A 111,092-nucleotide genomic window follows, 5' to 3' on the forward strand; every position below is an offset into this window, starting at 1 on the left:
ACAATCTTTCCCGTGAGCACTGGAAGAATTTGCACGACAAGCAGATGTCGGTGCTTAACCGGGAGATAACCGATGAACGCGATGGCACCTTTTATAAGCAGGCGTTTTCAGAAGCGAGTCTAACGCTAAAAGCTGCGGGAATAAGAGACGCGAGCAAGATCGTCCGCTTTAATGCGAGGTTCCAGCATGAAATCGATCAATGGGTGAAGCGAAAGGGTGAATACCCGACCTTTGCCGAGAGACAAACGATGATCAACATGCTCACCATGGAAGTGACCTACGTCGAGAAGAGATCTTGGCTCTCCCCCATGAAATTGATCGACGATGATGAGGACCAAGTGGGTAAGGGCTTCATGTTCGATAATGATTTACGGCCAGAAGGATCTGAGGTCAGGGTGGTTGCTAAATACGAAAGAATAGGCATCGAGGATCGAAAGCGGATCTACAAGGCTCTTATGAGAAAGTACGGGAGAGCGCCAACTCCAGGCGAGATCGACAAACAGTATCGGGATGAAGCAATGGAACAAGTTGGCACCGATTGAACTTGTCCGCCCTCTGTGTCTTGCGGCCCTTGGAGTCGGGTACCTGATTTCGCGTCGTTGCGAGAGCACTCGTCACACTCAGCGCAGGATTGGTGATAATCTTTGGCTAAGCCGTGCATCATCTTCATGCTCGAGAGCCGAGGCGAGATAACCGAGCACTCGCGCTAAGTCGGCTCAACAAGCGCAAACTAGTTGATCTTTCCTGCGACAACGAATGCTTGGAAAAGCGCGCAGGTGATGACCGCAGCAAGCGCACCTTTCCACGGATCATTTGAACGGCGCCGGATGAAATAGACGATCGCACCAACGATTGCGCCAACTGCGAATGTGGCGAGCACGGCTCCAAACCATCCTCCTAGAAACCGCCCTGGGCTCTGGGAAAATCTAGATGGATCCCAATCAAGCGGCGCCGTCATCAGCTTGGTTACGACCGCCGCGCAGAGTGCTGCAAAAAACATCTTTTTCAAGCGAGATACCCATGTCCCCAGAAGAATATCGACAACGAGGGCGTGAAGAGCCCGACCCCTCTGTGCGCTATATAGCCTTTCGGCTCGCACAGCTTCAAGGCGGTCTTGATTACATGCACGCCCCAGGACGTAAAATACCTGACATATTGGCGCCACCCCGATCCGTTGTCGAGTTACAGCGAAATCTTGAGATTCAGGAGCTGTCCCAGCAGCAAAACGAGTCAATTCTACAGCAGAATCCGCTACTGTGTACATGGGTTGAAACCCCTGAAAATGCGTATCTCGCAAAAGACGATCTGAGGGCACTTTCATGGTGGGAGCAATTTTCACGCGGCAACGTGTCGGGAAACGTGCTCGAATTTTTTAAGGCGGTGCCGGGTGCTGTGGTTTCAGAATCAGGTATTGCCGCAGAGGGTGTCGGACAGCTGATGGCCCAATCTGATCCCTCTCCAATTGTGGATCGCATAGCTAGAGCCGGATCTGCATCCCCCGAAGAACGGGCGCAGTTGCGATACGACATTTCGCATCAGGGGCGAATCAACCCGGCTTTTGGCCATAATATTCTTTCAGAGGTAGAATCCGGCAGCATGTCAGAGGCGGATGTGCGAAAGATCTTTGAGCCTACTCTGGCCAAGGGTTTGCAGGATGCTGGCAAGAGCATGCAGGACTACGGCGATAAGATGCTTCCTGCCACGCCAGGCTTCGAGAATAGCTTCGGGCGAACACTTGGAAAACAGGTGGGTTCCACCTTGCCTGCCGCTGCCATTACCGTCGTCAACCCTACTGCGGGAATAATGTTTCAGGCGGCGGTGAATGCTGGGAAAAGCACTGTAAACGCGCGGATGGCTAAAGCGAATGAACATACCCAAACGAATGCCGCATTTGCAGGCCTCGGAGCAACTGCGTTCGATATTTTTCCGGGCGGCAAAGTCGTTAGAATGTTTTCCGGTGGCCCCACTCTCCGTGGACAACTTCGCGATGTTGCCGTGGAGGCAGGAATTGGTGGGTCTAAGGAGGCCGGCAAAGAGTTCGCTCAGAACTACATTGCACAAAAACTGTACGCCCCGAATAAGGAGTTGTCCTCGGGCGTAGGGCAGGCCTTCCTCATGGGCTTCTCGGAGGGCTTAGTCACGCTGGGAACAAAAAAAGCCTACGGTGGAACTCTGGGAAAGACCGGCGAAAGCGGAAAGCAATCTCAGCAAGCCGAGTTAACTCAGCGCTCTATAGCTGAAATCTCTGAGCAGGCCACGTCTTCCAATGTCCGTTCCAATGACCCCGACGCGTTCAGAGATTACGTCAACAAGGCTACTAAAGGTACGCCGATAGAGACGATCTATATTCGTGGCGACAAGTTCAACGAGATTGTCCGCAGGTTTGGCGATGACCCGAATAAGGTGATCGAGAGTCTTCCCGGTATGGACAAGGCTGAGTTTAGCTTGGCATTGTCAAGCAATGGGGACATCAAACTTCCAGTCGGAACGTACGCTGCAAGCCTGGCTGGGAGTAAGTACGATGTCTCGTTGCGCTCACATATGCGTTTCGACCTCAACGGTAAGACACCTGCCGAAGGTCAAGAGTTTATGGCGAACGAGAGCAAGTTGACTGCCCAGGCAAAAAGTGACGCAGAGACTGCGGGGGCAGTTCAGGAGAAAAACCAAACCATTGCGAACCAAGAGCGTCAGCAGGACGCTCAGCGTCTGCAGGCTTCTGGTGTCTCTCCGGAGCAGGCGCAGTATGGTGCTGTGGCGCTGGATGCAACGCGCGGGGTTAGATCTGCCAAAAATGGTCAGACAAGGGAAGACTATTCCAAGGATAATCCCCCTAACAATGCTTCCTTAGTCGGTGAAGGACAAATTTCTGCTTTGAACGGGGTTCCGGGAAAAGCCGCCGGTGCTCCTTCCAACCGGCAAGATGGTCTTAACGCGCAGACGGCTGCGGCTCCTGCCCATAGTGAGAATGACCACAGCAATCGGCAAAGCACGCAAGCACCGTCTGCGCCAATCCCCCCATCCACGGCTGCAGCTAGTATGCCTATGGAGCGTTTCAAAAGGGTGCTGCAGTCATCCACCGCACCTGCCGGCCGGCTGGAATCGCCTAGTCCTTCACCTGAGATTTTCAACAGGCAAGGTCCCGCAGTTCCGACAGAGACGCCTTGGTCAGACCGTCGAAAAACGCTGAACCGTAACGGACGATAAATCCAAGGAGGGATTCGATGGATACTGTTGAACCCGATAAAAACCCATCCCTCATTCGGCTTTTTGAAAGTGCTGAGCTTGCCGCCTTTCTTCGCGGGACGAGCCGGTATTTTCTGGAAACGCTTCCTGAAATTGGCCGGACGGACGCCGATGTGCAGGAGATGGGTGAGACCCTGCGCGACTGGGGGCGGGAGGTTTCTGGTGCTGACGAAAGTGCGATCCACGCGCAGTTTGCCCAGGCCTTCGAGATGTATCTGCTGGAGGGTGAGGCGCCTTCGGTGGCTCTTCGCACTGTTTTCGAGCATTTCGCCGAGTGGCTTCTGCATGTCTATGGAGCATTGCGCGATCTTGATTTGACGCTTTCTCCTGACATTCGCGACGTGCTTTTGCGGATGCTGGCAACACATGCGGCAATCGAAGAGGCGCGCGACGACATGTCTGCGGGCATGCTGTTTACGGGCGGGAAGACGGCGGGGCTTTCCGCGGATGAGCACCGGCGCTTGCGTCGGCTTCATGAAGCGGCGGATGATGAGGCGCATCAAAAACTGCGGCGTCAGGTGATGAAGCCGATCTTTCTCGCGCGCCAGGGTTGGTATCGCAAGGAGCGCGAGACGGTGAAGGCGATATCGACGCGGAGCTTGCAGGCCGTGCCGATCTATCAGGCCATTCAGACATTGCGCTTCGGCACCGATTTCGATGACAAGCCGGTGGGGCGGATCAAGCTCGACCGGGATATTCTGGAGCGGGACTTTGGTTTGAAGCCTCTTTCTTCCAAGCCGGATGGAGGTGAGGACGAGCTGGACCATGCCCATGCCTTTGCCGGACGTGAGGGCATTCACCCCGACATTGCCGCCGGCATGTATGGGTTTGATAGTGGCCGGACGTTTCTGCAGGCGCTGGTGCGGGCGCGTCCTATCGAACTTGCCATCGAGCTTCTGACCGAGCGGACGATGGTTGAGCGTCATGGCGATCTTTTGCTGGATGGCCAGTTGGAAGAAGAGGCGCTGAAGGCGCTGCATGGGGACAAGCGGCGCGCGTTTCTGCTGGCGGAGCTGAATGCGCTGAGCCAGCTTTCGGGCGGCGAAGTGACGACGCGTTACGAGTTGGAGGGCAATGTCCACCGGCTGTTCAGCGCGCTGAAAGTGTCCAGCGCGACGGATTCCGACCGCCACCTTGCGGCCGAGCGCAAGGGCGCCGCCGAGGCGGCGGAGGCCTTTGCCAAGGATGATCTGAGCCAAGCGGCGGAGGCGAAACGGCGACAGCTGATGGCGTGCCATTTCTATATGGCGGCCTCTGCCAAGGCAGACGAGCTTGAGGCGCTGATCGACCGCATGGCGACCTTGGATGCGATGGATGACGAGCGGGCGGGCGGCGCTGAGGCGGATCATAGCCAAGCCGTGCGTGCGCTTGCCGCAAAATTTGGCCTGGCGAGCAAACCTGTCCGGTTCGACTTGGATGGCTGGCTTGAGCAAATGAAGGAGGACGATCTTGTCCTATGACGTGCTTTCACAGGCGACGGAGGTTTACGCCAACGCCGATGAAAAGGTGTTTGGCGATCTGACCGTTTCGGAATTCGCTGCCGTTCACGATGCGATCGACAATGTCACGGAGGTTGGCCGGAGCGCAAGGAGCATCGAGATCGATGGCGAGCGGCATGATCTGGACACTGTTCTTGGCTCGGTTTTGGCGGCTATGGCGGAGCGCAGCGAGGGCCAGAACGCGGATCTGCGAGGCAGGCTGAAGGCGCTTGGAGTGGGGGCCGTGACGCCACTTTCCGTTGAGGCGGCCCAGCGGCCGGTTGAGCTCTGGGCACAGGATATGGATGGGGGCGAGGCGGGGCTCTGTTCGCGTTTCATCGTCGAGCCGGTGCGGCAGGCGTTTGAGCGCTACAAGCAAGACAGGGCTGCTCATCTCCGCGCGCTTCACGCCATTATCGAGCAGCGCCAGGCCGAACTTCTGGGGCCGGCGATCGGCGCCCCGGAGCTTGGATATACATTTGAGAACAAGGGGCAGCTGTTTCATGCGCTTTTGCACACCGGCAATGACAGCAATAAACGCAAGCTTCTAGCCGGGCGTGGCTGGCAGGCCGGATGGGAGCGCTTTCTTGCAAGGATGTGGCGCGAAGGCATTTTGGCCAAAGCGGACTATGATGCGGCGCAGGCCATCTGGGATGTGATGGAGAGGCTGAAGCGCCCAGGGCAGGAGGCGCACCGCAAGATCTGCGGCTTCTCTTTCAGGGAGGTGGTGCCTGCCGCCCTCAAGACGCCGTTCGGCACCTATGCCGGCGGTTTCGTGCCGGCGGTGTTCGAACAAGGAGCTGGTGTGGATAATGGCGGGCGGAACCCGGCGGAGATGTTTCCGACCATTGCTCCTGCCTTTACCCGACAGGGTGAGGCGAAAGACGCGCGGCCGCTGGACCTGGAGTGTTCGATGCTTGCGGCGCATATGGATCAACTCTTGAGATTCATCCATCTCGAACCCGTGGTGCAGCAGATTGGGCGGATCGTGAACAGGCCGGAAATTCTGGTGGTACTGGAAGAGATCTCGCCCGATATGATCGACACGATGATAGCGCCTTGGCTGCGCATGGTTCGCCAGCCGGTGGCTGAGGTGCAGCCAACAACGGCAGAGGGGCGGGCGTTGTCTCATGGGGTGCGGGCAATCCGTGGGCTTGCGGGGGTTCGCAGCATGATGCTCGATATCGTCAGCGCGACCGCCGCGGCATGCTCCCACTCTTCCATGCTGGGCGACGTGTCGTCCGGCCGTCTGGAGGCGGCGCTGCTTCGCTTCGGTAGAAAGGGTGAGGGCGCAGCCATGCGAGACGAGGCGGCGCGGTTGTCTTCCGTGATGCAAGCGCGGATGACGCGTGGCAGCCGGGAGATGGAGAGACGTGTTCAGGATGCGATCCTCAAGCCGAGTGATCGCGGCTTAATCAGCGAGAAGGCCGGCATCTACGGCGACATTTTGCTGCGGGGGACGCGGAGTGCCCTTGAGCTTGTTCTCTGGCATGCCGCCTATGACGAGACAATCGAGCAAGGCTTGGCGCAGGAAAAGGCTGTGGCGGCGGCGGACGGTCTCGTTATCCACGGTATGGAAAGCCCTTTCGCGACAGAGACCGGGACTGCTTTCGCCCGCCTGTTCACGCTGTTCTACAGCTATTTCAATGGCCAAGCCAAAATCTCGGGTGGAGATCTTCAGCCCATCATGCAGAGCTTCGGATACATGGGCGCACCGCGCCTGTTTGCCATCTATCTGGCAGGGATTGCTCTTCCGGCGGTTCTGGCAAGGGTGATTATCGAGGCTGGGAAAGGCGGGTTGGCGGGGGATGGAAGCGCGCCCGGGGAACTGGCCGGGTTTTTTCTGGGCGACCAGGCTGAGGGAGGCGCGGGGATGGCGCCGGTTTCGGACCAAGCCTTCGACGCTTTCCTGAAAAACTGGAATGACGCCTCCCGAAGCAACCGCAGCTTGAAAAGCGTTGACGCCACGGAGGGTGACGGATTGGCGGCGCTTGCTATGGTGCTCGGTATCTCCCGCGATCGCCTGGCCAAGGTAGCAGGGTTCGGTGATACGGAAGACTTTGATCCGATCCTTGCGCTTGACGAGGCCTCGCCTGTGTCGGGTGGTGGGGCACCACGAAGTGAGCCAGTTCAACTTCAGGCGCCGCTCTAAGAGCAATGTCGATAGAGTTGTGCGTGCTCGCGGGAACCACGCCCAAACTTGAATTTGCGTATCGTGCTTTATGCGAAAATCGATACCGATTTTCGAGCCGATGCTGTTGCGGATAATCCGCCGCAAGTGGTTGCCTCGGTATGACTAGAGCCATCAATCCCAACGTCCGAAATGATGGCGGAGATCCGGTATTCCCTACGCCGCGGCGATATTGGGCGGATCATTTCGATTTTATGCCCACACAGCCCACACTGACAAGCGCCTTCAGGGCGCTTTTTCTATGGAGTGAACAATGACGGTTTCAAGCGAAGTCAGCGTCGCCGGGCCATTCTATGGCAACGGCACGACGACGACTTTTCCCTATAGTTTCAAGATACTCGATGCCAAGCACATCCGCGCCGTGCTGATTTCGGCGTCCGGCGACGTGTCCGATCTCTCTCTCGACAATGGCGATTATAGTGTCACCGGCGTCGGCAGCGAGACCGGCGGCGACGTCATCAAGACGACACCGCTTCTTGCCGGTCAGACGCTGACGCTCGTTCGGCGGTTGCCGCTGACGCAGGAGACGTCGCTGGAAAACCAGGGAGCCTATTATCCAGAGGTGGTGGAGCGCCGCCTAGACCAAATGGTGATGCAGATCCAATCGGTGAAAGAGACGACGGAGCGATCGCTGACCGTTGAGCCTGGGCAGGAAAAACCCTCCATGACGCAGATTGCGGCTGCGCAGGGTTATTCGCAGGCTGCGAGGACAAGCCGTGATGAGGCAGGCCAGTTTGCCGAATATTCCGCAGATAGTGCGTCGGATGCTTTGGGCTCCGCGACGCTGGCTGGCCGATGGGCCAATGCGCCGGAAGATCAGGAAGTTGTGCCTTCTCCAGGTCTTTTCTCAGCTTTTCATTGGTACCGTAAGACCTTTGCGATCTGGAATTCCGTGATTGCTGGATGGTCCGGCGCGGTGCATGAAGCGCCCTTGAAAGCCTTGCCCTCTCTCGCTGACGAATTCGGTTTTGCCGATAGCGGCGACAGCTGGAAGATTAAGAAGCAAACTTTTGCTAAGCTGCAGGAAGTCTTCGGCGTGCCGATCGGCGCCACGATAATGGTGCAGGGTAACGGCAATACGCCGCCGCCTGGCTTCCTTCTGCACAACGGCGCGCCCTGCACGTCCGCTTATCCTCAACTTCGCGCGTTCCTTCTCGCCAACGGCGCGGCCGTCAACGGCAATGGCGACCCAATCATTGAAGATATGGGCGGATATTTCCCGCGTGGCTGGCGGTCTGGGCAGGTGGTGGATAGCGGGCGTTCGTCTGGCTCTACACAGGCGCAATCTACACAGGACCTCTATGCAGCGATCGATCCGACGCAATCGCGCGTCAGATTTAAAGTGATTTCGCCCGTCCCAGCATGGGAGGGGACCAGAGCAGACGATGACAATGGGACGGCGATCACAGCCGTGTATACGACGGGTGTTCCTATCCTGCCAATGAGGACCGGTGAAACCCGACCGATCAACAAAACCTTCACCTATTGGATAAAGGCTTATGCCGCAGACCTGATACCAGGCACGGCCGATCTCGCGGCGTTGCTGAACAATATTCAGGTATTACAAAACTCTGTGAGTTCGTTCGGTTTGAAGAAGGGCGCTAAGGTTTCTATCTCGGTCGGGAATTCTCTTCTTTACACCGGTATCCCTTCGGGGGTTAGCAGGATCACCTTCAACGTTCGTGGGGTGACATTTGGGAGCCCGCAAGGAACGCCACGGATACGCGTTGGAACCCCTGCCGGGGCACTGACTAGCGGTTATTCTGGTGGTTATATGGTAATCGCTCAACAAACCGGTTATGCGGCGTTGCCGACAGATGGCACAGCCATCGATATGAATGCGTCTAACAGCGCTATGGCAGTCCTCAACGGGCAAATAACATTCACGCAAGTGCCCGGTACCAGTGAGTGGCTTTACACGGGACAGTTCTACGCAACTCCAGGAGGATACCACTTTGGCATGTGGCAATCAGGTTCAATTGTCATGCCCGGCGATTTTGATCGCATTCAGCTTACAACGATACAGGGAACATCTCCAATGACCGCCGGGACTGTCTGGGCGGAATGGGAGACAGCGACATGATGCAAACAGTGTTCAACGCTTTAAATGGCGAAAACCACGAAGAAGAGTGGACGCCGGAGCCCTCAAGCGAAAGCCTTGCGGATCTCAAAGCGAGGCTGAAAGCCAGCATTGATGACACGGCCGAGGCGGAGCGGCGGAAGTACATCACACAAGGAGCCGGTCAGGCAATGACCTACATGCGAAAGGCGGACGAGGCTTCCCGCTATATCGCGGCTACCAATCCAGATGCTTCAGGCTATCCGCTTTTATCCGCAGAGGTGGGCATCACAGCGCCGACGATGCAGGAGGTTGCCCAAGTAGTTCATGCGGCCTACTCGCAATGGCAGATTATCAGCGCTGCTATCGAAGCCGCAAGACTGGCCACGAAGGCAGCGATCGAATCCTCTGAAACTATTGAAGAAGCGCAAGCGGCTGCAAACGCCTTGTCTTGGCCGTCTCCCGGTCAGAAATTTCCTCAACATTCTTAATCGAAGAAGAAAGGTCACATCATGAGCCTTAACAAGAAATTCGACACCGTCGTTTACCAGGGCGCCGGCGGCGAAGAAGCAGGTGCGCCGGTTGTTGTTTCCGTAACGCTTGATTCCTCCGGCAACCCCGCCGCGCCGCTGCCCTCTGGCCGTGCGTCAGCTTCAAACGGCGTCCCTGTGACGCTCAGCCTAGAAGACAAGGACGCTCTCGACAAAGCAAGTACCGGCTACACCGCCGCAGGCGCTTACGTCGACAACACCGCTCGTGCAGCCGGGAGAGCGTTCCTTGCCAACATTACGACGTCCGGCACGGCGACGCTCACGGTCGGTGGCACGACTATGCAACTGAATTTCATCGCTGGGCCACCGGTTATCTTGCCGCTTGCCGTCACGAAAACGGTTCTGGGCACGGCTGTCGGCACGTTCTTCGCGCTATCATAACGGGCATTTGCGATGGCTGGAGAAGTTACCACAAACTCTCTCGCGCGAGGTCGGGGTATCGTTTCGTTACCGCCCGCGTGGGTGCCTGTTGGTTCAGCCGGATATCGAGATTTTCAGCAGAACCGCGCTTACATGTCTGGGGGCGTCCTCTCGTCGAGCTTGGAGGGACTGGTGGCGTCACGCGCCAGCGCCGGGTTTGATTTAGACATGTTGGCGGTCTTTGCGCCTAATCAGCCTCGCAGGAATGGCGCAGGGTTGCTGGTCGAGCCATCCGGCTCAAACAGGCTGCTCAGGTCTACCGATCTCACTCAGGCCTGGAACAAGAGCAACACGCTTATTGGCGAGACGCAAGACGATGGAACGCAACTCGTTACTGAAGGCGTGGGCTCTTCTGAAGTCCTTCAAACCGTCACTGGCGTCACGGCCGGAGCCGCATTCCTTTTCAGCGTGGTTCTAAAACGAGGGAACCACAACTGGTGCCGAATACGAATTGACGAAGGCGGCGGTGGCGAGTTCGGAAATTGCTGGGCCAATCTGGCAACGGGCACGGTCGGAACCCTCAGCACATCGGGAGGCGGCTGGATGGTGTTCCCGGGAATGATACCGCTAAGCGGTGGGCGGTTCGTTTTCTTCGGCGGATATCTTCCCAATGGTTCAACCACAACGCGCCGAGTGAGGATCTCATCCGCTGCTGGCGATGGCAGCCTGACCTCCGTTGATAACGCGACACGGTTTCAGGGTTTTCATCAGTTGGAGCCGCCAAGTTCGTTGCCACGATCTCATGCTGTGACTGCGGGAAGTGCTGTCACACGGGCTGCTGACGTGATTACCGATACTGTCCCTGCCGTGGCATCTCAATGCACGCTGACCTACAGCAACGGTTCAACTGCCTTACTCACAGACCTGACGCCGGGTGGAAGTCTACAACTGCCGCCCAACCCACTTCGGACCACCCTCCTCTCAATGGATTTCCGCCCATGAACATCACTCATCAAACAAGGAAAGTATTCTAATGGCAGGGGAAATCACGTCGCGTTCGTTGGCTCTCGGCCGGGGAATTGTCGCTGCTTTGGTGCAGCCCGTGCTGGTTTGGCTTCTAGCGACCGGTGCATGGAACGATGCTGGTGCTTGGGACGACACAGCATCATGGAAGGATAGCTAAATGGGTCTTTCATTGATTTCAAACGAGGACAAGGGCGCGAGCATCCGAGAGAAGCTTAATCGTCTCCTCGCGATGTTTACAGAAAACCGATACGCCACCGATACCGTCCCTGGCGCGACCGACGATAGCGCAGCCGGTTTCGAGGTCGGATCCAAGTGGTTCAACCAGTCCACAGGCATCGAGTATATTTGCCGCGACGCGACTGCCGCAGTTGCTTCTTGGGTGCGCCAGGATAATGCCGATTTCTTCGGCTATATCTCGGGCAACTATTATCAGGGTCTCAACACACTCGTCTCTGCCGGCGCTGCTGTCGTCGGCGGGCAAATCAAGTTTCATCCGATCGTCATCAAAGAGCGGGTGACGATCTCTGAACTCGCGGTTCGCGTAACCACTGCCGAAAGCGGCAAAGCCTTTCAGCTTGCGATCTATGCCGCTGACCCTGCCACCAAACTGCCTTCGGGCAATGGTCTTGGCGCTACGGCAAGCATGTCGGCGGGAACGACTGGCGCAATGAGCGCCGCAATCGTCGGCGGGAACCTGACGCTCAATCCGGGGCTCTATTGGGTCGGGATAAACGGCGACACCACAACAGCCATCTTTCAGGCCTTCGGTTCCAACTCAACCTTCATCGCTGCCCTGATTGGCGGCACAGCGTCACAGGTGGCATCCGGAACGGCCTCTTCGGTTTCGTTCCTGGGCAATACGCAAACTTTCGGTACGTGGCCCGATCTCACAGGCCAAGGCTTCAGCAGAGGCAACAATAGCGGTTACGCGGGCATTTTCTTCAAGGTGGCATAAATGGAAGACGTCGAGCTTTACTTGCAGTACGACGCCCAAGGCAACATTACGGTTTCCGTGGTGTATCCTCAGGGAAACGTAAACACGCTTTACGTTCCGCATGATGTCCCGCCGATCGAGCGTGACGATCGCATCAATGCCTTCAGGGCAGAGCAGCAGGCGCTGTAAGACGCCTCGTGACGTTTCGCCTGTAGCGGCATAATCCAACAATCAGGGACATCCCCATGCTTATCTCAAATTGGTGGCAGGTGCTGAAGCGCGCCTGGTCCATTCGATGGATCGTGCTCGCAGGACTTCTGTCCGGCCTCGAAGTCTTCCTGCCGATCATCGATGGTTCCCTCGAAATCCCGCGCGGGCTTTTCGCCGCGCTATCTGGTGCCGCGACTTGCGCGGCCTTCATCTCCCGAATTCTTGCTCAGAAAGGTGTATCGGATGCCGATCAATAGGATTGTGCCGACGCGGCGTGGGCTGGCGGCTGTTGCGGCCGTGTTGGCCAGCGTCACTGCGGGTGGTTATGCGGCTTATGACCGTTATTCGGATGTGGGGCGGATGGACCCTGCGGTTATTCTAGCGGTGGAGAAGGCCATCATTCCCTGGGAAGGGCTGGTGTTGACATCGCACTGGGACCCTTTCGCGAGGATCTGGGATATCTGCTACGGCGAGACCCAGGGTGTGGGCCCGGGCATGAGGAAGACGAAGGCGCAGTGTCGCGATATGCTGCTGCGCCGGGTGCATGACGATTATTACCAAGCGATCATGCAATGTTCGCCGAAGCTTGGGGCGGCACCCGTCAGCGTTCGTGCGTCAATGATTTCCGGGTCCTATAATTTTGGTGTCGGGGCCTGGTGCCGGTCGACCGCGAAGGCGCGGATCGAAGCGGGGCAGTGGCGGGCGGCATGTGAGGCGCAGACGGCTTTTAACCGAGCGGGTGGGCGCGTCGTGCGTGGACTCGTCAACCGTCGGGAGATGGGGGACGCGCAGCGCATCGGCGAAGCCGAGCTTTGTGTGAGCGGCCTATGAGTGTTTTCTTTCCGACTTCGCTTATGGCGCGCCTGGCAGCACTGATCCTTTTTCTCTTGCTGCTCTTGGGCGGCTTTCGGCTGTGGCTTTCCGCGCATGATGCGGCGCTGCTGAAAGGCTATGTGCTGCTCTCGGAAAAGACCGCGGCCGAGGCCAAGGCGGCCGAACTCGAGCGACAGCGCAATGCCGCGGCGCTGGCGCTGGAAGATTATCGCAAACGTGCGGCGGCGGATGCGCTGGCGCAGCAGGCGCTTGAAGCCCAACTCGAAGAGGCGATCCGCAATGACAATCAGAAGATGGATGATGGCGATTACCGCTGGAGCGATGCTGATCGTCGCTGGCTGTGCCGGCAAAGAGGCGCGGCTGATTGCGGCCGCTAATGCGACGGGACGGCTCGCGGCAGGTGTGCGCCTGCCGGATTTGCCGGACGAATGTCGCCAGAAGATGCCAAGGGTCGTTCCGAAATACGGCATCGAAAAGCCGCGCAACACGCAGTTGCGATGGGAGGTGGCTGCCGAGCTTGCCGATCAACGCACCGGGCGCTGCGCTTCCTTTTACGGTGGCGTGAGGACGCGCTTCGACGGAGCGGCACCGCGCCGCGGAGAAAAATGATGGGACCTGACGAGATGAATGGCAACGATGCCCACCGGGCCTATAGCGACGCCGCGACCGCCCAGCTCGGGGAGCGCGTCACCAATCTTGGGCGCCGCCAAAGCGATCTTGAAACCGAGATGCGTTCCGGTTTCAAGCAGGTGGAAAACACCATGTCGGCCATTGCCAATGAGATGCGTTCGTCGATCTCTGGCCTGTCCGCCAGCCTTGCGGAGCGTAGCCGCACCCAGTGGCCGGTCGTCTGGTCGGCAGTCGGCGTCTCCTTCACAATTTTGGCGGCGCTGAGCGCTTTCGTCTACGGCACGCTCAGCAAGGATCAGAGCAGGCTTGATACCGCCATTCTGAAGAACTCCGAGCTGGCGCAGACAGCGGTCGCGAAACTGGCCGATACCACGCAGCAGAGCATCATTGCGATGACGGAGCGAATGGTAACGCGGCAGGAGATGGAGTGGCGCCAGCAACGCAGTTCCGAAGATCGGCTTCGCATGGAAGCCGAAGTCAAGGATCTGCGCGATGCGCAGGTTCCGCGCCCGGAGCTAGAGCGCGCCTTTGCCGGATATGATCAACGGTTCAAGGATCAGCAGCGACAGATTGACGAGCAGAGACGGCAGACAAGCGCTGGTGCGTTGCCTGTGCGGTGATTGTCCTCCTCACGCCGCTCATGTTTTCTCCGATGACCGGATGTAATGATGCGCGCCGAATGCGATGGCGGCGATGATGACAAGGGCTGGGATGATGGCGACAGCCATATGGTGGCCAAGGCCGAGCCTGCCGATCAGTGTCTCGACGGCCTGTCCCAATCCATAGCCGACGGCTGTGATGACGGTGCCCCAGGTGGCGGCGGAGACCAGGTTGATGGCAAAGAAGCGAAGCGGCGAAATGGAAGAGAGGCCGATCGCGACCGGGCTGATGGTGCGAATGCCATAGACGAAGCGGAAACAGAAAATGAAGGCGTTGGGATGCTTTTCGAGCCATGACGTTACCCGCGTCATGGCAGGTTTTGCAGTCAAGCGTTTGACGGCTTTGACGCCGCTCGCGTAGCGGCCGAGATAAAACAGAATTTGATCTGCCAGGAACGAGCCCGCCGCAGCGGCCACGGCAGCCTGCCAGTAGGGAAACACGCCCTTGTGGGCAAGCACGCCGCCCAGAAACGCCACGGTCTCTCCCTCCACGCCCGAGCCAATCAGGACGGCGGCAATGCCGTAATCGGTGACGAATTGTTCAAAAGCCATGATGTCTTCCAGATGATCGATCGGTGGTAAGACTGTCATGATGCATAATTGGTTGCCATCAAGGAATGCTCGACGCTGAGATTCTTGACCGATGCCAGCCGATCCGACGCTTCGATGATCCAGATGGCAGTCCTTGCCGTAAGCTGGAAAAACATCACAAGCGATTCAATGCCGAAACAACGCAAGAAATCAGAACTGCCTTCCAAGATATGCCCGGTTTGCGGGCGGCCCTTCGTCTGGCGGAAGAAATGGGCGAAAGACTGGGTGACTGTGAAATTCTGCTCCCAGCGGTGCCGCGAAGCGAAATGAGGAGTCGCTCCTAGATTCGTGTGCGTGAGAGGCTGCTCGCGCTTACGAAACGAAGCGATGTCCTGCCTCTTCAAGCAGGCGCGCCGCTCGATCCCACTCTTTCTCCGGCACAAGAATATGTTCGCCGTCAAAGGTGCAGAGCACGAAGACGCCGATGCCTTGTTCGGAGATCGGCTGAATCAGCGATTGGAGAATACCCGTAGCATTAAACGGGATCGGGCCGAGGCTGCGGAAGCAGCGCCAGTTCGGTTCGGCTTCGACGTTTGTTGGTACTCGGTCCTGCAGGCAGACGAGGGTCAGTTCGTCGTCGCTTCTGACCATGGCGGAAAAGCCGGGGCCATCAAACCACGCAGGCAAGGTTGCATCGGGCGAAAGCCGCGCGACGCTGAAGACGCCCGGAACGGCCCGTAGATTTATTGCGTGCGGCACGGCGCCTTCTCCTTCACGGTTTGGTTTCAGTGTCGATCAAGGTCGTTGGTCGCACGGCACAATGGGCGACGCATTTTTCGATCTGCGAGAAATCCGTCAGGCCGCACCAGAACACTTTCCACCGCTCCTGTTTGAAGCAGCCATCGGACTGGGCGTAGTAGAAGATGTTCACCTGATTGTTGTGGCGGGAGCGCCAGAACAATTGCGGTGTCTCTTCGCGCATGACCTTCCAGACCGCACGGCCGAGGCCTTCTCCCTGTGCTTCGTCCAGTACGGCGAATTTGTCGAGATAGGGTACGCCATCCTCTTCCGTCAGGATGATCGCGGCGCGGTAGTGTTCGCTGATGTAGGCCCGCAGCAGCCGGGTGCGCTCAAAATAATCTTCGACGACGCGTCGTCCGAAACTCGATTCAATCAGCGCCCGCAGACGGGTCAGGTCGAGTTCTTCCCATGATGTGGCGCGCAGCACCCGTTCACCACGGCGGATCAACGTGCCGGAGCCCTTATGGGTGAAAAGCTCTTGCGCCAGGTTGGCCGGGTTGGTGATGGAGATCGAGGATTCCATCGGCAAGCCATCGAGCAATTGCTTCATCCGCTCGATCTTGAAGGTGAAGCCGCTGTCCGAATAGGCCTTCTCGGCGAACTGGTCGTATTCTGTGGAGAGGTTGATCGAGTCGATTCTGCGACCATTGTCATGGCGCAAGCCGCCAAAACTCGTGAGAAAGATCACCTTGAAGGGCTGCAGCGCGCGCACCAGCTCGTTGGTCGCGTCATCGCTGCCGATCGCTATTGTCTGGCCGGATGGGGTTTCGCCAACGCTGCCGATGACAGGGATCGATCCTGCATCGAGACTGGCTTCGATCGGCGCCAATCTCACTGCGCTCACTGTTACAAGGTGAGAGCTGGCATTGCTTGTCGAAACGTCTGCCGCAAACACGCCTGCCGTGATCGAGGTGGCGCGCGTGCCTTGCTCCTGCAGCAATTGAACGAGCTTCAGGTTGAGGCCATCAAACGTCTCGCCATCGGCAGTCTCTTGTGGCTTGCCTGCGGCGCTGGCTGCCCTCTCATGAGTGGCGCTCTCATCCTCTGTCCGCGAACTCCGTCCCAACAGAACAATCGGCGTCAGCCCCACTTGCTGCAGAAACGACAGCGAAGAGGCGGTCGCCTCTGCCTCCTGCGCATCGCGCAGGATCGCGCCATCGATCTTGACGAGCGCGAAGCGCTTGGCATCGAGCTGAGAGAAGCGTTTCAGATACTGGTCGATCTCCTTGGCGCTTGCCATGGTGGAGAGAAGACGCACGATTGTCTGGCGGGTGTCGCTTTGCATTCTAGGCACGGTCGTTGACAGTCTCGGACGATGAAGTGGGCCTTCACCCATAGGACCAAGATTGGTCTTTTCCAAATCATATCGACCATAAGGGTGAAAAAGAGGCCGCGCTCTCCCTCAAACAAAATCTCGCGCCTCGCCCCCGGGAGGGTAGGCGAGACGCGAGAGACCGCAGCAAAGGGCTGCAGCCGGCAGATCAGAGGTTGGCGAGAAGCTCGTTGACGCGGCTTTCCATATCGGCGAGCGCGGAATCGACGTCCTTCTGGCCGGTAATGGCCGCGCTCATTTCCTCGCCGACAATGTCCTGAATGGCGAACTGGCGCTGGACGGCGGAGGGCAGCGGCTTGCCAAGCGTGGCGATCGGCGCAATCGTGTCGCGATGCGGCAGCGCCTTGAACTCGGCGGATTCGATGACCGCCTTGTAAGCCGGCAGGTGACCGGTGCGCGACCATTCGAAATCATTATCGGCAAAGAATTTCAGGAACTTGGCAATCGCCGCCTCCTGCTCCGGCGTGCGATCCTTCTTGGAAACCGCCCAGCTGTGGCCATCGGCATATTGCGCCTTGGCGCCGGGGAAGAGCTGCGGATAGGGATAGACCGCATAGCCGCCCTTGTTCAGCGCAGTGCCCGGCTTTTCAGATTGGGCATTGTAGTCGCCGACCATCCAGGTGCCGTTCAGGTGCACGCCGCCTTCACCGCCAAGGAACGCGTTAATGGAGCCGCCGTAATCGAGGTCCTTCGTCGTGTCGTCCTTTTCGAAGATGGTCTTGTACATCTCCACGATCTTGCGTGCTTCCGGCGTGTTGAACTTCACCTTCTTCGGATCGGCGAAGAAATCGGAATTCTGCTGGAAAAGATAGGTGTAGAGATTGCGGGCATAGAGCGCCGTCTCGTTGGCGAGGTTCTGGACGAAATAGGGCTTGCCGGTCTTCTGTTTGAACTGCTCGGCCTGGGCCAGCAACTCTTCCGGTGATTTCGGCAGGATCGGCGTGCCGTCGGCATTGACGAGGCCTGCGGTTTTGAACAGGTCCATGTTGATGTGGTAGAGCATGGTCCAGTTGTCGATCGGCAGGCCGTAGATCTTGCCGTTCTTGGTCACGCCTTCCTTGGCCGCATCGGTGAATTTGTCCGGCGTCACGCCAACGGTCTTCAACATGTCGTCGAGCGGGACCAGCAGGTCCTTGGACTGATAGTCGGACAGGACGGATTCATGGATCGTGACGATGTCCGGTGCATCGCCCGAGGCGAACTGCGCCGTGAGCTGGTCGTAGCCCGGCCATTCCACCGTGGTGACGTTGATCTTGATATCCGGATTGTCGGCGGCGAATTTGTTGATCATCGATGTGATGATGCCGCATTCGCCCACCGCCTTGCTGACATCGGTGTTCTTGCCGAAATCTGCGTCGCAGGCGCCAAAGAAGCGCTGCACCTGCAATTCGGTCTCGGCAAAGCTTGGTGATGCGACCAGCACCGCGGCTGCGGATATGGTTGCGAGAAACAGTGTCCTCAAAGTCATGATAGTCTCCTCCTCCTCAGGTTTCGCCGTCGCTGGGCGAGCGGCGTCTTTTCCTCATTCGTTCAGGCTTTGCATCTTGGCCGGAGCGTCGTGCATCACCGCACCGCCGCGCCAGATACGGCGGTGACGATATATTTCTGGAAAAACAGATAGATGATCAGGATCGGTGCGCCGGCGAACACCGCCTGCGCCATCAGAAAGCCGATGCCCTGCGACTGGGCAAAGTTCATCTGCGTCGAGGCGATGCCGACGGTGAGCGTAAACATTTCCTTCTTCGTCGCGGAGATCAGCGGCCAGAAGTAATCGTTCCAGGCGCCGAGAAATGTGAAGATGCCAAGTGTCGCCTGCGCCGGGACGGTCAGTGGCAGAAGCACCTTCCAGAAGACGCGGAAGCGGCTGGCATTGTCGAGGATCGCAGCTTCATCCAGTTCCTTTGGAATGGCGCGGAAATATTGCGTCATCAGGAATACGCCGAAGGCGGAAGACAGACCCGGCAGGATCAAGCCCGGATAGGAATTGTGCAGGCCAAGCCAGCTGAAGATCTGGTGGCGGGCAATGAGCACCGCCTGTTCCGGCACGGCCAGACCCAGAAGCACCAGAACGAAGAGGACGTCGCGACCGGGGAAGTTCAGCCGGGCGAAGCCATAACCCGCAAGCGACGAGAGGATCAGCGTCATGATCGTCATGCCGCTGGCCACCACGATGCTGTTGAACACCCAGAGGAACACGCTCGATGTGCCGATGGTGTCGATATAGTTCTTGATCGTGTAGGGAAGCTGGAAGACCGAATGCGGATCGACCATCAGTGCGTTGTTGTCCTTCAAAGACAGCGCGATGACGTAAATTACGGGGGCTGCCATAACGATCGCTAGAAGGATGACGAGGCCGTAGAGCACGCGGTCGCCGAAGGATCTGCCGATGATGTTGGAGTTCTGCGAAGCCATCACACATCTGCCTTTCTGCGGGATACCAGAAATTGCACCATGGCCGCGATCAGGATCAGCACGAAGAGGATTTCGGATGCGGCGGCACCGAGGCCGAGATCCCAGCGGCGGAAGGCGGTTTCATAGATGTAGAACACGATCGGCTTGGTGAGGTTGTTCGGGCCGCCGCGCGTCATCAACAGCGCCTGGCCGAAGAGCTGGAACTGAAAGACGATCTGGATGATGACGACGAGCACGAAGGTGCGCTTGATCGAGGGCAGGGTGATGGACCGCAGCGTCTGCCAGCGATTGGCATTGTCGAGAGCGGCGGCCTCATAGATATCCTGCGGGATCTGTTGAAGTGCCGAGAGAAACAGCATCATCGGCAGGCCGATGCACCACCAGACGGTGGCGATCGCGATGCCGATCATGGCAAGGCTCGGGTCCGACAGGAAGGCCGGTGCCCTAGCACCAAACAGACCGAAGATCATCGACAAAAGGCCGATGTCGGGAATGTAGACGATGCGCCAGATCAGCGTGACGATGGTGACGGACAAGACCGAGGATGAGAAGAACAGGCCCCGGAGGACGGCGGCGCTGCGCGTGCGCCGGTTGAGGCAAAGCGCCAGGAACAGGCCGAGCAGGGCGAGCGACGGAACCGTCAGCAGCACAAAGTAGAAGGTGTTCCAGATCGACTGCAGGAAGATCTTGTCATTGAACAGACGGACGTAATTGCCGAGGCCGATAAAAGGGCCAGAGGAAAACGTATCCGCCTTGTGGAAGGACAGCCAGATACCCCAGAACAGCGGCACGACAAGCAGCGTGACGAAGAAAACGAGATAGGGCGCGACGAAGAGAAAGTTTCGCCATTGCGGCGCGTAGATATCGACGCTTCTCGCGCGCTTGACGGAGACTGCGCCTGCAGCCTGATGGGCGGTGGTTGCACTCAGTGGTTCAGCCATGACCCACCTCCCGCGCGTGCCAGGCGCGGCCCGATGCATCGAAAAGATGCGCCTTGGTGCTGTCGAAGGACAGGCCGACACGATCTCCAACCGAGACGCGGCTATCGCCACTATCGGAACCGACAAGTTGCTGACCATCGGCAAGGCGCACATAGACCAGCGTGCGTTCGCCCAGCCGCTCCACCACATCCACCACGCCTTCCGCGTTGCCGCTGCCTTGCGATGTGATACGCACATCTTCCGAGCGCAGGCCAAGTTCGAAAGCGCCGGGCGCGATACCGGTGGCTGGAATGGCGGTTACCATCCTGGTGCCCGAAGCGGTCTCGACGGTGACGACGCCGGCATCCGTGCCGATCGTGACGGGAAGGAAATTCATCGCCGGTGCACCGACGAAGCCCGCGACGAAGCGGCTTGCCGGACGGTTATAGATCTCCATCGGCGTGCCGATCTGTTCGATCTGCCGATTGTTCATGACGACGATCCGATCCGCCAGCGTCATCGCCTCGATCTGGTCATGGGTGACGAAGATCATGGTCGACTTCAGCCGCTGATGCAGCTGTGCCAGTTCGATGCGGGTGCGGGTGCGCAGTGCCGCATCGAGGTTGGACAGTGGCTCGTCGAAGAGGAAGGCTTTCGGTTCCTTTACAACGGCGCGACCGATGGCGACACGCTGCCGCTGGCCGCCGGACAATTGCCCGGGCTTGCGCTCGAGCAAATGGCCGATTTCCAACATGCGTGCGGCTTCGGCAATGCGCGCATCGATGACGGAGCGCTCGACGGCGATGTTCTTCAGCCCGAAGGCCATGTTGTCGCGCACCGTCATATGCGGATAGAGCGCATAGGACTGGAAGACCATGGCGACGCCGCGCTTGCCGGGCGGCTGGTCGTCTATGCGCTCGCCATTGATGCGGATTTCTCCGTCATCGACACTTTCGAGCCCCGCAATCATGCGCAGAAGCGTGGACTTGCCGCAGCCGGATGGGCCGAGGAACACGACGAATTCATGCGCCGGAATGGAAAGCGACAGTCCTTCAAAAACCGTCAGCCCGCCGAAGTGCTTGCTCACATTGTTCATATCGATACTTGCCGTCATAGTGTCTCCTCCCGTGACCCGTATGGCGATGTCGCAAGGCCCTGTCAGACCTTGATGCGCACCATCTGGTAGGAGTAGGGCGCGCATGTCGCCGAAAGCCGGCCGTTGGACAGCCTTGCCGTGTCGGCCTTTTTCGGCGCAACATTGTCCATATTCGTCTCGGTATTGACCGCTTTCAGATCGGCATGGGCCATGACCTGGTGATCGGCGATGCTGCTGGTGCTGCCGAAGGCTGCGACATCGAACTCGGCCTCGATCTCGTTTTCGGAGCGATTGACGACGAAGAAGCTGACGAAGCCGCCTTCCTCATCATGCACGGCGGAAACGTCGAGGCAGGACACCTCGCCCGCCGTCTCGCTCTTGTAGGTGGGGCTGTTGACCTTCAGGTCCAGCGCCTTGCCGCGGCCATAGCGCGAGGCAAAGAGGAAGGGATAGAAGATCGTCTGGCGCCAGGCTGGGCCGTTCGGCGCGGTCATGATCGGCGCAATAACGTTGACGAGCTGTGCCAGGCAGGCGATGCGCACCACATGCGAGCGACGAATGAAGGTGTTGAGGATCAGGCCGACCTGCAGCACATCCTCGAACGTGTAGATGTCTTCCAGAAGTGGCGGGGCAAAGGGCCAGCCATCGGCACCGGCAAGCGTCTTCTTGTCCTGTTCCTTCGAGTGATACCAGACGTTCCATTCGTCGAATGAGATATAGACCTGGCGCGACGAGCGCTTCTTGGCCTTGATGTAATCAATGACGCCTGCGACCGACATGATGTAGTCGTCGAGCTTCTGGTTCATCGCCAGATAGTTGCCGACATCATTGGCGTGATTGTCGAAATACATATGCAGCGAGATATAATCGACCTCGTTATAGGTGTGGTCGAGAACGGTTGCCTCCCACTCCGGATAGGTTGGCATCTTGGCATTGGATGAGCCGCAGACGACGAGTTCGAGCGAGCTGTCGAAGGCGCGCATGGCCTTTGCCGTTTCGTGGGCGAGGCGGCCATATTCATCCGCCGTCTTGTGGCCGATCTGCCAGGGGCCGTCCATCTCGTTGCCAAGGCACCAGAGCTTGACGTCGAAAGGCTCCTTGCGGCCATTGGCGATACGCTTGTCGCTCCACTCGCTGCCGCCCGGGTGGTTGGCATATTCCAGCAGATTGCGCGCTTCATCCAGTCCGCGCGAGCCGAGATTGACCGCCAGCATCATCTCGGTATTGGCGGACACGCACCAGTCGGCAAATTCATGCAGGCCGACCTCGTTGCTCTCGGATGTGTGCCAGGCGAGATCAAGGCGAACGGGCCGTTCTTCCTTAGGGCCGACACCATCTTCCCAATTGTAGGCGGAAACGAAGTTGCCGCCGGGATAGCGCACGATCGGAACGTCCAGTTCCTTGACGAGATCGATGACATCCTGACGCATGCCGCTCTGATCAGCCGTTCTGTGGTCCGGCTCATAAATGCCGGTATAGACGGCGCGACCAAGATGCTCGATGAAGGACCCGTAGAGCCTGGGATCAATATCCGCCACGACAAATTGCGGATGCGCCACAACCGATACCTTCATGCATTCCTCCCATTAGTATCATAAAAAGCGATATGTATCGCTATTACGGATACTAAATCGGAAAATCCGGTATGGGTCAACAGGGAGAGCTGCAACGTTGCCTGAAGATGCTACCCGTAATTTCTAACAGCTTGATGTCGCGCCGTTATTTTAAATATCGGAATTATTGATACTATTCGATCTTCAGGCGTAGCACGATGTCCTGATCGTAATTGCCGAAGCCCTTGCCGAAGATATTGATGCCGCCCGGATGCTTGGCGTCGTCCTCTATGCCGATGCGCACGCGGATGGAGTGATGGCTGGCAAGATCGAGGTCGGCCAGCGTGACATTCGAGATCTGCACGCCATCGACGAAGGTGCCGTCCGGTCCGACGCGCCAGTTCTTCAGCTTGCCATATTGCGAGCCCTTGAGCTTCCACCAGTCTGGCGTATAGACGCCACGCTTATCGCCGAAATCTCCGGGCGAGGTCCACACGCCGACCTTCTTGCCGTTGATGGTCAGCGTTATGTCAGACGGCCAGTCGGCGCTGGTTCCTGGCACTTCCGAGCTCAGCTCCACCGCCACTTCAAGCTCGCGAATTGCGGCGTTGGAGAGTTTGGCATTGTTGGGGAACTGATATTCCACATGGCCACGGGTAAACCAGATCAGCCCCGCCTTCATCCGGTCCGGATCCAGAAGCGCATTCGGCACATCGAGAAGGCCGATGATACCATCTGGTGAACAGAGCCCGCAGGGTGCCGTCACCTCGAAGCCGGTATAGAGGCCGACCGGCATGGACACCTCGATCACGTCCTTGCGCGGCTCTCGCACCTCACTTTTGAAGACGATGACCACCTCTTCCACCGTGGCGCGACAGATTTTCTGGCTGCCCTTGCGCGCCTTCTGCGTTTCGCTCTGCAGCAGGCCCGCATCTTCCAGAATCTGGATATGGGTGGAAACCGTCGATTGCGGCAGGTCCAAAGCCGCCGCCATGTCGTTGACATTCATCGGGCCGCGATCATGCAGCATTTTCAACATGGTCGCTCGCGTCGGCGAGGCAATGCCCTTCAACACGGTGTGGTCGGTCTCGGGATCGATGATGAGGAATTTTTTCGTCATGGCGCTTTTACATTCGGATTTTCCGATTTGTATCGCGCTTTCTGATAATTGAAAAGTCGCTACTTCCTGTCTGCCCGATCCCGTCTAGAGGCGGTGAGGCTGAAATAGGCTTGCAGGAGCACGGATACGAAAAATCCGACGGCAGCGAGAGCGGTATAGGCTACGAGGCGATTGGAGAGCGTGTACCATCCGCACAGGATCGCTACGGCATTCATTCCCATCAGAGCTGCAACGACGCCAAAAAAGCAGATTGCTGCTTTCCACGGACCTGAGGCGGCGCTGACGAAGCGCCTCAGCCCAGATGAGGTGCGATTGCTCATTCGTCTACCTTTATCACATAGTCCTGTTTCTATCGCGCCCGAACTCATCCTCGGAGCGAAGGGAACTCATACCGCACTGGCTCGTCGCCACGGTGCATTCTGGCTTGTTGCTTCGAACGCCAGCGACGTGGTCCTGTCTGAGGTATATTGCTGTCTGGGGAAGGGCGGGACAATAAAGAAAAAGGCCCTGCAATATTTTGCAAGGCCTTGATTTCTTTAAATTCGGATGGTGGGCGTGACAGGGATTGAACCTGTGACCCCTACGATGTCAACGTAGTGCTCTCCCGCTGAGCTACACGCCCTCCGTTGCGGCGCATAAATCACATAACCGAATGAAGCGTCAACTGCCTTTTTCGATTTTGTGACAGGTTTTTTTGAAACCCTTACGCCACAAGGAGTTTGTTGACCTCGTCGACGAGGTCGCGAAGGTGGAATGGCTTGGAAAGCACCTTGGCATCCTTCGGTGCCTTCGAATCAGCATTCAAAGCAACCGCTGCGAAACCGGTGATGAACATGACCTTGAGGTCGGGATCGAGTTCGGTGGCGCGGCGCGCAAGCTCGATGCCGTCCATTTCCGGCATGACGATATCGGTCAAAAGCAGTGAGAAAGGCTCTTCGCGAAGCCGATCATAGGCGCTTGCACCATTATCGAAGGACGAGACCTTGTATCCGGCCTTTTCAAGCGCCTTCACCAGGAAGCGGCGCATGTCATTGTCGTCTTCGGCGAGAAGAATTTTCTGAACCATATAAGTGACCGTAACTACAGAATTATTGGGATACCCTATCGCGATTGTACCATTGTCGGAGTAAATATCATGTGAATGGTAGAATCACGAGAGGGTGACTGCCTGCCAGTATGGACTTGCACTGGCGCAACTGGCAACATGATGCGTCTGGCAGAATTATGACATGGTAAACGGGGCGCATGGACTGGGTGACGGGCGAATATGAGCTGTTCGAGGTGTGCGAGCCAGCGCTGCACAGCATTCCCTTCGTCTATAATTCACCCCATAGTGGCCGCTGTTACCCCGTTTCCTTTCTTGAATCCTCGCGGCTCGATTCCTACGAAATTCGCCGTTCGGAAGATTGTTTCGTCGATGAGCTTTTTGCGTGCGCTCCTGATATCGGCGCGCCACTGCTGAAGGCCAATTTCCCCCGCGCCTATCTGGATGTCAACCGCGAGCCCTATGAGCTCGATCCGCGCATGTTCGACGGCGCACTGCCATCTTACGCCAATATCGGCTCCATGCGGGTTGCAGGCGGTCTCGGCACCGTGCCGCGCATCGTGGCGGAGAACATGGATATCTACGCGCACCGCCTATCGGTGGAGGAGGGGCTGTCGCGTGTCGAGGGCATCTACAAGCCCTACCATGCGTGCCTGCGACGCCTCGTCTCGCGCACCCATGCCACGCATGGCATGGCGGTGCTGATCGACTGCCATTCCATGCCTGGCAATATCCGCCTTGCCGGATCGAACATCCGCCCCGACATCATCATCGGCGATCGTTACGGCACCAGCGCCTCTGCGGAGATTTCCCGTGCGGCTCTGCATTTCCTTGAAGAGCTTGGCTTCAACGCCGTGTGCAACAAGCCCTATGCCGGCGGTTTCATCACCGAGCATTACGGCCGGCCGATCCGCTCGCTGCATGCGTTGCAGATCGAGGTAAATCGCGCACTCTATGTGGACGAGAAGACCTTTCTGAAGGCGGCGGATTTCCCGGCGATGCAATCGGCCCTGGGCATCTTCATGCGTCAGATGGCGGGCTTCGTCTCGGAATATGTGATCGATATGGCCTTTGCGGCCGAATAAAGCTTCTTTCATCCCGAACAGGACGCCCGGACGTCTCGCGCCGATGCTGGGCTGAACGCAAAAAAAAACGCGCCTTCGCGCGGTTAAGTCTAGGGAGGAAACACCCAAGGAGGGTATTTACAGTCAAAGACTGTGAACTCCACGCTACATCAATTTGCACAATTGTCAATCATTATAATTATTTGCATAAATTATAGGCAATATTTGGGTGTTTGCATGTATGGTGGCCTGGCGTTTCTTGGGCATGCCTATTCAGCAGGCAATGGGTGCCTCACGTGGGGAGAGTGGACGAGTCGCGCAGAACCGCGCTATGTGATCCTCCAGCCAATCACAGACGCCGGGGATTTTCATGCTGCCAGATCGCGACTTCTTCTTCCGCCTCGCCGATGCCGCCAAGGCTGAGACGCTGCCCCGGTTTCGCACCGGCATCGCTGTCGATAACAAGCAGGCCGGCGGTTACGATCCCGTAACGGAGGGCGACCAAGCAGCCGAAGCGGCGATCCGCGCACTGATCACCGAGCGTTTCCCAGATCACGGCATTCTTGGCGAAGAGCATGGCAGCATCGGGCTCGACCGCGAGCATGTCTGGGTGATCGATCCGATCGACGGCACCCGCGCCTTCATTTCAGGCGTGCCGGTCTGGGGAACGCTGATCGGTTTCCAATCCGGCGGTCGCGCCAGAATGGGCCTGATGGACCAGCCCTTTACCGGCGAGCGCTATTACGCCGATGGGGAGAAGGCATGGTACAAGGGGCCGGAGGGCGAAAAAGAGATCAGGACGCGGGCCTGCCGGTCGCTTTCGGATGCCATTCTCTTTACCACCTCGCCCCATATCTTCACCGCACCGGAAGCCGAGCGTTACGGCGCGGTGCAGGACAAGGTTCGCCTGTTCCGCTATGGCGTGGATTGCTATGCCTATGCTTTGCTGGCTGCCGGCCATGTGGATCTCGTCATCGAATCCGGCCTGAAGCCCTATGATGTCGGTGCGCTGATCCCGATCATCGAACAGGCGGGCGGCATCATCACCACCTGGGATGGCGGGCGACCGGAAGGGGCGGGGCGGATTATCGCTGCCGGCAGCAAGGCTGTGCATGAAGAGGCGCTGGCGCTGCTCTCCGGCCTCTGACCCTTTTAGGGCGGGACGCTATTCGTCCGGGGCGAAGAAGGCATCCAGCGCCGCAAGCGCCTGGGCGCGGTAGATATCGCGTTCCTGAAACAGTTCGTGGCGGGCACCGATGACCGGGATCAACTGTGCCGCGCGGAAATTGCGCGACAATTCCTCCTGCACCGCATAGGGCGTGATGGTGTCGAGAACCGGGGCCAGCAACAGGGTGGGAATGGTGATGCGGGTCAGGTGATCCTGCCGCGTCACTTTCGGCATGATCTTCATGACTTCGTAGAGCCAGCGCGCCGTAGGCCTGCCGATGAAGAGCTCCGGATGGCTGTTGGCGATCGCAATGTTACGGGCAAAACGCTCGGCATCGGAGGTCAATGGGTTGCCATCGAAATCCCGCTCGCGATTATCCCTGCCCAATTGCTTGCCGCCAAAACCTGTCCATGTCAGGGCGGTGGCAACGGTCTTGATCCAGCGGGGCGAAACGGATTGGCCGCCAAGCCCGACGAAGGGCGAGCAGAGCGCCATGCGCTCGATGCGGTTGGACAGTTCCGGCGCCATGGAAAGCGCAATCAGTCCGCCGGTGGAGTGTGCCACCATGAAGAAGGGCAGGCGGGTATCCGGCAGCACCACCTGTTCCAGAAAGAGCGATACATCCTTCTGGTAATCGGAAAAACGGCGCACATAGCCGGCATCCGCCTTCTTCAAAAGCCGCGCCGAGCCGCCCTGGCCGCGCGTGTCGAAAGTGGCGACCCAGAAGCCCTTGGCCGTCAGATCGCGGATCGTCTCAAAGTATTTCTCGATCGTTTCGTTGCGTCCGTGCAGCAGCACGATGGTGCCGCGTGCAACCGGTCTTTCGGAACGGAAGATTGCATAGCGCAGGCTCTTCTTGCCATGGCCTTCAAAGGTTCCGACATGGTGGTTGTCGGGCACGGGGTTGCCTTTGGTTTCATGGAGAATGGCTTCGGTCATCGATATCCTGCCTCGGGGCAAATCGTGGTCGTGCGGAGAGGTGTTTCAAGGGGATAGGTTGAGCGATTGTGTCCGTCAAAGGAAAACATGCGCAAAACGGACAAGGCGGGAAAAATTGCCGGAACCGTCGGTTTAGCAGTCGCGGTTCCGGCCAGTCGGACAAAGAAGAAGGGACGATGCTTCTCTGCCCTCGAAGTTGCCTCCGATAGGGTGGTTCTAGCGGTCGCTCAATGAACGGATCTGGAACCTGCCATTCAGAAATCGTTCAGGTGAAATCGAATGCCTTTTTCCCTCTTGAACTGCCAAAACACCATTCCCACCTATTGCTCACGGTCGCCAGAACGGGGCCGTGTCAAGGTTTCTTTCATCGCCAGAACGGGATGGAGAGCCACACTCGCAAACAGTCGCTTCTAAGGAGGACACCATGCGTCACGTTGATTTTTCCCCCCTTTACCGCTCCACCGTCGGTTTCGACCGTCTGTTCTCGATGCTCGACAGCATCGGTCAGCCGGAGCAGGCTCAGGCTTATCCGCCCTATAATATCGAGCGGACCGGCGAGAATGCCTATCGCATCACCATGGCGGTTGCCGGCTTCGACGAGACTGAACTCAGCATCGAATCTCGCGCCAATGTGTTGACCGTCAAGGCCGAGAAGGCTGAAGACACCAAGGCATCCGAGGGCGACTTCCTCTATCGCGGCATTGCCACGCGCGCTTTCGAGCGCCGCTTCCAGCTTGCCGACCATGTGGAAGTGCAGAATGCTTCGCTGAAGAACGGTCTTCTGCATATCGACCTTCTTCGCAACATTCCCGAAGCCATGAAGCCCCGCCGCATCGCGATTGCGACCGACGCATCGGACGCGCCGAAGCAGATCGAGGCACAGGTAACGCCAACCCAGGTGAACTAAACCTCGAGGTTAGCGCGTGAATAAGAAGACGGCTCCCGCAAGGGGGCCGTCTTTTTTGCATTTATAGGCGGTCGAAGACCCTGTGACGTCATCCGTTGTTGACGCGAGGATCGACTGTCTTCAGCGGCGGCAGGGAGACTTACGACGCCGTCTTGGCTGCGATCGCCGCCGCCTCCGGTGCATCTGCCACGGGCGCCGCGATCTTTGCAGCTTCCGCTTCCTTTGCCTTCTTCGCATAGTGCTGTGCAATCACGGCGCAGGCCATCAGTTGGATCTGGTGGAAGAGCATGATGGGCAGCACGATGGCGCCGATGCTTTGGCCGGCGAAGATGGCGCCTGCCATCGGCACGCCGCTCGCAAGGCTCTTTTTCGATCCGCAGAAGGTGATGGTGATTTCATCTTCTTTCTTGAAGCCGAGCAGGCGGCTGCCAAACATGGTGAGGCACAGGACAAGGGTCAGCAGAACCATGTTGATGCCAATCACGACGCCGATGTCGCGTAAGGTGAATTGGTTCCAGATGCCTTCCACCACCGCATCGCTGAAGGCGAGATAGACGACCATCAGGATCGAGCCGCGATCGACAGGGGCCAGCAGCGTCTTGCGGGCGCGTATCCACTTGCCGATCCAGGGCTGCAATGCCTGGCCGGCGATGAAGGGCAGCAGAAGCTGCAGGAAGATCTGGCCGAACGCATCGAGCGAAAAGCCGCCGCCATGGCCGCCAACGGTAAACAGGAAGCCGACGAGAAGAGGCGTCAGGAACATGCCGAAAATGTTGGAGGCGGATGCCGCGCAGATTGCGGCCGGCACGTTGCCTCCGGCCATCGAGGTGAAGGCGATGGACGACTGCACGGTGGAGGGAAGCACGCAGAGAAAAAGGACACCCATATAGAGTGGCTGCGGCAAGATGCTGTCTGGAATATAGCCCGCCGCAAGGCCGAGAAGCGGGAAGATGCCGAAGGTGACGAGAAGGATGACGATGTGCAGGCGCCAATGCAGCATGCCCGCCACCACGACGTCTCGCGACAGGCGCGCGCCATGCAGGAAGAAGAGCAGCGCGATGGCGCATTTCGTCGCAATGGAGAAATAATGTGCCGGCTCTCCGCTGATCGGCAGCAGCGACGCGAGGATGACGGTAGCGACCAGCATCATGGTGAAGCGGTCTGGCAGGAAGCGGCTCATGGCGCGGCCTTTCTAGAATCTGGTGCGCAGAACGGCACGGCGCTCTGCAATCGTTTGATCCGTCGTAGCCGATCTAAAGCGTGAGGACCGTGAAAGATCCCACACCCTCCAAGCCGGTTTGCGGATTGAAATCGGTCTCACTATCGCTCATCATGAAACCAGATGCAAAAACTAACAGTTATCATGTTTTGAGATAGCCATGCTGAACCTCCAACATCTTGCAAGCTTCGTTACCCTCGAGCAGACCATGAGTTTCACCCAGACCGCCGAACGGCTGGGGATCGGCCAATCGACCGTCAGCCAGCACATCCAGCGACTGGAAGCGTCGCTCGGCCAAAAGCTGATCGCCCGTGATACCCATCGGGTGCGCTTGACGCCGGAGGGTGAAGCGCTTCTGGGCTATGCCCGCAATATGCTGGATCTCAACAATAAGGTCGCGGCCCTCTTCGGCGAGAGCAGGCTGCGCGGTCGCCTGCGTCTCGGCGTCTCGGAGGATTTCGTCGCAAGCCGTCTCACCGTCATTCTGGAAGAGTTCACGAGGCTTTATCCGCTGGTCGATCTGGAGCTGACGGTATCGCTCTCCGGCGTGCTCTATCAGATGCAGGACAATGGCGAACTCGATGTCGTGCTGGCCAAGCGTCGGCTTGGCGATCAGCTCGGTCATTTCCTTTATCGCGAACCGCTGATCTGGCTCGCCAAGGACCCGGATGCGATCCTCTCCCGCAAGGAAGCGCTGCCGCTCATCGCCTTTCCGCCGCCGAGCATCACGCGCAAAGCCGCGCAGGAAGCCCTCGATCGGGCAGGCGTTGCCTGGCGCATCGTCTGCACCTGCGGAAGCCTCAGCGGGCTGACGGCTGCTGCCCGCGCCGGCATGGGCGTTCTTGTCCAGCCTCGCAGCATGGCGCCGTCCGGCTTGCGAGAGTTGCCGCAAGGCAGTCTGCCATCGCTGGAAGACGTGGAGTTCGTGCTGCAGCCGCGCAAGGGCGCGGATGCGGAGCTAGTGCGGGCGCTGTCGTCGCTGGTGACGGCGAAGGGGATGGTCCCGGGCAGTTATGCTTGAGCGTGCAGCGTCTTACGCCCGACCGCAAATGCGCAGAAACGAATCCACGTCGCTCTCTTCCGTCGCAAAGCTGGTGACGAGGCGGATCAGCTGTTCGTTTTCGCCGACCGGCTGCTGCATGTCGTGCGGAACCGGCCAGTCGTAGAAGCTGGCACCGGCATCTCGGGCAGCCTTGGCAGATTGCTTGTCCAGGACGACGAAGAGCTCGTTGGACTGTGTGGGCCAGGCGAGGCGGGCGCTGTTGGAGGCGGAGAGGCCGTCACGCAGGCGGTTTGCCATGGCGTTGGCGTGGGCGGCGAGCTCCAGCCACAGGTCGTTCTGGAAATAGGCGTCGAACTGGGCCGCCATGAAGCGGGTCTTGGAGAAAAGCTGGGCGGAGCGCTTGCGGATGAAGGGCAGGTCTTCTGCCATTTTCGGATCCATGTAGACGATGGCTTCCGCGCACCAGCAGCCGTTCTTCGTCGCGCCGAAGGAGAGGATATCGACGCCGCGCTTCCAGGTCATTTCCGCAGGCGTGGTATCGAGCGCGGTCAGCGCATTGGCAAAACGCGCACCGTCCATGTGCAATGGAACGCCGGCGCTCTTGGCGATTTCGGAGATCGCGGAGATTTCGTCGAGATCATAGATCGTGCCTTGCTCGGTCGCCTGCGTCATCGTCACCAGCATCGGCTGGCCCTGGTGAATGGAGCCGGGCGGAAAGCGATCGATGGCGGCTTTCAGGTTCTTAGGCAGCATCTTGCCGTTTGGCCCTGCCACCGGCATCAGCCGCGAGGCGTTGGAAAAGTAGATCGGCGCGCCGCATTCGTCCTCGATCACGTGGGCTTCGGAATGGCAAAAGGCGATGCCGCCCGGGCGGGCGACGCTTGCGAGCGCGAGAGAGTTTGCCGCTGTGCCCGTGCCGACGAAGAAGACAGCGACTTCGCGCTCGAAGATTTCATTGAACTTCTTCTCAATCGCCTGGTCCAGTTCGCTGGTGCCGTAAGCGGCGGCAAAGCGGGTGGATTCCTTCATCAGCCGCTCGTTGATGGCCGGGTGGGCGCCAGCCCAGTTGTCAGAAGCAAAAATCATCGTCAGCACTTTCAAGCATGTTGCGGGCAGGAATGTCGCGCGGTTGGGATGGTTGGCAAGACTAGGCCCGTGGTTTTACGAGCATATTTCAGCCAAGGCAAATCCGGTAATCAGACAACACGGTCTCCATCCTGTTCAAGGGCTTCCGATTTCGGGCGAAGGCACTTCGGACGGTCCGGTCCATTTCGCACGTCTGCCGCGCAAGTAGGTCTAGGTTATCTAGCGGTCGAACGAACGGTGTGACCATCCTAACTTCAGTCGATCTTATCGACCATCTGGCTTCCTCACCCTGCGCCAGAAGGACACCTTCAAGCCGTGGATCGATATCGACCAGACGAAACTCGTGCGTCAGAACGATCACCGCATGCCATTTATCGACAAGGGCACTTATTTCAACGTCCAACTGTCTCCAAGAGGTACGGTGAAGCACGGCGCCGACATCATTGTCGCACTTTGGAAAGGTGGCTTGAAGTCGGCCCACTGTCGCACGGGAATGACCAATCCGCGGCTACTCACCTGTGTCAACGCCTCGTGCTTAGCGTGTGAGGGGTAAGGGAATGGCATATATCGTAACGACCAAGCCAGGCTGCGTTGATTGCGTCTTGGCAAAGGCTCTGCTCAAGAGCAACAACGAAACCTTTTTGGAGTTGGTCTCCGAAACGCCGGAGCGGATCGAGTCGTTCAAGGATCCCGGCTACCGGTTGCTCCCGATGGTCTTCCATGATGGAGTGCTAATCGGTGGCTATGACGTTTTAGCCGAATACTTCGAAACGTGAGGATGGGGCTTGGGCCCCATCATTCGTCTTCCTTCTTGAAAGCCTTGAAGGGAAGTGAAAGTAGGTGCGCCGGGAGACCAGCAAGGAACTCCACGACGGAACTTATCAGGCTGAAATTAAGGTATCGCGCAATCTTCTTGGCTTCGTCCAGATCACCTTGGGCGATCGCCTCGAAATACTCTTGCCGCGCATCGGCCACCATCTGTCCGTAGATGCGATCAAAGACTGATTTCGGCAGAACGGCTTGAAGAATACCAATAGCGCGATATCCCGGAGCGCGATAGATAACGTTCTGCTTTTGGGTGCCAAGAACCGCGTTTGCCTCGATGAGCCTTTCATCAAGCCTTTCGATATCATTTTGTAATGCCTTGGATTCAGCTTTTGAAGCTGCTATCAACGCTTGCCAATTGGCACTATTGGTGTCGAGTTTGTGTAGCCAACGGTCTTTGTATTGGATGACCATGCCTTCGATTTCATCGTCGCATGAAAGATCGCTGGAAAAAATACCCGCGCGATTGATATTGTGGGAAACAATTTTTACGTTTCTCGGCCAGCTTCCCTTTTTAAGGTAAGCGCGCGGAAATTGGTGATCTTTATCGTCGGTGCTCATACTGTGATACCCTGGCTCAACGCGTTATACTGTCTGTGCATTTCGTTGGCGCGATCGAAGACGCGTTGTCCCTTGCCGGTGATCCAATAGCGCCTGCGTGGTAGACCAGCAACTGAGGCTTCCTTTTCAGCCTCAGACTTCACCCACTCCTTCTCTTCCATTCTGCCGAGATAGACATAAATCGTGCCCCTTTTTAGCTTGTCCGACTCCCTGACCATTTCCAGTCCGTAAAGTCGCTTTCCGGTAGTGAGAAGACGCAAAATTTCCATCTCCAGGTCTGTCGCTCCAAACATATTCAATCCAATCAACGGTGACACTAAGAAAGCCTATGACTCTTACATACCATAAGATTTGAGTCTTACAAACTGTAGGACGTGAGAATCTTGCGGGGTAATGCGCTCCCGCTACGTTTTCGCCATGCCAACGAGCATGACATTGGGGTCTAAAATGCTTGGCGCAGCAGGTCCGCCGCCGCTCTGACAAAGGGATCAATAAGCTCATCAGCGAAGACGAGTTTATGGAAAGGCTGGTTCAGCGCCTAGCCAACAAGTATCGCTAGCGCGTCAACTATCCTAAAGTGATCAATGAAGACGTCGAGCTGAGTGATAATGTCTACAAAGCCAAGATGGACGGTGAGGGTGCATCCCGTGTGAAGGTCCACGTCAACGTCTTCATAGAGCCCTATTCCTCGCAGCCCGAAGCAGAAACCCATTTCGGTAAATTCTGAACAAAGGAGAAGCCATATTTGGCCGCCTGCTCCGTCGTCACCCGACGATAGTCGCTAACGAGATGGTAATAATGGAAATTACGGATGGCTCTGATCGAGATGCCGCCCAGCTTGGCTGCAAGCTGACCAATGAAGTGCTTCCGCTGATCTCTATTCACCTGCACGTGTGTGCGATGAAGTTATAAAGGCGATCATTTTAGCGCAGCTAAACAAGAAAATTACGCGTTACTTCCTTCCGTTGAAATTTCACGTCACAATGGTTCTCTATAAATTAACGGCATCCCCTTGCGGAAGGTGGGTGTTTCTGTCATTGTTCAGACAGAATTAAGACAGCATTGCTGTCCTAAATTGAAATGCGGAGACGGATTTGGCTTTCAAGATTGGGGCCGGATCGGCCTCCGCCTCTCTGCGTGACACCATGCAACGAGTTTGCAGGAGGGATGAAAATGACCATACGGCTGGAAGGCGAAAACGCCCAAGGACTTCAGACCCTGGCACTTCAGACGAATGACTGTCCGACCGACGCGCCGAAGGCGATCGCGCCTCGCGCCACGATTGGCGGTCTTCCGGCCAAGCAGGGTCTTTACGATCCGCGCAATGAGCACGATGCCTGCGGCGTCGGCTTTGTCGCGCATATGAAGGGTCAGAAGTCGCACCAGATCGTCAAGGACGGTCTTTTCATCCTTGAGAACCTGACGCATCGCGGCGCCGTCGGTGCCGACCCGCTGATGGGTGATGGCGCTGGCATCCTCGTGCAAATCCCCGACCGCTTCTTCCGTGAGGAAATGGCAAAGCAGGGTGTGACGCTGCCGAAGGCCGGCGAATATGCCGTGGGTCACATCTTCTTCCCGCGCGATCCGGAACGCATCGAGCACTACAAGAAGGTCATCGTTGATGTCATCGGCGAAGAAGGCCAGCAGTTTCTTGGCTTCCGCGACGTGCCGGTGGACAATGCCTCGCTCTCCAAGGCGGCGGACATTGCCGCGACCGAACCGCATCACGTGCAGGTCTTCATTGGCGCCGGTCGCGAAGCCGCCACCAATGCCGAATTCGAACGCCGTCTGTTCCTGATCCGCAAGGTTCTGTCGAACCGCATCTATGATGCCGGCGGCGGCAAGGAAGCGCAGGATTTCTATCCGGTGTCGCTCTCCTCCTCGACCATCGTCTACAAGGGCATGTTCCTGGCCTATCAGGTCGGTGCTTACTATAAGGACCTCGCCGATCCGCGCTTCGAAAGTGCGGTGGCGCTCGTTCACCAGCGCTTCTCCACCAACACCTTCCCGTCCTGGAAGCTCGCCCACCCGTACCGCATGGTTGCCCATAACGGCGAAATCAACACGCTGCGCGGCAACGTCAACTGGATGGCGGCGCGCCAGGCTTCGGTCTCGTCCGAACTCTTCGGCGATGACATTTCCAAGCTCTGGCCGATCTCCTATGAAGGTCAGTCCGATACGGCCTGCTTCGACAACGCGCTGGAATTCCTGGTGCGCGGCGGCTACTCGATGGCCCATGCGGTCATGATGCTGATCCCGGAAGCATGGGCTGGCAACCAGTCCATGTCGGCCGAGCGCAAGGCGTTTTACGAGTATCACGCGGCCCTGATGGAGCCATGGGATGGCCCGGCCGCCGTTGCCTTCACCGATGGCAAGCAGATTGGCGCCACGCTCGACCGTAACGGTCTGCGTCCAGCCCGCTACCTCGTCACCGATGACGACCGCATCATCATGGCGTCTGAAGCCGGCACGCTGCCGGTACCGGAAGAGCGCATCGTCAAGAAGTGGCGTCTGCAGCCTGGCAAGATGCTGCTGATCGACATGGAAAAGGGCGAGATCATCTCGGATGAGGACGTCAAGCACGAGCTTGCCGCCAAGCATCCGTACCGCACCTGGCTCGACCGCACCCAGCTGATCCTGGAAGACCTGAAGCCTGTGGAGCCGCGCGCGCTGCGCCGCGACGTCTCGCTGCTCGATCGTCAGCAGGCCTTCGGCTATACCAGCGAAGACACCAAGCTTTTGATGTCTCCGATGGCGACCACCGGCCAGGAAGCTGTCGGCTCCATGGGCACCGATACGCCGATCTCGGCCATGTCGGAAAAGTCCAAGCTGCTTTACACCTATTTCAAGCAGAACTTCGCGCAGGTTACCAACCCGCCGATCGATCCGATCCGCGAAGAGCTGGTGATGAGCCTTGTCTCCTTCATCGGCCCACGCCCGAACATTCTGGACCATCAAGGTGCCGCCCGTGCCAAGCGTCTGGAAGTGCGCCAGCCGATCCTGACCAATGGCGATCTGGAAAAGATCCGCTCCATCGGCCACACGGAAGACCGTTTCGACACCAAGACGCTCGACTTCACCTATGATGTGGAGCGTGGCGCCGAAGGCATGCCGGAAATGCTCGATCGTCTGTGCGAGCGGGCGGAATCGGCCGTGCGCGGCGGTTACAACATCATCGTTCTTTCCGACCGTCAGGTGGGTCCGGACCGCATCGCCATCCCGGCGCTGCTGGCAACGGCTGCCGTTCACCATCACCTGATCCGCAAGGGTCTGCGCACCTCGGTCGGTCTCGTTGTCGAAACCGGCGAGCCGCGTGAAATCCACCATTTCTGCCTGCTGGCCGGCTATGGCGCGGAAGCGATCAACCCCTATCTTGCCTTCGACACGTTGCTCGACATGCACAAGCATGGCGCCTTCCCGAAGGAAGTCTCCGACGATGAGGTGGTCTATCGCTACATCAAGGCGGTGGGTAAGGGCATCCTCAAGGTCATGTCCAAGATGGGCATTTCCACCTATCAGTCCTATTGCGGCGCGCAGATCTTCGACGCCATCGGCCTATCGTCGGAATTCATCGAGCAGTATTTCTTCGGCACTGCCACCACCATCGAAGGTGTGGGCCTGAAGGAAATTGCCGAAGAAACCGTGACACGCCACATGGCTGCCTTCGGCAAGGACCCGATCCTTGCCAACACGCTCGATATTGGCGGCGAATATGCCTATCGCATGCGCGGCGAAAGCCACGCCTGGAGCCCGGATTCGGTCGCCACCCTGCAGCATGCCGTGCGCGGCAACAGCCAGGAGCGCTACCGCGAATTCGCCGAAATGGTGAATGACAGCAACCTGCGCATGAACACCATTCGTGGCCTGTTCAAGCTCAAGAGCGCCGAGCAGTCCGGTCGCAAGCCGATCTCCGTCGATGAGGTCGAGCCGGCGGTCGATATCGTCAAGCGCTTCTCCACCGGTGCGATGTCCTTTGGCTCGATCAGCCGTGAAGCGCATACCACGCTTGCGATTGCGATGAACCGCATCGGCGGCAAGTCCAACACGGGCGAAGGCGGCGAAGAGTCCGATCGCTACATGCCGCTTCTCAACGGCCAGCCGAACCCGGAACGCTCCGCCATCAAGCAGATCGCCTCCGGCCGCTTCGGTGTGACGACGGAATATCTCGTCAATGCAGACATGCTGCAGATCAAGGTGGCGCAGGGTGCAAAGCCCGGCGAAGGCGGTCAGCTGCCCGGCCACAAGGTGGATGCAACGGTTGCCAAGACCCGCCACTCCACGCCAGGTGTTGGCCTGATTTCGCCGCCGCCGCACCACGACATCTATTCGATCGAAGATCTGGCACAGCTGATCTACGACCTGAAGAACGTCAACCCGGAGGCAGACGTTTCCGTCAAGCTCGTCTCCGAAGTGGGCGTCGGCACGGTTGCTGCCGGTGTCGCCAAGGCGCGCGCCGACCATATCACCGTGTCCGGCTTCGATGGCGGCACGGGTGCGTCGCCGCTCACCTCGCTGAAGCATGCCGGTAGCCCATGGGAAATCGGCCTTGCCGAAACCCAGCAGACGCTGGTGCTGAACGGTCTTCGTTCGCGCATTGCGCTGCAGGTGGATGGCGGTCTGAAGACCGGTCGCGACGTCATCATCGGTGCGCTTCTGGGTGCCGACGAGTTCGGCTTCGCCACCGCCCCGCTGATTGCCGCCGGCTGCATCATGATGCGCAAGTGCCATCTCAACACCTGCCCCGTGGGCGTTGCAACGCAGGACCCGGTTCTGCGCAAGCGCTTCAAGGGCACGCCCGAACACGTCATCAACTACTTCTTCTTCGTTGCCGAAGAAGTGCGCGAAATCCTCGCTTCGCTTGGTGTTTCCAGGCTGGACGAGATCATCGGCGCTTCGGAGCTTCTGGAAAAGGATGAGATGCTGGCGCACTGGAAGGCACGCGGGCTCGATTTCAGCCGCATCTTCCACAAGGTGGAAGCGCCGAAGGAAGCCACCTACTGGACCGAGCGCCAGAAGCACCCGATCGACGACATTCTCGACCGCAAGCTGATCGAGAAGTCCATGCCGTCGCTGGAAAACCGCGAGCCGGTGGTCTTCGAAGTGCCGATCAAGAACGTCGATCGCTCCGCCGGTGCGATGCTGTCCGGCGCGCTCGCCAAGCGCTGGGGCCACAAGGGCCTGAAGGACGATACGATTCACGTGACGCTGCGCGGCACAGCGGGTCAATCCTTCGGCGCGTTCCTGGCACGCGGCATCACCTTCGATCTCGTCGGTGACGGCAACGACTATGTCGGCAAGGGTCTGTCTGGTGGTCGCATCATCGTGCGTCCGCCGGAAAATGCCCGTATCGTTGCGGAAAACTCGATCATCGTCGGCAACACCGTGCTTTACGGCGCGATCACCGGCGAGTGCTACTTCCGCGGCGTGGCCGGTGAGCGTTTCGCCGTGCGCAACTCGGGTGCGATTGCCGTTGTCGAAGGCGTGGGCGACCATGGCTGCGAATATATGACGGGCGGCATCGTCGTGGTTCTGGGTGAAACCGGCCGCAACTTCGCAGCCGGCATGTCCGGCGGCGTGGCCTATGTTCTGGACGAGACGGGCGACTTCGCCAAGCGCTGCAACATGGCCATGGTCGAGCTTGAGCCGGTTCCGGAAGAAGACGACATGCTGGAAAAGCTGCACCATCACGGCGGCGATCTCATGCACAAGGGACGCGTCGACGTTTCCGAGGACATGACACGCCACGACGAGGAGCGCCTCTACCAGATGATCTCCAACCACTTCCACTACACCAACTCCACCCGCGCCAAGGACATCCTTGACCGCTGGAGCGAGTTCCGTCCGAAGTTCCGCAAGGTCATGCCGGTCGAGTACCGCCGTGCGCTTGAGGAAATGGAACGGCTGAAAATGGGGGTCGCAGCAGAGTAGTTGGGTTTCGACAAATCTTGTGATATGCTTTGTCATATCACAAGATGGAGGTAGTCATGAATGACCATTCCAGCGTCGTTAAAATCGCGCAGGTCTTCAACAATGGACGTAGCCGCGCCATTCGTATTCCGAAGGAATTCGAATTCGAGGCTGACCAGGTGGAGATCCGCATGAATGAAAACGGCGATCTGGTGGTTCATCCGGTGAAAGCACCTCGATCTCCGGCAGGTTTGGTGGCTTTTCTGCGGACGCTTGAGCCGCTTACGGAAGAGGATCAGATGCCGGAAATCGAGGACTACCCACCGGAACCCGTCGATATCGATTTTCCGGAATGAAGTATCTCTACGACACGAATATCATCTCGAACCTTATTCGCTCACCCGACGGCAAGGTTGGTCAGCGCACCGAAATGCTGGCGGTTGGAGATCTTGGGACAAGCATCGTGGTCGCGGCAGAGCTTCGGTTTGGATACCGCAATCGGGGATCGAAGCGGTTGGAAGTCCTGGTCGAGCAGGTTCTGGCAGATTTCGAGATAGCCCCGTGGGCGTCGCCTGCGGATATGCATTACGCCGAGATACGCAGCATCTTGCAGCAGCAAGGTCAGCCGATCGGGCAAATGGACATGCTGATCGCCGCCCATGCGCTTGCGCTGGATGCGGTGGTGGTGACGGACAATGATAGAGAATTTTCCCGCGTGCCGGGATTGAAAGTTGAAAATTGGCTGCGTTAGGCCGCGGAAGGGACTGAGACATGGGCAAGGTTACAGGTTTTCTGGAGATCGATCGTCAGGTTGGCAAGTATCAGCCGGCGTCAGATCGTATTCGCCATTTCCGGGAATTCACCATTCCCATGTCGGATGCCGAGGTGCAGAAGCAGGCGGCGCGCTGCATGGACTGTGGCATTCCGTACTGCCACGGCCCGACCGGCTGCCCGGTGCACAACCAGATCCCCGACTGGAACGATCTGATCTACAACAACAATTGGGAAGAGGCGATCCGCAACCTCCATTCCACCAACAACTTCCCGGAATTTACCGGCCGTGTCTGTCCGGCACCGTGCGAGGAAGCCTGCACGCTGAACCTCGAAGATGCGCCGGTTGCGATCAAGACGGTGGAACAGGCGATTGCCGACAAGGCCTATGAGCTGGGCTTCATCGTGCCGAAGCCCGCCACGGTCCACACCGGCAAGAAGGTTGCGATCATCGGTTCCGGCCCGTCCGGTCTTGCCGCTGCCCAGCAGCTTGGCCGTGCTGGTCACGAGGTGCATGTCTATGAGCGCGAAACCAAGGCCGGTGGCCTGCTGCGCTATGGCATTCCCGACTTCAAGATGGAGAAGAACTTCATCGATCGCCGCGTCGAGCAGATCAAGGGCGAAGGCGTCACCTTCCATTACGGCGTCAATGTCGGCGTCGATATGAGCGCAGAACAGCTGATGGCCGAGCATGATGCCGTGCTCTATTGCGGCGGCTCGGAAACCCCGCGTCCGGCCGGTATCGGCGGCACGGAATTCCATGGCGTTCACGATGCCATGCCCTATCTGGTGCAGCAGAACCGTCGCGTCGGCCGCGAAAACATCGACAGCGTCGGCTGGCCTGCCGATCCGATCCTTGCTGGCGGCAAGCATGTCGTCGTCGTCGGCGGTGGCGATACCGCGTCTGACTGCGTCGGAACCGCCTTCCGCCAGGGTGCCGTCAAGGTGACCCAGCTCGACATCCGCCCGATGCCGCCGGAAAAGGAAGACAAGCTTGCCGTCTGGCCCTACTGGGCAACCAAGATGCGCACCTCGTCCTCGCAGGCCGAAGGTGCCGCGCGTGAGTTCCAGGTGGCAACGCTTGAATTCGTCGGTGACGAGGATGGCGTGTTGACGGGCGTGAAGTGCTGCCAGGTGGATGAGCGCCGCAAGCCAATCGCCGGCACGGAGTTCATCATCAAGGCGGATCTCGCCTTCATCGCCATCGGCTTCTCCGGCCCCTTCACCGATAGCATTTTGAAGGAACTGGACGGCAAGCTGACGCTCAACACCGACCGTCGTGGCTCCACCAACGTCGTTGCCAATGATCGCGACTACAAGACCTCGATCGACAAGCTCTGGGCAGCCGGCGACGTGCGCCGTGGCCAGTCGCTGGTCGTCTGGGCCATCCGCGAAGGTCGCCAGGCGGCGCGCGCCATCGACGAAGCCCTGATGGGAAGCTCGGTTCTGCCGCGCTGATCAGCGGCCCATCTGTCAAATTATCAAGCGCCCGGGACATCGTTCCGGGCGTTTGTGTTTCACTCCACGGCCATAAACCGCTCGCGATAGGCCTGCGGGCTGACCCCGAAGCGGCGCTGGAACAGGCGGCGTAGCGTTTCCTCGCTGCCGAAGCCGGCGCGGCGGGCAGCGCGCGAGACCGGCTGCGCCTGTTCCAACAGGCGTCTCGCGGTTTCCAGACGCATTTTCTCCAGCGCTTTGGCCGGTGTCACTCCGGTCTGTTCGCGGTAGTGGCGGGAGAAGCTGCGCAGGCTCATCCCTGCCTTGTCGGCGAGATCACCAAGTGACAAATCCTGCGTGATGTTTTCCATCATCCAGGCATGCAAGCCGTCGAAGCGACCGCCTTCATCCTGAAGCGTAAGGGCAGCGCTAAATTGCGACTGCCCGCCGGGGCGCTTGAGGAAGACGACGAGCTGGCGCGCGACGGCAAGCGCCACATCGCGTCCGAGATCGTTTTCCACCAGCGCCAGCGCCAGATCGATGCCGGCCGTCACGCCGGCAGAGGTCCAGATGCTGCCGTCCTGAATGAAGATCGGGTCGGGATCGAGCCGGACCTTGGGGAAGCGTTTCCGGAACTCGCCGCAGCGCTGCCAGTGCGTGACTGCGCGCCTGCCGTCCAGCAGCCCGGTGCTTGCCAGCAGAAAGGCACCGCTGCAGACCGATGCCGTTCGTCGCGCCAGCTTGGAGCGCTCCGCGATCCAGTTGATCAAAGCCTGATCCTCGCAGGCACGGTAGACGCCCCAGCCACCGGGAACGATCAGCGTGTCGATCGGCTGGTCGCTTAAGGGCAGGGAAGATGTGCCGATCGGCAATGCAGAGGATGTGACGATCGGATTGTCAGCGCCGACGGCCACCGGCTGATAGGGCGCCGGCTTTCCGGCGTGCAGACAAAAATCATTGGTCGAGGCGAAGACCTGCAAGGGGCCGGCGACATCCAGAAGCTGGACATCCGGGAAAGCTAGAATTTCGATGCGGCGGGTCATTTTGGCCTGAAGCGTGGGATGAATGGCAATCTCGCCAAACGATGCGCGCCCATCATGCTCTCGTCAACAGGAGAGTTCACATGACCTATCGCTTCGGTTTCCTCGTCTTTCCGAATATCCAACAGCTCGATCTGACCGGGCCTTACGAGGTCTTCGCCTCGGCGCAAGACAGCGAGGTGCATCTGGTGTGGAAGGACAAGAGCCCGGTTCGCTCCGTGACCGGGATCAGCTTCACGCCGGATGTCGATTTCAAGGATAGCCCTCAATTTGATGTGCTCTGCATTCCAGGCGGCGAGGGCGTCAATGCGCTGCTTGGCGATGAAGAGGTGCTGGAGTTTATCCGCCGCCAGGCAAAGGGCGCGCGCTTTATCACCTCGGTGTGCACCGGCTCGCTGGTGCTTGGCGCTGCCGGACTGCTGAAGGGCAAACGGGCGGCGACGCACTGGAACGCGATGGATTTCCTGCCGCATTTCGGCGCGACGCCCGTTCATGAGCGCGTGGTGAAGGACGGCAATCTGATCACTGCGGGCGGTGTGACCTCCGGTATCGATTTCGGTCTTTCGCTTCTCTCGGAATTGATGGGCCGGGAGGAAGCCGAGATCGTGCAACTGTCGCTGGAATATGCGCCGGCGCCGCCCTTCCATTCGGGCACCCCGCAAGAGGCGTCGCCGGATGTTCTGGACAAAGCGAAAGGTCGGATCGCGCGCTCACGTCAGGAACGGGAACGGCTAGTCGGCCAGATCGCTTCATAGCGGTGGCTCACCAGCGCATGCCCGCAAAAAAAACGGCCCCCGTGCATCTGCGCGAGGGCCGTTTTCCACATGTGTGGACATCAATGCTTGTTCTTGTGGCTCTGCTGGCCGGCCTTCATGTGCTGCTCCGACGAGCCACCCTGCTTGCCGCTGCTCTTGCTGTCTGCCGAGGACTTTGAAGATGCGCTGCGGGTTGCCTTGTCGTCGCTGTTCTTGTGCGACTGCTTGCCAGCCTTGACGTGCTGTTCGTGCGTGCCACCTTGATTGGCCATGACGGTATACTCCTCATATCCATCTTTTTAAGCAAGGCCTCATGCCTTGCCGGGCGTTAACACGAGGCCAGCGTCGATCGTTCCGATTTTAATATTTCGTGATGGCCAAGATCGTCGTTCGGGTAGCCGACTACCGGTTTTCCCGCAGAACGTTCATTTCGCGGCGGTTTCATCCGTTGGCGACATGCGATAATCATCCACGCGGCCAAGCGGCGCATCTTCCATCAGCCCGCGCTTCGTCAGTCTTTCGCGTGGCGTCTCGACAACGGAGAATTTCGCAGGCGCCTGCTTGCCGCCCAGCAGCGCATCGCCACCGTCGAGGTCAGGGTCGGTCAGGCTGATCGGTTGAGTACGTACCTGCTGCGCATCGATGCCCATAGCGGGCAGCGAGGTGAGGGAGGGCAGGTTGCTGCCGTCCAGCGTGCCGAGGCCGGGCTCGGCACCATCCAGATGGCGGCGGACGAATTTCTCTACGTAGAAGGCAAGCTTCTGCTTGCCGGCCTGCGTCATGCCGATGCCATCCGCTTCACGCAGACGGGCCTGCTGGCCGTTCACGTCATAGCCGGTGGTCACGTATTTGCCGCCCTCATCGACGAAGCCATCCCAGACATCGACGAACTCGCCGCCGAGCTTTTCGATATGGCTGCGGTAAAGCCGATTGAAGCCGACGAAATCGGCCGTCAGCGATGGCGACTGGAAGGCGGGCAGGCCGACCCAGAGCACCGGCACTTGCTGGCGCTTGGCAAGGGTGATCAGCGCATCGATGCGCCGCTCATATTCCTTGAACCAGATCTCGCTGCCGTATTTCTCCTTGGTGCCGCCAATGTCCATGGCCTGACGGTCATTGGACCCCATCATGATGACGATGTTAGCGGGCTTGGTGTCCTTGATAAATTGCGGAAGATTGGCAAACCAGTCGTAGTAATCGGAGCGCACAAGGCCGGATGAGCCATTGGCGCGCACATCGATAGCGATGCTCGCCGAGGTCTCGAAGGTGGAGACCAGCGCTTCGCCCATGGCGCCGGCGAGAAAATCACCGACGATGAGAACACGTCGGGCATTCTCCAGCTTCTCCACCGGTGCAGGCTTAGCGGTGCGCATCTGCACCACCGAGGGTGTGCTGCGCGGTGCGGGAGGCCTGGTGACGGAGCGGCTGGAATTTTGCCGCTGCGGCGCTGCCTGCCGGCGCTGCTCGCGGCGTTCGGGGGCATAGAGACGATCATTATATTGGTTGGGACCGCCGAAGAGCATTTCCATCAGCGTGCGGCGCTCGCGATACTCCTGCGCAATGGCAGGCGCCGTCCATGAGGGCAGGCTGAATGTCACGACAAGAAGCGCGACGCTGCCGCGCTTCATGATCTTTGCAAAGGGTCCTGCTTCTCTTGTGGTCATGGCGTGATGTTCCCGAGACGGTCCCATTGATTATATTCTAATATACGAGGCTCGTCAGGACTTTTATCCGCTACGCGATCGGTTGCCCGATCAGTTACGAAGCGCTCTCAGCAAGGTCTGCGATGGCTCGCCGTCATTTTGCAGGCCCATGCGCTTCTGGATGGCGCTGATTGCCGCTTTCGAGCCGGAGCCGAAATTGCCGTCGATTTCGCCATCGTAATAGCCGAGTTCCTTCATGCGCGTCTGGAGCTCGAACTTCTCCTTGATGTCGAGCGTGCCATTCGGGCGCGGCCACTTCTGCTGCATGCCGCCGAAACCGGCAATCTCGTCTGCCAGAAGGCCGACGGCCAGTGCGTAGCTGTCCGAGGCGTTGTAGCGCTTGATGGTGAAGAAGTTCTTGGTCATCAGGAAGCCCGGACCGTTGGAACCACCTTCGAGCTTCAGCGTCGCGCGATCCGAACCGCGCGGGAAACCCTTGCCATTGGGGCGGAAGAAGCCGAGCTTCTGCCATTCGGCCAGGCTCTTCGTCTGGTCCGCATAGCGCGCACCACCCGCAGGCACGGCTGTCTCGTAGCCCCAGGTGCGGCCGGGCTCCCAGCCGTTCTTGGCCAGAAGATTTGCAGCGGTTGCCAGCGCATCCGGCACGGAATGCCAGATGTCGCGCTTGCCGTTACCGTCCGCATCGACCGCATAGAGCAGGTAGCTCGTCGGGATGAACTGGGTGTGGCCCATCGCGCCTGCCCAGGAGCCGGTCAGCTGCTTTGGCGTGACATCACCGGACTGCAGGATCTTCAGTGCGGCAATCAGCTGGGTGCGGGCAAACTTTGCGCGCTTCGGGTCGGAATAGGCGAGTGTCGCCAGCGCCTGGGGAATATTGTGCAGGCGTTCGGGCTTTTCCAGCACCGCGCCGTAATTGGATTCCATCGACCAGATGGCGAGGATGACGTGCTTGTCGACGCCGAAATTGCGCTCGATCCAGTTGAGCGTCGTGGCGTGCTTCATCTTCATCTCGCGGCCGATGCGCACTGTGTAGGGGTTCACGCGGCTGTCGAGATAATCCCATATCTGAGTGGTGAATTCGGGCTGGAAGGTTGCCTTGCGCAGCGCATCCGGATCAGGTTCAGTCACGCCTGCAAAGGCTTTCTGATAGGTCGCGCGCGAAATGCCTTCCTTGGCGGCTGTGGCATAGAACTGGTTGATCCATTGTTTGAAACCCGCATCTGCACTTGCAGTGACGGGCGTCAAAGCAATTGTCAGGCCTGCGAGTGCCACGCAGCCAAATTTACGGACGCCGGAAAGGATCATCTTTTTCATCGTCAGTCTTTCGTTTCTCTCGAATGTCAGTTCGATTGCGAGATACGCATCGGGCTTCACGATGGGGTACCAAATTAAAGTCAACAAATTCTTTACCATTAACGATAGGTAAGGTCACGCTTTGCAAAAACTTGCCACTTTTGTCATAACAAGTTCGTGTGCGTTACTTAAATGCCGTTGAAATCTCTGAGGAGGGATGTGTGGTAGAAAAAAAGAAAATTCGGAAAGCGGTCTTTCCGGTGGCTGGCCTTGGCACTCGTTTCCTGCCGGCAACCAAAGCTGTTCCGAAGGAAATGCTCACCGTCGTTGACAAGCCGGTCATCCAATATGTGGTGGACGAAGCGGCTGAGGCTGGTATCGAGCATTTCGTATTCGTGACGGGACGCGGCAAGGGTGTGATCGAAGACTATTTCGATATCCAGTTCGAACTGGAGCAGATGCTGCGCGAGCGCAACAAGAACGCCGAACTGACGCTGCTGACGAACATTCTGCCCAAGGCCGGCACGGCCAGCTTCACCCGCCAGCAGGTTCCGCTCGGTCTTGGCCATGCGGTCTGGTGCGCCCGTGACATCGTCGGCGACGAGCCTTTTGCTGTTCTTCTGCCCGACATGATCATGACCGGCGACAACAAGTCCTGCCTCAAGGGCATGGTTGAACTCTACGATCAGAGCGGCGGCAACGTTCTGGCGGTCGAAGAATGCGCACCGGAACTCGCCCATCGTTACGGCATCGTCGCGCCTGGCGAAGAGATCGGCAACGGTTTCCGCATCACCGACATGGTGGAAAAGCCTGCCAAGGGCACGCAGCCATCGAATTACTTCATCAATGGCCGCTACATCCTTCAGCCGGAAATCTTCACGCTTCTGGAAACGCAGGAGCGCGGTGCCGGCAATGAGATCCAGCTGACCGACAGCATGCTGAAGCTTTTGAAGCAGCAGGACTTCACCGCCTATCCGTTCCGCGGCGAGACCTACGACACCGGCGCCAAGGATGGCTTCATTCTGGCAAACCTCGCTTTCGCCCTGCAGCGCGAGGACATCCGTCCGCTGATCGAAGGCCCGCTGAAGGACATCATCGCCAAGATGGGCTGATGACCGGATAACTCTCGCCCTGCCATGTCGGACTTGGTCTCACGTGGCGGGGGAGGCATCGGTTCTGAAAAACGTCGATCCCGGCCTCGTGCCGGGATTTGTTTTTGTGGCACAGGCCCAAACTTGTCGGGCGAGGCGGTGGGGCTCGTTCAGTCAAACCAAGTCTTTGGTCTGAAAAGACCTTTCTCGCCGCGCAGACGCGCGTCGGCTGGATTCCTGTGACAAGCACAGGAATGAGGGTGCAAACGAGAGCTATCGCTCATTAAACCGGACAGCAGTGGGTCAAGCTGAAGGATGACCCTGACAACACCAACGTCCTATCGCTTGAGCGTCAGACCGGCACCGATGCGCCAATTGTGGTTGTTGGTCACGGGCGTGGTGTCGTAGCTGACGTCGGTGGTGAAATCGAGGTAGCGGTTGATATTCCAGGTCAGACCGGCGCCAAGCGTATATTTCGTTTCGTCCCTGATGCTGGAGGTCTGGAAGTTGCGCCGCTCCAGTCCGGTCGTCAGCCGTGCCACGAGATCATAGCGCAATTGCTGAATCAGGCCGATGGTCAACTGACGCGTCACCCAGCCGCCCTCCGGGCCGCCGGCAAAGTCTTCAATGTCCGTCTTCAGGCCGAAGTTGACGTCCGTTCCGCGCATTGGCGACCAGGTGAGGGTGCCATCGGTGGTCAGCGCGTTGACGGATGCCAGGCGGCTATCGTCATAGTCGCGCCGCAGAAGACCGACGGCGACTTCGCCGCGCCACTTCTCGCCAAGATCGATCTGCGTTCCGACCTTCGCGCCATAGGAGACGGAGGAGCGCTGGTAGCCGGTTCTGTCGGTCTTCTGGTCGTAGGAGCTGAGCGCCCCTGTCGCTTCCAGGAAGGGAATGAGGGCGGGCGACACTTCATAGCCGACACGGCCGCGGATGGCGGCACCTGCGCGATCGCGGTCGGACAGGCTGATCGGCTGGCCGTTGAGCCCCTTGGCGTCGGTGTAGACGGTGCGCGACAGATCGAGTGCGGCGAGCGTCTTGACGAGGGCGACATTGTGCTCGACCGACGCGCCGGTGGTGAAGAGGTGCTCGCCACCCTGCACCGCCGCACCGGTAATGGCGTTCGGATCGGTGGTGTCCTCGCGGCTGAAGGTGTAGCCGGCTTTCAGCCTGGCTGTGGTCTGGTCGGCCAGATCGAGGCGCAGTTCGGCCTGCACATTGGCGCTCGGGCTTTCGCCCGCGCTGCTGCCGCCGAGATTGCGCTCATAGATCCCTTCGCCGGTGACGGTGAGCGCATGGCGGGACCAGTCGCTCGTCAAGGTGCCGCGGATACCGGTCGCCAGATAATTGCGGTTGGTCGATCCCGTGGCAAATGTCTTGTTCTCATGGTTGATCGTCTGGCTGATGGACGGACGCAGCGTCAGCGTGCCGATACGGATGCCGGGCGCGGTGCCATCATCGATCGCAACCTTTTCGCCGCCATCGAGCGTCGTCTCATAGGTGTTTTCCCGCCGATCAACCGGCTCAATCGCTTCATCGACAGGCTCCGCCACGGCGCTGCCAGGATCGACGCTTGTGCGCGTGCCGTTCGTGGTCGTTGTGCCGGTGGTTGGCCGTGGAGTTGGAACGACGGTCGCGGCAGGCGTCGGGTTCTGGCCGGAGGCCGGATCGTTGGCATAAGGGTCGGCGCTTTGCAGCCCGGCAGGCTGCACCGGCGTGTTCCGATCCGTATTCTGTCCGGTATTCTGGCCCGTGTTCTGACCTCTATTCTGCCCGAGCGTCTGCGCTTGCGCCGGCAGGGGCAAGGCGAGCGAGAGAGACGCGCACAGCGACAGGCAGGCCGGCAGAGCGGCGGCTGCTCTGCGCAACGTCGTTTGACGTAGCGCGGTGCTGTGAGAGGTCATGCGTTTCACCCGGTTCGGTATCTTGGTTACCCAAAGGTAAAATCGCATGGTTAATATCTGGTTGATTATGCGCCCTCTTTCGGCTCACCATCAGGGGTAGGAGCGGATTTCGCCAATAGACAGGCAAAGGCGAAAATAGTAACAGTCGCGCCATGACCACGAGATCTGCTGCCCTGACCGAAAACAACGCCATCGAGTCTGCGCTGAGAACCGTTTCGATTGAGCGGAACGGGCTGGCGGCGCTGGAGACTGCGCTTTCTGGAGAGCTTGGCGACGCCTTTGCCGAAGCCGTCGATGTGATCGGCAACATCACCGGGCGGCTGATCATCACCGGTGTTGGCAAAAGCGGCCATATCGGTGCCAAGCTTGCGGCCACCTTCGCCTCCACCGGCACGCCTGCCTTCTTCGTGCATGCGGCGGAAGCCAATCATGGCGATCTTGGCATGATCGGCGGCAATGATGTGGTGCTGGCGATCTCCAAGGGCGGCGAAAGTGCCGAGCTTCGCAGCATCATCAATTACACCCGCCGCTTTGCCATTCCGCTGATTGCACTGACCTGCGCCAAGGGTGGATCATTGGCGAAAGCCTCCGATATCGTCCTTCTGATGCCGGATGAGGAAGAAGCCTGCCCGCACAGGCTGGCGCCGACCACATCCACCTTGATGCAGCTGGCGCTTGGCGATGCGCTGGCGATTGCGCTTCTGGAAGCACGCAAATTTACCGCTGGCGATTTCCGCGTGTTTCATCCCGGCGGAAAGCTCGGTGCCAGCCTGACGCTCGTCGGCGACATCATGCACACCGGCGATCGCGTGCCGCTGGTGGCGCAGGGCACCCCGATGGCCGAGGCGATCCGGGTTCTGGCGCAGAAGCATTTCGGCTGCGTGGCGGTTCTCGATGAAGATGGCCGCCTTTGCGGCATCGTCACCGAGGGCGACATGGCGCGCAACCTGACGCGCAATCTGGCGGAACTGACGGTGGACGACATCATGACCCGGACGCCGAAGACCGTGACGAAAGAGGTTCTGGCAACGGCGGCACTCGCCACGCTCGAGAAGCACCATATCGGCTCGCTGATCGTCATCGACGCCGACAAGCGGCCGATCGGCCTCGTTCACTTCCACGATCTGCTTCGGATCGGCGTGGCCTGATCCATGCCATCGCAGGCTTGCGTCTGTTGCCGTAAAGGGTGAGCAGGAGACCCGCCGAGACAATCAGCGTTGCCCCCATCACGGTTTGGAGGGTGGGCACGTCTCCAAATATCAGAAAGCCCAGAATGCTGACCCAGATGAGGCTCTGATATTCCAACGGCGCCAGCAGAGACGCCGGCGCAAGACGATAGCCTTCCAGGAACAGCAGCTGCGCGAGCACGATCTCTATCCCCAGGATCGCGCACATGCCGATTTCGAACCAGCTGGCTGGCATGGTCCAGTCCATCAGCAGGCCGCTGACCAGACAAAAGACGAGACCCGTCGTCAGCAACTGCGCCTGCGTGCTCTCCCTCGTCGCAGCCTTGCGGGTGTAGACAACCGTAAGGGCCCAGAACAGGCCGGAAGCAAAAGCAAGGAGCGTTGGCGCGAGGTTGAGGGAACCGGCTGGATTGGCGGCGATCACCGTGCCGATCATCCCCATGACGACCGCTGCCCAGCTTGCCCTTCCCACCTTTTCGCCGAGGATCGGTATGGAGAGGACGACGATGATCAGCGGGGCTGTGGCGTAAAGCGTCGTGACCTGTCCAAGCGGCATAAGCTTGGCCGCCGCGAAGAAACAAAAGGTGCAGGCGATTTGAAACAGTGCCCTCAGCGCCGTCGCCCACTTATAGGGGCTCTTGATGACCTCCCGGCACGCGGCAGGCTTTATCACGAGGGCACCAAGCACCATCGCGAAGCTGCGGATGAAGATGAGCTGCCATACGCCGAACAGGTCTCCCATCCACGCCATAGTGGCATAATGCATTGAGTACATCATGTAGGAGCCGCAGACCAGGATGATGCCGAGTGCGGTTTTCTCGCGGGTGGTCGTCACCCCTGACGGCGCGGCGGTTTCCTCGCGCGCATGCAGACATTGAGGTGCAGCAGGACCTTCGCGAGGGGTGTTGGGTATGATGGTTTCATTTGACATCGGCCACCTACAAACCCCTTAATGCCTCAATGTGAATCAGATAGTAGACCGGTCGTCTAGTTATGGCACGAGAGAATGCGACACGACACAAGCTTATTTGCGAAGGGCTGAAACGCCTGATGGCGCATGGCTATGAGGGGGTGGGTATCGGGCCGATCCTTGCCAGTGTGGATGTTCCCAAGGGCTCCTTCTATCACTTCTTCAAAAGCAAGGACGATTTCGTCGGCGCGATCATCGAGCATTACGCCGAGATTTGGGATGGGCGGCGCAAAGACATCTTTGCCGATGAGAGGCTGAGTTTTCTGGAACGTCTTGATGCCTATCTTGCGGTGCTTGAAGGGACGATCCAGGAGGAGCATCCAGCAGGCGGTTGTCTGCTTGGCGTCTTGGGACAGACCATTTCAGGCCGAAGTGCCATGCTGCGCGCGAAGCTCGCTGAGGCTTACCGTTCCTGGGAAAACAGCATCGCAAGCGTCCTCCAGGAGGCGGAGAAGGCTGGAGAGTTGAGGGCGGGTATCGATCCGCAAATGGCTGCTGTTGAGCTGATCGACGCTTATGAGGGTGCGATCATCCGCGTCAAGCTCAACGATGATCTGGAAGCCTTCGCGCGTTTTCGAAAATTGGCGATCGCCAAATTGCGTCGTGACCGCGATGAGCAGGTCTGCAGCGCATAGAGCCAGCCGAAGGCGACAAATCGGCCAACATCAGCCTCATGTCATCGCCCGAGAGCGTTTCCAGTCGACACGAGAACGCCCTGGTGGCTTAACGCCTTGAACGGAGTCAGCCCTCAGCCCTCTCCACCGTCAGGGTGCGGCCATGGGCCGAGGCGATGCGCACGCGTGTGCCGGCGGGCTGGTCGGTGCCTTGCACGGGCCACCAAGTGTCATCCAGACGAATGCGGCCGCGGCCTTCGGTGATCGGCTCCTGAAGGGTGGCCGTGCGGCCGATGAGGCTTGCCTCGCGCTGGTTGAGGAAGGGTTCGTCGGTTGTCGCATGCCTGCGGTCATAGTAGCGGCGACCGGCAATAGCGAAGACGACGGAAAGTGCTGCAAAGAGCAGGAGCTGGATCTGCCAGCCCCAGAAGCCCATGTCCCACAGCGCCAGAGACAGCGCGCCAACCACCAGGGCAGCCGCGCCAATCCAGATCAGGAACACGCCGGGGGCCGCCAGTTCCGCTACCAGCAGGATGGCCGCCAGCAGCCACCAGCTCCAGGGACCGAGATCGGCGACGAGTTTCTGGATCATGTCACTTGTCCGTCGGGCCGGCGAAAGGGTTGGGCACGGTCACGTTGATCGTCTGGCCGCTGGGGCGATTGGATGGCGGAACGGAGGAACGGCTTGTCGTGGCGCGTGGAGCAGGCGGCGGTGTCGTGCCGTCATTGTCCCTGCCGAAGACCTCACGGGCAATGGCGCCGATGCCGCCGAGCGAGCCGATCAGCGAGGAGGCTTCCATCGGCATCAGCACGATCTTGGAATTGGTCGCCTTGCCGATATCGGCCAGCGCCTCGGTGTATTTCTGGGCGATGAAGTAGTTGATGGCGTGGATATCGCCGGCGGCAATCGCTTCCGAAACCATGCGGGTCGCATTGGCTTCGGCTTCTGCCAGACGTTCACGCGCCTCGGCATCGCGGAAGGCGGCTTCGCGCTGGCCTTCGGCTTCCAGAATGGCCGATTGCTTGGCACCTTCGGCACGCAGGATCTGCGCGTTACGCGAACCTTCGGCCTCCAGAACCTGGGCGCGCTTCTCACGCTCGGCCTTCATCTGGCGGGCCATGGAGGTGACCAGATCCTTCGGCGGCGCAATATCCTTGATTTCGATGCGCGTGACCTTGATTCCCCAGGGGCCGACGGCTTCATCGACGACGCGTAGCAGGCGGTCATTGATCGCATCGCGGTTGGACAGAAGCTCGTCGAGATCCATCGAGCCCATGACGGAACGAATATTGGTCATGGTCAGGTTCTGGATGGCGAATTCCAGATTGGCGATCTGGTAGGCGGCCTGGGCGGCGTTCAGCACCTGATAGAAGGCCACCGCATCGGACGACACGCTGGCATTGTCCTTGGTGATGACTTCCTGGGTCGGAATATCCAGCACCTGCTCCATCACATTCATGCGTGCGCCGATCCGCTCGATGAAGGGGGTGATGATGTTGAGGCCGGGCTCCAGCGTGCGGGTGTAGCGACCGAAGCGCTCCACCGTATAGCGGTATCCCTGCGGCACGGTCTTGATACCGGCAACCAGCGTCAGGATGACAAGAACAACCGCCGCAATGACAAAAATATCGAAACCGCTCAAGTCCATTCCTGCTCTCCTGTTCAATCACCGGGCGAAAGAGCGGGTGGGATCAGACCCAGCCCTGCAACTCCTTGCGCACAACTTTTTCGAGAACCCGCATACCATCCGCACTGTCGTTGAGGCAAGGAATATGGGTGAACTTCTCGCCGCCATGGTGGAGGAAGCTCTCGCCCGCTTCGCCGGCAATTTCTTCCAAAGTCTCAAGACAATCGGAAACGAAGCCGGGGTTCATCACGGCAATGCGCTTGACGCCTTCGCTTGCGAGCCTCTCCACCGTCTTGTCGGTATAGGGCTGCAACCACTCTTCCGGTCCGAAGCGAGACTGGAAGGTGATGAGGAAGCGGTCCTTGTCCAGCCCCAGCTTTTCGCGCAGCAGGCGACCGGTCTTCATGCACTGGCAGTGATAGGGATCGCCCTTCCTGAAGTAGGATTGCGGAATGCCGTGGAAGGACGCGATCAGCTTTTCCGGCTCCCAATCCAGCGTTGCCAGATGGGTCTTTACCGAGCTGGCGAGCGCATCGATATAGGTTTCGTCGTCGTGATAGGGCGGCACGGTGCGAAGTGCCGGCTGCCAGCGCATCTTCATCAGATGCTCGAAGGCCTTGTCGTTGACGGTGGCCGTGGTCGCGGCGGCATATTGCGGGTAGAGCGGGAAGAGCAGGATCTTCTCGCACCCCTCGGCCTTCAGTGCATCGATCTTGGAGGCGATCGAGGGCTGGCCATAACGCATGCCCCAATCGACCACCACATTCGGCAGGTCGGTCAGCGCCTTTGCCATCAGCTCGGACTGGTTGCGGGTATAGGTGCGCAGGTAGCTTTCGTTCTTCTCGTGGTTCCAGATTTCCTCATAGGCCTTGCCGACCTTTTGCGGGCGCTTGTTCAGCACGATGCCGTAGAGGATCGGATACCAGAAGAGACGGGACCATTCGATCACGCGCTTGTCGCTCAAGAACTCCGCGAGGTAGCGGCGCATGGATTTGTAATCCGTGCCATCGGGCGTGCCGAGATTGACGAGAAGAACGCCGACCTTGCCGAAGGAAACCTTCGGATGGTCCTTGGGCAGGTGGCTTGCGGGGAAAGTGGTGATGTCTGCGGCCATTAACTTGTCCTGAACTCTCATGAATCGCGGAAGACTACGTCCGCGCGCGCAACGTGGATCAACCTTTAGACTATCATTCCCTCGATCTGAATTGATTTCTGAGAACGGGCGCGTGGCATATCAGCGCGATGCGGGACGATTGAGCGGTTGACGCCCCGTTGCTAGGGCCGCGACTTTGGCGTTGTTCCTCGCGGGCACTCGTAAGCCCGTGAGGAGATAGATCCTCGGGTCAAGCCCGAGGATGACGCGCAGGAGGGGTAGTATCCCGCTTGGCAAGATCGGCGAAACAGGCAATCCGGTTAAAGGTCCTAAGATCGGCGGATGGTCCATTGTGAATCTCGGACGACGAAAACCTCTCGACCGTCATCCTCGGGCTCGACCCGAGGATCCATCTTTTCAATGGCTTGCGGGTGATCATGTCCACCCTCGGCCCGGGGACGAGTGGAAAACCAAAAGCCGGCCCGCAATGCGAACCGGCTCTTGTCATCAATCAACCAAAGATCAGTTGGCCGGGATGGTCAGCTCTTCGCCCACCTCAATGTGGTTGGGACGACGCAGCTCGTTGGCTTCGGCGATCTTCTTCCAGTCGATGCCCTTGCCGTATTTTTCCTCGGCGATCTTCCACAGCGAGTCGCCCTTGGTGACGACGTATTTTGCTGCCGCGGTGGCGGCTGCCGGTGCGGATGGCGTTGTTGTGGAAGGAGCGGCAGGTGCGGCGGTAGACGGCGCTGGTGTGGCCGGTGCCGGCGTTGCCGGTGCTGGCGTGGCGGGAGCCGGGGTTGCAGGAGCAGCAGGAGCCTGAGCCGTGGTGGCCGGAGCGGGTGCTGCCGGTGCCGGTGCGGCGGGCTGCTTTGGCGGGGCGACGTAACCGGCAGGCGTTGCGTCTACGATACGGCCATCGGTGTAGGGCTTGTAAGGGCTGTGCGCGCCGATATAGGCGGCGACCGCATCTTCCAGGCTCGGTCCGAAGTCATAGGGGTTGATCGCGTTGGTGGCGAAGGTCTTGAAGCCGTCGCCGCCGGTGCGGGTATAGTTGTTGGTCACGACGCCATAGGTCTTTTCCGGGTCGAGCTTGACGAAGTTGTCGCCTTCCTTGACTTCGACGGAGACAATGCGGCTTCCGGCAGGCTTGGAGCGGTCGAAGGTGTATTTCAGGCCCGACGCCTGGACGAAGCGACCCGCACCTTCTTCGATCTGGCTTGCGCCATTTTCGAGCGCGGCCTGAAGGTCGGCGCCCTTGATCTGGAAGGTGGCGATGGAGTTCTGGAACGGCAGAACCGTCAGAACTTCACCCATGGTGACCGGGCCGGCATCGATGGAGGCGCGAAGACCGCCACCGTTCTGGATGGCGATGGTGATGCCCTGATCCTTCACGCGGTCAAGCAGCGCGTCGGCAACGAGGTTGCCCATGGAGCATTCCTTGGCGCGGCAGACCTCACGCGAGCCGTCGATCGGGGCTTCGCTGACGCCAATTTCCTTCTTCTTCATCTCTTCCAGCGGTGCGGCAAGTTCTGCCACGCGCTTGTTGTAGGCATCATCCTGGGCAACGGCTGCGTCGAGCAACTTCGGTGCGCCGCTGACGGATTTTACCACGCCGTTATCGTCGAAGGTGACGGCGAGATCGCCGAGATATTTGGAATAGGCATAAGCGGTGACGACCGGAACATCGACGCCCGATGGGTTCTTGACCATGGTGGGATAAGGGCCGGCGGCCTTCGGGTCAGTGCTGGAGAGCAGCGTGTGGCTGTGGCCGCCGACGATCACGTCGATGCCATCCACTTCTCTCGCGATTTCCTGGTCGCGTACATAGCCGACATGCGAGAGCAGCACGATCTTGTTGACGCCCTGATCCTGCAGTTCCTTCACCGCGCCCTTGAGATAGGCGACCTCATCCTCGAAGGAGACCTTGTCGCCCGGAGAGGAGGTTTCGCCCGTATCGGTGGCGAGAACGGACACCACGCCGACCTTCTGGCCGCCCATGTCCTTGACGACATAGCCCTTGAACTTGTCCTTCAGTTCCGAGCCGTCGGCAATCTTGGTGTTGCCGGAAATGATCGGGAACTTGGCGGCGTTGATGAACTTCAGAAGTTCTGCCGGGCCGTCATCGAATTCATGGTTGCCGATTGCCATGGCGTCGAAGCCGATGCCGTTCATGAATTCGGCGACCGGTCCGCTCTTGTACTGCGTATAGAAGAGCGAGCCCTGAAACTGATCGCCGGCATCGAGAACCAGAATATTGGCGTTCGGTCCAAGCTCGGCGCGACGCGCATCGATCGCACCCTTCACCCGGGCGATGCCGCCAAAGCATTCTTTCTTCTCCGTCTCGGCAGCCGAGCAGGTGGAATCATATTTGTTGATCGGCTCGATGCGGGAATGAAGATCGTTGATATGCAGGATGTTGAGTTGATAATCGGCAAGTGCTGCACCCGCCGAAAGCGCGACCACGGACGCGGTCATCAGGCTAAATCTCAAAATCCTGTTCATCAGTCTCTCTCCTGTTGATGTCGTGCTTTTCGTTTCAGACCGTCCACATTCACAGCTAATGCAAGACTGTGACAGCCATTCGAAGGCATGTTTCCATCTTGAAGCATCTGCCGCAAGTAGAATTCTTGTGGTGGAGAGACAATAAAAAACGCGCGCTACACGCGCGCGTTGAATAAGAGATCGCTCTTTATTGGGGTGGGGCCTTTCGGCTCAGCCCTGGCGGGTCAGAGTGAACTGGCTGTTGGTGTCCGTCGTGCAGTTCAACTGACCGGGAGAAATCAGGGCGCAATTGACGCGCGACTGGGTGTTGCGCACCAGCGAGGTCATGTTGATCTCGTAAAGGGTGGGGGAGATCGCCACGTAGGTTCCGGATGCCAGAAGCGTGTTGGTGTCGGAGGAACGGGTGGAGAAGGATCCGTTCTGGAACGTGGAGACGATGCCGTTACGGTCGATCCAGCGGCCATCCACTGCGGGGCGCTGCGAAATCGACGGCATGGGCCGCATGGGGCTTGAGGCTGGAGCACAGGAAGAAACGGCAACTGCAGCCAACAGCAAGGCAACACTTGTCTTGAAATACATTATTCTTTTCTCCTGCGATTCTTCAGCCAATGGTTAATGACCATGGCGCGAGTTCCGGTTTATTGCAAGCGAACGACAGGCGATACACACCGGTTCCGGCATCGCACGACAAAACCGCAAGCGTGGCAAAACTGCATCAATGCGCAGTGGGACGCGCTCAGGTTTCGCCTGAGCGCCTTCCTTTCCATCAGGGCTCAGCGCACCAGAATGTTGCGGAACTGCCAGGGGTCGTCCTTGTCGATATCGTCCGGGAAGAAGCCGGGACGACCGTCCAGCGGCGTCCAGTCGGTGTAATGGCCTTCCACCGGGCCGAGATAGGGCTTCTGGATTTCGAGGCAGCGGCGATAATCCATCTCGTCAGCCTCGACGATGCCGACGTCCGGATTTTCCAGCGCCCAGACCATGCCGGCCAGAACCGCGGAACTGACCTGCAGACCGGTGGCATTCTGGTTGGGGGCAAGCTTGCGTGCCTGTTCGAGCGTCAGGCGCGAGCCATACCAGTAGGCGTTCTTCTCATGGCCGTAGAGGAGCACGCCGAGTTCATCGGCGCCATCGACCAGTTCGTCCTCCGTCAACACATGCTGCACGGCTTGCGCCTGTCCGCCATTGCCGAACATCTCATAGAGAGACAGAACCGCGTCGTTGCAGGGGTGGTAGGCATAGTGGCAGGTGGGGCGGAAGGCGACCTTGTCATCCTCGTCGCGCACGGTGAAATAGTCGGCAATCGAGATCGCCTCGTTGTGGGTGACGAGCAGGCCATATTGCGCGCCATGCGTTGGGCACCATGTGCGCACGCGGGTATCAGCACCGGGCTGCTCCAGATAGATGGCGGCCTTCGATCCCTTCTTGTGCTTCCTGGCGTTTTTCGGCTTCCACGTTTCGTGGCTGCCCCAACCAAGCTCGGCGGGCTGCAAGCCTTCGGCGATGAAGCCTTCCACCGACCAGGTGTTCCAGAAGGTGCCGAAGGGTTTGGGTTCGCGGGCGCGCTGCGTGTCGCGCTCGGCCACATGCACGCCCTTGACGCCAAGGGTCTGCATCAGCTTTGCCCAGCCTTCACGGTCGCCGGTATTCGGCTCCTCGATATCGACGCCCATATCACTCGCCAGATTGACGAGCGCCTGCTTGACGAACCAGGAGACCATGCCGGGATTGGCGCCGCAGGTGGAAATGGCCGTCGTGCCGCCGGAATGTTTTTCCTTGGCTTTCAGCATGGTCTGGCGCAGCCGGTAATTGGTGCGGGCGGAATTGTCGGCCTTGTCGTCGAAGTAAAAGCCCGGCCACGGCTCGACGACGGTGTCGATATAGAGCACGTCATGCTTGCGGCAGAGCTTCATCAGGTCGACGGAGGACGCATCCACCGACAGGTTGACGCAGAACCCGCCCTTGCCGCCTTCGACGAGCGGCGTCATCACGTCCTTGTAATTATCCTTGGTCAGATGGGTGCGGATGTGGCGAATGCCTTTCTCGGCCAGATCATCGGCGATGTCCTCGCGCGGATCGATGACCACGAGTTTCGTCCGGTCGAAGGTAAAGTGCCTTTCGATCAGCGGAAGCGTGCCACGGCCGATGGAGCCGAAACCGATCATGATGATGGGGCCGTTGATCTCCCCGTAGATCGGGTATGCAGCTTCCGTCATTTCAATTCCCTTCGTAAACTATGGTCTAAAACCAGATTATCCATTCGTATCAATAAAGTACAACCACATGACGCGAATATGAAGCACGTCTTCATTCTGTCTTTACTATCGAGAATGATGCATCCTTTCTCGCAATCGCAATTTTGACACGAGCCGATATAATTGTCTGCTAAATAAGCGGCCATGAGGGACGCTGGCCGGATTTCAGGTGACGAATGTTCCGTCATGATGAGCAGTCTTATATCGGCGGTCTTCTGGAGCGCGTGGCGGCGTTGCAAGACGTAACGCCTGTTCTTATCGCGCTCTACGATACGGAAGACCGTGTTCGCTATGCCAACCGGGCCTTTCGCGAAGCCTTCCATCTTTCCGAAGACAGCTTTCCCACCTGGGCCGAGATCATCCGTTTGAACTATCAGAACCGTCAGGGCCTAATTATCAATACGAGGGATTTCGAGGCCTGGCTTCTTTCCGCTCAATCGCGGCGCGGTAAGCAGGCCTTTCGCGGGCTTGAACTCGACATGCATGACGGGCGCTGGATCTGGATGACGGAAACGGTGGAAACGGATGGCTGGATGCTGTGCGTCGGCACCGACATCACAGCACTTCGCCAGAACCAGCGAAGCCTGCGGCAGGATCGCGACCTTGCGCTGCGCGCCGCGCAGACCGATGAGTTGACCGGAACCTCCAATCGCCGTTTCGTTTTCGCTCGCCTGGCAGCTCACGCCGAAAATGTCGACAAGGACATCGAGCCCCCGTTCGGCGTTTCCATCATCGATATCGATCTGTTCAAGGGGGTCAACGACCGCTTCGGTCATCAAGGTGGCGACGCGGTGCTGCGCGACTTCGTCAAGCTTGCCCATTCGACCATTCGCCGGCCGGATTATTTCGGCCGTGTCGGCGGCGAAGAGTTCATGCTCGTGATGCCACGGACGGGGCTGGAGGAATGCGCCTCGATCGTCGGACGCATTCTGGAAAAAGCGGCAGAGTCACGGCCCTTCGCCGACCATCCCGAATTTTCCTATAGCTGCTCGGCCGGCATTGCGCTCTACAAGGCGGGTGAGGGCAGCAACGAACTCTACCACCGCGCCGATCGGGCGCTCTATCTCGCCAAGCAGAATGGCCGCGCCCGGCTGGAATGGATCGTCAACTGAAACTGGATCAAACCAGTTCGGCCGGCACCAGCCCATGCAGCGAGTTGCCGACAAAAATCTTCCTGCCTTGCAGATCTTCGGGCTTCAGCGCCTGTCCGCGCGCCTTGCGCTCGCGGATAAGATCGGCGCGCAAAACACCCGGCAGAATGCCGCTGTCGAGCGGTGGGGTCAGCAATTGGCCGTCCGGGCCTTCGACGAAAAGGCTGGTGGCGGAGCCTTCGCAGATTTCGCCGCGCTCGTTGAGAAGCAGGACCTCGTCGGCCTCCTTGGACGAAAATTCAGCGCGCGCGGCGTCATAGGGTTCGCGCCGGGAGGATTTGTGCCGGTAGAATGTGTCGCTGGAATCGAGCCTGGTCTTTTCAGCGATCTTCAGCCGCCAGACGGCCTCTGGCGCAATCGGCTGAAAGGGCTCTGCGGCAATCTCCAGCTCACCCTTGTAGTTCATCACCAGGGCGACCTTCATGGGGCCGTCGCCGTTCACGGTTGTCTTGAGTGCCGAGGCCGGATCTTTCGGCGGGCGAAAACCCAGCGCATCGGCAGACCGCAGCAGGCGGCGCAGATGTTGTTCCAGCCGCTGGAAGCCGCTTTGCGGCTCCCATCGCAATGTTTCCCTCAAGGTAAGGTCAGCGGGCTTGCGCTTCATGCTCCTGGTCCGTCTTCTGCATCTGTTCCGACGGGATATAAGAACCGGCGAAGCTTGTCCGAAATGGGAGCGTCGCCGATTTTTGTTGTCACGGTCTCATTTTGACGGCGCGTCGAGGGCTTCCAACTCGTCGATCAGCCCTTCGATCATCGACAGACCCTTGCTCCAGAAGGAGGGGTCGGTCGCATCAAGGCCGAAGGGTTTCAGAAGCTCCGAATGATGCTTGGTGCCACCGGCCTTCAGAAGCTCGAAATACTTCGCCTGGAAGCCCTCGTCGGCATTCTGATAGACGGCATAGAGCGAGTTCACCAGGCAGTCGCCAAAGGCGTAGGCGTAAACATAGAAGGGTGAATGGATGAAGTGCGGGATATAGGTCCACCACGTCTCGTAACCTTCCGAAATGCGGATCGCCGGCCCGAGGCTTTCTTCCTGCACCGACAGCCACAATTCACCGATCTGTTCGGCGGTCAGTTCACCCTCCTTGCGAGCGGTGTGCACCTTGCGCTCGAATTCGTAGAAGGCGATCTGGCGAACGACGGTGTTGATCATGTCCTCCACCTTGCGCGCCAGCATGGCCTTGCGCTCGCGCGGATCGGTGGTGGCTTCCAGAAGCTTGCGGAAGGTCAGCATCTCCCCGAAGACGGAGGCCGTCTCGGCAAGGGTGAGCGGCGTGGCGCACATCAGCGCACCCTGCTCACCGGCCAGAACCTGGTGCACGCCGTGGCCAAGTTCATGGGCAAGCGTCATGACGTCGCGCGGCTTGCCGAGATAATTGACCAGAACATAAGGATGGGCGGAAGGTACGGTCGGATGGGCAAAGGCGCCCGGCGCCTTGCCGGGACGGGCGGGCGCATCGATCCATTCCTCATCGAAGAAGCGGCGGGCGATATCGGCCATTTCCGGGGCAAAGGCGCCATAGGCGGAGAGCACCATATCCTTTGCGTCACCCCAGGGGATGATGGCGTTGGACGTATCTGGAAGCGGCGCGTTGCGATCCCAGTAGTTCATCTGCTCCATGCCGAGCCAGTTGGCCTTCATCTTGTAATAGCGATGTGACAGACGCGGATAGGCCTCGCGCACCGCAGCCGCGAGAGCGTCGACCACCTCGCGCTCGACGCGGTTTGCCAGATGGCGGCTGTCGGCAATGTCTTCGAACTTGCGCCAGCGGTCGGAGATTTCCTTGTCCTTGGCCAGCGTGTTGGTGATCAGCGTGAAGACGCGCAGATTGTCTTTGAAGGTGGTGCTGAGTGCGGCTGCCGCCTTGCGGCGGGTTTCCGGGTCCGGCTCCTGCAGCATGTTGAGCGTCGGCTCCAGGGCCAAGCTTTCGCCATCGACCTCAAAGCGAAGGTCGGTCATCGTCTCGTCGAAGAGGCGGTTGAAGGCGGCTGCACTCGTCATGGATTTTTCCAGGAACAGCTGCTCCAGGCTGTCATCCAGCTGATGCGGCTTATCCTTGCGCAGGTCCACCAGCCAGGGCTTGTAGTGCGCCGCAAGCGCATCCTTGTCGAATGCGGCATCGATCAGCGCATCATCGATGCGGTTCAGCTCCAGCGGGAAGAACAGCAGGTGCGAGGCAATATCGGTGAGCTTGGTCTGGGCATCGCCGTAAAGCTTTCCATTGGCCGGGTTCGACGTATCGGAAAAGTAGGTGAGGCCCGCAAAGGAACCGATGCGGCCGAGAATGTCGTCCAGCGCTTCATATTCCTTCAGGGCCGCACCGATGCCCTCATCGCCCGAACGGCTGGCGGCAGCTTCAAGCTTGCCCTTCCATTTCGTCTCGAATGCCTTGGCATCGCTCTCGGCCTTTTTCAGGTCGCCCTTATATTCGGCGGAATCGACCGAGGGGTAAAGATCGGAGAGCTTCCAGACCGGCAGGTCGCCGAGAGCAGCGCTTTCGCTTTCGGCGGGAGAGAAGGCAGGCATGGGGGTCGATGTCGTCAAGGTCATGAAACGCGTCCTTTTTGTCTTCGCATCGAAGCATATGGGTGCCTTTGTTTCCTGTGGCAATGCTTAAAATGCAAGCAATTCTCACAACCCGATGTTGAAGTCTTGCGTGGCAAAGTCGAGCCAAAGAGCCTGCATGAGGCAGGTTCATAAACCGGAAACCGGAGCTCGAAATGACCGTTCACGTTCTCATTGTCGAAGATGATCCCGTCCAGCGCCGTGTGCTGAAACAGGCCGTGGAGCAGAATGGACATGCGTGCCTGTTGGCCGAGAGCGGCAAGGCGGGCCTTGGGCTTTTGAAAACACGCGGGTCCGAGATCGGTGTCGTCGTCATCGATCTGGCGATGCGCGGGCTTGACGGTCTTTCCTTCATTGAGGCGGTTCACGATCTCGGCATGGACGTTCCCGTTGTGGTTCAGACCGGGCAGGGCGGTATCGATGCGGTTGTGGAAGCCATGCGGGCGGGCGCTTTCGATTTCGTCGTCAAGCCGGTTTCGCCTGAACGCCTTGGCACGGCGATTGCCGGTGCGCTGAAATCCGACGATCCAAAGGGGCGCTCCCTGCGGCGCGCGCGCCATCAGCCGGTTGGGCTTGCCGATATCGTTTCGGCCAGTCCTGCGATGACACGCGTGGTGGATCTGGCAAAACGCGCCAGCCACTCCACCATTCCCGTGGTGCTGGAAGGTGAGGCGGGGGTCGGCAAGGAGATGATTGCGCGCGCCATCCATGCGGGCAGCGACCGGGCGACGAAGCCCTTCGTCATTTTGAACTGCAGCGCGATTGCGCCTGAACTGATCGAGAGCGCACTATTTGGCGGTGATGCGGCAGAGGGCGGTGACGGCGCCGGCGAGCGCCAGCAGGCCAAGTTCCTGGAAGCCGATGGCGGCACGCTGTTTATTGATGAGCTTGGCGATCTGCCGCTCGAGGTGCAGGTGAAGCTTCTTCGGGCAGCGCAAAGCGGAGAGATCGAAGCCGCCGGATCGTCCAGGGGCCGCAAGGTCAATGTGCGGCTGATTTCCGCCACGGCGAAGAACCTGATCGAAGAGGTGAAGGAAGGCCGCTTCCGCGAAGACCTTTATTACCGCCTCAATGTCTTCCCCATCACCATTCCGGCACTGCGCCGCCGCAAGGAAGACATTCCCTTCCTGGCGCGCACCTTTGCCGAGCGGTTCTCGCTTGAGCAGAAATTACCGCAGTCGGTCGGCGTCAGTGCCGCAGCACTTGCGCTGCTGACCGCCTATGACTGGCCGGGCAACATCCGCCAGTTGGAAAATGCCGTCTTCCGCGCAGCCGTGCTGGCGCAGGGCCGTGAGCTGGCACCAAGCGATTTCGTCCAGATCGCCGCTCAGGTTCCAGGCTTCGAAGGCGATGCGCGAGAGGCAGGCGCACACGCCGCGGATCGGTCCGTGGTGGGAACCGCGCCTTCGCTGGTGGAGGTCAAGGCATCTGAAGCACCGGGTACGCATGGGACTGCAAGCGAGGAGGCAGACGTGGAGAATGATGGCGTTTTTCCCAGCGGCAGTCTGATTGCCAGTACCGATGAGACCGGCAATGTGCGCACCATCGCCGAAATCGAAGAGGAGCTGATCCGGTTCGCACTGCGATTCTACCGCGGACAGATGAGCCAGGTGGCGCGAAAACTGGGTATCGGACGCTCCACGCTCTACCGCAAGTTGAAGGATTATGGCATTGATCCCGATAATCCGATGCATGACGCGGCGTGACGATGAGGGTTAAAGCCTAAATTAGGCGTTCGGATTTTTGTTAACCCCTGAGCAAGGATATTCGCTTACCCTTCATAAACCTCTTGTTAGTTGTCTGTTCACTATATAGAGGAAGGTTGTATGTGTGTGGCAAATTTGCCATCGTGTCACCGTAATTGAGGTTCAAGTGGGACAATGTGACAAATTGTCTGCCAGGCGGGGATCGAATTGCCATATCTGAATCGGAATAACGCGCATGCGGGCAAGTCTGCGCGCGGCTTGATCAAAGATATATGCACGAAGCTGTCGGCACGCGTTGTCACCGTTGCGTGCCTGATGTTAGCCGCAATGCCCATCTTCAGCGTTTCAGCGACGGAAGCCGCCGCCGAGACACGCAGTTTGAAGCTCTATTATATCCACACCAAAGAAAAAGCCGTCATCACATTCAAGAGAAACGGCAAGTACGATCAGAAGGGCCTGCAGGAACTCAATCGCTTCCTGCGCGACTGGCGTCGCAACCAGCCCACCAAGATGGATCCGCGCCTTTTCGATCTGGTCTGGGAAGTGTATCGCCGATCCGGCGCCACAGACTATATCAACGTCGTTTCCGCTTTCCGCTCGCCTGAGACCAATGGCATGCTGCGTTCGCGCACCAAGGGTGTGGCCAAGCACAGCCAGCACACGCTCGGCAAGGCGATGGACTTTTTCATTCCCGGCGTGAAGCTCGCCCGCTTGCGTGAGATCGGCATGCAGATGCAGATCGGCGGCGTCGGCTTCTACCCGACCTCCGGTTCGCCCTTCGTCCATATGGATGTCGGCAATGTCCGTGCGTGGCCGCGCATGAGCCGCCAGGAACTCGTTCGCATCTTCCCGAACGGCAACACCATTCACCTGCCTGCCGATGGCAAGCCGCTGCCGGGTTACGATCAGGCTCTGGCTGACTACAAGAAGCGCGTCAGCTCTTCGTCCATCCAGGTGGCGAGCACCGCTGGCTCCGGACCTGCGACATCCTCTTCCGGCGGCAAGCGCAAGACCCTTCTTGCAGCTCTCTTTGGCGGTGGCGACGAGGATGAAGATTCCGAAGAAATAGCAACACCCGCACCTGCCGGTCGTTCCCCTGCACCTGCTCCTGTAGCGGAAGAGGCGGAAGAAGCCCCAGTCGCGGTGGCCTCTGCAGCACCCGTGCCGAGTGCCGTGAATGCACCGCTGCCGACTGCACGTCCGGCCTTCCGTGGCGAAGAAGCCTCGACCGGCCTTGCGACGGCGCTTTATTCGCCGGGTCGCAATGCCGCTCAGGATGCGCTCCAAGCTGCGACCACGCCAACACCGACAGCCGCACCGGCTGAACAGAAGTTCGCCGATCTCGCCGAGGTCTCGGTTCCGGTCCCGACGCTTCTTGGACCGCGCGGCATGCGTGGTGATGCTCAGGGTTCGGTCATGACGGCGTCACTCGATTCTGAAAACGCACCGGCCGATGCGCTGGTCGCCCATGTGCCGGTTCCGGCCAATCGTCCGGCTGTTGCAGAAGCGCTGATCGCCTCGGCCAATGCCGATACGGAAGGCCAGGATGACGTAGCCGACAGCCAGGCCTCTCTGTCTCCGACGGTGATTGCCGCTCTGGAACAGAGCGGACAGGATGCACGCTCTGCCGTGACGGCTGCTGCCATGCCGACGGCTGCACCATTCCCGTCATCGGCTGCTGCCTATGCTGCACCGACCCCGGTTGAAGCGCCGCGCCAGGTTGCCAAGCTTGATCCGATGGTGACGCCGAAGGCGAAGAGCTTTGGTGACGAGTTCGATCCGAAGCCAGCGGCTGCCAACAATAGCGGTCTCAATGCCGGCCTGCCGACCAAGGGTGGTCGCCCGAGCAAGCAGGATGCCGTGGTATCGCAGCAGGCGATGGTTAGCGGTGGACGCCTGACGCAGGAAGCGATTTCCGATTGGGCACTCAGCCAGAACAAGGGTGCGACTGTCCGTGCGGTGAAGGCACCACGCGTCAGCAACCGCATGCTGAGCCACGATATGTCGGCGTCCAATGCGAGCTTCCGTCAGGGCGCCAAGGCGATCGACTCCAGCCGCTTCAGTTCACCGGTCAGAATGCCTTAATCAGCTTCTGCAGAGCATAAGATAAGTGACGGCCCGGAAATCGACATCGATTTTCGGGTCGTTTGTTTTTGCAGGGATCCTGATATCTGGCATTTTGGCGGAGTTGCTTTTCAGGCGACCACGCTGTGTCTCACCGAAGCGCCGTGCGTCCTCTTGGACGCACAAAGGACGCTCTCCCATTTTGAATTGACGCATCGAGCTTTTCCGAAAATCGGGTCCGCCATTCGGGCCGATGCTGTAGAGAGTCCCCACGGAGAGGGCCTCTCAGGCGATTGAGACAATGTCTGTTCTTGCCGAAGCGTGCGCGGAGCTTTCGTCAGCCACGCTGTCACCTTGACGGGCTTTGACGGCGCTGTTAACGCTTTCTTCATTGCTTTGTTTGTCGCGGCGAAAGTTATGCGTGTATCGCCGCACGTCATTTGTTTTAGGTCGCGCAAAGGCAGTGGTCTTGAGAGACGCTGCACGCATGAAGCTCTTTCAATGCGCCGGTTCTGACGAACCATGTCCCTGATGAATTCCATGTTCCTGTGTCGATAAAAGACGTGCCGTCAGGCCGTTTTGAATCTCGCCTCAACGTTCTTTCCTTCTGCCTCGGGCACGAAGCGCGTTGAGGCTGGTTCGTCGTCACATGGGCATGCCACTCGACGGTATACGCGCCATGACCACGATTTCCTTGCTCGCCACACGCCAGATCGCCATGCTCTCCACCTCCGTGATTGCGGGGCTGACGAGTGCCGATGTCGACGCGCTGAGTTCGGCGCAGATCAAGGCGCTGACCAGCACGCAGATCGGCGCGCTGAACACCTCCGTGATTTCGTCGCTTTCCTCTGCCGATGTCGGTGCCATCGCGCCAAAGTCGATCATCGGTCTGACCCTGTCGCAATTGATGGCCATCGGCACGACGCAGGTATCCGGGCTGACGACAGCGCAGGTCGCATCGCTTTACAGCAGCCAAATCGATAATCTATCGAGCGCGCTCATCGAAGCGTTGAACTCGGCCCAGGTGGGTGCCTTGAGCAGCGCGCAGCTCGCGACGCTCTCGTCTGCCGAGATCAATAGTTTCACCACCGATGAACTGGCCGCCATCAAGAAAGCCAATATTGGCGGCCTGTCGAGCGCCGTCATCGCCGGGCTGTCGACGACGAAGTTTGCGGCGCTGACGCCTGCCCAGCTTGCCGCATTCAGTTCTACGCAGATGAGCGCCTTGACGAGTGCGCAGCTCGAAGCGCTGACGCCGGCGCAGATGGGTGCATTGACGCCGAAGCAGATCGCAGGGCTTTCGACCGACGTTCTCCATAGCCTCAGTTCCGGGCAAGTTGCCGGCCTGACAAATCGTCAGATGTCCGCACTCTCCGCCACCCAATTTGATGCTCTCAGCAGTGCCGGCCTTGCAGCCCTTGGCAGCCAGCAGGTGAGCGGATTGACCGCCGCACAGGCGGCAACGCTGACAGCCGCCGAGCTCAACAGCTTCTCAGCCGATGAGATTGCGGCGATCAAGAAGAACGTCGTGGCCGGTATCAGCACCGCCGCGATTGCCGGTCTTTCCACCAGCCTTGTCTCGGCAATTACCACAGCACAGATCGCCGGCCTGAACTCTGCGCAGTTGAGAGCCTTGACGGCAGCCCAGCTTGCCACGCTCTCGAGCGGGCAGATCGCCGCGCTGAAGCCGGACCAGATCGCCAGCCTCACCACGGACGCAATCGCAGCTCTGAATGACGCGACCCTGTCGGCGCTCACCACGCGCCAGATCTCTTCGCTGACCGCTGCGCAATTCGACGTCTTGAGTTCCGACGACATCGCGCTCTTGAACGAAAATCAGGTCGCCGGCCTGACCTCCGCGCAACTCGCCACGCTGTCCTCTGCGGAACTCAACCGCTTCACCACGGCAGAGATCGCCGCGCTGAAAAAGGGTGCTTTGACAGGGCTGTCCACGGCGGCGATTGGTGGGCTCTCCACCACCCTGATCGCGTCAATGACGACGGCCCAGATCTCGGCCTTGACCTCCTCGCAGTTCCAGGCGCTGACTTCCTCCCAGCTTTCGGCGCTGACGGCCACGCAGATCTCCGCGCTGAAGCCGCAGCAGGTCGCCAACCTGTCGACCGCGGTGATCGCAGGCTTGAGCGACGCGACGCTTTCGGCTCTGACCACACGGCAGATTTCGGCTCTGACGACAGCGCAGTTCGGGTCGCTCGACAGCGCGGATATTGCGCTTCTCAGCGCCGCCCAGGTTGCGGGACTGACCTCGGCGCAGCTTTCGACCCTGTCGGCCGCAGAACTCAACAGCTTTACCACGGCGGAGATCGCAAGCCTGAAGAAGAACGTGTTGGGCGGCTTGCCGACAGCCACCATTGCCGGCCTTTCCACCACTTTGCTTTCGGCAATGACGACAGCGCAGATTGCGGGCCTCTCCAGCGCGCAGGTCAACGCATTCACCTCTGCTCAGATTTCAGCGCTGACGCCGAGCCAGTTCGCGGCGCTTTCGACGGCTCAGATCGCGACGCTTTCCACCGCAACGATCGCCAATCTCAGCACGGCGACGCTTGCGGGCATGAGCACGCGCCAGATTGCCTCCCTGACGACGGCGCAGTTCGATGCGCTGAGTTCCGCTGGTATCGCAGCACTGACCGAAACTCAGGTCGGGGCGCTCAACAGCACGCAATTGGCAACCTTGTCGGCTGGTGAACTCAACAGCTTCACCGCCGCCGAAATCGCCGCCATCAAGAAGAAGGCGATTGCCGGGCTCAGCACAGGTGCCCTGAGCGGCCTCGACACCAGCCACCTTGCTGCCTTCTCGTCCAGTCAGGTGGACGGGATGAGCCCCGCGCAGGTCGACATCGTGATCGCAGCCTATCGGAGTGTGTGATCGAGAGAGGGACCGATGCTGTAGCCAATATCGCTTTCGGTTGCGCGTCTGGCCTTAAAGCCGCTTGGATCAGACGGATTGTTGGCGCCGATGAGGATCGGCCTGGTGCAGATAGACTGCAAAGGTATCCCAGGGTGGCGTTATGGAAAGTTGCCAAAGCAGGCGGCCCACTTCACCGCGATGATAGCCCGCGTGGAGGGCGACGTGAGTCAGCATCTCCTCGCGGCTCATATGGCCCTTGTCACCATGGGTAAACGTAAAGGCCACTCTCTCGGCCAGGATCGGTGAAGTGGCTCTGCTTGTGTAGTCAACATACCACGTGTCGGAGAGGATCACTGAGGTCCGCAGCTCATTGAGGGTCGGTATTTCTTCGAGATTGTCTGACGAGAACGTGTGCGGAATAGCCTCTAAGTGCGCGGCAAAGATCCTTGAAACCACATAGTAGTGGCTGATGAGACGAAGCGCAGCCTGTAATTCCGTGCGATAGCTTTCACGGTCCAGTGTTTCCAGCGTGTCGAACAAATCGACGTTGGCCCATGCATGATAACGGAAAAGAGTGTGGAGAAGCGTGCTCATTGCCAGTGTTCCTTTTGAGCGCTACGAATGTGAGTAAGTTCTTCACATTTTCTTCCGAGGCACATTTTTGTCTACTCGCGTTGCAAAACGGCAATCGGTAATGCGCAAGGAGCCAAAGCAGGCCCGTTCCCGCGTTACGGTTGACGCGATCGTAGAGGCGGGTGCTCGCATTCTCGCGGAAGAGGGTTGGGCAGGTTTCACCACGAACCGGATAGCGGACGTGGCTGGCGTCAGCATAGGGTCCCTCTACCAGTACTTTCCCGACAAGCTCGCCTTGGTCGATGCGATCCGGCATCGTCATCTGAATGATAGCATGGAGGTGATGCGGCGCGTGCGGGCAGATGGCATTTCGCCCGAGCAGTTCGCCACGCAACTCGTCGCTGCCGTGGTCGCGATCCATAGCATCCATCCAGGCCTTCATCGCGTCCTATTGGACGAAGCCCCCACCTTCGAAAAATATCGGGACCCTCATAGCGACTTTGAGCGTGAATATCTCACCTACTACGCCGAGGCGGTCGCCACGTTTCGAAAGCGCGCGCCGAACGAGGCCGATCATGTTGCGGGTCGTGTGATTTCAGACGCAATCGATGGAGTGATTCACAATGCGGCGCGACGAGGCGCCGTCAGCGATCCAATGATGCAGCTTGAACTTGTCCGGTTGGTGCGCTCGTATCTCGCAGATGACCAATATTCCTAGCGCAGGCGCCAAAAATCCCTTGATCAAAACGGATACTTTAGTGGCCCCTCTGGGCCGGATTGGGAGTTTCCCTCACCATCCATAAGCCGTTGAAAAGGTGGATCCTCGGCGCAAGGCGAGGATGACGCCGAGAGGGCGGAGCTTTGCTCTCGCCCTCTCTGAGTGCGATCAAACGCCGCTCTGGCCGTCCTGGGCAATATAGGCGATGCGGACCATGTTGGTGGCGCCGGGCGTGCCGAGGGGGACGCCAGCCGAGATGATGATGCGGTCGCCGGGCTTGCCGAAGCCTTCGGCCACGACGATGCGGCACGCGCGGTTGACCATGTCATCCAGGTCGCTGGCGTCACCAGTGACGACGCAGTGCAGGCCCCAGACCACCGACAGACGACGGGCCGTCTGGATGATCGGCGAGAGTGCAATGATCGGAACCTGCGGACGTTCACGCGCGGCGCGAAGGCCGGTGGTGCCGGACGAGGTGTAGGTGACGATGGCCGCGAGGCGCAGCGTCTCGGCAATCTGGCGGGCAGCGAGCGAAATGGCGTCGGCGCCGGTCGCCTCCGGCTGGGCGCGCTGCGCGTAGATGATGTTGGAGTAATGCGGGTCCTGCTCGACGGTGCTGGCAATGGAAGCCATGGTGGAGACGGCTTCGACCGGATAATCGCCGGAGGCGGATTCGGCCGACAGCATGATCGCATCCGCGCCTTCGAAGACGGCGGTCGCGACGTCGGAGACTTCAGCGCGGGTCGGGACCGGTGCAGAAATCATCGATTCCAGCATCTGGGTTGCAACGACGACCGGCTTGCCGGCGCGGCGGCAGGCGCGGGTCAGCTGCTTCTGGATGCCGGGAACGGCTTCGAGCGGCATTTCCACGCCAAGGTCGCCACGGGCCACCATCAGTGCGTCGGAGAGTTCGATAATCTCTTCGATGCGTTCGAGCGCCTGCGGCTTTTCGATCTTCGACATCAGGCCGACACGGTTGCCGGCAATCTTGCGCACTTCCGCCAGATCTTCCGGGCGCTGCACGAAGGACAGCGCCACCCAGTCGACTTCTTCGGTTGCGAGAACTGCGGCGAGGTCGGCGCGGTCCTTGTCGGTCAGAACGCCAACGCCGAGCAGCGTGTCGGGCAGGCTGATACCCTTACGGTCGGAAATCTTGGTGCCGGAAACGACGGTGGTGACGATGCTCTTGCCGTCGCACTTTTCGGCGCGCAGATGCAGCTTGCCGTCATCGATCAGCAGGCGGTCGCCCGGCTTGACGGATTCGAGAATTTCCGGATGGGGCAGGAACACGCGGTTCTTGTCGCCAGGAGCTTCGTTGTTGTCGAGCGTAAAGGTCTGGCCAGCGACGAGATCGACCTTGGTCTCGGCAAACTTGCCGACGCGCAGCTTCGGTCCTTGCAAATCCGCCAGAATGCCGATCGGGCGGCCGTTGCGGCTTTCGACAGAGCGGATGCGCTGAATCAGCGTGCGCATCACGTCATGGCTCGCATGGCTCATATTGATGCGGAAGAGATCGGCGCCGGCAAGATGAAGCTTCTCGATCATCGCCTCTTCTGCCGAAGCGGGGCCAAGAGTTGCAAGGATTTTGACTTTGCGGTTACGCTTCATCAGTTCTGACTTTCCTGTGTTCCTGGCGTGTCCGAAAGCTGGACCATCCAGCTTCCCTGTCGGCCAGTGTCGTATTCCTTGAAGCCCATGCGCTGGAAGCTGCGGGCATAGCAATCATCGACGCCGTTGATCTTGAACTCGTTTTCGGCCACGCACATGTTGACGTCGCCGGTCCAGCGGCCGCCGCGGGCCGCATCCTCGGCGTAGAGATAGTAGTAGCGCGATTGCAGCTCACCCTCGATCAGCGTGGCGCATGTGGAGGCAGGCACCTGCCACCAGCCTTCGCTGACCCAGCCTTCCTTTGCGCGATAGCCGATGGCAACGCCGACAAGGTTCTGCGTGCTGTTGCAGACGCGGAAATCCGCCAATGCCGGCTGCGCTATCAAAAGGGGAGAAGAGAGGACGGCGGCTGCGGTGAAAATGCGGATCGCGCGCCGATGTTTCTCGAGGAGAGCGGGGAATGTGTATGTCACGGCGTCCATCCGGATTCCATGGTTATAGTGAAAACACTTCTAGGCGCGGAGGCCCAAGAATGTCAACGCGAGTTTAATCGATTATATTGTCAGGTCGGGTCTCTGGTGCGGTGCTGTCGATGGCCGTTTACCCGTGCAAACTTGCGCGTGGCGTCAAGCCATGCCATCAAGCGTCTCTCCCTTAGCTGCCCCAGAAATCAATTATGCCAGACTTTCAGCCATACGAAATCATAGAAGGCGATTATGACAAAGGCATGGTTTTGCTTGCAGACCATGCCATGAACCTTCTTCCACAAGCTTACGGCAATCTCGGTCTACCGCAAGCCGCGTTCGAGCGCCATATCGCTTATGACATTGGTGTGGAAGGTTTGACCAGAAAGCTTGCAGCGAGTCTTGGCGTGCCTGCCGTTCTCGGCCGCTTTTCGCGTCTGTTGATCGATCCCAATCGCGGTGAGGACGATCCGACGCTGATCATGAAGATTTCCGATGGCGCGATCGTGCCCGGCAACCATCCGATCACGGACGAGGAGTGGGAGAGGCGCGTCGAAACCTATCATCGCCCTTATCACAATGCCGTTGATACGGTTCTGACGAAAACGGCGCAGACGTCTGGCAAGGCACCATTGGTGTTTTCGCTGCATTCCTACACGCCGTTCTGGAAGTCCGTTCCGCGTCCGTGGCATGCGGCGGTTCTGTGGGACACGGACCACCGCGCCGTTTATCCGCTGATTGAGCATCTGAGGGCGAGAGGCGATATTCTTGTGGGCGATAACGAGCCCTACGATGGCGCGCTGAAGGGCGACACCATGTATCGCCACTGCATGATGAAGGGCATCCCGCATGCGCTTCTGGAAGTGCGCCAGGACCTGATCGGCGATGAGGCGGGCATTGCCGCCTGGGCGGGTCGCCTCGCTCCCATTTTTGCCGCAATGAATGACGATCCCACCCTGCATGAGTACGCACAGTTCGCCTCGCGGACTGGTCCTTATTGAAAGGCGACATCGATATGAGCGAGCTTGACGAGAAGCAGAGAACCGAGTTCGAGGCAGCCGCCTTCCGCAGGCTGGTCAACCATCTGCGCAATCGCCCAGAGGTGCAGAATATCGACCTCATGAACCTGGCCGGCTTCTGCCGCAACTGCCTGTCCAACTGGTATGCGGATGCGGCAAAGGATGCCGGTACCGATCTCAGCAAGGATGAGGCGCGCGAGATCATCTACGGCATGCCCTATGAGGACTGGAAGCGTCTTCACCAGAGCGAAGCGAGCGATGGCCAGAAAGCCGCCTTCGAAGAAAACCGCCCGAAGGAATAGCTGCCTCCCACCCGATTAGGCTTGACGTGAGGCCTTTCCACGGGCAGTTCACCAGCCGGGAATTTTGGCTGCCTTTGATGAGCAGCAGGCGAAGATTTCGCCTTACGGAAAACGGGCTCGAAGCGAGCCGAACTATTGAAGGATCATGGAATGGACGAAACAGCCACAACCGAAACCGTCGCCGCCGCCGAACTTCGCCAGATTATCGAGCGTATCGAACGCCTGGAAGAAGAGAAGGCGGCAATCCAGGGTGACATCAAGGATGTCATGGGCGAAGCCAAGGGCCGCGGCTACGACACCAAGGCGATCCGCACCATCATCCGCCTTCGCAAGAAGGATGCCAACGAGCGCATCGAGGAAGAGACAATTCTCCAGACCTATATGGCCGCACTTGGTATGGAGTAAGGTCTAGAGCTGCGGGACCAAAGACGGCCTCGCAGCTTACTTGTTTTCCGTCAGGATGTTTTTGTTGGCTATCAGCAACTCCATAATTTTGCTTCTAACGAATTCTTGCTCTTTCAAAAGCTCTGACTGACGCTTGTTCAAAGCGCGCTCCACCTCTGTGAACATGACGACAGTAAAGAGAAAGTCGCCAAATCCATCGGCACGAGTAACATCACTAACTGGGCGTTCCGTGGTCAAGACGCGAAAGATGTTTCGCTTTTCGTCGTCGGAAACTTCGAATACGAGTTTATGCGCGAACTTGTTGCGGAGCGCGTTGACAGCTTTAAGTACACTCCCGAACTCGTCCCTGAAAAATCCCAGAGCCTGACATAAGCCGAGCTTCTCCGCGAAAGACCTGTGCGCGTTAAAATAAGCTTCTGGATGATCGAGGTGCTCGTTGAGGACGGCCGTGATTATATGATCAAGATATATATGGGCGACGATTAATTTTGCCCAATCTTCGGAAACTGATATCCGGTCGATAAACGTGCTGATGTCGAAACTAGGATTGTCGCCAATCGAGCGTAGTAGCAGCTCTTCTTTCTCAAATCTTCCTTGCTTCAAAATTGGTTCTGCTTTCTCTGAAAGTAGGCGGATCAGCTGCGCGTGCCAGCCAGCTTTTCGGAGAGCTCGCCCATTTCCTTCTGCGCTTCCTTGTCCGCCGGGTAAAGCGTCAGGTAGCGCTCCCATACCTTCATCGCCGTTTCGTTGCGCTCTGAGCTTCCCAGAATATTGGCGAGACCGGCAAGGGCGGGGAAGAAGCGTGGCTCTTTTTCCAGCGTGCTGTTGAGGTCGGCCATTGCCTTGCGGGTGTCGCCGTCGGCCAGATGTATCATGGCGCGGCGGTACCAGGCGCCGGCGTAGTCCGGGTCGAGGAAGATGGCCTGGTCGAGGAAGTCATAGGCTGCGGCGCTGCGCTTCTGTTCATTGGCCTCTTCGGCCCATTGCATCAGCAGGTTGATCGTGGGGCTGCCGGAATCGCTCCACTGGCCGACGATTTCGGTGGCGATGCCGCGGGCCTTCTTGGCGTCGCGCTCCTTCTTCAGATTGTTGAAGAGATCGCCGACCGGGTCTTTGGAGGCAGGCTGCTCAGGCTGAGGCGCTGCCGCGACCGGCTCCGCAGCATGGGCGGTAAGCGTCGTGGCCGGGGCAAGTGGGCTGAGCGAGGCGAGGAGAAGAGCACAAAAACGAAATTGGCGCATGCGGATCACGATAATCCGTATGCGCCAATTAGGAAATCGAATTCTGTCTGCTATCAACAAAGTGATCCGCTTTTTCAAACGGAGCACTGCAGAAACGCAATCAGCCCTGACGAGCCTTGAAGCGTGGGTTCTGCTTGTTGATGATGTAGACGCGGCCCTTGCGGCGAACCAGACGGTTGTCGCGGTGACGAGCCTTAAGCGCTTTGAGCGAGTTCTTGATCTTCATTTTTCTGGTCCGCAGTTTGGCGGGCTTTCGCACGCATAATCTAAACAATCAAAAGCGCGCAACGGGGCGCGCCTTTTTCGGTTGGCAGGCAGATACCCTTTCGGCACCGGCCTGTCAACACGCTACGCAAGCTTTTACCGGGAAAACCCCGGCTTTCCAGCCTTGGTGAGTTGCGTCACATGGCCCATCTTTCGGCCCGCACGGGCCTCCGTCTTGCCGTAAAGATGCACGAGGCAGTCTTTTTGGCTCAGCCATTCCGGCACGCTGTCGATGTCGTCACCAATCAGATTGGTCATCACGCAATCGGAATGACGCTCTGCGCTGCCAGGCGCTAGGCCCGCTACGGCGCGGATATGCTGTTCGAACTGCGAGACCACGCAGGCGGCTTCCGTCCAGTGGCCGGTATTGTGGACGCGCGGCGCCATCTCATTTGCCACCAGCGAACCATCCGCCAGCACGAAGAACTCGATGCCGACGACACCCACATAATTCAGCGCGGCCAGCAGCTTCTGCGCCGATTCCACCGCGACGGTTCTAGCCGCATCGGAAAGATCGGCAGGAATGGTCGACGTATGGAGAATGCCGTTCAGGTGAACGTTTTCGGCAGGATCGTAGCAGGTGACGGTGCCATCCTGGAAACGCGCGGCGATGATGGAAATCTCACGCTCGAAGGGAATGAAGCTTTCGAGAATCAGCGGCACCTTGCCGAGCGCATCGAAGGCGCCGGTCAGATCTTCGCCGCCCTTGAAGACGCGCTGACCCTTGCCGTCATAGCCCATGCGCCGCGTCTTCAGCACGCCCTTGCCGCCGAACTCCGCAAGTGCGGCTTCAAGGCCGGCCTGATCGTCCACGGCGCGGAAATCGGCCGTCGGGATGCCGCAGCCATTGAGGAAACGCTTTTCCGTCAGGCGGTCCTGCGAGGCGCTCAGCGCTTGCGCCGGCGGATAGACCGGCACGGAAGCGGCGAGCGTTTCGGCGGCAACGACGGGCACGTTTTCAAATTCGTAGGTCACGACATCGCAGAGGCTTGCGAGTTCGGCCAAAGCCTTCTCGTCATCGTAAGCCGCAACGATCTGGCGATTGCAGACCTGGGCCGCCGGGCAATCGGCCTGTGGCTCCAGCACGACGGTGCGGAAGTTGAGACGGGCGGCTGCCATGGCCAGCATGCGGCCAAGCTGGCCGCCGCCGATGATACCGATGGTGGAGGATTTCATTGCGGCGCGTCCATGGGGTATTCAGCAACGATTGCCGTCTGGCGGGCGCGGTAATTGTCCAGCCGGTCGGCCAGATCCTCGTCGGAAAGCGCGAGCACGGCTGCGGCCAGAAGGGCGGCATTGATGGCGCCCGCCTTGCCTATGGCAAGCGTGCCGACCGGAATGCCCGCCGGCATCTGTACGATGGAATAGAGGCTGTCCTGGCCGGACATGGCTTTCGACTGAACCGGAACGCCGAAGACGGGGAGAGGGGTCAGCGCTGCCGTCATGCCGGGAAGATGGGCAGCGCCGCCGGCACCGGCGATGATGACCTTGAAGCCTTCGTCCTTCGCATTGGTGGCGAAATCGAACATCCGTTCCGGCGTGCGGTGGGCGGACACGATGCGCGCCTCATATTCGATATCGAGCGCATCCAGCGTATCGGCGGCGTTTTTCATGGTCTCCCAGTCAGACTGGCTTCCCATGATGATGGCGACGGGCGGCGTTTCAGTGGTCAAGCGGCGTCTCCTTGTCCAGAGGTTGTCAGGGTCCAGAGCTTATCAGGCGATGATATCCGGGATGATCTGATCTTCGATCTGGGTCATCTTGTCCTTGATGGCCAGCTTCTTCTTCTTCATCCGTTGAATTCTGAGCGCTTCGCAATTGGTCTGGATCATCGCGTTGATGGCCGTGTCGTAATCCTCATGCTCCTGCCTCAGCCTTGCCAGCGTAAGCCGGACGTCCGCCTGTTCCTGGTCGGCCATCTCGTCGTCCCCATTGTAATGAACCGGACCGCCATCCGGCATCTCTGTTGTTGGTCTTCGTGCCTGTACCATCAAATGGCGGTAACGGGAAGTTTCCTTAGAGCGCTTCCTTGTCAAATGGCAACGTTCTGCCGGAGCAGGTTTTCGTCAGGGCAAAGGCGATTGGCGAAGGGCATACCCAAAGGTACGGCCGAGCCGATCGCCTTTGATCCTGGCGGAAAAATGCCCGGCCCTGCCGCCGCGCCGCTTCGCAGTGCGAAGCGATAAGCGCGCCGGGCGATTGAAGCTCTTGCAGATTTGCCAGCAAATCTGCGGGAGGGTTGGTTGAAACGGGCCACCTGCTTGCCCGGCCGGCTTGGCCGTATGCGTTGGCTACGGCACGCGCCATCCGGACAATCAGTCGATCCCGTTTGAACCAACAGAACTGTTTCCATTTAACAAGGAAGCGCTCTTATAGCATTTTTGCCGCACTATTGCCCCGATTTCGCCTTCGACAAAGCGCGCTTTCCGTGTCACAGTGCTGTCGTAAACCTGAAACTCCAGCGATGGAGCGCTGGAGGTAGGTTCAACAAGGAAGGACGTGCCGCATGACCATTCAGGCTCATATTGCATCGCTCGAAAAGAAACACGGTGCTCTGGAGGAAGAGCTCGAGAGTATTCTTGCTTCCCCGTCTTCCGACGATCGGGAGATAGCCAATATCAAGCGCAGAAAGCTGCGTCTTAAGGACGAGTTGCAGAGGCTGAAAGCGACAACGAAACATTGATTTTCAATAACTATTGAGACCGCAGGGCGAGTTTTCGCCTGAGAAGCGGTAAAAGTTCAAGGCCCTGGTTGCAAAGCGCGATCAGGGCCTTTCCGTTTTGCCGGCAGGGGGCTGCGGCATGCATGCGCCGCAAGGGGCATTTGTTACACCGGCAAGCCATCCCAGAGCAGTTTCAACGCCGCGATAAAGGCCATTCCATACATCAGCGGATAGAAGACGGCGGGCTTCATGTATTTGACAACCTTGGCGCCGGCAAATGTGGCAATCATCGCCACCGGCAGCAGCGTGGCGGAGGTGGTGAGGTTGGTGGAATCCAGCGCCCCCAGCGCAAAATAAGGGATGAGCTTGATCGCATTCATGATGGCGAAGAAGCGCACGCTCATGCCGGTATAGGTCTTCGGATCCAGCTTGAGTGGCAGCACATAGATCTGGAAGGGTGGACCACCGGCATGCGCGACAAAACTTGCATAGCCCGACAGTGAAGACCAGAGCGTGGCGGCAGCCGGTCTCTGCGGTTTTGGCGCGATCTCCTGTCCGCGGCGGGCGCGGAAGCTCTCGTAGAAATAGCGCAGGACGAAAAGGATGGTGACGGTTGCGACGACGAGGCGCATCGCGTCGGGGGAAATCAGCGTCGAGGTGGCCCAGCCGAGCGCAATGCCGGCAATGGCGCCCGGCAGCATCAACAGCAGCGTTTCCCGATGGTTATGGTGACGCCATGCCCAGAGTGCCACCAGATCCATGACGATCAGAATGGGAAGGAAGATCGCCGCCGCCTGCACCGGCGGCACGGCCAGCGCCATCAGCGGCACGCCCATCAAGGCCAGGGCGCCGCCAAGCCCGCCTTTCGACAGGCCGACCAGAACGACAGCGGGAATGGCAACAAGGAAGAAATGGAGATCGAGCGACATGGTCAGGACTTGAGATGAGCGTGTGAGACGGCCATTGGAACAGGCCGCGAGGGGAAAGGACGACAAAGAGTCCAGCTATGAACTGTTGATCCTTCGTGCAGTCCGGTTTATCGGAAACAGTATATGAAAACGAGTGCAGATTGGCGATGAAGCGTTCTTTCTGCGGAAAATGGAAAAATCATGGGTTCTCCTGAAGATCGCTGCCGTCTGGTTCTGATCGTGCCGCAAGCCGAAGATGCTGGCCTGCAAGCCAAGGCGCTGGAGGATGCCCTGAGGGGCGGCGATGTCGCCTCCGTCATCATCCCCCAATACGCTCTCGATGACGACAGCTTCCAGAAACGCGCGGAAGTGCTGGTGCCGATCGTGCAGGCGGCGGGTGCCGCAGCGCTGGTTGCCGGTGACAGCCGCGTTGCCGGCCGCGTGAAGGCCGATGGTCTGCATGTGATAGGCGGCTTGGAGCCGCTGGCGGAAGCGGTGGAAAAGTTCACGCCGAAGATGATCGTCGGCGGCGGCAATGCCGATGACCGGCACAAGGCGCTGGAGCAGGGCGAAGCGAACCCGGACTATATCTTCTTCGGCAAGCTGGAGGGTGACATCAAGCCGGAGCCGCACCCGAAGAACGTCGCGCTTGGCGAATGGTGGGCCTCGATGATCGAAATTCCGTCGATTGTCATGGGCGGTTCGGATGTCGCCTCTGTGGTTGCGGTTGCCGAAAGCGGCGTGGAATTCGTCGCACTTCGCCAGGCCGTCTTCGCTCACGCGGGCGGCGCGGCGCAGGCCGTTGCCGAAGCCAATGCATTGCTTGACGAAAAAGCGCCACGGTTTGGCGGTTGATACGGGCGATGATCCTTCGCTTGCTCCGCCTTTCCCCATCGATCTCGCTTCTGGCGATGGCTTGCGCCATCACAGCGGCCCCTTCCTTTGCGCAGGGCCAGGTTCCAGCTGCCGGACAACAGTCTGCGCCGCAGCAGGCTGAGCCGCAGGCAAGCCCTGATCTTCTGCCGGGCCTTCAGCCGCAGGCGCAAGGTACTGATGGCGCGGGCGAGGAAGACACCGATTTTGGACCGGTGGTGAACCAGGGACCGGATGTGCTGTCGCGACCGACGGACCAGGATGCCGATCCGCTGCGGAAAGGCCGCGTGACCGGCGGCGATCAGAAGGATCTCCAGCCTTCGGAAGGCGTCACCGTCTATCAGCGCATGGGCGCCGAGCTTCCGCCGCTGCCGAAGGAAAAGGAATTCAAGGGCAAGATCGACGAGGCATATGGCCATTATCAGCGCGGCGAATATGTGCAGGCGCTGGACAAGGCGCTGACGCGCGCGCAGGACGGCGATGCCGCAGCGCAGACGCTGGTCGCCGAAATGATGAGCCGCGGTCTCGGCATTGCCCGCGACGACAAGACCGCCGCCTTCTGGTATGAGCAGGCTGCCAAGAATGGCGATCCTGTTGCCATGTTCAAATATGCGCTGATCCTGATGGAAGGCCGGCTCGTCAAGCACGACAAGACGCTTGCCGACGACTACATGCGCCGTGCGGCTGAGGCAGGCAATCCGGAAGCCGAATTCAACTGGGCGCAGATCCTCGTCTCCCAGACGCCCGGGCCGAAGGGTCTGATGGCGGCGTTGCCCTTCTACGAACGATCGGCGGAAAAAGGGATTGCGGATGCCCAATATGCCGTGTCGCAGATCTATTTGAACGTGCCGGAGGTGCCGAAGGAAAAGAAGGCAAAGGCGCGCGAATGGCTGACGCGTGCCGCAAAGGCGGGCTTCGATACCGCGCAGGTCGATCTCGGCATCTGGCTGGTCAACGGCACGGCCGGCGATCGCGATCTGGAAGAAGGTTTTCGCTGGCTGAATGGTGCTGCTCAGCGCGGCAATGTCGTGGCGCAGAACAAGGTGGCGCATCTCTACATCCAGGCGCTCGGAACGCGCCCCGATCCGATCGAGGCGGCCAAGTGGTATGTGCTCTCGCGCCGCGCAGGGCTAAAAGACCCGGGGCTGGAAGATTTCTATCTCGGCATCGAGGACAGTCAGCAGAAGCAGGCGATCGACGCAGCCAACAAGTTCCGGCCCAACTGAGGGCGAAGGCGCCACTAAAGCTCACGAGGCGAACGGGTCGTCTTTTACTGTTTCACATGTTGGGAGGCCCACCCTCGCAAGACGTTGTGATGACGCTGAACCTCTCCTCACCGTCATCCTCGGGCTTGACCCGAGGATCCACTGTCGAACCGTTAAGCAGTTGAAAAAGATGGATCCTCGGGTCAAGCCCGAGGATGACGAACGAGAGGTTTTCACACTTGATCACGGGATTGTCTCAACCGGTAGGTCGAGACGCTTGATTGGCGTCACGGCACCGGAAAAGCAGATGCGCCCTGTACCGTGGCATTTCACCTTTTTGCGCGACTATGCTTTAGCCTTGAATTTCAGCGCGTTTTGTGGTCTTGAACCCGCAAACCTAAAATAGAAACCAATATGCCTGCCTGCCCCGATCTTGCGCGGCCGGTTCAGCCACCTTCCAGGAATGTTTTCATGGCCCGTTCAGCCCTTCTCAATGTCATGGTTCAGGCCGCCTTGAAGGCGGGAAAATCTTTGTCGCGTGACTTCGGTGAAGTGCAGAACCTGCAGGTTTCGGTCAAGGGACCGAGCGACTTCGTGTCCCAGGCCGATCTGAAGGCTGAAAAGATCGTTCGCGAGGAGCTGATGAAGGCTCGTCCGACCTATGGCTTCCTCGGCGAAGAGGGCGGCGAGGAAATCGGCACCGATGGCGCCCATCGCTGGATCGTCGATCCGCTGGACGGCACCACCAACTTCCTGCACGGCATTCCGCAGTTTGCGGTCTCCATCGGTCTGGAGCGCAGTGGCGAAATCGTCGCTGGCGTCATCTTCAACCCGGCAACGGACGAGCTTTACACCGCAGAGCGTGGTGGTGGGGCGTTCCTCAATGACCGCCGCATTCGCGTTGCGGCCCGCAAGCAGCTTTCCGACAGCGTCGTCTGCTGCGGCGTTCCGCATCTCGGCCGCGGCAACCACGGCAAGTTCCTCGTCGAGCTTCGCCATGTGATGGGTGAGACTGCAGGCGTGCGCCGCATGGGTGCCGCTGCTCTCGACCTCGCTTATGTCGCAGCCGGCCGCTTCGACGGCTTCTGGGAAGCGGAACTGTCCCCCTGGGATATCGCCGCAGGTATCGTGCTCATCCGCGAAGCCGGCGGCTTCGTTTCCGATATGGGCGGCGCCAACAGCATGCTTGAAAGCCGCAGCGTGGTTGCTGGCAACGAGTACATCCAGAAGGCGCTGCTGGACGTCGTCAACCGGCCGGTTCCTGGCCGCTGATAGGGACCGAGGCGTCTCCTCTGACGCCCCCATTCCTGTGCCCGTCACAGGAATCTGGTCGGACCAAATCTTTGGTTTGAAAGAATGTTTTCTCGTCGCGCTGACGCGCGACGGCTAAGCTTCCCGTGACGGGTACAGGAGTGAGGGTGGGTCAAGGAATCCTTGCTCAAGGCACTTGCCCGGTCTATCGCGACGCCCATGTGTTCGATCCCGTACGGTACGACCGAACCTCACCTGAGCCTCCCTTTCATTCTTTGAAAAAGCTTTGTTCTCAAAAGGCTTTTCACTTCAATTCGTCGTAATTTTACTCTAGCTTCCGCTCCGAACCATGCTGATGCCCCAGTCTTGAGGGCAAGGTCATGGCAGCATTAGAGGAACGGGCCCTATGGCGGATACGGAACTGCTCGATGTCGGCGTCGAGAAACCGCTGACGAAAGAATATCATCACAAGCTGTCCAGCCCGACGCCGTTCTTATGGACGATGATGATCTTTCTCATCATCGTGTCCTTCCTTGCCGCCATTCTGTTCCGGCAGGCGCAATCGGCCTTTATGACCAATCCTGGACTGAACGGCTTCATTCTCGGCGTTCTCGCCATCGGCATCGTTCTGGTGTTCATGCAGATTTTGAGCCTGCGCCCCGAAGTGCGCTGGTTCAACAATTTCCAGGCGGCCGGAAGCGTCGACAAGGCCGGGCGTCCGCCGAAGCTCCTGGCGCCGATGCGAGCGCTGATCGGCAAGCGCGGTGAGGTGCGGGTCTCGACCGTCACGCAGCGCTCCATTCTCGATTCCATCGCCACGCGTCTCGATGAATCGCGCGACACCTCGCGCTATCTCATCGGCCTTCTGGTTTTCCTCGGTCTGCTCGGTACCTTCTGGGGTCTGATCGGCACGATCGGCGCCATCAGCGACGTCATCCAAGGCCTCGATCCGACATCGGGCGACAGCAGCGATATTCTGTCCTCGCTGAAATCCGGCCTGACGGCGCCGCTGTCGGGCATGGGCACGGCGTTTTCGTCCTCGCTGCTTGGTCTTTCCGGCTCGCTGATCCTCGGCTTTCTCGATCTCCAGGCGGGCCGCGCGCAAAACCGCTTCTACACGCAGCTGGAAAACTGGCTGTCTTCCGTTACCGATCCGGGCGTCGATCTCTCCGTTGACGGCAAGCCCGTTGCGGCGAGCGGTGCCGCCGGGACCGAGCGTTCGCTTGCCGCCATGCATAATCTGGCGGAGGGCATTCAGGGACTGGTGAAGAATATGCGCGGCGAGCAGCAAATGCTGCGCGACTGGATCGAAGCGCAGCAGGAGGAATCCAAGGCGCTCCGTCGCACGCTTGACCGTCTCACTGCGCGAATGGATGCCGACCAGAAGGCGGCCAGGCGATCCACTCCCCACGATAACGGGAGCGCGTGATCATGGCGCTTGCGCGCAACCGCCGTCGCGACAGAGGTATCGATTACTGGCCGGGCTTCGTCGATGCACTATCGACGCTGCTCATGGCGATCATGTTTCTGCTCACCGTCTTCGTTCTTGCACAGTTCGTGCTCTCGCGAGAAATCTCCGGCAAGGACGAGGTCATGACGCGCCTCAACAACCAGATTGCCGAATTGACCGAATTGCTGGCGCTGGAAAAGGGCAGCAAGCAGGATATCGAAGACACGCTTGCCAATCTGCAATCCACCCTTGCCCAATCTGAAAACGAACGCTCGCGTCTGCAGGCGCTACTCGATTCCGGTGCGGGCAACAGTTCCGCCGCCAATGCCCGTGTCGGGCAGTTGACGGGCGAGCTTGAGGATGCGCGCGAAGCCGGTGCCAGAGCCTCGACGCAGATCGAATTGCTGAATCAGCAGATCGCCGCACTGAGAGCCCAGATCGCTTCCGTCGAGGCGGCACTGCAAGCTTCGGAAGCCAGGGACACATCCTCTCAGGTGAAGATCGCCGATCTCGGCCGTCGTCTGAACGTGGCGCTGGCGCAGCGTGTGCAGGAGTTGAACCGCTATCGCTCCGACTTCTTCGGACGCCTGCGCGAAATCCTCTCGGACCGCGAGAACATCCGCATCGTCGGCGACCGCTTCGTCTTCCAGTCGGAGGTTCTGTTTCCGTCCGGCGGCACAGATCTCAATCCGGAGGGGCAGGTGGAGATGGCGAAGCTTGCCGCAGCACTCATCGATCTTGCCAAGGAAATCCCACCGGAAATCAACTGGGTGCTGCGTGTCGATGGTCACACGGACAATGTGCCACTTTCGGGCTCCGGTCGTTTTCGTGACAACTGGGAGCTATCGTCGGCCCGTGCCACCTCCGTCGTCAAGTTCCTGATTTCCAAGGGCGTACCGGCCAACCGTCTGGTCGCTGCCGGTTTTGGCGAGTATCAGCCTTTGGCGGAAGGCGAGACGCCGGAAGCCCGTTCGCAGAACCGCCGTATCGAGTTGAAGCTGACGGAGCGATAGTTCTTGAGGAGAGACGCATGAAAAGCGATGAGGCTTATGCGATCGCGCAAGCTGCGATGGCGCAGTTGAAAGCAGCAATCTTTATGCAATTGAAGGCCGCTGGGGAAAGGGGGCTGAAGAACTCCGAACTTGGGCGGTCTCTTGGAATCTACACCGGTCACGTGGAGCATGAAGGGCACATTTCTCGTACCCTTCTAGAAATCATGAAAGCGGAAGGTGTTGTGGAACAGAATGAACAGACTAAAGTCTGGTCACTCCGCACGTATTGAATAGCCGCTTACAGTTTAGGCTTCGAGACGCTCAGCTTCTTCTTGCCCGGTGTTGAATTGCAGGCGTGCCAGCTTGGCGTAAAGGCCGCCCTGACGGATCAGGCTTTGGTGCGTGCCTTCCTCGATGATGCGGCCTTCATCCATCACCAGAATGCGGTCGGCCTTGAGCACGGTTGCGAGGCGGTGGGCAATGACGATGGTGGTGCGTTTGGCGATCAGCTCGTCCAGCGCCTTTTGCACCAGCGTTTCGCTTTCGGCATCCAACGCTGAGGTTGCTTCGTCGAGCAGCAGGATCGGGGCATCGCGCAGAATGGCGCGGGCAATGGCGATGCGCTGGCGCTGGCCGCCGGAGAGCGTGACACCGCGTTCGCCGGCTACGGTGTCGTAACCTTCCGGCAGTCTGGCAATGAAACCATCGGCCTGCGCGGCGACCGCTGCAGCCCGGACCTGCTCACGCGTGGCATCCGGCCTGCCAAAAGCGATGTTGTCGTGGATGGAGGAGGCGAAGATCGCCACATCCTGGGGCACGATAGCGAGCCTGGAGCGCAGCTCCTTCAAGGTGACGGAGCGGATATCGGTGCCGTCGATGGTGATGCGGCCGGATTGCGGATCGTAGAAGCGCATCAAAAGCGAGAACACGGTGCTTTTTCCAGCGCCCGACGGGCCGACGATCGCCACTGTTTCGCCGGCGGCGACGTGGAAGGAAAGGTCGGAAATAATCGGTCTGCCTGCACCCTTCGGATAATGGAAGGCCACATGCTCGAAGCTTGCCTCGCCGCGCGCCGGAACGGGCAGCAAAACGGGCGCGACCGGTTCTTCGACGGGGGACTTTTCCTCCAACAATTCGGAGAGGCGTTCGGCCGCGCCTCCTGCCTGCGACAGCTCGCCCCAGACTTCCGAGAGCTGGCCGAGAGAGCTTGCGGCAATGACGGAATAGAGAACGAACTGGCTGAGCGTACCGGCTGAGATCGCGCCGGTCAGAACGCTATGCGCGCCATACCAGAGAATCGCGACGACGCTGCCGAAGACCAGACTGATGGCGACTGCGGTCAGAATAGCGCGAGCGCTGATCGCCGCGCGTGCGCCATGATAGGCCTTCTCCACGGCGGCATCGTAGCGGCTGTTTGCCAGCATCTCGGCATTGAAGGACTGGATGGTGCGGCTGGCGGAAATCGTCTCGGAGGCGAAGGCAGACGAAGCGGCAAGCGTATCCTGCGTGGTTCTGGAGCGCGAGCGCACCGAGCGGCCAAAGGCGATCAATGGAAAGACGATGAAGGGAATGGCAAGAAGGGCAAGGCCCGCAAGCTTCGGGCTTGTATAGACCATCATTGCCACGGCGCCGAGACAGAGCAGCGTGTTGCGCAGCGCCACGGAAGCCGACGATCCGAAGGCGGAGCGGATCTGCACCGTATCGGCGGTGAGGCGCGAGGTCAGTTCGCCGGAATGGTTGGTATCGAAAAAGGCCTGCGACAGCGAGGTCAGATGGGCGAAGACATCACGGCGCAGATCGGTCACGACGCGTTCGCCGATGATCATCACATAATAATAGCGCATGGCGCTTGCGAGGGCGAGAATGATGGCGATCGCCAGCAGCATGGCAAAATAGTTGTTGATCATCGCGCCATCGGTCGCTTCAAAACCGTGGTCGATGATGCGGCGCACGGCAAGCGGTAGCGCAAGCGTGGTGGCGGAAGACAGCACGAGCGCAAAAAGGGCCGCGGCGACCAGGCCGCGATAGCGCTTGAGGTAGGGAAACAGGCTTGCCAGAGGTTTCAGCGTCCTGCGCCCTGCGGGCTTGTGTGCCTCAATGTCTGCCACGTGCATTACTCCTTGGTGCCGCAGGATCAACAGGTCCGGCGGCGACGCCGTTTTGGCGTCTTGATATGTGTCTTGCCGTGATCGGCAGGCACTTGTTATCTCGGCGCCCTTCATGTATAGGCTCCGCATCAAATTGGGAAGCCATGGCCTAAAGGGCTCAGGTTTCATTTATTGAATCGGCTCAGTTGACGCAATTGCGGCAAATGGTCCGCACCCACTTACGCAGGAAGATTGTCATGAAGGCTGAAATCCATCCCGACTATCACATGATCAAAGTTGTCATGACCGATGGTACCGAATACGAAACCCGTTCGACCTGGGGTTCCGAGGGCGCAGTTATGAACCTCGAAATCGATCCCAGATCCCATCCGGCCTGGACTGGTGGCAACCAGCAGCTGATGGACCGCGGCGGTCGCGTTTCCAAGTTCAACAAGCGTTTCGGCGGCCTCGGCCTCTAATCCGTTTGATCATGGACTGCAAAATAACCTCGGAGCGATCCGGGGTTTTTTGTTGTCTGGATGGCGGAGCGTGGGTTTTGCTTCGTGTAGGACGGATCGGCGCGCTGCACTCTGCTGACACCGCCTGCTCTTCAAGCGCTCTTTGACGTCCCGGCCTCGTGGCACAGTCCATCCCAGACAACAAAAAAGCAGGCCGGAGCCTGCTTCTTCAAAATCATGCGTCGGGAATAGCGCGATCAGTTGCTGTTGAACGCGGTGCGCAGCAGGTTGAGCTGTGCCTGAACGCTGTTTTCGTTGTCCGGGACCTTTGCTTCCGCTGGGCGATAGATTTCGCGGTCGAGAAGGGCAACGCGGTTCTGCAGGCGAAGCGAACGCTCGACGAGATCGCGGAAGGATTCCGGCAGGTCGTTCCAGCCTGGAGCGTTGCGATCGACGTTGAAGTTGTCGAGGCGGACCTTGTTCTTTTCGTTGAGAACCTGATCGCGGGTCATCTCGCCATTGTTGACGGCGCGCTGCAGCAGCAGCCAGGATGCCATCTGCATCAGGCGGGTGGTGAGGCGCATGGATTCCGCGGCGTAGAGCACCGAGGCCATACGCGGCAGCACCTTGGAGGCTGCGCGGCCAGAGCCATCGAGATAGCTTGCCGTTTCTTCCACCAGGCCCATGCCCTCGGCATAGAGAGTCTTGAACTGGTTCGAGGCTGCGGCGCGGCCGGCGAAGCTGATGGTATTCAAAACCTGTTCCGACATTTCTTTAATCCCTGCTTACGCATGATACGGTGAGGCAACGGAGTTAGCGGGTGAATTGTTCCGGCCTTTGTATTTTCAGGATGATACCAATACCGCAAATGCGCAAGCTGATTATTAAAGAAAGGTTAATACCCACAGTTTTGCAGGTTTTCCAACAGAATAAAAAAAGAGCCGCAAAAGCGGCTCTCAAGGTAAAACAGGGAGAAAAATCAGACCAATTCGCCGATAGGAGAAACTGCCTGAGGTTCAGCAGAACTGAACATGTATAGTAATCTCTCAGAAAGCTTAATATTTGGTTAATGGTAAACGAAAAACTGTCTCGCGGGGTAACGTTTGCTCAGCATTCTTGATCTCATCTGGTGCGAAACAGATTTTCCGCTGCCTTGCGGCCCGCCGACTTCTTCTCCTTTTCGCCCTCCAGCCGTTCGATTTCAGCTGACAGAATATTGATGCGTGCGGTCAGCTCATCCACCGAAAGCAGCGTCAGGTCGGCGCCAATGATGTGCGTGGTGTTCTGCTTTTGCGGAAGATCCTCGTCAAAGATACTCATATTCCTGCTCCCTTCTGCAAATCTGCTTCCTCTTCAGGATATTGCGGTGCTCTGGGGTCAAGCGAAGCGCTTTCCGGTGTCAGTAGCGGCGCAGGGGCCGTCGGCATGGTGGAGAAGTTATCCTTCTCCGCGGTGGTGAGCGCGGCGCGCTGCCTCGAGCGGAAGATAGAATAAGCCGTAATCAGAAGATGCGAAACCGCCGTTACCAGAAACAGCGCGTAGGGACCGAAGGAGGTCATGATCGGGCCGCCAAGCGTCGGGCCTATGATGGTGCCGATGCCGTAAAGCAAAAGCAGGCCGCCCGAGACTTTGACGAAATCTTCCGAGGAGGCGAAGTCGTTGGCGTGTGCGACCGCGATCGGGTAGAGCGCATTGGCGGCGGCACCATAAACGCAGATCATTCCGATCAGCACATAGACATGTGTCGGGTGGATGATCGCGATCGCAAGGCCCGCGACGGCGGCGAGCGCCGAGAGGCCTGCCAGCACGAAACGACGGTCGATACGGTCGGACAGCTTGCCGGCCGGAAACTGCGCGAGCGCGCCGACGAAGATGGTGGAACTGACCATGATGGCGATGGTGGTGGGATCGAGCCCCGCACGCGCGCCGAAGACGGCAGCAAGCGTACCATAGGCGCCATTAGCGATGCCGACCAGCAGGATGCCGACGAAGGATACCGGCGAATTGCGGTAGAGCGCCCGAAGATCGAGCTTGACCTTCTTCAGCGGTTGCGGGCTCTCCGCTTTTGACAACATGGCGGGAAGGATCGCGACGCAATAGATGATGGCGCAGACCATGAAGAGCGATGTATTGCCCACATGGCCGAAGGGAATGACGAGCTGTCCGGCCACCACGCCGAAGAGCGTAATGGCGATATAGAGCGAGAAGATCGCACCGCGGCTTTCATTGGTGGCGCGCTCGTTCAGCCAGCTTTCGATGATCATCGAGGTTCCGGCGGTGCAGAAACCGGTCAGGGCACGCAGGGCCACCCAGGAGACGTCGTCGATAAAGAGACCGGTCAGGAGAACGGTGAGGCAGATGACTGCAACGAAGCTGCCGAAGGCACGGATATGGCCGGCCCGGCGCACGATGGCGGGTGCTACAAAACAGCCGATGACGAATCCTGCCGCCCAGGAGGTGCCGAGAAAACCGAGCACTTCGTTGGAGTAACCTTCTTCCGAACCGCGCACCGGCAGAAGCAGGCCCTGCAGGCCGTTGCCAAGGAAGAGGAAGAGGGTGCTGGTGAGAAGAGCGAATACGGGTAGAATATTTCTGCTCATAAAGTCTCTCTCATGCTGATGCTATTGCCGGTATCATGTGGAAGATGGTGCGAATAAGACGCCGCCATGGTGAGCATAAAAATGTCCACCCTGTGACGATGTAGAATGAGTTTGACATTTGGCTCACGGATGCGGCAAGCCCCTAAATAGACATTTGCAGTTGAACCGGCGGCAGCGGCCAAGGGTTCCCGAAGAAGATGGCAGAAACGGTGGCACACAGCTTGCCCGATTGAGCCAAAAGGTTGCGTGATGACGAAGGCGATCGGCCTTTTGCTACTTCTGGCCATGGGTATCCAGCTCATCCGCCCGCTCGGATTCCCGGGCTTTAGACGACGTGCCGATTTCTGGAAGATCGCCGTGGTGGCCTTCGTTCTGTGGACGCTGGTGCTGCTCCTGCGGCCATGAATTTTGGCGCTCCCATCGATGATGGAAGCGCCTACAGCATCGGCCCGAAAATCGCTCTCGATTTTCGGAAAGCACGATGCGTAGCTTCAAAAAGCTAAAGCGTCCTTTGGGCGTTTAACAAAACGCACGGCGCTTTAGATGATCAGAGTTTGCGCCCGAGATAGTCCTCGACCTTCTTGCGCTCCCATGCGGCATTGAGGAAGGGCACGAGGTCGAAGGTGGTCATGCCGTTCATCGCAAGGGCGACACCCCAGCCGAGGGCTGGCCAGATGGCCCAGAAGTAATGCGGGCTGGTCACAAGGTTGATGACGACCAGCATGGCGATGACCAAGACATATTGCGCCACATGCAGGTAGAACTTCTTGATCTTTCGCACGCGCTCGAATGCGAGGGCTTCTTCGGCTTCTCTGGAGTCGACAGCAATGCTTTGCATATCCGTTTCCTTTTCTACGGTCAGTTGCGACACGTCGATCTCGAAGACGGATGTTAGAGCGTTTCCTTGTTAAATAGAAACGTTCTGCCGGAGCAGGTTTTCGTCAGGGCAAAGGCGATTGGCGAAGGGCATACCCAAGGGTACGGTCGAGCCGATCGCCTTTGAGCCTGGCGGAAAGATGCCCGGCCCTTCGGGTTGGTTGAAACGGGCCACCTGCTTGCCCGGACGGCTTGGCCGTATGCTTTGGCTACGGCACGCGCCGCCCGGACAATCAGTCGATCCCGTTTGAACCAACAGAACTGTTTCTATTTAACAAGGAAACGCTCTTACGTTGCGAGCGTTTCCAGGCTCGCGGATTGGCCGCGCTCGATACGCTGAATGGTGCGCACGCTCAAGCCACTGACGATTGCCAACTGCTCCTGCGACCAGCCACGCTGTAGCCTGAGTTTCTGTACCAGCATCATTCTCTCCAAGGTTCGACGCGGCCGACATTTCCGCAAACCGCCATCGATCACCACGCCATCCGCCCGACTGTCGGGTTGCTGTCGGGACGGTGACGGGCCTGTCATGGCGGCATACTGCGCCGGGCGAGCGTGAATTTGAAGAGCGGCGAGCCGCCGCGAAAAGAAAAAGCCGCTCAAGGGGAGCGGCTTTTCAGTACAGTCTTATATAGGGCTTACATAGCGAGGCGACGTCACGCCGCCTTCTCAAGCTCCTGCTTCCAGTTGCCGCGCGCTGCCAGAGAATTCATCTCGGCGCGGTGGCGGAAGGCGCGCTGGCCGGCTGCGACATTTTCCTGCTTGCCGCCCCAGGCATGGAGTGATGCTTCCTGCAATGCGCGGCCATAGGAGAAGGTGACCGACCAGGGCAGGTCATAGCCGGCATTGATGGCCGAGAGGTGGGCTGTGGCCTCTTCCGATGACTGGCCGCCGGAGAGGAAGGCGATACCGGGCACAGTGGATGGCACGGTGGCCTTCAGCACCTTGACGGTCTTTTCGGCGACCTCTTCAACGCTTGCCTTGCGGGCATTCTTGCCGTCGATGACCATGTTGGGTTTCAGGATCATGCCTTCCAGATCGACGCGGGCATCATAAAGCTCGGTGAAAACAGTGCGCAGCACCCATTCAGTCACCTCGGCGCAACGGTCGATGCTGTGGGTCCCAGGCTTGCCGTCCATCAACACTTCCGGCTCGACGATCGGCACGATACCGGCCTGCTGGCAAAGGGCTGCATAGCGGGCAAGCGCCTGGGCATTCGCCTTGATCGATCCCCATGTCGGAAGCCCATCACCGATCGCGATGACGCCGCGCCATTTGGCAAAGCGTGCACCGGCCTCGTAATAGGTCTTCAGGCGATCCGCCAGGCCATCAAGGCCCTCGGTCACCGTCTCGCCGGGGAAGAAGGTCTGCGGCTTGGCGCCCTTGTCCACCTTGATGCCGGGAACGGCGCCGGCGGCCTTGATGATCTCGACGAAAGGCGTGCCATCGGCGGCCTTCTGGAGGAGCGTTTCCTCGTAGAGAATGACGCCGGAGATGCACTTCGTCATCGCCTCGTCGGTGCGGAACAGCATTTCGCGATAATCACGGCGGCTGGTTTCGGTCGATTCCAGACCGATCGTATCGAAGCGCTTCTTGATCGTGCCGGTGGACTCATCCGCCGCCAGCAGTCCCTTGCCGTTCGACATCATTTTTTGTGCAATATCTTGAAGACGTTCGGTCATTTGCGGTTCTCCCAATACATAATCATACTCAGATACCAGACAGAGGCAGAAAGATGGCAGGCTAACGCCTTGAATCGTTTGAAAAGGTTTTGATGTGTCAACGTTTTTTAAGGCTGTCTACGACGTGTGAAATCGGCGAAAAAGAAGACGCTTGATGCGCCGTTTGGTTCCGAAGACTGAGGTGGGTGCTGAAGCAATAAAAAAACCGACGCCGGTTATGGCGTCGGTCAATCGTTTCACTCAGGCGCCTCTTGGTAGAAGCGCGTTACTTCTGTTCCTGCAGAATAGCGACGCCGGGCAGGACCTTGCCTTCCATCCATTCGAGGAAGGCGCCGCCGGCTGTCGAGATATAGGTGAAGTCGTCGGCAACGCCCGCATGGTTGAGTGCTGCGACCGTATCACCGCCGCCGGCGACGGAGACGAGCTTGCCGGACTTGGTGCATTCGGCGGCGTGGCGGGCGGCAGCGACCGTTGCGGTGTCGAAGGGTTCGATTTCGAAGGCGCCGAGCGGGCCGTTCCAGACCAGCGTTTCGGCGCGCGAAATCCAGCCCTTGATGGCTTCGACCGATTTGGGACCGACATCGAGCACCATGGCGTCTTCGGGGATGGCGTTGATATCGACAATCTCGTTGGCGGCATTGGCCTTGAACTCGCGGGCAACGACGCCGTCATCCGGCAGCACGATGGCGCAGCCAGCCGTTGCGGCCTCGATCATGATCTGCTTTGCGGTTTCGGCCAGATCATGCTCGCAGAGCGACTTGCCGACCTGCGTGCCGCGGGCGGCGAGGAAGGTGTTGGCCATGCCGCCGCCGATGACGAGTGCGTCGACCTTCTTGACGAGGTTCATCAGGAGATCGATCTTGGTGGAGACCTTGGCGCCGCCGACAATGGCAACGACCGGCCGGGCAGGGGCGCCGAGACCCTTTTCCAGCGCTTCCAGCTCCGCCTGCATGGTGCGGCCGGCATAGGCCGGCAGATGGCGGGCAAGACCCTCGGTGGAGGCATGGGCGCGGTGGGCGGCGGAGAAGGCATCGTTGACGTAGACATCGCCGTTCTTGGCAAGCTCGGTGACGAAGGCCGGATCGTTCTTTTCCTCGCCCTTGTGGAAGCGGGTGTTTTCCAGAAGCAGGATATCCCCGTCATTCATCTTGGCGATGGCGTCCGCAGCAGCCGGGCCGATGCAATCGGTGGCGACGCGGACGGCGTGGTCGAGAACCTCTTCAAGCGCAGGCGCGATCAGCGACAGCGACATGTCGGCAACCGGCTCACCCTTCGGGCGACCGAAATGGGCGAGCAGAATGACCTTGGCGCCCTTGTCCGAGAGTTCCAGGATTGTGGGTGCCACGCGTTCCAGGCGGGTCTTGTCCGTCACCTTGCCGTCAGCAACCGGCACATTGAGATCGACGCGAACGAGAACGCGCTTTCCGGAAATGTCGGTGAGGTCGTCAAGGGTCTTGAAGGCGGGCATAGATCAATCCTGTAAAACGTGTTTGAAACAATGTCTTCGGGCGCGACCATACTATGCCTGACCGACGACGCAAGGCGTTTTCGTCACGATGCCATGACGGGTTTTCACTTCGCGTTCAGGCGGGCGCGGCGCCTTTCCTTGCGGTGCTCGCGGGCACGGTGGATGATGTCTTTCAGGCTGATGAAGATCGGTAGCGTGGTCGCCGGTTCGACCGGTTCAAGCGAAATGCCGATGCTGGAAATCGCGTGGTTTTCATCAAGATCGCGGACGATCAGGATCAGCGAGCCGAGACGGATGCGATCGGCATATTCGGCTTTTCCGCCAAGGCGGGATTCGATCAGTTCGCCAACGGTGAGCGACTGCTCCTGGGGCGTGATCAGCCCCGGCCCGTAGGATGCATCCAGTTCCGTCGCCGGGCGTTGCGGCGAGATGGCAAAGGTGCCGAAAATGTCCTCGTCATCGGCGGTCACCGGCTTGGCGCTGGCAAAGAGGCGGTCGAGCAGCCTTGCATTGCTGGGGATGACGAAGAGATAGACGAGATCGTTCTCTCGAAGCCTGCCGGCATATTGATAGCGGATCGATGTGCCGTCGCGCACGACCAGAGACGGCATGGCCCAGCGGGGAATGCGTTCGCCCTGCAGGATCGCGCTGCCCTTGGCCACGCGGTAGGAGATCAGCTCGTGGGTTGCCGTGCCGGGCAGATCCACTTCCAGCTTGTCCACCTCGCCCATGCGCGGTGGTACCACGAGGCCAAGACGGGTTGCGACAGGCTTAATCGTCCAGCCCTGCAGGAGAAGCGAGACGAGCACGATGATGAAGGCAGCGTTGAAGTAGATCTCGGCATTGTTGAGCCCACCAAGTGCGGGCAGGATGGCGAGCAGAATGGAGACGGCGCCACGCAGACCGACCCATGCAACGAAGCTCGTTTCCTGCTGGGTGTAGTTGAAGGGCATGAGGCTCAGCCACACCGCAAGCGGCCTTGCAACGAAGATGAGGAAAAGCGCAAGCAGGATGGCGGGGATGATGATGGCCGGAAACTGCGAGGGTGTCGCCAGCAGGCCGAGCATCAGGAACATGATGATCTGCGCCAGCCATGTCATGCCCTCATGAAAACGGCGGATGGCGCCCTTGGCGAAAATCTTGCGGTTGCCGGAAACGATGCCCGCGACATAGACGGCGAGGAAGCCACTGCCGTTCAGCGCGCCGGTGAAGGAGAAGACGAGGAGCGCGAGCGCCAGAACGAGGATGGGTGCGAGCCCGCGATCCATGGTGAAGCGGTTGACGACCTTGACGATCATCAAGCCGCCGAGCACGCCGAAGATCAGGCCAAGTCCCATTTCTTCGAGGAACATCAGCAGGAAGCCGCTGTCGAAACCCGCCAACCCCTTGCCGCGACCAACGACTTCCACCAGTGCGATGGTCAGAAAAATCGCCATCGGATCGTTGGTGCCGGACTCCACTTCCAGCGTGGAGCGCACTTGGTCACGAATATGGATGCCGCCGATGCGCAGCAGGAAGAACACGGCTGCCGCATCGGTGGAGGCGACGATGGAGCCGAGCAGCAGGCCTTCCAGCCAGGAGAAACCGAGCAGCAGCGCAGCAGCGCCCGCGAAGAACACCGCCGTCAGGACGACACCGACTGTGGCAAGTGTGAGGGCGGGCCGGGACGAGAGCCGGAAGGTCTGTAATGGCGTGCTGAAACCGGAATCGAAGAGGATGACCGCCAGCACCAGCGATCCGAGCATATAGGCCAGCGCACTGTTGGTGAATTCGATGCCGAGACCATCCTTGCCAGCGGCAAGGCCGATCATCAGGAAGAGAAGCAGCAGGGGCGCGCCAAAGCGGTAGGCGATCAGGCTGGAAAAGGCGGCTGCAAGAACAAGGACGTTGGCGACCAGCAGCAAGAGATAAAATGATTCCAATGCCCTAACCTTTGCAAGCGATGCTTTGAAGCTGGCGCACAGCCTCCCGTCTGCGACTACCGAATCTTGTCAGTGATTGTTCAGGTTGAAAATGGACCAGAGCAAGGCGGGAGCGCCAGCGCCGGCGACGGACCCATAAAAAAACCGGCGGGATTGCTCCCACCGGTTCGTTGGATTGTCACTGACCGTCAGATCAGATGGTCTTGGCAAAAGCCACGGCCGTGTCGGACATGCGGTTGGAGAAGCCCCACTCGTTGTCGTACCAGGAAAGCACGCGCACGAAGTTGCCTTCCATGACCTTGGTCTGGTCGGTGGCGAAGATCGAGGAGTGGCTGTCGTGGTTGAAGTCACGCGAAACCAGCGGCTCGTCGGTGTAGCCGAGAACGCCCTTCAGCGCGCCGTTCGACGCAGCCTTGATGGCTTCGTTGATTTCTTCGACCGAGGTTGCCTTCTTGGCGACGAACTTGAAATCGACGACCGAGACGTTTGGTGTGGGAACGCGGATCGAGGTACCGTCGAGGCGGCCCTTGAGGTGCGGCATGACAAGACCGACGGCCTTGGCAGCACCGGTCGAGGTCGGGATCATCGACAGCGCTGCAGCGCGGGCGCGGTAAAGATCCTTGTGCATGGTGTCCAGCGTCGGCTGGTCGCCCGTGTAGGAGTGGATCGTCGTCATGAAGCCATGGTCGATGCCGATCAGGTCATCGAGAACCTTGACAACCGGCACTAGGCAGTTGGTGGTGCAGGAGGCGTTGGAGATGACGAGGTGATCCTTCGTCAGCTGGTCGTGGTTCACGCCGAAAACAACCGTCAGGTCGGCACCGTCGGCCGGAGCCGAAACGATGACGCGCTTTGCGCCAGCGGTGAGGTGAGCGGCAGCCTTGTCACGGGCGGTGAAGATGCCGGTGCATTCCAGCGCGATATCGACGCCCAGTTCGCCATGCGGCAGCGTTGCGGGGTCGCGCACGGCGGTGACCTTGATCGGCTTGCCGCCGCCAACGGTGATCGTGTCGCCTTCGACCTTCACCTCGGCCGGGAACTTGCCGTGAATGGAGTCGTAACGCAGCAGGTGTGCATTGGTCTCGACAGGGCCAAGATCGTTGATGGCGACGACTTCGATGTCGGTCCGGCCGGATTCGACGATGGCGCGAAGGACGTTACGGCCGATGCGGCCGAAGCCGTTAATGGCTACTTTTACAGTCATTTACAGTCTCCCGATCAATAATTTACGTCTGAATGGAATAGCTTGGGCGCGAAGTGGCGAAGGCGTGGGGCGCGCTCCACCGCTTGCGGCGGTCGACGACCGAAGATCATGACGTGCAAGACGCCCTGATCTTCGGCCAATGGGATCAGCCGAGCTTTTCTTCGGCTGCGGCGACAACCGCTTCCGCGGTGATGCCGAAGTGCGGGAAGAGGTCCTTGGCCGGTGCAGAAGCACCGAAGGACTGCATGCCGACGAAAGCGCCGTCATTGCCGATGAAGTAATCCCAGCCCTGGCGAATGGCCGCTTCGACGGCGATCTTGACCGGCGCGTCGCCGATGATCGCCTGACGATAGGTTTCCGGCTGCTCCTTGAAGAGTTCGAAGCAGGGCACGGACACGACGCGGGCGGAAATGCCCTTGTCCTTCAGCGTGGCGGCGGCCTTCAGCGCAAGCTCGACTTCCGAGCCGGAGGCGAAGATCGAGACCTTCGCGTCGCTTGCCGAAACCAGTTCATAGGCGCCGTAGGCAACGAGGTTCTTCTCCTCATAGTCCTTGCGGGCCGGCGTCAGGTTCTGGCGTGTGAGTGCCAGGGCGGAGGGACGATGCTTTTCATGCAGGGCAAGCTGCCAGGCTTCTGCCGTTTCCGTCTCGTCTGCCGGGCGGAAGACCAGAAGGTTCGGAATGGCGCGCAGTGCCGCGATCTGTTCCACCGGCTGGTGGGTCGGGCCGTCTTCGCCAACGCCGATCGAGTCATGCGTCAGGACGTGAACGACGCGGATGCCCATCAATGCGGCAAGGCGGATCGACGGACGGCAATAGTCCGAGAAGATCAGGAAGCCGCCGGAGTAGGGGATCAGACCGCCATGCAGCGAAATGCCGTTCATGGCCGCGGCCATGCCGTGTTCGCGGATGCCGTAATGCATGTAGCGACCGGAGAAGTCGGTCGGCGTGATCGACACCATCTGGCTGGTCTTGGTGTTGTTGGACGGTGTCAGGTCGGCGGAGCCGCCGAGCATTTCCGGCACGACGCCGTTGATGACTTCGAGTGTATCTTCGGATGCCTTGCGGGTGGCAACCGTCGGGTTGTTGGCCGCAACCTTCTTCTTGAAGGCGTCGATGGAGCTGTCGAAGTTTCCGGGCAGATCGCCGGCGAAACGGCGCTTGAACTCGGCCTTCTTTCCAGCCTCGACCGCTTCCAGGCGGGCTTCCCACTCCTGGCGTGTCTTGGTGGAACGCAGGCCTGCCAGACGCCATGCGTCGAGCACGTCTTCAGGAATGACGAAGGGTTCGGCTTCCCAGTTGAGATGCTTGCGGGTTGCAGCGATTTCTTCTGCACCGAGCGGCGAGCCGTGCACCTTGTGGGTGCCAGCCTTGTTCGGGGCGCCGAAGCCGATGGTGGTCTTGGCTGCAATGAAGGTCGGGCGATCCGACTTGTGGGCTTCTTCGATGGCAGCGGCAATCGCTTCCGGATCGTGGCCGTCGATCTCGATCGTGTGCCAGTGAACCGCCTTGAAGCGTTCGATCTGATCGGTGGAGTCGGACAGGCCGACTGCGCCGTCGATCGTGATGTTGTTGTTGTCCCAGAAGAGCACGAGCTTGTTCAGGCGCAGATGGCCGGCAAGCGCGATCGCCTCATGGCTGATGCCTTCCATCAGGCAGCCGTCGCCGCACAGAACATAAGTATAATGGCTCTGCAGGTCGGAGCCGAATTCTTCTTCCAGCTTGCGCTCGGCAATCGCCATGCCGACAGCATTGGCAATGCCCTGGCCGAGAGGACCGGTGGTGGTTTCGATGCCGGTGGCATGACCATACTCCGGGTGGCCGGCGGTCTTGGAGCCAAGCTGACGGAAGCGCTTGATCTCGTCGATCGTCATGTCTTCGTAGCCGGTCAGATACAGGCACGAGTAGAGCAGCATGGAACCGTGGCCGGCGGACAGCACGAAACGGTCGCGGTCGGGCCAGTGCGGCGCCTTGGGATCGAATTTCAGGTAGCGGGTAAAGAGAACGGTGGCGACATCCGCTGCTCCCATCGGCAGGCCGGGGTGGCCGGAATTGGCCTTCTCCACAGCATCCATGGCAAGAAATCGGATTGCATTGGCCATCCGGTCGTGTTTGTCGCGAGAAATCATGGCTTTTCCGTTTGTTCCGGGTGAAAGGAGATAGTCGTTCTAACTATCCAAAAAGCGGGTTGATCCATAGCAGGTAGGGCGGCTCTGTCAATAAATCCAGCCTGATGTTGCGGTTCGATCGGTCACAAAAATCGTTTCGCATCAAAAGATTCGCGCGCCGCCCATGGCCACATTCGATCTCGCGCAAGCTTCGCGCCGCGCTGTGGCCATAATCAGGCAGGGATGCTGAAGCCCATGTTTGCGACTTTGCATTCATCCACAGCCCAAAGTGCTTGAATGTATTGGTTTGATTGACGCGGGCGCAAAACGGGTAATATCGTATCAATGCCTTGAGTGACATAGGGCGGCAACGATTCGGGCTTGCCGCTTATGCGGTTTGGAAGAAACGATGACGGCGGAAAAAACAATACAAGTCGCGCTGTCGGAGCTCAGCTCCGCAATCACCAGCCTTGAAAACGCCCTTGATATGCGCCTGGAGCGCCAGCGGGAAAGTGCCGAGGTGGAGGGTGAGGTCAAGCGCGTGCACGTGGATCGTGCCCGTCTTGCTCAGGAGCTCGACCAGTCGCAGTTCCGCGCCAATCGCCTGGAAGAGGTGAACCGCGAGGTCTCGCGCCGCCTGGTGACCGCCATGGAAACCATCCGCGCCGTACTGGACAGATAAGAGGAGGCCCGCATGGCTCAAGTCACCGTGATGATCGACGGCAAGGCCTATCGCATGGCCTGCGAAGCAGGGCAGGAAGACCACCTGACCGATCTCGCAGCGCGTTTCGACCGCTATGTCGGCCATCTGAAGAGCCAGTTCGGCGAGATCGGCGATCTGAGGCTGACCGTCATGGCTGGCATCATGATCACCGACGAGATGTCCGAGCTGTCGCGCAAGATCGAAGCGCTGGAAAACCAGGTCGCGTCCTTGCAGCAGAACCGCGACGGCATGGCTGAAAGCAAGGCGAAGGCCGACGAGCAGATCGTGCTCGCCATCTCCGATCTCGCCGTGCGGTTGAACGGCATTACCGAGAAACTGGTGGAGAGACCGAAGCCTTCGGTCAATTGAGCTTGCGAGCGTAAGCCTGCCATCAAGATTGTCTTCGATAGCCTCTTTCGAAACGGACCGATCCATCATATATAGAGCGTGCGTTCTGCGCTTCTCGACAGGAACCACAATCCCTGGGGCCATACTCGATCCAAAGGGAGCTGTCCCTGGCCAGCCTCGTGGGGCTGGACACACGGTGCCCACCTACGTTTGTAGGCACCCAGGATCGTAAACATCCATCGGTCGTCGCGGACGCACTTTATCATTTTTGGCTTATGCTGACGTGCTCATTTCTGGCGTGGCAACAAACCTTCGGTTTCAAATCGCGTCCTTCTGCGTGAACGTGACGCCCACGATTATTTTATCCGCTTTACGATGAAAGCTTTGCAATGGCGCTATGTTGTCATTGCATTGGTGGAACAAATCTTTATTATTCGGATTGGTATGTCCGTTCAGCCTGTCCTCAAGGCGAATGCGGTTGCAACCGCGACGTGCCGTTCAACAGCCCAAAGAGCTAAACTTGTTTACTGAAATTATGATCGTGGTCCTGCTCACCGTATTGAACGGGGTGCTCGCCATGTCCGAGCTTGCTGTCGTCTCTTCCAGACCGGCGAGACTTAAAGTGCTGGCCGCTCAAGGCAGCAAGGGCGCCACGATGGCGCTCAATCTTTCTGAAAATCCCGGACGGTTTTTGTCCACCGTGCAGATCGGCATTACGCTGGTCGGCGTTCTCTCCGGTGCCTTTTCCGGCGCCACACTTGGTGCCCGCTTCACGCTTTGGCTCGCTGAACAGGGCGTGCCGGACCGTGCCGCCGATGCGCTTGGCGTCGGCGTCGTGGTTGTTGCCATTACCTATCTCTCGCTGATCGTCGGCGAACTCGTGCCGAAGCAGATCGCGCTACGCGACGCTGAAAAGGTCGCGGCCCGCGTCGCGCCTGCCATGGTGTTCCTGTCGAAGATCGGCGCGCCCGTCGTCTGGCTTCTCGACAAGTCGGGCAGGATCGTGCTTGCCCTCCTCGGTCATAGCGGTGAATCAAACGCCTCTGTCACAGACGACGAAATCCGCACGGTTCTGGCCGAGGCGCACAGCGCCGGCGTGATCGAAACCGAGGAATCGGCGATGATCACCAGCGTCATGCGCCTGGCCGACCGCAATGCCCGCGGCCTGATGACGCCGCGTCGCGACGTGGAAGTCGTTGACATCGAGGATACGGCTGAGGAAATCCGCGAGCAGCTTCGTGCCACTCAGCGTTCGCGCCTTCCGGTGCGCAACGGTGCCTCGGATGAAATTCTCGGCGTTCTCTTCGCCAAGGATGCCTTCGATGCGCTGGCGTCTGGCAAGGAACTCAACATTCGCGAGTTGCTGCGTGAAGTGCCGGTCGTTTCCGACCTCACCAGCGCCGTTGACGTCATCCAATCTCTGCGCCGTTCCACGGTGCATATGGTTCTCGTCTATGACGAATATGGCCACTTCGAAGGCATCATCAGCTCCGGCGACATTCTGGAGGCCATCACCGGTGCCTTCCAGGAGGACGACGGCGAAGAGCCTGCGATGGTGGAGCGCGAGGATGGCAGCTTCCTGGTTGCCGGCTGGATGGCGGCCGATGAGTTTGCCGATCGCATGGGCTTCCAGATTGACGAGGATGCCGAATTCGAAACCGTCGCCGGTCTGGTGCTGGACGAATTCCGCCGCCTGCCGGAACTGGGCGAGCACATCACGCGCAACGGCTGGCGCTTCGAGGTCATCGATCTTGACGGCCACCGCATCGACAAGGTCCTGGTCAGCCGGGCTGCGTGATGAACGAAGCCGGTTCTCTGACAAAAGCGCAATTGCGTCTCGAGCGTCTCGCCCTGCGGGACGCTCTTTCCGTTGAAGACCGCCAAACAAAAAGTATGGCGATGGCGCAGTTGGGTGCGCAGGCTCTCTCCTTTAGCCCCGGTACCATTGTTTCCGGCTTCATGCCGATCCGCTCCGAAGCCGACATCCGACCGCTGATGGAAGCCTTGCGCGACAAGGGCGCCACGCTTTGCCTGCCGGTGATGCTCGACCGCGAGACCATCGTCTTTCGCGCCTTCGCTCGCAACGCCGAACTGGTGAAGACGGGCTTTGGCACGAGCGGGCCGGATGAAAGCGCTGCGGTCCTCGATCCGCATATTCTGCTGGTGCCGCTTTCCGCCTTCGATGGCCACGGCCAGCGCATCGGCTATGGTGCCGGGCATTATGACCGCGCCATTGCCCGCCTGCATGCAAAAGGACTGGAACCACTGTTGATAGGCATTGCATTCGATTGCCAGGAAGTGCCATCAGTGCCGGCTGAAGCGCATGACGTTGCGCTGGACGCGATTTTGACCGAAAGCGGCTTGCGGCATTTTTCTGGCAGGACAGGGGCATGAGACTACTTTTTCTCGGAGATATGGTGGGCAAGACCGGACGCACGGCCGTCTGGGAAAAATTGCCGGGGCTGATCTCCGACCTGAAACTGGATTTCGTCATCGTCAATGGCGAGAACGCCGCTGGCGGCTTCGGGATTACCGAAGACATTTATCTGGAAACGATCAATGCCGGCGCGGATGTCGTCACCACCGGCAACCATGTCTGGGACCAGAAGGAGGCGGTTTCCTTCTGCGAGCGCCACGACCAATTCCTGCGCCCCGCCAATTACCCGAAGGGCACGCCCGGCAAGGGCTCCGGCCTGTTCTATGCCCGCAATGGTGCGCGTGTGCTGGTTGCCAACATCATGGGCCGCGTCTTCATGCATCCCGAGTTGGATGATCCCTTCAGCTCGGCGGAGAGCATTCTGGCGGCCTGCCCGCTGAAGGAGCAGGCGGACGCGATCATCTTCGATTTTCACGCGGAGGCGACGAGCGAGAAGCAATGCTTCGGCCATTTCGTCGACGGCCGCGCCAGCTTCGTCGTCGGAACGCACACGCATGTGCCGACCGCTGACGCCCAGATCCTGAACGGCGGAACCGCCTATATGTCGGATGCCGGCATGTGCGGCGACTACGATTCCTCGCTTGGCATGGAAAAGGAAGAGCCGATCAACCGGTTCATTTCGAAAATGCCGAAGGGTCGCTTCGAGGCGGCCAGTGGTCCTGCGACACTGTGTGGTGTTGGGGTCGAGATTTCCGATAGCACCGGGTTGGCTGAGAAGATCGCGCCTTTGCGGATCGGACCGAGACTGGCGGAGACTGTGCCGGCGTTTTGGAATTGATGGTTTTTGGGCGGATTTGGGGGTTGTGGGTCACCCCCCTCTGCCCTGCCGGGCATCTCCCCCCCAAGGGTGGAGATTGGCCAGAGGGAGGCTCCCCATTTCATCATCAACGTTGAAGAAGTTCGAGCGTTCGCCACGAGTCGATCTCCACCCTTGAGGGGGAGATGCCCGGCAGGGCAGAGGGCGTAAAGCCCCATCCACCAACGCCGGATGACAACAATGTGAGCGCCCCCCACCGCTTACACCTAGACGAACCCCCATCCTTGCCGCATCTTTTCGTCCATTCGCCTTTCCGGGGAGTGGTGCCATGCCTCGCATGTTCATGCCTGCATTGATCGCCATGCTGTTCAGCGCCGCTTCTGTCGCGGCGCAGGAGCCTCCCGATCGACCGCCCGTCAGCCAGTGCCAGGCGATTGCGCAGGCGCTCCCCCGCGTCACTTTCGCGAGCTTCAACCCGACCGATGTCAAGAAGGCCCAGTTAAGCGACCGCGAGGAAGTGAAGATCCAGTACATCGGGCATTCGACCTACACCATCGAGTCGCCGGAAGGGGTGGTAATTGCCACCGATTATAATGGCGTCTATCGCCCACCGGTCATGCCGACCGTGGCGACGATGAACAATGCGCACACCACCCACTACACCCTCTCGCCAGAGCCTGAGATCAAACATGTGCTGCATGGCTGGAGCGATGTGCCGGGTGACAAGGCCGTGCACAAGCTGGAGGTGGGCGACGTCTATATCCGCAACGTCACCTCGGATATCCGCAACCGCTGGGGTGGTGGCGGTCTTCTGACGAAGGACGGCAATTCGATCTTCATTTTCGAGGTGGCGGGCCTTTGTATCGGCCATCTCGGGCACCTGCATTACGAGCTGACGGAAACCCAATATGCTGAGATCGGCAGGCTGGATGTGCTGATGGTGCCAGTCGATGGTGGGTTGACGATGGGTGCCGACAGCATGAGCCGGATCGTCAAGCGGCTGCGCTCAGCGCTTATCCTGCCCATGCACCAGCCGAGCGCGCTGGAGCGGTTCCTCGTCGCCTTCGGCCCACAGTTCAAGATTGCCTATGCCAGCGATCCGGTGATCCGCGTCTCGATGCGCAATCTTCCCAAGCAGCCGCAGATCCTCGTGCCGCAGGGCATGTAGCCGCATTGGCGCAAACGTCATACGTTAAAGCAAAAACGCCGCGCGTCCCTAGGATGCACGGCGTTTTTCCAGACAAGTTTAGATCAGGATTACGCGAAGGTCAGGTGCTGGCGAACACCGACATCCGGCATCTTTTCATCGGACATATTGGCCTTGGCGATTTCCCAGCCGAATTTCAGCGTGCTGTCGGTGGACGCCCAGATATCGGCATCGTCCACGTGAAGAGCCAGCATGACGAGCTGCGGGTCGCTCTTGCCGTGCTCATACCAGGCTGCGGTGACGGAGTTCCAGTACTCGTCAAGCTTGGTCTTGTCGTCGCGCACTTCGAGCTTGCCGGACAGGCAGGCGTGGTAATCATGATCCTTTCCGATAACGCAGAAGTGGGCACGCGAACCGGACTTCAGCGACTGAACAAGGTCGGTATCCTTCTTGGAGAAGAACCAGATGGTGTTGGTCTTCGGATCGGCATGCGGTGCCATGGGCTGCATGTGGTTGCGGAGACCTTCCAGACCCAGCATGCCTGCATGGACGGAATTGATCTCGTCCCAAAGCTGACGGGCGGGTTGTTCGCGTGCTTCAGTCAGACTTACCATTCAGTGATCTCCTTGCGGTTCCTGTTCCTTTCGGCAGCGATCCGGTCATGATCGCGCCGCCTGTGATCACAACGGCGGGAGAGGATTTCTGTTCCTTGCAGCGCTGTCATGTGGATGCGAGAAGAAGGGGGTTACGGGCTTGAACAGCCGCGCCATCGCACTTATAAGGCCCACAATCCAAACAAACGATCCGATCAGGGGTGCCATGGCTGGCCATTCACAGTTCAAGAACATCATGCATCGCAAGGGGAAACAGGATTCGATCCGTTCGAAGATGTTCTCCAAGCTTGCGCGTGAAATCACCGTTGCAGCCAAGTCCGGTCTTCCGGACCCGACCATGAATGCTGCTCTTCGCCTGGCCGTGCAGAACGCCAAGGCGCAGTCCATGCCGAAGGACAATATCGACCGCGCCATCAAGAAGGCGTCCGGCGCGGATGCGGAAAACTACGATTCCGTCCGCTATGAGGGCTACGGCCCAGGCGGCACGGCGGTCATCGTCGAAGCGCTGACGGACAACCGCAACCGCACGGCATCCAACATCCGCTCGATCTTCACCAAGGCCGGCGGCGCGCTTGGCGAAACCGGTTCGGTTTCCTTCTCCTTCGACCGCGTTGGCGAAATCACCTACAAGGCGTCGGTTGGCGACGCGGACAAGGTGATGGAAGCGGCGATCGAAGCCGGTGCCGAAGACGTGGAAAGCAGCGAAGACGGCCACACGATCATCTGCGGCTTCGAAGACATCAACGAAGTCTCCAAGGCGCTTGAAGCCACGCTCGGCGAAGCCGACAGCGTCAAGGCCGTCTGGCGTCCGCAGAACACCGTTCCGGTGGATGAGGAAAAGGCGCAGTCGCTGATGAAGCTGATCGACAACCTCGAAGACGATGACGACGTGCAGAACGTCTATTCGAACTTCGAAGTGTCCGAAGAAGTCATGGCGAAGCTGTCAGCCTGATATCGGCTTCTACCATTCCGCGACGTCATCCTCGCCCATGAGGCGAGGATCTAACCCACTCGTGACGTGCAGAAACTATGGATCCTCGCCTCAAGGGCGAGGATGACGGTGGAGAGGGGCACAAGCCCGGTCCATCGACCTGATGATGAAGCAGAGACAAACGGTCGGCTTCTATCAAACGCAAGGACAGGATTTCATCTTGGCCTCACGCCGCCTTCTTCACGCCGTTTCGTACGTCCGCAAAAACCTCAACCGAGCGCAGCCGCTTGTTGATGTCGTGGATCGGCATGGACACGATCAATTCATCCGCGCCGGTCTCGCCCAGGAACTGCTGGAGTTTGCGATCGATGGTCGCGTGCGAGCCGACGGCGGCGTAACGCAGCGTATGTTCGACGGTGATCCGCTCCATGTCGTTCCAGTAGCCATCCATGCTCTCGACCGGTCGCGGGAAGGGCGTGCGGACGTTCTTGCGCAGATTGACGAATTGCTGCTGGGCCGAGGTGAAGAGATGCCGGGCTTCCTCATCCGTATCCGCACCGACGCCCATGATGCCCACCATGACATAGGGCTCGGATAGCGTCGCAGACGGCTGGAAGCGCTCGCGGTAGATGGCGATGGCATCCATCAGCATATCGGGTGCAAAATGCGAGGCGAAGGAATAGGGCAGGCCAAGCGCTGCGGCCAGATGGGCGCTGTAGATGCTGGAGCCCAGCAGCCAGATCGGCACATTGGAGTTCACACCTGGCACGGCAAGGATCGCCTGATCCGGTTCGGGCGCGCCGAGATAGCGTTGAAGCTCGACGATATCATGCGGGAAATTCTCGGCCCCTGCATCGAGATTGCGGCGAAGTGCACGCGCCGTGCGCATATCCGTTCCCGGTGCGCGGCCAAGTCCGAGATCGACACGACCCGGCAGAAGAGCGGCAAGCGTGCCGAACTGTTCAGCGATCACCAGCGGAGAGTGGTTGGGCAGCATGACGCCGCCCGAGCCGACGCGGATGCGTGAGGTTGCGGCACCCACATGGGCGATGACAATCGACGTTGCGGCACTTGCGATACCCGGCATGCCGTGATGCTCGGCCAGCCAGAAACGCTCATAGCCGTGTTCTTCCGCCTTGATCGCCATGCGGCGCGAATTGTCGAGCGCCTGGCTTGCGTTCTCCCCGTCGCCAATCGGCGATAGATCGAGAATGGAAAAGGGAATCATGGCATGCTCCTTCCGGCCTTTATTTAGGACCTTATTTAAGGTGTGGCGTCGTATTTGCCATCCTCGTCGCAGCGAATTGATCCATGGTTCAAAAAAACTGACGGCGTGAGCGTGTATGGCGATCCGCTGGCGCGGCGCATTTTCTCATTGAATGTTTTTGTTTTGTTCACTTATGGCTGGCAGGTTTCCTGACCAGACGATAGGGTGAGACATGCAAAACGCGATTCGAATTATCGGCATTGATCCGGGCTTAAGGCGTACGGGCTGGGGCGTCATCGAGACGATCGGCAACAGCCTGCGTTTCGTGGCGTCCGGCACGGTAACGTCCGATGGCGACATGGATCTCGCCTCGCGCCTTTGTCAGCTGCATGACGGGCTGGCGGATGTCGTTCACTCCTATCAGCCGGATGAGGCGGCGGTGGAACAGACCTTCGTCAACAAGGACGCGGTGGCGACCCTGAAACTTGGTCAGGCGCGTGGCATTGCCATGCTCGTTCCCGCCCGTGCGGGCCTGCCCGTATCCGAATATGCGCCGAATGCCGTGAAGAAGGCGGTTATCGGTGTGGGGCACGGTGAAAAGCAGCAGATCCACATGATGCTGAAAATCCTGATGCCGAAGGCCGAGTTCAAGGGTAATGACGCCGCCGACGCCTTGGCGATTGCCATCTGCCACGCGCATAACCGCGGGGGCGACCGGATGCGCCGGCTTCTTGCTGCGGGCTAAGCGGGCGTTCTTCGGCTCTTCACCTCTTTCTCAAATATCACGGACGCGACGATGATCGGCAAACTCAAAGGCACCATAGAGGAAATCGGCGACGACTACGTTCTCGTTGACGTCCATGGCGTCTGCTACGTGGCGCATTGTTCGGCGCGCACTCTGTCCAGGCTTGGCTCAGCCGGCGAGGCGGTGGTGCTGTTCATCGAGACCTATGTGCGCGAGGACCAGTTGAAGCTTTTCGGCTTCATGAGCGCTCTTGAGCGCGAGTGGTTCAATCTGTTGCAGAGCGTGCAGGGTGTGGGCTCCAAGGTGGCGCTAGCGGTTCTCTCCACCCTCTCGCCGTCCGAACTCGCAAACGCCATCGCACTGCAGGACAAGGCTGTTGTCTCCCGCGCGCCGGGCGTTGGCCCGAAGGTTGCGATTCGCATCGTCACCGAATTGCGCAACAAGGCGCCGGCCTTTGCTGGAGAGGCGGCAGGTGCCATCGGTCTCAAGCAGGAGATCGGCGAAGGCGCGGCACCAGCACCTGTGGCCGATGCCGTCTCGGCCTTGACCAATCTCGGCTATTCGCGAGACCAGGCCGCCAATGCGGTGGCTGCCGCCTTGAAGAATGGTGGTGAGGGTGGCGATAGCGCCAGGCTGATCCGACTGGGTTTGAAGGAGCTTTCGCGATAAATCGGACATTTGTGTTTCTGGCGGATGAGTGATAAGATTTCCGCCATATGAAGTTTTTTCTTACGGGTGCTTATAATGGGATGGGAAGTTGTCGTTTCGTCGAAGGGGCAGGTGACGTTGCCGAAAGACATGCGTGAAGCGCTCGACCTCAGGCCCGGTGATCAGGTCGTCTACTCCATCATCGATGGCGAAGTGGTGCTGACGCCAAAGAATGTTGATTTCAATGATCTCGCTGGCCTTTTAGGTAAGCCTCCCAAGGGCCGTGCCACCTTGGAAGAAATAGACGAGACCGTCAGCAAGGCTGCAGGCCATAACGTCGTCGATACCGATGATGATCAGGCGGATGCCGCTGCATGATGGTCTATGGCGTGGATACGAACGTCGTTCTTCGTCTTTTCGTTGATGATGAGCCAGGCCAACGGGAAGCAGCACTGCGTTTCGGAGCAGGGATTGGCCGCGACTACACTGTCTTCGTAACGCTTCTCACTTTGATCGAGCTCAGTTGGGCTTTGAAGTCACAATACGGTTTCGATCGACGACAGATCAGCTTGGCCATTCGCAAGTTGCTGCACACAAGGGGTTTGGTCGTTGAAGGACACGATAAGGTCGTCAAAGCCGTCCGTCTGGTTGAGCGCCATAATGCCGACTTCACGGACGCGCTTATCGCGTGTCAGTCGCTCGGCGAAGGCTGCAAAACGATTTATACCTTCGACATCAAGGCAGCGCGAAAAATACCCGGAATGGAACTTTTGACATGAGTGAGGCTGCACGGCTGATTTCTTCTGAGAAGCGCGGCGAGGATATCGATACGACGCTGCGCCCGCAGACGCTTGATGATTTTACCGGCCAGGCGGAGGCGCGCGCCAATCTGAAGATTTTCATCGAGGCAGCGAAGAACCGCGGCGAGGCGCTGGATCATGTGCTCTTCGTCGGTCCGCCCGGTCTCGGCAAGACGACGCTGGCACAG

General features: G+C 59.2%; 112 protein-coding genes, 1 tRNA gene and 1 other RNA gene (2 of these 114 cut by a window edge). 58 read left to right on the forward strand and 56 right to left on the reverse strand.

Going from position 1 to position 111,092, the window contains the following annotated elements; translation table 11 throughout:
• A protein-coding gene (locus PVA19_RS14480; protein WP_274103058.1) for a hypothetical protein crosses the window boundary here: on the forward strand, nt 1–542 show its 3' portion. It extends 1,462 nt beyond the left edge of the window; 542 of the gene's 2,004 nt are visible here — the last part of the coding sequence; its start codon lies off the left edge, out of view; its stop codon occupies nt 540–542.
• A gap of 188 nt (nt 543–730) precedes the next feature.
• Here PVA19_RS14480 and PVA19_RS14485 read toward each other — a convergent pair whose 3' ends face one another.
• Nucleotides 731–880, reverse strand: coding sequence for a hypothetical protein (locus tag PVA19_RS14485; protein WP_162723035.1), 150 nt, complete (start codon nt 878–880; stop codon nt 731–733).
• A 50-nt stretch (nt 881–930) separates the two neighbouring features.
• Between PVA19_RS14485 and PVA19_RS14490 the strand changes: the two genes are divergently transcribed.
• The 14 genes from PVA19_RS14490 (at nt 931) to PVA19_RS14555 (ending at nt 14,136) form a co-directional block, all read left to right on the forward strand.
• Nucleotides 931–3,204 carry a hypothetical protein gene (locus PVA19_RS14490; RefSeq protein ID WP_274103059.1) on the forward strand — a complete coding sequence of 758 codons (2,274 nt, stop codon included), beginning with the start codon at nt 931–933 and terminating at the stop codon, nt 3,202–3,204.
• A 17-nt stretch (nt 3,205–3,221) separates the two neighbouring features.
• Nucleotides 3,222–4,703 (forward strand): hypothetical protein, encoded by a 1,482-nt coding sequence (locus PVA19_RS14495; protein ID WP_274103061.1) that lies wholly within the window; start codon nt 3,222–3,224, stop codon nt 4,701–4,703.
• Nucleotides 4,693–6,873, forward strand: coding sequence for a hypothetical protein (locus tag PVA19_RS14500; protein WP_274103062.1), 2,181 nt, complete (start codon nt 4,693–4,695; stop codon nt 6,871–6,873). The genes PVA19_RS14495 and PVA19_RS14500 overlap by 11 nt, the downstream gene beginning before the upstream one ends.
• Nucleotides 6,874–7,297: 424 nt before the next feature.
• On the forward strand, nt 7,298–8,995 hold the full coding sequence (locus tag PVA19_RS14505; RefSeq protein WP_274103063.1) for a hypothetical protein: 1,698 nt from the start codon (nt 7,298–7,300) through the stop codon (nt 8,993–8,995).
• The gene (locus tag PVA19_RS14510) at nt 8,992–9,462 is read left to right on the forward strand and encodes a hypothetical protein (protein WP_274103064.1); all 471 of its coding nucleotides are present in this window, start codon (nt 8,992–8,994) and stop codon (nt 9,460–9,462) included. Before PVA19_RS14505 ends, PVA19_RS14510 begins: the two co-directional genes overlap by 4 nt.
• Nucleotides 9,463–9,483: 21 nt before the next feature.
• The gene (locus PVA19_RS14515) at nt 9,484–9,903 is read left to right on the forward strand and encodes a hypothetical protein (protein WP_274103065.1); all 420 of its coding nucleotides are present in this window, start codon (nt 9,484–9,486) and stop codon (nt 9,901–9,903) included.
• 171 nt (nt 9,904–10,074) lie between these two features.
• Nucleotides 10,075–10,884, forward strand: coding sequence for a phage head spike fiber domain-containing protein (locus PVA19_RS14520; RefSeq protein ID WP_274103066.1), 810 nt, complete (start codon nt 10,075–10,077; stop codon nt 10,882–10,884).
• Nucleotides 10,885–11,065: 181 nt separating this feature from the next.
• Entirely contained in the window at nt 11,066–11,863 is a 798-nt protein-coding gene (locus tag PVA19_RS14525) for a hypothetical protein (protein ID WP_274103067.1), read from the forward strand.
• Nucleotides 11,864–12,031 carry a hypothetical protein gene (locus PVA19_RS14530; RefSeq protein WP_274103068.1) on the forward strand — a complete coding sequence of 56 codons (168 nt, stop codon included), beginning with the start codon at nt 11,864–11,866 and terminating at the stop codon, nt 12,029–12,031. It begins immediately after the preceding gene.
• A 56-nt stretch (nt 12,032–12,087) separates the two neighbouring features.
• Nucleotides 12,088–12,309, forward strand: coding sequence for a DUF7940 domain-containing protein (locus PVA19_RS14535; protein WP_274103070.1), 222 nt, complete (start codon nt 12,088–12,090; stop codon nt 12,307–12,309).
• The gene (locus tag PVA19_RS14540) at nt 12,296–12,883 is read left to right on the forward strand and encodes a lysozyme (RefSeq protein ID WP_274103071.1); all 588 of its coding nucleotides are present in this window, start codon (nt 12,296–12,298) and stop codon (nt 12,881–12,883) included. The genes PVA19_RS14535 and PVA19_RS14540 overlap by 14 nt, the downstream gene beginning before the upstream one ends.
• Nucleotides 12,880–13,263 (forward strand): hypothetical protein, encoded by a 384-nt coding sequence (locus PVA19_RS14545; RefSeq protein WP_274103073.1) that lies wholly within the window; start codon nt 12,880–12,882, stop codon nt 13,261–13,263. The genes PVA19_RS14540 and PVA19_RS14545 overlap by 4 nt, the downstream gene beginning before the upstream one ends.
• Entirely contained in the window at nt 13,187–13,495 is a 309-nt protein-coding gene (locus PVA19_RS14550; RefSeq protein ID WP_274103074.1) for a hypothetical protein, read from the forward strand. Before PVA19_RS14545 ends, PVA19_RS14550 begins: the two co-directional genes overlap by 77 nt.
• Nucleotides 13,495–14,136 (forward strand): hypothetical protein, encoded by a 642-nt coding sequence (locus PVA19_RS14555; protein ID WP_111849430.1) that lies wholly within the window; start codon nt 13,495–13,497, stop codon nt 14,134–14,136. Before PVA19_RS14550 ends, PVA19_RS14555 begins: the two co-directional genes overlap by 1 nt.
• Before the next feature lie 18 nt (nt 14,137–14,154).
• On the opposite strand, the gene PVA19_RS14560 is transcribed toward PVA19_RS14555, so the two are convergent.
• From PVA19_RS14560 to cpdR, 13 genes are all read right to left on the reverse strand, one after another.
• Nucleotides 14,155–14,727 carry a DedA family protein gene (locus PVA19_RS14560; protein WP_274103075.1) on the reverse strand — a complete coding sequence of 191 codons (573 nt, stop codon included), beginning with the start codon at nt 14,725–14,727 and terminating at the stop codon, nt 14,155–14,157.
• A 35-nt stretch (nt 14,728–14,762) separates the two neighbouring features.
• Complete coding sequence (locus tag PVA19_RS22435) at nt 14,763–15,110, reverse strand: hypothetical protein (RefSeq protein ID WP_440598516.1); 348 nt, start codon at nt 15,108–15,110, stop codon at nt 14,763–14,765.
• Nucleotides 15,079–15,465 (reverse strand): ACT domain-containing protein, encoded by a 387-nt coding sequence (locus PVA19_RS14570; protein ID WP_274103076.1) that lies wholly within the window; start codon nt 15,463–15,465, stop codon nt 15,079–15,081. Before PVA19_RS14570 ends, PVA19_RS22435 begins: the two co-directional genes overlap by 32 nt.
• Nucleotides 15,466–15,478: 13 nt before the next feature.
• Nucleotides 15,479–16,792 (reverse strand): acetylglutamate kinase, encoded by a 1,314-nt coding sequence (locus tag PVA19_RS14575; RefSeq protein ID WP_274103077.1) that lies wholly within the window; start codon nt 16,790–16,792, stop codon nt 15,479–15,481.
• Between the two features lie 196 nt (nt 16,793–16,988).
• Nucleotides 16,989–18,308 carry an ABC transporter substrate-binding protein gene (locus PVA19_RS14580; RefSeq protein WP_274103078.1) on the reverse strand — a complete coding sequence of 440 codons (1,320 nt, stop codon included), beginning with the start codon at nt 18,306–18,308 and terminating at the stop codon, nt 16,989–16,991.
• Nucleotides 18,309–18,403: 95 nt separating this feature from the next.
• Nucleotides 18,404–19,252: a carbohydrate ABC transporter permease gene (locus PVA19_RS14585; protein WP_274103080.1), complete on the reverse strand. Its 849-nt coding sequence runs from the start codon at nt 19,250–19,252 to the stop codon at nt 18,404–18,406.
• Nucleotides 19,252–20,193, reverse strand: a complete 942-nt coding sequence (locus PVA19_RS14590) for a carbohydrate ABC transporter permease (protein WP_274103082.1) — start codon at nt 20,191–20,193, stop codon at nt 19,252–19,254. The genes PVA19_RS14585 and PVA19_RS14590 overlap by 1 nt, the downstream gene beginning before the upstream one ends.
• Complete coding sequence (locus PVA19_RS14595) at nt 20,186–21,286, reverse strand: ABC transporter ATP-binding protein (RefSeq protein ID WP_274103083.1); 1,101 nt, start codon at nt 21,284–21,286, stop codon at nt 20,186–20,188. Before PVA19_RS14595 ends, PVA19_RS14590 begins: the two co-directional genes overlap by 8 nt.
• A gap of 44 nt (nt 21,287–21,330) precedes the next feature.
• Nucleotides 21,331–22,842, reverse strand: a complete 1,512-nt coding sequence (gene arfA, locus PVA19_RS14600; RefSeq protein WP_274103084.1) for an arabinosylfuranosidase ArfA — start codon at nt 22,840–22,842, stop codon at nt 21,331–21,333.
• A gap of 172 nt (nt 22,843–23,014) precedes the next feature.
• On the reverse strand, nt 23,015–23,941 hold the full coding sequence (locus PVA19_RS14605) for an ArsR/SmtB family transcription factor (protein ID WP_274103086.1): 927 nt from the start codon (nt 23,939–23,941) through the stop codon (nt 23,015–23,017).
• Between the two features lie 59 nt (nt 23,942–24,000).
• Nucleotides 24,001–24,261 carry a hypothetical protein gene (locus tag PVA19_RS14610; protein WP_274103088.1) on the reverse strand — a complete coding sequence of 87 codons (261 nt, stop codon included), beginning with the start codon at nt 24,259–24,261 and terminating at the stop codon, nt 24,001–24,003.
• A gap of 227 nt (nt 24,262–24,488) precedes the next feature.
• Nucleotides 24,489–24,563, reverse strand: a tRNA-Val gene (locus tag PVA19_RS14615).
• A gap of 81 nt (nt 24,564–24,644) precedes the next feature.
• Entirely contained in the window at nt 24,645–25,007 is a 363-nt protein-coding gene (gene cpdR, locus PVA19_RS14620) for a cell cycle two-component system response regulator CpdR (RefSeq protein ID WP_027675545.1), read from the reverse strand.
• Nucleotides 25,008–25,186: 179 nt separating this feature from the next.
• On the opposite strand from cpdR, the gene PVA19_RS14625 reads away from it, so the two are divergent.
• Together PVA19_RS14625 and hisN are read left to right on the forward strand one after the other, a co-directional pair.
• Nucleotides 25,187–26,071 carry an N-formylglutamate amidohydrolase gene (locus PVA19_RS14625; protein ID WP_274103093.1) on the forward strand — a complete coding sequence of 295 codons (885 nt, stop codon included), beginning with the start codon at nt 25,187–25,189 and terminating at the stop codon, nt 26,069–26,071.
• 349 nt (nt 26,072–26,420) lie between these two features.
• The gene (hisN, locus tag PVA19_RS14630) at nt 26,421–27,197 is read left to right on the forward strand and encodes a histidinol-phosphatase (protein ID WP_274103094.1); all 777 of its coding nucleotides are present in this window, start codon (nt 26,421–26,423) and stop codon (nt 27,195–27,197) included.
• Between the two features lie 18 nt (nt 27,198–27,215).
• On the opposite strand, the gene PVA19_RS14635 is transcribed toward hisN, so the two are convergent.
• Nucleotides 27,216–28,157, reverse strand: a complete 942-nt coding sequence (locus PVA19_RS14635; protein WP_112358554.1) for an alpha/beta fold hydrolase — start codon at nt 28,155–28,157, stop codon at nt 27,216–27,218.
• 424 nt (nt 28,158–28,581) lie between these two features.
• On the opposite strand from PVA19_RS14635, the gene PVA19_RS14640 reads away from it, so the two are divergent.
• Nucleotides 28,582–29,064: an Hsp20 family protein gene (locus tag PVA19_RS14640; protein ID WP_062598884.1), complete on the forward strand. Its 483-nt coding sequence runs from the start codon at nt 28,582–28,584 to the stop codon at nt 29,062–29,064.
• 139 nt (nt 29,065–29,203) lie between these two features.
• On the opposite strand, the gene PVA19_RS14645 is transcribed toward PVA19_RS14640, so the two are convergent.
• Nucleotides 29,204–30,244, reverse strand: a complete 1,041-nt coding sequence (locus PVA19_RS14645) for a bile acid:sodium symporter family protein (RefSeq protein ID WP_274103096.1) — start codon at nt 30,242–30,244, stop codon at nt 29,204–29,206.
• Nucleotides 30,245–30,443: 199 nt separating this feature from the next.
• Here PVA19_RS14645 and PVA19_RS14650 point away from each other — a divergent pair, with 199 nt between their 5' ends.
• Nucleotides 30,444–31,304, forward strand: coding sequence for a LysR substrate-binding domain-containing protein (locus PVA19_RS14650; protein WP_112358553.1), 861 nt, complete (start codon nt 30,444–30,446; stop codon nt 31,302–31,304).
• A 12-nt stretch (nt 31,305–31,316) separates the two neighbouring features.
• Here PVA19_RS14650 and PVA19_RS14655 read toward each other — a convergent pair whose 3' ends face one another.
• On the reverse strand, nt 31,317–32,372 hold the full coding sequence (locus PVA19_RS14655; protein ID WP_116491965.1) for a threonine aldolase family protein: 1,056 nt from the start codon (nt 32,370–32,372) through the stop codon (nt 31,317–31,319).
• A 557-nt stretch (nt 32,373–32,929) separates the two neighbouring features.
• On the opposite strand from PVA19_RS14655, the gene PVA19_RS14660 reads away from it, so the two are divergent.
• On the forward strand, nt 32,930–33,148 hold the full coding sequence (locus PVA19_RS14660; RefSeq protein ID WP_274103098.1) for a glutaredoxin: 219 nt from the start codon (nt 32,930–32,932) through the stop codon (nt 33,146–33,148).
• Nucleotides 33,149–33,167: 19 nt separating this feature from the next.
• On the opposite strand, the gene PVA19_RS14665 is transcribed toward PVA19_RS14660, so the two are convergent.
• Together PVA19_RS14665 and PVA19_RS14670 are read right to left on the reverse strand one after the other, a co-directional pair.
• Nucleotides 33,168–33,758 carry a hypothetical protein gene (locus PVA19_RS14665; RefSeq protein ID WP_274103100.1) on the reverse strand — a complete coding sequence of 197 codons (591 nt, stop codon included), beginning with the start codon at nt 33,756–33,758 and terminating at the stop codon, nt 33,168–33,170.
• Nucleotides 33,755–34,051 carry a PadR family transcriptional regulator gene (locus PVA19_RS14670; protein WP_274103101.1) on the reverse strand — a complete coding sequence of 99 codons (297 nt, stop codon included), beginning with the start codon at nt 34,049–34,051 and terminating at the stop codon, nt 33,755–33,757. Before PVA19_RS14670 ends, PVA19_RS14665 begins: the two co-directional genes overlap by 4 nt.
• A gap of 880 nt (nt 34,052–34,931) precedes the next feature.
• Between PVA19_RS14670 and gltB the strand changes: the two genes are divergently transcribed.
• Genes gltB through PVA19_RS14690 form a run of 4 tightly spaced genes read left to right on the forward strand, consistent with a single transcriptional unit; the run spans nt 34,932 to nt 41,894 of the window.
• On the forward strand, nt 34,932–39,686 hold the full coding sequence (gltB, locus tag PVA19_RS14675) for a glutamate synthase large subunit (RefSeq protein ID WP_116492390.1): 4,755 nt from the start codon (nt 34,932–34,934) through the stop codon (nt 39,684–39,686).
• A 56-nt stretch (nt 39,687–39,742) separates the two neighbouring features.
• Nucleotides 39,743–40,021, forward strand: coding sequence for an antitoxin (locus tag PVA19_RS14680; protein WP_274103102.1), 279 nt, complete (start codon nt 39,743–39,745; stop codon nt 40,019–40,021).
• Nucleotides 40,018–40,416 carry a type II toxin-antitoxin system VapC family toxin gene (locus PVA19_RS14685; protein ID WP_274103104.1) on the forward strand — a complete coding sequence of 133 codons (399 nt, stop codon included), beginning with the start codon at nt 40,018–40,020 and terminating at the stop codon, nt 40,414–40,416. The genes PVA19_RS14680 and PVA19_RS14685 overlap by 4 nt, the downstream gene beginning before the upstream one ends.
• 20 nt (nt 40,417–40,436) lie before the next feature.
• A complete protein-coding gene (locus PVA19_RS14690; RefSeq protein ID WP_062427885.1) occupies nt 40,437–41,894 on the forward strand; it encodes a glutamate synthase subunit beta in 1,458 nt (485 codons plus the stop codon).
• Nucleotides 41,895–41,953: 59 nt separating this feature from the next.
• Here PVA19_RS14690 and PVA19_RS14695 read toward each other — a convergent pair whose 3' ends face one another.
• On the reverse strand, nt 41,954–42,916 hold the full coding sequence (locus PVA19_RS14695) for a GlxA family transcriptional regulator (RefSeq protein WP_274103105.1): 963 nt from the start codon (nt 42,914–42,916) through the stop codon (nt 41,954–41,956).
• A gap of 80 nt (nt 42,917–42,996) precedes the next feature.
• Between PVA19_RS14695 and PVA19_RS14700 the strand changes: the two genes are divergently transcribed.
• The gene (locus tag PVA19_RS14700) at nt 42,997–43,668 is read left to right on the forward strand and encodes a DJ-1/PfpI family protein (RefSeq protein ID WP_274103106.1); all 672 of its coding nucleotides are present in this window, start codon (nt 42,997–42,999) and stop codon (nt 43,666–43,668) included.
• 80 nt (nt 43,669–43,748) lie between these two features.
• Here PVA19_RS14700 and PVA19_RS14705 read toward each other — a convergent pair whose 3' ends face one another.
• The 3 genes from PVA19_RS14705 to PVA19_RS14715 all read right to left on the reverse strand — a co-directional run bounded on the left by PVA19_RS14705 (nt 43,749) and on the right by PVA19_RS14715 (nt 46,646).
• Nucleotides 43,749–43,940, reverse strand: coding sequence for a hypothetical protein (locus tag PVA19_RS14705; protein WP_111849550.1), 192 nt, complete (start codon nt 43,938–43,940; stop codon nt 43,749–43,751).
• 153 nt (nt 43,941–44,093) lie between these two features.
• Nucleotides 44,094–45,332, reverse strand: a complete 1,239-nt coding sequence (locus PVA19_RS14710) for an SGNH/GDSL hydrolase family protein (RefSeq protein WP_440598518.1) — start codon at nt 45,330–45,332, stop codon at nt 44,094–44,096.
• A gap of 90 nt (nt 45,333–45,422) precedes the next feature.
• Nucleotides 45,423–46,646: a lytic murein transglycosylase gene (locus PVA19_RS14715; RefSeq protein WP_062427985.1), complete on the reverse strand. Its 1,224-nt coding sequence runs from the start codon at nt 46,644–46,646 to the stop codon at nt 45,423–45,425.
• Nucleotides 46,647–46,846: 200 nt separating this feature from the next.
• Between PVA19_RS14715 and galU the strand changes: the two genes are divergently transcribed.
• The gene (gene galU / locus PVA19_RS14720; RefSeq protein ID WP_062427889.1) at nt 46,847–47,737 is read left to right on the forward strand and encodes a UTP--glucose-1-phosphate uridylyltransferase GalU; all 891 of its coding nucleotides are present in this window, start codon (nt 46,847–46,849) and stop codon (nt 47,735–47,737) included.
• A 317-nt stretch (nt 47,738–48,054) separates the two neighbouring features.
• Here the strand turns inward: galU and PVA19_RS14725 are convergent, their stop codons facing one another.
• Nucleotides 48,055–49,623, reverse strand: a complete 1,569-nt coding sequence (locus tag PVA19_RS14725) for a surface lipoprotein assembly modifier (protein WP_274103108.1) — start codon at nt 49,621–49,623, stop codon at nt 48,055–48,057.
• A 152-nt stretch (nt 49,624–49,775) separates the two neighbouring features.
• Here PVA19_RS14725 and PVA19_RS14730 point away from each other — a divergent pair, with 152 nt between their 5' ends.
• Nucleotides 49,776–50,771, forward strand: coding sequence for a KpsF/GutQ family sugar-phosphate isomerase (locus tag PVA19_RS14730; protein ID WP_274103109.1), 996 nt, complete (start codon nt 49,776–49,778; stop codon nt 50,769–50,771).
• Here PVA19_RS14730 and PVA19_RS14735 read toward each other — a convergent pair.
• Nucleotides 50,701–51,741 (reverse strand): DMT family transporter, encoded by a 1,041-nt coding sequence (locus PVA19_RS14735; protein WP_274103110.1) that lies wholly within the window; start codon nt 51,739–51,741, stop codon nt 50,701–50,703. The genes PVA19_RS14730 and PVA19_RS14735 overlap by 71 nt on opposite strands.
• Nucleotides 51,742–51,803: 62 nt before the next feature.
• On the opposite strand from PVA19_RS14735, the gene PVA19_RS14740 reads away from it, so the two are divergent.
• Nucleotides 51,804–52,415 (forward strand): TetR family transcriptional regulator C-terminal domain-containing protein, encoded by a 612-nt coding sequence (locus PVA19_RS14740; protein WP_274103112.1) that lies wholly within the window; start codon nt 51,804–51,806, stop codon nt 52,413–52,415.
• 106 nt (nt 52,416–52,521) lie between these two features.
• Here PVA19_RS14740 and PVA19_RS14745 read toward each other — a convergent pair whose 3' ends face one another.
• The 6 genes from PVA19_RS14745 to PVA19_RS14770 all read right to left on the reverse strand — a co-directional run bounded on the left by PVA19_RS14745 (nt 52,522) and on the right by PVA19_RS14770 (nt 59,836).
• Nucleotides 52,522–52,986 carry an NfeD family protein gene (locus PVA19_RS14745; RefSeq protein ID WP_274103113.1) on the reverse strand — a complete coding sequence of 155 codons (465 nt, stop codon included), beginning with the start codon at nt 52,984–52,986 and terminating at the stop codon, nt 52,522–52,524.
• Between the two features lies 1 nt (nt 52,987).
• The gene (locus tag PVA19_RS14750; protein ID WP_112953627.1) at nt 52,988–54,043 is read right to left on the reverse strand and encodes an SPFH domain-containing protein; all 1,056 of its coding nucleotides are present in this window, start codon (nt 54,041–54,043) and stop codon (nt 52,988–52,990) included.
• A gap of 43 nt (nt 54,044–54,086) precedes the next feature.
• Nucleotides 54,087–55,136, reverse strand: a complete 1,050-nt coding sequence (gene hemH, locus PVA19_RS14755) for a ferrochelatase (RefSeq protein ID WP_274103115.1) — start codon at nt 55,134–55,136, stop codon at nt 54,087–54,089.
• A 501-nt stretch (nt 55,137–55,637) separates the two neighbouring features.
• A complete protein-coding gene (locus PVA19_RS14760) occupies nt 55,638–57,620 on the reverse strand; it encodes a 5'-nucleotidase C-terminal domain-containing protein (RefSeq protein WP_274103116.1) in 1,983 nt (660 codons plus the stop codon).
• A gap of 210 nt (nt 57,621–57,830) precedes the next feature.
• Nucleotides 57,831–58,199: an outer membrane lipoprotein Omp10 gene (gene omp10, locus PVA19_RS14765; RefSeq protein ID WP_062439721.1), complete on the reverse strand. Its 369-nt coding sequence runs from the start codon at nt 58,197–58,199 to the stop codon at nt 57,831–57,833.
• A 194-nt stretch (nt 58,200–58,393) separates the two neighbouring features.
• Nucleotides 58,394–59,836 (reverse strand): homospermidine synthase, encoded by a 1,443-nt coding sequence (locus PVA19_RS14770; RefSeq protein WP_274103118.1) that lies wholly within the window; start codon nt 59,834–59,836, stop codon nt 58,394–58,396.
• Nucleotides 59,837–60,078: 242 nt separating this feature from the next.
• On the opposite strand from PVA19_RS14770, the gene PVA19_RS14775 reads away from it, so the two are divergent.
• Entirely contained in the window at nt 60,079–60,987 is a 909-nt protein-coding gene (locus tag PVA19_RS14775; protein WP_111849683.1) for a sensor domain-containing diguanylate cyclase, read from the forward strand.
• A 7-nt stretch (nt 60,988–60,994) separates the two neighbouring features.
• On the opposite strand, the gene PVA19_RS14780 is transcribed toward PVA19_RS14775, so the two are convergent.
• Complete coding sequence (locus PVA19_RS14780; RefSeq protein ID WP_274103119.1) at nt 60,995–61,630, reverse strand: aminotransferase class IV family protein; 636 nt, start codon at nt 61,628–61,630, stop codon at nt 60,995–60,997.
• 96 nt (nt 61,631–61,726) lie between these two features.
• The gene (locus PVA19_RS14785) at nt 61,727–63,577 is read right to left on the reverse strand and encodes a M3 family oligoendopeptidase (RefSeq protein ID WP_274103120.1); all 1,851 of its coding nucleotides are present in this window, start codon (nt 63,575–63,577) and stop codon (nt 61,727–61,729) included.
• Nucleotides 63,578–63,747: 170 nt separating this feature from the next.
• Here PVA19_RS14785 and PVA19_RS14790 point away from each other — a divergent pair, with 170 nt between their 5' ends.
• From PVA19_RS14790 to PVA19_RS14800, 3 genes are all read left to right on the forward strand, one after another.
• A complete protein-coding gene (locus PVA19_RS14790) occupies nt 63,748–65,298 on the forward strand; it encodes a sigma-54-dependent transcriptional regulator (RefSeq protein WP_274103122.1) in 1,551 nt (516 codons plus the stop codon).
• A 207-nt stretch (nt 65,299–65,505) separates the two neighbouring features.
• Nucleotides 65,506–67,383: a DUF882 domain-containing protein gene (locus tag PVA19_RS14795; RefSeq protein WP_062427903.1), complete on the forward strand. Its 1,878-nt coding sequence runs from the start codon at nt 65,506–65,508 to the stop codon at nt 67,381–67,383.
• A gap of 658 nt (nt 67,384–68,041) precedes the next feature.
• The gene (locus tag PVA19_RS14800) at nt 68,042–70,246 is read left to right on the forward strand and encodes a hypothetical protein (protein WP_274103123.1); all 2,205 of its coding nucleotides are present in this window, start codon (nt 68,042–68,044) and stop codon (nt 70,244–70,246) included.
• Between the two features lie 69 nt (nt 70,247–70,315).
• On the opposite strand, the gene PVA19_RS14805 is transcribed toward PVA19_RS14800, so the two are convergent.
• Complete coding sequence (locus PVA19_RS14805; RefSeq protein WP_274103124.1) at nt 70,316–70,822, reverse strand: DinB family protein; 507 nt, start codon at nt 70,820–70,822, stop codon at nt 70,316–70,318.
• Nucleotides 70,823–70,922: 100 nt separating this feature from the next.
• On the opposite strand from PVA19_RS14805, the gene PVA19_RS14810 reads away from it, so the two are divergent.
• Nucleotides 70,923–71,519, forward strand: coding sequence for a TetR/AcrR family transcriptional regulator (locus PVA19_RS14810; protein ID WP_274103126.1), 597 nt, complete (start codon nt 70,923–70,925; stop codon nt 71,517–71,519).
• A 168-nt stretch (nt 71,520–71,687) separates the two neighbouring features.
• Here PVA19_RS14810 and pyk read toward each other — a convergent pair whose 3' ends face one another.
• Both pyk and PVA19_RS14820 read right to left on the reverse strand, forming a co-directional pair.
• Nucleotides 71,688–73,127, reverse strand: coding sequence for a pyruvate kinase (gene pyk / locus PVA19_RS14815; RefSeq protein ID WP_274103128.1), 1,440 nt, complete (start codon nt 73,125–73,127; stop codon nt 71,688–71,690).
• Entirely contained in the window at nt 73,127–73,609 is a 483-nt protein-coding gene (locus tag PVA19_RS14820; RefSeq protein WP_062427906.1) for a DUF1036 domain-containing protein, read from the reverse strand. Before PVA19_RS14820 ends, pyk begins: the two co-directional genes overlap by 1 nt.
• Before the next feature lie 194 nt (nt 73,610–73,803).
• Between PVA19_RS14820 and PVA19_RS14825 the strand changes: the two genes are divergently transcribed.
• From PVA19_RS14825 to PVA19_RS14835, 3 genes are all read left to right on the forward strand, one after another.
• A complete protein-coding gene (locus PVA19_RS14825) occupies nt 73,804–74,592 on the forward strand; it encodes an N-formylglutamate amidohydrolase (protein WP_274103129.1) in 789 nt (262 codons plus the stop codon).
• Nucleotides 74,593–74,606: 14 nt separating this feature from the next.
• Entirely contained in the window at nt 74,607–74,912 is a 306-nt protein-coding gene (locus PVA19_RS14830; RefSeq protein ID WP_062427908.1) for a DUF1244 domain-containing protein, read from the forward strand.
• A gap of 150 nt (nt 74,913–75,062) precedes the next feature.
• Nucleotides 75,063–75,317, forward strand: a complete 255-nt coding sequence (locus PVA19_RS14835) for a DUF2312 domain-containing protein (protein WP_062439745.1) — start codon at nt 75,063–75,065, stop codon at nt 75,315–75,317.
• Nucleotides 75,318–75,353: 36 nt separating this feature from the next.
• On the opposite strand, the gene PVA19_RS14840 is transcribed toward PVA19_RS14835, so the two are convergent.
• The 6 genes from PVA19_RS14840 to PVA19_RS14865 all read right to left on the reverse strand — a co-directional run bounded on the left by PVA19_RS14840 (nt 75,354) and on the right by PVA19_RS14865 (nt 78,741).
• Nucleotides 75,354–76,046, reverse strand: coding sequence for a hypothetical protein (locus PVA19_RS14840; protein WP_274103130.1), 693 nt, complete (start codon nt 76,044–76,046; stop codon nt 75,354–75,356).
• Nucleotides 75,953–76,558, reverse strand: a complete 606-nt coding sequence (locus tag PVA19_RS14845) for a tetratricopeptide repeat protein (protein WP_274103131.1) — start codon at nt 76,556–76,558, stop codon at nt 75,953–75,955. Before PVA19_RS14845 ends, PVA19_RS14840 begins: the two co-directional genes overlap by 94 nt.
• 100 nt (nt 76,559–76,658) lie before the next feature.
• Complete coding sequence (gene ykgO / locus PVA19_RS14850) at nt 76,659–76,784, reverse strand: type B 50S ribosomal protein L36 (RefSeq protein ID WP_003497670.1); 126 nt, start codon at nt 76,782–76,784, stop codon at nt 76,659–76,661.
• Nucleotides 76,785–76,918: 134 nt separating this feature from the next.
• The gene (locus PVA19_RS14855) at nt 76,919–77,998 is read right to left on the reverse strand and encodes a 5-(carboxyamino)imidazole ribonucleotide synthase (RefSeq protein ID WP_274103160.1); all 1,080 of its coding nucleotides are present in this window, start codon (nt 77,996–77,998) and stop codon (nt 76,919–76,921) included.
• Nucleotides 77,995–78,462 (reverse strand): 5-(carboxyamino)imidazole ribonucleotide mutase, encoded by a 468-nt coding sequence (gene purE, locus PVA19_RS14860; RefSeq protein ID WP_274103319.1) that lies wholly within the window; start codon nt 78,460–78,462, stop codon nt 77,995–77,997. The genes PVA19_RS14855 and purE overlap by 4 nt, the downstream gene beginning before the upstream one ends.
• A gap of 75 nt (nt 78,463–78,537) precedes the next feature.
• Nucleotides 78,538–78,741, reverse strand: a complete 204-nt coding sequence (locus tag PVA19_RS14865; protein WP_062427987.1) for a YdcH family protein — start codon at nt 78,739–78,741, stop codon at nt 78,538–78,540.
• Between the two features lie 587 nt (nt 78,742–79,328).
• On the opposite strand from PVA19_RS14865, the gene PVA19_RS14870 reads away from it, so the two are divergent.
• Entirely contained in the window at nt 79,329–79,505 is a 177-nt protein-coding gene (locus tag PVA19_RS14870) for a YdcH family protein (protein ID WP_082447303.1), read from the forward strand.
• A 143-nt stretch (nt 79,506–79,648) separates the two neighbouring features.
• Here PVA19_RS14870 and PVA19_RS14875 read toward each other — a convergent pair whose 3' ends face one another.
• Complete coding sequence (locus PVA19_RS14875) at nt 79,649–80,413, reverse strand: sulfite exporter TauE/SafE family protein (protein WP_274103161.1); 765 nt, start codon at nt 80,411–80,413, stop codon at nt 79,649–79,651.
• A gap of 180 nt (nt 80,414–80,593) precedes the next feature.
• Here PVA19_RS14875 and PVA19_RS14880 point away from each other — a divergent pair, with 180 nt between their 5' ends.
• The 6 genes from PVA19_RS14880 to PVA19_RS14905 all read left to right on the forward strand — a co-directional run bounded on the left by PVA19_RS14880 (nt 80,594) and on the right by PVA19_RS14905 (nt 86,453).
• On the forward strand, nt 80,594–81,247 hold the full coding sequence (locus PVA19_RS14880) for a thiamine phosphate synthase (RefSeq protein ID WP_153311706.1): 654 nt from the start codon (nt 80,594–80,596) through the stop codon (nt 81,245–81,247).
• Nucleotides 81,248–81,255: 8 nt separating this feature from the next.
• Nucleotides 81,256–82,491, forward strand: coding sequence for a tetratricopeptide repeat protein (locus PVA19_RS14885; protein ID WP_274103162.1), 1,236 nt, complete (start codon nt 81,256–81,258; stop codon nt 82,489–82,491).
• Between the two features lie 450 nt (nt 82,492–82,941).
• Nucleotides 82,942–83,742 (forward strand): inositol monophosphatase family protein, encoded by an 801-nt coding sequence (locus PVA19_RS14890; protein ID WP_062599050.1) that lies wholly within the window; start codon nt 82,942–82,944, stop codon nt 83,740–83,742.
• Between the two features lie 385 nt (nt 83,743–84,127).
• Nucleotides 84,128–85,150, forward strand: coding sequence for a flagellar motor protein MotA (locus PVA19_RS14895; protein WP_112521007.1), 1,023 nt, complete (start codon nt 84,128–84,130; stop codon nt 85,148–85,150).
• Nucleotides 85,151–85,152: 2 nt separating this feature from the next.
• The gene (locus PVA19_RS14900; protein WP_062427918.1) at nt 85,153–86,184 is read left to right on the forward strand and encodes a peptidoglycan -binding protein; all 1,032 of its coding nucleotides are present in this window, start codon (nt 85,153–85,155) and stop codon (nt 86,182–86,184) included.
• 17 nt (nt 86,185–86,201) lie between these two features.
• Nucleotides 86,202–86,453 (forward strand): hypothetical protein, encoded by a 252-nt coding sequence (locus tag PVA19_RS14905; protein WP_062439769.1) that lies wholly within the window; start codon nt 86,202–86,204, stop codon nt 86,451–86,453.
• A gap of 15 nt (nt 86,454–86,468) precedes the next feature.
• Here PVA19_RS14905 and PVA19_RS14910 read toward each other — a convergent pair whose 3' ends face one another.
• Nucleotides 86,469–88,271, reverse strand: coding sequence for an ABC transporter transmembrane domain-containing protein (locus PVA19_RS14910; protein WP_112953725.1), 1,803 nt, complete (start codon nt 88,269–88,271; stop codon nt 86,469–86,471).
• 236 nt (nt 88,272–88,507) lie between these two features.
• Here PVA19_RS14910 and rpmE point away from each other — a divergent pair, with 236 nt between their 5' ends.
• Entirely contained in the window at nt 88,508–88,729 is a 222-nt protein-coding gene (gene rpmE / locus PVA19_RS14915; RefSeq protein ID WP_062427919.1) for a 50S ribosomal protein L31, read from the forward strand.
• 236 nt (nt 88,730–88,965) lie between these two features.
• Here rpmE and rcdA read toward each other — a convergent pair whose 3' ends face one another.
• From rcdA to PVA19_RS14930, 3 genes are all read right to left on the reverse strand, one after another.
• Nucleotides 88,966–89,478: a protease adaptor protein RcdA gene (gene rcdA / locus PVA19_RS14920; protein WP_274103163.1), complete on the reverse strand. Its 513-nt coding sequence runs from the start codon at nt 89,476–89,478 to the stop codon at nt 88,966–88,968.
• 352 nt (nt 89,479–89,830) lie between these two features.
• Nucleotides 89,831–90,028, reverse strand: coding sequence for a DUF1192 domain-containing protein (locus tag PVA19_RS14925; protein WP_062427921.1), 198 nt, complete (start codon nt 90,026–90,028; stop codon nt 89,831–89,833).
• A complete protein-coding gene (locus tag PVA19_RS14930; protein ID WP_062427922.1) occupies nt 90,025–91,308 on the reverse strand; it encodes an MFS transporter in 1,284 nt (427 codons plus the stop codon). The genes PVA19_RS14925 and PVA19_RS14930 overlap by 4 nt, the downstream gene beginning before the upstream one ends.
• Before the next feature lie 249 nt (nt 91,309–91,557).
• Here PVA19_RS14930 and PVA19_RS14935 point away from each other — a divergent pair, with 249 nt between their 5' ends.
• Nucleotides 91,558–91,713 (forward strand): hypothetical protein, encoded by a 156-nt coding sequence (locus PVA19_RS14935; protein ID WP_165457088.1) that lies wholly within the window; start codon nt 91,558–91,560, stop codon nt 91,711–91,713.
• 142 nt (nt 91,714–91,855) lie between these two features.
• Here PVA19_RS14935 and PVA19_RS14940 read toward each other — a convergent pair whose 3' ends face one another.
• From PVA19_RS14940 to tkt, 7 genes are all read right to left on the reverse strand, one after another.
• Nucleotides 91,856–92,146, reverse strand: a complete 291-nt coding sequence (locus PVA19_RS14940; protein WP_153311709.1) for a 2TM domain-containing protein — start codon at nt 92,144–92,146, stop codon at nt 91,856–91,858.
• A 326-nt stretch (nt 92,147–92,472) separates the two neighbouring features.
• Nucleotides 92,473–92,607, reverse strand: coding sequence for a helix-turn-helix domain-containing protein (locus tag PVA19_RS14945; protein ID WP_236769615.1), 135 nt, complete (start codon nt 92,605–92,607; stop codon nt 92,473–92,475).
• A gap of 233 nt (nt 92,608–92,840) precedes the next feature.
• Nucleotides 92,841–93,866 (reverse strand): class I fructose-bisphosphate aldolase, encoded by a 1,026-nt coding sequence (locus PVA19_RS14950; RefSeq protein WP_274103164.1) that lies wholly within the window; start codon nt 93,864–93,866, stop codon nt 92,841–92,843.
• A 265-nt stretch (nt 93,867–94,131) separates the two neighbouring features.
• Nucleotides 94,132–95,334 (reverse strand): phosphoglycerate kinase, encoded by a 1,203-nt coding sequence (locus PVA19_RS14955; protein WP_274103165.1) that lies wholly within the window; start codon nt 95,332–95,334, stop codon nt 94,132–94,134.
• Between the two features lie 104 nt (nt 95,335–95,438).
• Nucleotides 95,439–97,256 (reverse strand): potassium/proton antiporter, encoded by a 1,818-nt coding sequence (locus tag PVA19_RS14960; protein ID WP_274103166.1) that lies wholly within the window; start codon nt 97,254–97,256, stop codon nt 95,439–95,441.
• 193 nt (nt 97,257–97,449) lie between these two features.
• Nucleotides 97,450–98,460 (reverse strand): type I glyceraldehyde-3-phosphate dehydrogenase, encoded by a 1,011-nt coding sequence (gene gap, locus PVA19_RS14965; RefSeq protein ID WP_113271630.1) that lies wholly within the window; start codon nt 98,458–98,460, stop codon nt 97,450–97,452.
• A gap of 145 nt (nt 98,461–98,605) precedes the next feature.
• Entirely contained in the window at nt 98,606–100,588 is a 1,983-nt protein-coding gene (gene tkt / locus PVA19_RS14970) for a transketolase (protein ID WP_274103167.1), read from the reverse strand.
• A gap of 388 nt (nt 100,589–100,976) precedes the next feature.
• On the opposite strand from tkt, the gene PVA19_RS14975 reads away from it, so the two are divergent.
• The 7 genes from PVA19_RS14975 (at nt 100,977) to PVA19_RS15005 (ending at nt 105,980) form a co-directional block, all read left to right on the forward strand.
• On the forward strand, nt 100,977–101,249 hold the full coding sequence (locus tag PVA19_RS14975; RefSeq protein ID WP_062427932.1) for a DUF4164 domain-containing protein: 273 nt from the start codon (nt 100,977–100,979) through the stop codon (nt 101,247–101,249).
• Nucleotides 101,250–101,261: 12 nt separating this feature from the next.
• The gene (locus PVA19_RS14980) at nt 101,262–101,639 is read left to right on the forward strand and encodes a cell division protein ZapA (protein WP_274103168.1); all 378 of its coding nucleotides are present in this window, start codon (nt 101,262–101,264) and stop codon (nt 101,637–101,639) included.
• Between the two features lie 79 nt (nt 101,640–101,718).
• Nucleotides 101,719–101,876: non-coding RNA, 6S RNA (gene ssrS / locus PVA19_RS14985), on the forward strand.
• 277 nt (nt 101,877–102,153) lie between these two features.
• Nucleotides 102,154–103,416: a hemolysin family protein gene (locus tag PVA19_RS14990; RefSeq protein ID WP_062427934.1), complete on the forward strand. Its 1,263-nt coding sequence runs from the start codon at nt 102,154–102,156 to the stop codon at nt 103,414–103,416.
• Nucleotides 103,416–104,012 (forward strand): 5-formyltetrahydrofolate cyclo-ligase, encoded by a 597-nt coding sequence (locus PVA19_RS14995; RefSeq protein WP_274103169.1) that lies wholly within the window; start codon nt 103,416–103,418, stop codon nt 104,010–104,012. Before PVA19_RS14990 ends, PVA19_RS14995 begins: the two co-directional genes overlap by 1 nt.
• Nucleotides 104,009–104,833, forward strand: a complete 825-nt coding sequence (locus tag PVA19_RS15000) for a TIGR00282 family metallophosphoesterase (protein ID WP_062439795.1) — start codon at nt 104,009–104,011, stop codon at nt 104,831–104,833. Before PVA19_RS14995 ends, PVA19_RS15000 begins: the two co-directional genes overlap by 4 nt.
• 307 nt (nt 104,834–105,140) lie before the next feature.
• Nucleotides 105,141–105,980 (forward strand): MBL fold metallo-hydrolase, encoded by an 840-nt coding sequence (locus tag PVA19_RS15005; protein WP_440598524.1) that lies wholly within the window; start codon nt 105,141–105,143, stop codon nt 105,978–105,980.
• An 89-nt stretch (nt 105,981–106,069) separates the two neighbouring features.
• Here the strand turns inward: PVA19_RS15005 and PVA19_RS15010 are convergent, their stop codons facing one another.
• Nucleotides 106,070–106,573 carry a pyridoxamine 5'-phosphate oxidase family protein gene (locus PVA19_RS15010; RefSeq protein ID WP_274103170.1) on the reverse strand — a complete coding sequence of 168 codons (504 nt, stop codon included), beginning with the start codon at nt 106,571–106,573 and terminating at the stop codon, nt 106,070–106,072.
• Nucleotides 106,574–106,778: 205 nt separating this feature from the next.
• Between PVA19_RS15010 and PVA19_RS15015 the strand changes: the two genes are divergently transcribed.
• Entirely contained in the window at nt 106,779–107,525 is a 747-nt protein-coding gene (locus PVA19_RS15015; protein ID WP_062427939.1) for a YebC/PmpR family DNA-binding transcriptional regulator, read from the forward strand.
• Between the two features lie 205 nt (nt 107,526–107,730).
• Here PVA19_RS15015 and PVA19_RS15020 read toward each other — a convergent pair whose 3' ends face one another.
• Nucleotides 107,731–108,732: an LLM class flavin-dependent oxidoreductase gene (locus PVA19_RS15020; RefSeq protein WP_062439808.1), complete on the reverse strand. Its 1,002-nt coding sequence runs from the start codon at nt 108,730–108,732 to the stop codon at nt 107,731–107,733.
• 211 nt (nt 108,733–108,943) lie between these two features.
• Between PVA19_RS15020 and ruvC the strand changes: the two genes are divergently transcribed.
• The 5 genes from ruvC to ruvB all read left to right on the forward strand — a co-directional run.
• A complete protein-coding gene (ruvC, locus tag PVA19_RS15025) occupies nt 108,944–109,456 on the forward strand; it encodes a crossover junction endodeoxyribonuclease RuvC (protein ID WP_062427941.1) in 513 nt (170 codons plus the stop codon).
• A 51-nt stretch (nt 109,457–109,507) separates the two neighbouring features.
• Nucleotides 109,508–110,125: a Holliday junction branch migration protein RuvA gene (ruvA, locus tag PVA19_RS15030; protein ID WP_274103172.1), complete on the forward strand. Its 618-nt coding sequence runs from the start codon at nt 109,508–109,510 to the stop codon at nt 110,123–110,125.
• Nucleotides 110,126–110,200: 75 nt separating this feature from the next.
• Complete coding sequence (locus tag PVA19_RS15035) at nt 110,201–110,482, forward strand: AbrB/MazE/SpoVT family DNA-binding domain-containing protein (protein WP_062439812.1); 282 nt, start codon at nt 110,201–110,203, stop codon at nt 110,480–110,482.
• Entirely contained in the window at nt 110,479–110,883 is a 405-nt protein-coding gene (locus tag PVA19_RS15040; RefSeq protein ID WP_062439814.1) for a PIN domain-containing protein, read from the forward strand. Before PVA19_RS15035 ends, PVA19_RS15040 begins: the two co-directional genes overlap by 4 nt.
• On the forward strand, nt 110,880–111,092 hold the beginning of the coding sequence (ruvB, locus tag PVA19_RS15045) for a Holliday junction branch migration DNA helicase RuvB (protein WP_062427945.1). 828 nt of this gene lie beyond the right edge of the window; only the first 213 of its 1,041 coding nucleotides appear in the window; it begins with the start codon at nt 110,880–110,882; its stop codon lies off the right edge, out of view. The genes PVA19_RS15040 and ruvB overlap by 4 nt, the downstream gene beginning before the upstream one ends.

This window comes from Agrobacterium sp. CNPSo 3708 (genome assembly GCF_028674915.1).
In the GTDB taxonomy this organism is placed as follows: domain Bacteria; phylum Pseudomonadota; class Alphaproteobacteria; order Rhizobiales; family Rhizobiaceae; genus Agrobacterium; species Agrobacterium cavarae.

What these genes read in the sequence shown, in the direction of transcription:
- PVA19_RS14490 (WP_274103059.1), top strand. Translation starts at nt 931, where the DNA reads ATGGATCCCAATCAAGCGGCGCCGTCATCAGCTTGGTTACGACCGCCG.
- PVA19_RS14495 (WP_274103061.1), top strand. Translation starts at nt 3,222, where the DNA reads ATGGATACTGTTGAACCCGATAAAAACCCATCCCTCATTCGGCTTTTT.
- PVA19_RS14510 (WP_274103064.1), top strand. Translation starts at nt 8,992, where the DNA reads ATGATGCAAACAGTGTTCAACGCTTTAAATGGCGAAAACCACGAAGAA.
- PVA19_RS14515 (WP_274103065.1), top strand. Translation starts at nt 9,484, where the DNA reads ATGAGCCTTAACAAGAAATTCGACACCGTCGTTTACCAGGGCGCCGGC.
- PVA19_RS14525 (WP_274103067.1), top strand. Translation starts at nt 11,066, where the DNA reads ATGGGTCTTTCATTGATTTCAAACGAGGACAAGGGCGCGAGCATCCGA.
- PVA19_RS14530 (WP_274103068.1), top strand. Translation starts at nt 11,864, where the DNA reads ATGGAAGACGTCGAGCTTTACTTGCAGTACGACGCCCAAGGCAACATT.
- PVA19_RS14535 (WP_274103070.1), top strand. Translation starts at nt 12,088, where the DNA reads ATGCTTATCTCAAATTGGTGGCAGGTGCTGAAGCGCGCCTGGTCCATT.
- PVA19_RS14540 (WP_274103071.1), top strand. Translation starts at nt 12,296, where the DNA reads ATGCCGATCAATAGGATTGTGCCGACGCGGCGTGGGCTGGCGGCTGTT.
- PVA19_RS14545 (WP_274103073.1), top strand. Translation starts at nt 12,880, where the DNA reads ATGAGTGTTTTCTTTCCGACTTCGCTTATGGCGCGCCTGGCAGCACTG.
- PVA19_RS14550 (WP_274103074.1), top strand. Translation starts at nt 13,187, where the DNA reads ATGGCGATTACCGCTGGAGCGATGCTGATCGTCGCTGGCTGTGCCGGC.
- PVA19_RS14555 (WP_111849430.1), top strand. Translation starts at nt 13,495, where the DNA reads ATGGGACCTGACGAGATGAATGGCAACGATGCCCACCGGGCCTATAGC.
- PVA19_RS14560 (WP_274103075.1), bottom strand. Translation starts at nt 14,727, where the DNA reads ATGGCTTTTGAACAATTCGTCACCGATTACGGCATTGCCGCCGTCCTG.
- PVA19_RS14575 (WP_274103077.1), bottom strand. Translation starts at nt 16,792, where the DNA reads ATGCAAAGCGACACCCGCCAGACAATCGTGCGTCTTCTCTCCACCATG.
- PVA19_RS14580 (WP_274103078.1), bottom strand. Translation starts at nt 18,308, where the DNA reads ATGACTTTGAGGACACTGTTTCTCGCAACCATATCCGCAGCCGCGGTG.
- PVA19_RS14585 (WP_274103080.1), bottom strand. Translation starts at nt 19,252, where the DNA reads ATGGCTTCGCAGAACTCCAACATCATCGGCAGATCCTTCGGCGACCGC.
- PVA19_RS14590 (WP_274103082.1), bottom strand. Translation starts at nt 20,193, where the DNA reads ATGGCTGAACCACTGAGTGCAACCACCGCCCATCAGGCTGCAGGCGCA.
- PVA19_RS14595 (WP_274103083.1), bottom strand. Translation starts at nt 21,286, where the DNA reads ATGACGGCAAGTATCGATATGAACAATGTGAGCAAGCACTTCGGCGGG.
- arfA (WP_274103084.1), bottom strand. Translation starts at nt 22,842, where the DNA reads ATGAAGGTATCGGTTGTGGCGCATCCGCAATTTGTCGTGGCGGATATT.
- PVA19_RS14605 (WP_274103086.1), bottom strand. Translation starts at nt 23,941, where the DNA reads ATGACGAAAAAATTCCTCATCATCGATCCCGAGACCGACCACACCGTG.
- PVA19_RS14610 (WP_274103088.1), bottom strand. Translation starts at nt 24,261, where the DNA reads ATGAGCAATCGCACCTCATCTGGGCTGAGGCGCTTCGTCAGCGCCGCC.
- cpdR (WP_027675545.1), bottom strand. Translation starts at nt 25,007, where the DNA reads ATGGTTCAGAAAATTCTTCTCGCCGAAGACGACAATGACATGCGCCGC.
- PVA19_RS14625 (WP_274103093.1), top strand. Translation starts at nt 25,187, where the DNA reads ATGGACTGGGTGACGGGCGAATATGAGCTGTTCGAGGTGTGCGAGCCA.
- hisN (WP_274103094.1), top strand. Translation starts at nt 26,421, where the DNA reads ATGCTGCCAGATCGCGACTTCTTCTTCCGCCTCGCCGATGCCGCCAAG.
- PVA19_RS14635 (WP_112358554.1), bottom strand. Translation starts at nt 28,157, where the DNA reads ATGACCGAAGCCATTCTCCATGAAACCAAAGGCAACCCCGTGCCCGAC.
- PVA19_RS14640 (WP_062598884.1), top strand. Translation starts at nt 28,582, where the DNA reads ATGCGTCACGTTGATTTTTCCCCCCTTTACCGCTCCACCGTCGGTTTC.
- PVA19_RS14645 (WP_274103096.1), bottom strand. Translation starts at nt 30,244, where the DNA reads ATGAGCCGCTTCCTGCCAGACCGCTTCACCATGATGCTGGTCGCTACC.
- PVA19_RS14650 (WP_112358553.1), top strand. Translation starts at nt 30,444, where the DNA reads ATGCTGAACCTCCAACATCTTGCAAGCTTCGTTACCCTCGAGCAGACC.
- PVA19_RS14655 (WP_116491965.1), bottom strand. Translation starts at nt 32,372, where the DNA reads ATGATTTTTGCTTCTGACAACTGGGCTGGCGCCCACCCGGCCATCAAC.
- PVA19_RS14660 (WP_274103098.1), top strand. Translation starts at nt 32,930, where the DNA reads ATGGCATATATCGTAACGACCAAGCCAGGCTGCGTTGATTGCGTCTTG.
- PVA19_RS14665 (WP_274103100.1), bottom strand. Translation starts at nt 33,758, where the DNA reads ATGAGCACCGACGATAAAGATCACCAATTTCCGCGCGCTTACCTTAAA.
- PVA19_RS14670 (WP_274103101.1), bottom strand. Translation starts at nt 34,051, where the DNA reads ATGTTTGGAGCGACAGACCTGGAGATGGAAATTTTGCGTCTTCTCACT.
- gltB (WP_116492390.1), top strand. Translation starts at nt 34,932, where the DNA reads ATGACCATACGGCTGGAAGGCGAAAACGCCCAAGGACTTCAGACCCTG.
- PVA19_RS14680 (WP_274103102.1), top strand. Translation starts at nt 39,743, where the DNA reads ATGAATGACCATTCCAGCGTCGTTAAAATCGCGCAGGTCTTCAACAAT.
- PVA19_RS14685 (WP_274103104.1), top strand. Translation starts at nt 40,018, where the DNA reads ATGAAGTATCTCTACGACACGAATATCATCTCGAACCTTATTCGCTCA.
- PVA19_RS14690 (WP_062427885.1), top strand. Translation starts at nt 40,437, where the DNA reads ATGGGCAAGGTTACAGGTTTTCTGGAGATCGATCGTCAGGTTGGCAAG.
- PVA19_RS14695 (WP_274103105.1), bottom strand. Translation starts at nt 42,916, where the DNA reads ATGACCCGCCGCATCGAAATTCTAGCTTTCCCGGATGTCCAGCTTCTG.
- PVA19_RS14700 (WP_274103106.1), top strand. Translation starts at nt 42,997, where the DNA reads ATGACCTATCGCTTCGGTTTCCTCGTCTTTCCGAATATCCAACAGCTC.
- PVA19_RS14705 (WP_111849550.1), bottom strand. Translation starts at nt 43,940, where the DNA reads ATGGCCAATCAAGGTGGCACGCACGAACAGCACGTCAAGGCTGGCAAG.
- PVA19_RS14710 (WP_440598518.1), bottom strand. Translation starts at nt 45,332, where the DNA reads ATGACCACAAGAGAAGCAGGACCCTTTGCAAAGATCATGAAGCGCGGC.
- PVA19_RS14715 (WP_062427985.1), bottom strand. Translation starts at nt 46,646, where the DNA reads ATGAAAAAGATGATCCTTTCCGGCGTCCGTAAATTTGGCTGCGTGGCA.
- PVA19_RS14725 (WP_274103108.1), bottom strand. Translation starts at nt 49,623, where the DNA reads ATGACCTCTCACAGCACCGCGCTACGTCAAACGACGTTGCGCAGAGCA.
- PVA19_RS14730 (WP_274103109.1), top strand. Translation starts at nt 49,776, where the DNA reads ATGACCACGAGATCTGCTGCCCTGACCGAAAACAACGCCATCGAGTCT.
- PVA19_RS14735 (WP_274103110.1), bottom strand. Translation starts at nt 51,741, where the DNA reads ATGTCAAATGAAACCATCATACCCAACACCCCTCGCGAAGGTCCTGCT.
- PVA19_RS14740 (WP_274103112.1), top strand. Translation starts at nt 51,804, where the DNA reads ATGGCACGAGAGAATGCGACACGACACAAGCTTATTTGCGAAGGGCTG.
- PVA19_RS14745 (WP_274103113.1), bottom strand. Translation starts at nt 52,986, where the DNA reads ATGATCCAGAAACTCGTCGCCGATCTCGGTCCCTGGAGCTGGTGGCTG.
- PVA19_RS14750 (WP_112953627.1), bottom strand. Translation starts at nt 54,043, where the DNA reads ATGGACTTGAGCGGTTTCGATATTTTTGTCATTGCGGCGGTTGTTCTT.
- hemH (WP_274103115.1), bottom strand. Translation starts at nt 55,136, where the DNA reads ATGGCCGCAGACATCACCACTTTCCCCGCAAGCCACCTGCCCAAGGAC.
- PVA19_RS14760 (WP_274103116.1), bottom strand. Translation starts at nt 57,620, where the DNA reads ATGAACAGGATTTTGAGATTTAGCCTGATGACCGCGTCCGTGGTCGCG.
- omp10 (WP_062439721.1), bottom strand. Translation starts at nt 58,199, where the DNA reads ATGTATTTCAAGACAAGTGTTGCCTTGCTGTTGGCTGCAGTTGCCGTT.
- PVA19_RS14770 (WP_274103118.1), bottom strand. Translation starts at nt 59,836, where the DNA reads ATGACGGAAGCTGCATACCCGATCTACGGGGAGATCAACGGCCCCATC.
- PVA19_RS14780 (WP_274103119.1), bottom strand. Translation starts at nt 61,630, where the DNA reads ATGAAGCGCAAGCCCGCTGACCTTACCTTGAGGGAAACATTGCGATGG.
- PVA19_RS14785 (WP_274103120.1), bottom strand. Translation starts at nt 63,577, where the DNA reads ATGACCTTGACGACATCGACCCCCATGCCTGCCTTCTCTCCCGCCGAA.
- PVA19_RS14790 (WP_274103122.1), top strand. Translation starts at nt 63,748, where the DNA reads ATGACCGTTCACGTTCTCATTGTCGAAGATGATCCCGTCCAGCGCCGT.
- PVA19_RS14800 (WP_274103123.1), top strand. Translation starts at nt 68,042, where the DNA reads ATGACCACGATTTCCTTGCTCGCCACACGCCAGATCGCCATGCTCTCC.
- PVA19_RS14805 (WP_274103124.1), bottom strand. Translation starts at nt 70,822, where the DNA reads ATGAGCACGCTTCTCCACACTCTTTTCCGTTATCATGCATGGGCCAAC.
- PVA19_RS14810 (WP_274103126.1), top strand. Translation starts at nt 70,923, where the DNA reads ATGCGCAAGGAGCCAAAGCAGGCCCGTTCCCGCGTTACGGTTGACGCG.
- pyk (WP_274103128.1), bottom strand. Translation starts at nt 73,127, where the DNA reads ATGAAGCGTAACCGCAAAGTCAAAATCCTTGCAACTCTTGGCCCCGCT.
- PVA19_RS14820 (WP_062427906.1), bottom strand. Translation starts at nt 73,609, where the DNA reads ATGGACGCCGTGACATACACATTCCCCGCTCTCCTCGAGAAACATCGG.
- PVA19_RS14825 (WP_274103129.1), top strand. Translation starts at nt 73,804, where the DNA reads ATGCCAGACTTTCAGCCATACGAAATCATAGAAGGCGATTATGACAAA.
- PVA19_RS14830 (WP_062427908.1), top strand. Translation starts at nt 74,607, where the DNA reads ATGAGCGAGCTTGACGAGAAGCAGAGAACCGAGTTCGAGGCAGCCGCC.
- PVA19_RS14835 (WP_062439745.1), top strand. Translation starts at nt 75,063, where the DNA reads ATGGACGAAACAGCCACAACCGAAACCGTCGCCGCCGCCGAACTTCGC.
- PVA19_RS14840 (WP_274103130.1), bottom strand. Translation starts at nt 76,046, where the DNA reads ATGGGAGCGCTACCTGACGCTTTACCCGGCGGACAAGGAAGCGCAGAA.
- PVA19_RS14845 (WP_274103131.1), bottom strand. Translation starts at nt 76,558, where the DNA reads ATGCGCCAATTTCGTTTTTGTGCTCTTCTCCTCGCCTCGCTCAGCCCA.
- ykgO (WP_003497670.1), bottom strand. Translation starts at nt 76,784, where the DNA reads ATGAAGATCAAGAACTCGCTCAAAGCGCTTAAGGCTCGTCACCGCGAC.
- PVA19_RS14855 (WP_274103160.1), bottom strand. Translation starts at nt 77,998, where the DNA reads ATGAAATCCTCCACCATCGGTATCATCGGCGGCGGCCAGCTTGGCCGC.
- purE (WP_274103319.1), bottom strand. Translation starts at nt 78,462, where the DNA reads ATGGGAAGCCAGTCTGACTGGGAGACCATGAAAAACGCCGCCGATACG.
- PVA19_RS14865 (WP_062427987.1), bottom strand. Translation starts at nt 78,741, where the DNA reads ATGGCCGACCAGGAACAGGCGGACGTCCGGCTTACGCTGGCAAGGCTG.
- PVA19_RS14870 (WP_082447303.1), top strand. Translation starts at nt 79,329, where the DNA reads ATGACCATTCAGGCTCATATTGCATCGCTCGAAAAGAAACACGGTGCT.
- PVA19_RS14875 (WP_274103161.1), bottom strand. Translation starts at nt 80,413, where the DNA reads ATGTCGCTCGATCTCCATTTCTTCCTTGTTGCCATTCCCGCTGTCGTT.
- PVA19_RS14880 (WP_153311706.1), top strand. Translation starts at nt 80,594, where the DNA reads ATGGGTTCTCCTGAAGATCGCTGCCGTCTGGTTCTGATCGTGCCGCAA.
- PVA19_RS14885 (WP_274103162.1), top strand. Translation starts at nt 81,256, where the DNA reads ATGATCCTTCGCTTGCTCCGCCTTTCCCCATCGATCTCGCTTCTGGCG.
- PVA19_RS14890 (WP_062599050.1), top strand. Translation starts at nt 82,942, where the DNA reads ATGGCCCGTTCAGCCCTTCTCAATGTCATGGTTCAGGCCGCCTTGAAG.
- PVA19_RS14895 (WP_112521007.1), top strand. Translation starts at nt 84,128, where the DNA reads ATGGCGGATACGGAACTGCTCGATGTCGGCGTCGAGAAACCGCTGACG.
- PVA19_RS14900 (WP_062427918.1), top strand. Translation starts at nt 85,153, where the DNA reads ATGGCGCTTGCGCGCAACCGCCGTCGCGACAGAGGTATCGATTACTGG.
- PVA19_RS14905 (WP_062439769.1), top strand. Translation starts at nt 86,202, where the DNA reads ATGAAAAGCGATGAGGCTTATGCGATCGCGCAAGCTGCGATGGCGCAG.
- rpmE (WP_062427919.1), top strand. Translation starts at nt 88,508, where the DNA reads ATGAAGGCTGAAATCCATCCCGACTATCACATGATCAAAGTTGTCATG.
- rcdA (WP_274103163.1), bottom strand. Translation starts at nt 89,478, where the DNA reads ATGTCGGAACAGGTTTTGAATACCATCAGCTTCGCCGGCCGCGCCGCA.
- PVA19_RS14925 (WP_062427921.1), bottom strand. Translation starts at nt 90,028, where the DNA reads ATGAGTATCTTTGACGAGGATCTTCCGCAAAAGCAGAACACCACGCAC.
- PVA19_RS14930 (WP_062427922.1), bottom strand. Translation starts at nt 91,308, where the DNA reads ATGAGCAGAAATATTCTACCCGTATTCGCTCTTCTCACCAGCACCCTC.
- PVA19_RS14935 (WP_165457088.1), top strand. Translation starts at nt 91,558, where the DNA reads ATGACGAAGGCGATCGGCCTTTTGCTACTTCTGGCCATGGGTATCCAG.
- PVA19_RS14940 (WP_153311709.1), bottom strand. Translation starts at nt 92,146, where the DNA reads ATGCAAAGCATTGCTGTCGACTCCAGAGAAGCCGAAGAAGCCCTCGCA.
- PVA19_RS14945 (WP_236769615.1), bottom strand. Translation starts at nt 92,607, where the DNA reads ATGCTGGTACAGAAACTCAGGCTACAGCGTGGCTGGTCGCAGGAGCAG.
- PVA19_RS14950 (WP_274103164.1), bottom strand. Translation starts at nt 93,866, where the DNA reads ATGACCGAACGTCTTCAAGATATTGCACAAAAAATGATGTCGAACGGC.
- PVA19_RS14955 (WP_274103165.1), bottom strand. Translation starts at nt 95,334, where the DNA reads ATGCCCGCCTTCAAGACCCTTGACGACCTCACCGACATTTCCGGAAAG.
- gap (WP_113271630.1), bottom strand. Translation starts at nt 98,460, where the DNA reads ATGACTGTAAAAGTAGCCATTAACGGCTTCGGCCGCATCGGCCGTAAC.
- tkt (WP_274103167.1), bottom strand. Translation starts at nt 100,588, where the DNA reads ATGATTTCTCGCGACAAACACGACCGGATGGCCAATGCAATCCGATTT.
- PVA19_RS14975 (WP_062427932.1), top strand. Translation starts at nt 100,977, where the DNA reads ATGACGGCGGAAAAAACAATACAAGTCGCGCTGTCGGAGCTCAGCTCC.
- PVA19_RS14980 (WP_274103168.1), top strand. Translation starts at nt 101,262, where the DNA reads ATGGCTCAAGTCACCGTGATGATCGACGGCAAGGCCTATCGCATGGCC.
- PVA19_RS14990 (WP_062427934.1), top strand. Translation starts at nt 102,154, where the DNA reads ATGATCGTGGTCCTGCTCACCGTATTGAACGGGGTGCTCGCCATGTCC.
- PVA19_RS14995 (WP_274103169.1), top strand. Translation starts at nt 103,416, where the DNA reads ATGAACGAAGCCGGTTCTCTGACAAAAGCGCAATTGCGTCTCGAGCGT.
- PVA19_RS15000 (WP_062439795.1), top strand. Translation starts at nt 104,009, where the DNA reads ATGAGACTACTTTTTCTCGGAGATATGGTGGGCAAGACCGGACGCACG.
- PVA19_RS15005 (WP_440598524.1), top strand. Translation starts at nt 105,141, where the DNA reads ATGCCTCGCATGTTCATGCCTGCATTGATCGCCATGCTGTTCAGCGCC.
- PVA19_RS15010 (WP_274103170.1), bottom strand. Translation starts at nt 106,573, where the DNA reads ATGGTAAGTCTGACTGAAGCACGCGAACAACCCGCCCGTCAGCTTTGG.
- PVA19_RS15015 (WP_062427939.1), top strand. Translation starts at nt 106,779, where the DNA reads ATGGCTGGCCATTCACAGTTCAAGAACATCATGCATCGCAAGGGGAAA.
- PVA19_RS15020 (WP_062439808.1), bottom strand. Translation starts at nt 108,732, where the DNA reads ATGATTCCCTTTTCCATTCTCGATCTATCGCCGATTGGCGACGGGGAG.
- ruvC (WP_062427941.1), top strand. Translation starts at nt 108,944, where the DNA reads ATGCAAAACGCGATTCGAATTATCGGCATTGATCCGGGCTTAAGGCGT.
- ruvA (WP_274103172.1), top strand. Translation starts at nt 109,508, where the DNA reads ATGATCGGCAAACTCAAAGGCACCATAGAGGAAATCGGCGACGACTAC.
- PVA19_RS15035 (WP_062439812.1), top strand. Translation starts at nt 110,201, where the DNA reads ATGGGATGGGAAGTTGTCGTTTCGTCGAAGGGGCAGGTGACGTTGCCG.
- PVA19_RS15040 (WP_062439814.1), top strand. Translation starts at nt 110,479, where the DNA reads ATGATGGTCTATGGCGTGGATACGAACGTCGTTCTTCGTCTTTTCGTT.